The sequence below is a fragment of the Variovorax sp. OV084 genome (assembly GCF_900111625.1).
Classification (GTDB): domain Bacteria; phylum Pseudomonadota; class Gammaproteobacteria; order Burkholderiales; family Burkholderiaceae_C; genus Variovorax.
The window spans coordinates 281,682-392,694 of record NZ_FOII01000005.1; the positions used below are offsets into that span (position 1 = coordinate 281,682).

Below are 111,013 nucleotides of genomic sequence, written 5' to 3' on the forward strand. Positions count from 1 at the left end.
CCACTTCGGAGGTGACGCGGGCCACCGCATCGGCGTCGTCGCCGGCGATGTCGCCGAACAGCACCATCTTCGGCAGGCCGCCGTGCTTCTTCGACTTGGTGGCGTAGCCCACCGCCTTGAGGTAGCGGTCGTCCAGGTGTTCGAGGCCGGCCAGCAGCACGCCAGAGCGCTTCTGCTCGGCGAACATGAAGTCCTTGATCTCGACGATGCTGGGCACCGCGTCCTTGGCGTTGCCGAAGAATTCGAGGCACACGGTGCGCGTGTGCGAGGGCATCTTGTGCACCACCCAGCGGCAGCTGGTGATGAGGCCATCGCAGCCTTCCTTCTGGATGCCCGGCAGGCCCGAGAGGAACTTGTCGGTCACGTCCTTGCCCAGGCCTTCCTTGCGGAAGGTGCGGCCAGGGATGTCGAGGCGCTCGGTGCGCAGCTTGGTCTTGCCGTCGGCAGCGTAGTACTGCAGCTCGAACACGGCGCTCTCGGCGTCGTGGATCTTGCCGAGGTTGTGGCCGATGCGCGTGACTTCGAGCCATTCGGCCTGTGGCGTGACCATGCGCCACGAGGCGAGGTTGTCGAGCGCCGTGCCCCATAGCACGGCCTTCTTGCCGCCGGCGTTCATGGCGACGTTGCCGCCGACGCACGAGGCCTCGGCCGACGTCGGATCGACCGCGAAGACGAAGCCCGCGCGCTCGGCCGCATCGGCCACGCGCTGCGTGACCACGCCAGCTTCGGTCCAGATGGTGGGCACGGGGTCGGCCAGGCCGGGCAGCGAGACGTGCTCGACCTCGGTCATAGCCTCGAGCTTCTCGGTGTTGATGACGACGCTGTTCCAGGTCAGCGGAATGGCACCGCCGGTGTAGCCGGTGCCGCCCCCGCGCGGAATGATGGTCAGGCCCAGCTCGATGCAGCCTTTCACCAGCAGCGCCATCTCGACCTCGGTGTCGGGGCACAGCACGACGAAGGGGTACTCCACGCGCCAGTCGGTGGCATCGGTGACGTGCGACACGCGAGAGAGGCCGTCGAACTTGATGTTGTCCTTGGCCGTGAGCCGGCCCAGCACGCGCGTGGCCTTGCGGCGCAGGGCGGCGACGTCGCGGAACTTGGTGTCGAAGGCGGCTACCGCCTCGCCCACGAGGCCGGTGAGTTCGCCCACGAGTTGGTCGCGCGGCAGGTCGCTGTCGGGGGTGCGGCGCTTTTGCACCTCTGTCAGGCGGTGCCTGAGGGCATCGACCAGCTGGCCGCGGCGGCGCGGGTTGTCGAGCAGGTCGTCGACGAGGTACGGATTGCGCTGCACCACCCAGATGTCGCCGAGCACTTCATAGAGCATGCGGGCCGATCGGCCGGTGCGGCGCTCGGCGCGCAAGGTCTGGAGCAGTTCCCAGCCGCGTTCGCCCAGCAGGCGAATCACGATCTCGCGATCGGAGAAGCTGGTGTAGTTGTACGGGATCTCGCGCAGTCGGACAGGCTCTGCGGCCTGTGCCAACAGCGTGTTCAACGCAGTCGGAGCATTCATCGGGTGGGGCGCCTCGGCCGGGCGCTGCGCGCCCATAGCCGGGCTGGGGATTTTAGGGCAGCGCCTGGGGACTTGCCTCGTGACGGTTGCTACGGCCTTGTGCTAAGCATGGCTCCCGGAGGGCTCCCCGCCCCTTCTCAAGGAAACTCAGAACAGCACGCGGCTGCGAATCGTCCCGCCCACCTTCGCCAGTTTCTCCAGCGCCAGGTCCGAGGATGCCGCGTCGATGTCCATCACCACATAGCCGATCCTCTCGTTCGTCTGCAGGAACTGCGAGGAGATGTTGATCTGGTTGTCCGAAAAGATCTTGTTGATCTCGGACAGCACCCCAGGCACGTTCCGGTGGACGTGCAGCAGCCGGTGCTTGCCAGGGTGCGCAGGCAGCGCCACTTCAGGGAAGTTGACGGAAGACGTCGAAGTGCCGTTGTCGCTGTACTTGACCAGCTTTTCAGCCACTTCCAGCCCGATGTTGGCCTGCGCCTCCATGGTCGAGCCGCCGATGTGCGGCGTCAGGATCACGTTGTCGAGGCCTCGCAGCGGCGACTGGAACTCGTCCTTGTTGCTGCGCGGCTCCACCGGGAACACGTCGATGGCGGCGCCCAGCAGCTTTTTCGTCTTCAGGGCCTCGGCCAGCGAGTCGATCTCGACCACCGTGCCGCGCGAGGCATTGATCAGGATGGCGCCGGGCTTCATTGCCGCGATCTCGGCCGCGCCGATCATCCATTGCGTGGCCTGCGTCTCGGGCACGTGCAGCGTCACGATGTCGCTCTGGGCCAGCAACTGGTGCAGCTCGCGCACCTGGCGCGCATTGCCCAGCGGCAGCTTGGTGACCACGTCGAAGAAGGCCACGTGCATGCCCAGCGCCTCGGCCAGCACCGACAGTTGCGCGCCGATGGAGCCGTAGCCCACGATACCCAGCGTCTTGCCGCGGATTTCAAACGCGTTGTCGGCCGACTTGAGCCAGCCGCCGCGGTGCGCCACCGCACTCTTCTCGGGCACGCCGCGCAGCAGCAGGATGGCTTCGGCCAACACCAGTTCGGCCACCGAGCGGGTGTTGGAATACGGGGCATTGAACACCGCCACGCCGTGCTCGCGGGCAGCTTCCAGGTCGACCTGGTTGGTGCCGATGCAAAAGCACCCAGCGGCCACCAGCTTGTGGGCGGCGGCGAACACCTCGGCCGTCAGCTGGGTGCGCGAGCGGATACCCAGGAAATGCACATCGGCGATCTTCGCCTTGAGCTCGGCGTCGGGCAGCGCGCCCGGCAGCGACTCGATGTTGGTGTAGCCGGCGGCGCGCAGCACCTCCACGGCCGAGGGGTGAATGCCTTCGAGCAAGAGGAACTTGATCCTGCTTTTGTCGAGGGAGGTTTTGCTGCTCATGGCGCTCTCGCAGAAGTCCCGGCCGTGGCGACAGGCTAGGCCAAAAAAGGAGGGCGATGCTAGCATGCTGCGGCGCAGCAAGCAGGGCCGCAGCCCGCGCCGGGCCTGATGCAAACAGGGCCAAAGGGGTTTCCCCGATTGGAAGCAACCCGCGCTCCATGCGCCAATGTGACGCGGCTGTGTCATGCACATGCCCTAGCATCCGCGCTTTCCATTTTTCCCTTCAGGAGTCTTCATGCGATTCAAGACGCTTGCGCTGGCATCGGCGTTGGCCGCCACGCTGTTCAACGTGGCACAGGCCCAGACCGAGATCCAGTGGTGGCATTCCATGACCGCCGTCAACAACGAGTGGGTCAACGATCTGGCCAAGCAGTTCAACGAGAGCCAGAAGGAATACAAGGTCATCCCGACCTTCAAGGGCACGTACGACGAATCGATGACGGCTTCCATCGCGGCCTTCCGCGCCGGCAACGCACCGCACATCCTGCAGGTGTTCGAAGTGGGCACCGCCACCATGATGGCCAGCAAGGGCGCCATCGTGCCGGTCGGCCAGGTCATGAAGGACGCGGGCGAGAAGTTCGACCCGGCCGCCTACATCCCTGCCGTGGCCGGCTACTACACCGCCCCCAATGGCCAGATGCTGAGCTTCCCGTTCAACAGCTCGACCACCATCTTCTATTTCAACAAGGACGCCTTCAAGGCTGCCGGCCTGCCCACCGACAAGGCGCCGTCGACCTGGCCCGAGGTGGTTGCCGCCGCCGCCAAGCTCAAGGCCAGCGGCCACAAGTGCCCGTTCACCACGGCCTGGCAGAACTGGACGCAGGTGGAGAGCTTCTCGGCCTGGCACAACGTGGAATTCGCCAGCAAGGCCAACGGCCTGCAGGGCCTGGACGCGCGCCTGAAGGTGAACTCGCCGCTGCACCAGCGCCACATCGAGAACCTGGCCAGCATGGCCAAGCAGGGCCTGTTCATCTACAAGGGCCGCGGCAACGTGCCCGAGGCCTCGTTCGTGTCGGGCGAGTGCGCCATGATCAACACCTCTTCGGGCTTCTACGGCAACGTGGCCAAGAACGCCAAGTTCGCCTACGGCCTGGCGCCCCTGCCCTACTACCCGGACGTGCCGGGCGCACCGCAGAACACCGTGATCGGCGGTGCCAGCCTGTGGGTCATGTCGGGCAAGAAGCCGGCCGAATACAAGGGCGTGGCCAAGTTCTTCAGCTTCATCTCGACGCCTGAAGTGCAGTCCGCCAGCCACAAGCGCACGGGCTACCTGCCCGTGACCACCGCTTCGTACAAGCTCACCGAAGAGTCGGGCTTCTACAAGCAGAACCCCGGCACCGACGTGGCCGTGACGCAGATGATCCGCAAGGTCACCGACAAGAGCCGCGGCATCCGCCTGGGCAACTACGTGCAGATCCGCGCCATCGAGGACGAAGAGCTCGAACAGGTCTGGAACGGCAAGAAGACGGCCAAGGAAGCCCTTGACGCCATCGTGACCCGCGGCAACGAGCAGCTGGAACGCTTCCAGAAGGCAAACAAGAGCTGACGATTGACGACCGGGCCCCTCGTGTCCGGCTAATATCGCCCGCCCCCGCTCACTCTTCTACAAGAGTGGGCGCGGCGGGATTTTTTACGTAGAGGGTTCATGGAAAAACGCGTCTTCTTTCGCTCGGGCTGGCTGCCCTGGCTGCTGCTGGCACCCCAGATGGCGGTGATCCTCGTGTTTTTCTTCTGGCCGGCGGGGCAGGCCATCCTGCAATCGCTGCAGCAGCAGGATGCGTTCGGCACATCGGTCGAGTTCGTCGGGCTGCAGAACTTCAAGGAGCTGTTCCACGACCCGGCCTACGCCGAGTCGTTCAAGACCACCGCCGTTTTCTCGGTGCTGGTGGCCGGCATCGGCATCAGCCTGTCGCTGGCGCTCGCCGTGTTCGCCGACCGCATCGTTCGCGGCGGCATGTTCTACAAGACCATGCTGATCCTGCCGTACGCGGTGGCTCCCGCCGTGGCGGCCGTGCTGTGGGTCTTCATGTTCTCGCCGTCGCTGGGCGTGGTGGCCTATGCACTCGGCAAGATCGGCATCGACTGGAACCATCTGCTCAATTCGCGGCATGCCATGACGCTGATCGTCATGGCGGCTGTGTGGAAGCAGATTTCCTACAACTTCCTGTTCTTCCTGGCCGGCCTGCAGTCCATTCCGAAATCGCTGATCGAGGCCGCAGCCATCGATGGCGCGCGCCCGTGGCGCCGGTTCTGGACCGTGCAGTTCCCGCTGCTGTCGCCCACCACGTTCTTCCTGCTGGTAATGAACGTGGTCTACGCCTTCTTCGACACCTTCGCCATCGTCCACGCCGCCACCGAGGGCGGCCCCGGCAAGGACACCGAAATCCTCGTCTACAAGGTCTATCACGACGGCTTCAAGGCACTGGACCTTGGCGGCTCGGCCGCACAGTCGGTGGTGCTGATGGTGATCGTCATCGCGCTGACCATCGTGCAGTTCCGCTACGTCGAAAAGAAGGTGCAGTACTGACATGGTTGAAAAACGAAGCACCCAGGGCATCCTGGCCCACGTGGTGATGATCCTGGGGGTCATCATCGTCGCCTTCCCCATCTACCTTGCGTTCGTGGCGTCCACCCACACCGCGCAGGAGATCGTGCAGCGGCCCATGCCGCTGCTGCCCGGCAGCCACATGCTGGACAGCTACAAGGCCGCGCTCTTCGGCCGCGCCACCAGCGCCGGATCGAACGCGCCTGTTGCGCACATGATGTGGGTGAGCCTGGTGACGGCCATGGTCATTGCCATCGGCAAGATCTCGATCTCGCTGCTGTCGGCCTTCGCCATCGTCTACTTCCGCTTTCCGTTCAAGAAGATCTGCTTCTGGGCCATCTTCGTGACGCTGATGCTGCCGGTGGAAGTGCGCATCCTGCCCACCTACAAGGTGCTGTCGGACCTGAGCCTGCTGAACTCGTACGCGGGCCTCACGGTGCCGCTGATCGCGTCGGCCACGGCCACCTTCCTGTTCCGCCAGTTCTTCCTGACGGTGCCCGAGGAGCTCACCGAGGCCTCGCGCATGGATGGCGCCGGTCCGATGCGCTTCTTCTTCGATGTGCTGCTGCCGCTGTCGAAGACTTCGATCGCCGCGCTGTTCGTGATCCAGTTCATCTACGGCTGGAACCAGTACCTCTGGCCGCTGCTGGCGGTCACCAACGAAGACATGTACCCCATCGTCGTCGGCATCAAGCGGCTGATTGCCGGCGGCGATGGCCAGAACGAATGGAACGTCGTGATGGCCACCGCCATCCTAGCCATGCTGCCGCCCGCGCTGGTGGTGGTGCTGATGCAAAAGTGGTTCGTCAAGGGCCTCGTGGACACTGAAAAATAAGTTATGGCTGCTCTCTCCCTACGCAACGTCATCAAGCGCTACGGCCACGGGCCGAAAGCCAACCAGGTCATCCACGGCGTGAGCGCCGAGATCGCCGACCATGAATTCATCGTCATCGTCGGCCCCTCGGGCTGCGGCAAGTCCACGCTGCTGCGCATGGTGGCCGGCCTGGAGGAAGTCTCGGCCGGCGAGATCGCCATCGGCAACAAGGTGGTGAACCAGCTCGAACCCTCCGAGCGCGACATCGCCATGGTGTTCCAGAACTACGCGCTGTACCCGCACATGAGCGTGTTCGCAAACATGGCCTACGGCCTGAAGATCGCCAAGGTGCCGGTCGACGAGATCAAGGTGCGAGTCGACAAGGCCGCGAAGATCCTCGAACTCGGCCACCTGCTGGAACGCAAGCCGCGCGAACTCTCCGGCGGCCAGCGCCAGCGCGTGGCCATGGGCCGCGCCATCGTGCGCCAGCCACAGGTGTTCCTGTTCGACGAGCCGCTGTCGAACCTCGACGCCAAGCTGCGCGCGCAGACGCGCCTCGAAATCCAGAAGCTGCACCGCGAGCTCGGCATCACCTCGCTGTTCGTCACGCACGACCAGGTCGAGGCCATGACGCTGGCGCAACGCATCATCGTGATGAACGGCGGCGTGATGGACCAGTTCGCCACGCCCGAAGAGGTGTACAACCGCCCCGCCACCACCTTCGTAGCCAGCTTCATCGGCTCACCGCCGATGAACCTGCTGCGGCACGCGCCGGGCGTGCGCCCGGGCCAGATCCTGGGCATTCGCCCCGAGCACCTGAAGCTCGACGAAAGCGGCTGGACGGTGCAGGTCGAGCAGGTCGAACTGCTGGGCGCCGAGCGCCTGGTGTACGGCCGCATCGGCGACGAGCAGATCATCATGCGTACCGACGAAAGCGACCATCCACCGGTCGCGGGCGACACGGTGAAGATCGCGGCGCGCGAAGACAAGCTGCACTGGTTCGACGCCGGTTCGGGCAAGCGCGCAGACTGAACGATGGCCTTGTCGACACCCTGGCCGTATCCCCGCTGGGTCGCGCATCGCGGCGCCGGCAAGCTGGCACCCGAAAACACGCTTGCGGCCTTCAAGCTCGGCGCCTCGCACGGCTACCGCATGTTCGAGTGCGACGCCAAGCTCAGCGCCGACGGCGTGGTCTTCCTCATGCACGACGCCACGCTCGGCCGCACCACCAGCGGCCACGGCATCGGCGGCGCGCAGCCCTGGAGCGCGCTGGCGCAGCTCGACGCGGGCGGCTGGCACTCGCGCGCCTACGCGGGCGAGCCGCTGCCCACGTTGGAGAACATCGCGCGCTTCTGCCTGGCCAACGGGCACCTGCTCAACATCGAGATCAAGCCGACGCCCGGCGTCGAGCGCGAAACCGGTGAAGTGGTTGCGCGCGAAGCGGCCCGCTTGTGGCAGGGCGCGGCCGTGCCGCCGCTGCTCACGTCCTTCCAGGTCGAATCGCTCAAAGGCGCGCAGGCGGTGCAGCCCGAGCTGCCGCGCGGCCTGCTGCTCGACACGCTGTGGAACGGCTGGCTCGAGGCCGCGCAGCAGCTGGACTGCGTGGCCATCGTCTGCAACCACGCGCTGTGGGACGCGGCGGTGGTGGCACAAGTGCACGGCGCAGGCCTGCGCGCACTGAGCTACACGGTGAACGACGAGTGGGCTGCGCAGCGGCTGATCGACCTGGGCACCGACGGCATCATCACCGACAGGGTGGACCTGTTCAGCCCCGCCGGCTGAAGCTGCGCGGCTGAGGCCGCACCTACGCACTTACTTCTTACCGGCCCTTACGAAATGGCGGCTTCTATGATGCGGCCATGAGTTGGACCCTACGCTTCGCGAGCTTCTGCTTCGCAGCCCTGTGCATGTGCGGCGTCGCCTCGGCGCAGCCAGACCTCGGCGGCAACGCCAACAGTGCTGCCGCGGCCGCAGCAGCCCCCGCCCCCACAGTGGCCGAACTGCGCGAGCAGTTCACCAAGCTCAGCACTGCCGCCGAGACCGACGAGGACGCGCGCAAGCTGCTCGCGCAGATCAACGACATCGGCACCCAGGCCGACAAGTTCGTCACCGCGCGCACCGGCGAGCTTGCCGATCTGAACGCCCGGCTCGGCGAACTCGGCAACCCGCCCGCCGCGGGCGCCACCGAAGACCCCGACATCACCCGCCAGCGCGCGCGCCTGACCAAGGAGCGCAACGCACTCGACGCCGACATCCGCCTTGCGCGCCTGCTGTCGGTCGATGTACGGCAGCGCGGCACCGAGCTGGTCACGCAGCGCCGGGCGCTGTTCGAGGCGCAGCTCACCGAGCGCGCGGCCTCGCCGCTGACCGCCGAGTTCTGGAACGACCTGCGCGAGGCCTGGCCCGACGACCAGGCACGGCTGAAGGCGATGGTGTCCTCGGTGAACGACGGCCTGGTGGCCGCTACCCAACCCGAAACGCGCCTGCAGGTGATCGCGGCCCTGATCGGGGCGCTGCTGCTCGCGGTGTTCGGCAACTGGGCGGCCGAAGTCCTGCTCGCCCGGCTGGCCGCGCGCGTCCTGCCGGCGGGGCGGCTGCGGCGTTCGGTGCTGGTGATCGGCATCGTCGCGAGCCATGTGCTGCTCGTGGCCGTGGCCGCGCACGGCTTCGTCGAGGTGCTGAAAGAGTTCGCCACCTGGGAGCCGCAGGCGCGCAAGGTACTTAATTCGACGGCCCAGGCGCTGGTGTTCATGGCCTTCGTGATCGGGCTGGGCCGCGGGCTGCTGGCCACGCGCCGGCCCTCGTGGCGCCTGCCGCCGATTCCCGACGCCATGGCCACGCGGCTCGCCGCCCTGCCCTGGCTGGTGGCGCTGGTGGCCGCGCTGGCGTGGACCCCGGCGGAGGTCAACGCGCTGATCGACGCGAGCTTCGCGGCCGTAGTGGCCACGCACGTGCTCACGGCGCTGGTGCTGACGGCGCTGGTCGCCACGGTGCTCTATGTCGTGAAGCCGCTGCGCGCCGATGCGGCCGAGGCCGGCCTGCCCGAGCGGCCGATGTGGGTAGGCCTGCTGGTGGCGCTGATCGGCGCGCTGATGATCGCGATCTGGGTGCTGGTGGCTGTCGGCTACGTGGCGCTGGCGAGCTTTTTGGCCTCGCAGCTCACCTGGAGCGGCATCGTGGCTGCCGCCTTCTACGTGCTGTTCAAGTTCGCGGACGACGTGTTCATGGCCACGGTGTCGTCGCGCGCCGCCTTCGGCCAGCGGCTGCAGAAGAGCTTCAACCTTGCGCCGCAGACGCTGGACCAGGTCGCCACGGTGCTGTCGGCGCTGAGCCGGGTAGCGCTGTTCTTCTACATGTTGATAGCGCTGGCCGCGCCGCTGGGCACGGGGCCGGGCGAGGTGTTCCAGCGCAGCGGCAAGTTCGGCACCGGCGTGAAGGTGGGCGAGTTCCAGCTGGTGCCGGGAGCGATCCTGAGCGCGATCGCGGTGGCGGTGGTGGGCTTCGTGGTGCTGCGGATCTTCAAGCGCTGGCTCGAAAGAGCCTACCTGCCGAACACGAAGTTCGAGCCGGGCATGCAGAGCTCCATCACCACGCTGCTGGGCTATGTGGGCGGCATCCTGGTTGTGGCGTTCGCGCTTTCCGCACTGGGCATCGGCATCGAGCGCATCGCGTGGGTGGCGAGCGCGCTGTCGGTGGGTATCGGCTTCGGCCTGCAGGCGATCGTGCAGAACTTCATCTCGGGGCTGATCCTGCTGGCCGAGCAGCCGGTGAAGGTGGGCGACTGGGTGGTGCTGGGTACGGCCGAGGGCGACGTGCGGCGCATCAACGTGCGCGCCACCGAGATCCAGCTGGGCGACCGCTCGACGCTGATCGTGCCGAACTCGGAGTTCATCACCAAGACCGTGCGCAACATGACGCTGGCCAACGCCGAGGGACGCGTGCTGATCCGCCTGCCGATGCCATTGACCACCGACGCTCAGCGCGTGCGCGATCTGATCCTCGCGGCCTGCAAGGCGCACGAAGGCGTGCTGGAAACCCCGGCGCCGTCGCTCACGCTCGAGGGCATCGAGAACGGGTTGCTGATCTTCCAGGCGATCGCCTATGTGGCGAGCCCCCGGCTCGCGGGCGGCGTGCGCAGCGATCTGCTGTTCGTGATCCTCGACGAACTGAAGAAGGCCTCGCTGCCGCTGGCCGTGCCGACGATGGTGATGACGGCTACTGCGCCGGAAGCGCTAGCGACACCCTCCGTGCCTTCTTCACCCGCCTCGCCGATTCCCGGCATGCCGAGCTGATCACTCCAGCAGTCATTCCAGCGGCAGCGCCGTGGTGAATTTGACTTCGTTGAGGCACACGCTCGAACGCACCGCCGACACGCCGGGCATGTGCATCAGCGTGTGCATCAGGAACTGCGAGAGCGCCTCCAGGTCTTGCGCGACGACCTTGAGCACGTAGTCGAAGTCGCCCGTCACCGAGTAGCACTCCAGGATCTGCTTCAGGTCGGCGATCAGGTCCTGGAACTTGGGCAGTTCGTCGACATGGCCGCGCGCCATGGTCACGTGGATGAAGGCGATCACGCCCAGCCCGATGTGGCGCGCGTTCAGCCGCGCCGCGTAGCCGTTGATGAGCCCCAGTTCTTCCAGCCGCCGGTGGCGCCGCAGGCACTGCGCCGGCGAGAGATTGGCCACCTCGGCCAGTTCGAGGTTGGATGCACGGCCATGCACCTGCAGGTGCTCAAGAATCCTCCGGTCGATCCGGTCGAGTTCGATCTCATGCAATTTCTTCTCCCAATGCACCAAATTCATGCAATTTTATGGCGCAAAGCGGGGTAAGCCCGAGCCGTTCATGCACCTTAATTGTGCAAAGTACGATCTAGACTCCGAGGCGCCCGGGACGCATGCCGCGATCCAGGGCCGCTGAATTCCCCGCCACCGGCGCCCGCCGGCGGCTTCAGACGCATCCACACCCCCACCCGGAGACCCTTTCCCGTGAAAAACGCTTTGCTTCGCACACCCTTCAGCGCAGTGGCCCTGGCCCTCGGCATGCTGGCCGCCGCGCTTTCGTTCGCGGCCGACACCAAGTCGGTGGCCGTGACCGCCATCGTCGAGCACCCGGCGCTGGACGCCGTGCGCGACGGCGTGAAGGCCGAGCTGAAGGCGGCCGGCTACGAAGAAGGCAAGAACCTCAAGTTCACTTACCAGAGCGCGCAGGGCAACGTGGGCACCGCAGCCCAGATCGCCCGCAAATACGTGGGCGATGCGCCCGATGCGATCGTCGCCATCGCCACGCCGTCGGCGCAGGCCGTGGTGGCCGCCACCAAGACGATTCCGGTGGTGTATTCGGCAATCACCGACCCGGTGGCCGCCAAGCTGGTGAAGAACTGGGAGCCCTCGGGCACCAACGTGACGGGCGTGTCGGACCTGTCGCCGCTCGAAAAGCACGTCGGCCTCATCAAGCAGGTGGTGCCGAACGCCAAGCGCATCGGCGTGATCTACAGCCCCGGCGAAGCCAACTCGGTGGCCATCGTCGCCTCTTTGAAGAAGGCCGCCGCCGACGCTGGCATGACCGTGGTCGAAGCCGCCGCCGCCCGCACGGTGGACGTGCCCACCGCCGCCCAGAGCCTGGTCGGCAAGGCCGACGTGATCTACACGCCCACCGACAACAACGTGGTCTCGGCCTTCGAAGGCATCGTGAAGGTGGCGCAGCAGGCCAAGCTGCCGGTGGTGGCAGCCGACACGGCCACCGTCGAGCGCGGCGCCGTGGCGGCGCTGGGCCTGAACTACAGCGATATCGGCCGCCAGACCGGCAAGATCGTGGTGCGCATCCTCAAGGGCGAGAAGCCCGGCACCATCGCCTCGCAGACCAGCACCAACTTCGAGCTGGTGGTGAACCCCGGCGCAGCCAAGCTGCAGGGCGTGACGCTGTCCGAATCGCTGCTGAAGACCGCCAAGGTCGTGAGCACGAAGTAAGCACGCGAGCCTTTTTCTCTCATGTCGCTCATCGCTTCGCTGGGCGCCATCGAGATCGGTCTGATATTCGGACTGGTCGCGCTGGGCGTCTTCATGTCGTTTCGCATCATCAATTTTCCCGACCTCACGGTGGACGGCAGCTTTCCGCTGGGCGCCGCCGTGGCCGCGACGCTGATCGTCGCGGGCTGGAACCCGGTGGCCGCCACCGCGGTGGCCTGCGTGGCCGGCGCCGTCTCGGGCTGGGTCACGGCCTGGCTCAACGTCAAGCTGAAGATCATGCAATTGCTCGCGAGCATCCTGGTGATGATTGCGCTGTACTCCATCAACCTGCGCGTGATGGGCAAGCCCAACGTGGCGCTCATCACCGAGCCGACTGTGTTCAGCATGGTCGACTTCGGCGGCATGCCCGAGCAGTGGGCCAAGCCGCTGTTGCTGCTGCTGATCGTGATCGTCGCGAAGGTCCTGGTCGACATGTTCTTCGCTTCTGAAGCCGGCCTGGCGATGCGCGCCACCGGCGGCAACGCGCGCATGGCGCGGGCCCAGGGCATCTCGACCGACTTCCACACCATGGCAGGCCTGGCGCTGTCGAACGCGCTGGTGGCGCTGGCCGGCGCGCTGTTCGCGCAGAGCCAGGGCACGGCCGACATCTCGATGGGCGTGGGCACGATCGTGATCGGCCTGGCCGCGGTGATCATCGGCGAGACGCTGCTGCCCGCGCGCAGCATGGTCATCACCACCCTGGCGTGCGTGCTGGGTGCGCTGCTGTATCGCTTTTTCATCGCGATGGCGCTGAATACCGACTTCATGGGCCTGCAGGCGCAAGACCTGAACCTGGTGACTGCCGTGCTGGTGGCGTTCGCGCTTCTGGTGCCAGCCTACAAGCGCAAGCTGGGCGGGCTTTTCAAGGGGAAGAACTGATGCTGCGCGCCCAACAACTCGAGATGACCTTCAACCCGGGCACGCCGATCGAGAACCGCGTGCTGCGCGGGCTCAGCCTGGAAATTCCGACCGGCCAGTTCGTCACCGTGATCGGCTCGAACGGCGCGGGCAAGTCGACCTTTCTGAATGCGGTGAGCGGCGACCTGATCGTCGACAAAGGCAGCATCGAGATCGACGGCAAGGACGTGACCCGCTTGAACGCCTGGCAGCGCTCGGGCATGGTGGCCCGCGTGTTCCAAGACCCGATGGCCGGCACCTGCGAGGCGCTGACCATCGAGGAGAACATGGCGCTCGCCTGGAAGCGCGGCGAGCGCCGGGCCTTCGGCTTTGCGCTCAACCGCAACCTGCGCGAGCTGTTCCGCGAGAAGCTGTCGATCCTGAAGCTGGGGCTGGAGAACCGGCTGGCCGACCGCATCGGCCTGCTCTCGGGCGGGCAGCGGCAGGCGGTGAGCCTGCTGATGGCCTCGCTCAAGCCCTCGCGCATCCTGCTGCTGGACGAGCACACGGCCGCGCTGGACCCGAAGACTGCCGCCTTCGTGCTGGAGCTGACCGCCAGGATCGTCGAAGGCAGCCAGCTCACCGCGATGATGGTGACGCACAGCATGCGCCAGGCGCTGGACTACGGCTCGCGCACGGTGATGCTGCACGAGGGCCAGGTGATCCTCGACGTGGCCGGGTCGGAGCGCTCGGGGCTCGACGTGCCCGACCTGCTGCGCATGTTCGAGCAGACACGCGGCGAAAAACTGGACGACGACAAGCTGCTGCTGGCCTGATGGTGTCGGACGCCCCCTTCGTGCGCGGCATGCGCGCCGACGACCTCGACGCCGTGCTCGCGATCCAGCTCGCCTGCTATGGCGCGGGGTTCGTGGAGGACGGCACACTGATCGCCCGGCGGCTCGCTGCCGCGCCGCATACGGGCTGGGTGGCCGAGCATGAAGGCGGTGTGCGGGCCTATCTGGCCGGGTATCCATCGGTAGTCGGCAAGCTCACTCCGCTGCACGGGGAGTTCGAAGTGGCCGAACAGCCCGATTCGCTATACCTGCACGATCTGGCTGTGCACCCGGACGCCTCGGGCCTGGGGCTGGGGCCCTTGCTGCTACGCCATGCCTGGGCTCACGCGGCACAGGCCGGCTGGCGGCATTCGACGCTGGTGTCGGTGCAATCCTCGGTGGGTTTCTGGCTGCGCCAGGGCTATGCGGCCACGCAGCCCGCCGGCACCGGGCAGCAGGCCCGGCTCGCCACCTACCCCGGCGAGTCGGCCTACATGATCCGCCGGCTCGGCTGACTGGTTGTCAGCGGCGCCAGCCGCGCATCGCCAGCCACTGGACAGTGCCGCAAACCACCACGAGCGCGGCGTAGGTCACCATCGCTCCGTCACGCCCGAACACCGCGAGGCCGGCAACCGATACCCCCACGCCGGCCGCAAAGGTCAGCGCCCACTGCACCCACCAGCGCGGGACGCCGGCGCGGTTGCCGCCCAGGAACCGCCCGGCAAAGGCCAGCACCAGGGCCAGGAAGGCCGCGGGTGCTACAAAATTAAGCAGGTGATTCAAGAGGGCCAGCAGGTCCATCGGGAGGGGTTGCGCACGTGCCGGAACATGCGCGGAAGGTTATGGCTGTCATAGGGAAAGCCATTTGTCCTTCCGCAAGCCTCGTGCGGCTGCTGATTTTATAATCACGGCCATGTCAGTCTGGGCTCTCGGCTTGAACCACACGACCGCGCCGCTCGATCTGCGCGGTCGTTTCGCGTTCGCGCTCGACCAGATAGCCCCCACGCTGCAGAGCCTGCGCAGTTCCTTTGCCTCCGGCCGCCACCCCCAGGTCGAGGCCGCGATCATCTCCACCTGCAATCGCACCGAGATCTATTGCGCCTCGGAACACATCGCGCTCGACCACACCTTCGGCTGGCTGGCAGCCAGCGGCGGCGTGGCCCCTGCCCTGCTGCGCTCGCACGCCTACACCCTGCACGACGACGAAGCCGCGCGCCATGCCTTCCGCGTGGCCAGCGGGCTCGATTCGATGGTGCTCGGCGAAGCGCAGATCCTCGGCCAGATGAAGGACGCGGTGCGCGCAGCCGAGACGGCCGGCGCGCTCGGCAGTACGCTGAACCAGCTGTTCCAGCGCTCCTTTGCCGTCGCTAAGGAGGTCCGCACCGCCACAGAGATCGGCGCGCACTCCATCAGCATGGCCGCCGCGGCGGTCCGGCTGGCCGGGCAGCTCTTCGAAGATTTGCATCAAACGCGCGTGCTGTTCGTCGGCGCGGGCGAAATGATCGACCTTGCGGCCACGCATTTCGCGGCCAAGGAGCCCAAGTCGATCGCCATTGCCAACCGCACGCTCGAACGCGGCGAAAAGCTGGCCTCGCGCTTCGGCGGCGAGGCGATGCGGCTGGCCGACCTTCCCTCGCGGCTCGCCGAGTTCGACATCGTGGTGAGCTGCACCGCGAGCACGCTGCCGATCATCGGCCTGGGCGCCGTCGAGCGTGCGCTCAAGGCACGCAAGCACCGCCCGATGTTCATGGTCGACCTGGCCGTGCCGCGCGACATCGAGCCCGAAGTGAAGGCGCTCGAGGATATTTATCTCTACACCGTCGACGACCTCGCCCAGGTCGTGCAACAGGGCCAGGCCAACCGCCAGGCCGCGGTGGCACAGGCCGAAGTGATCATCGACGCCGGCGTGCAGAGCTTCATGCACTGGCTGGGCCAGCGCGGCACCGTGCCGCTGATCCAGCAGCTCAACGCGCAGGCCGACGAGTGGCGCGCCGCCGAAATGGCCCGTGCGCGCAAGCTGCTGGCCAAGGGCGAATCGGTCGATGCGGTGCTCGAAGCGATGTCGCGCGGACTCACGCAGAAGATGATGCACGGCGCCATGGCCGAGTTGCACGCTGGCGATGCCGCCTCGCGCGAGCAGACGGCTCAGACGATCTCGCGCCTGTTCCTGCGCAAAGAGCGTTAGCGACGCTCGTCATCGCCTGGCCCGACCGGCCGCGATCTTCTTCATGCGCCCTGCCCTCGCTCGGCAGCACCCTCCCATTTTTTCGAGCCTCTTTCCCCCGTGAAATCCTTTCTGCGCCACCAACTCGAACGCTACGCCCAGCGCCTGGGCGAGCTCGACTTCCTGCTCTCGCGCGAAGACATCATGAGCGACATGGCGCAGTACCGCACCATCTCGCGCGAGCATGCCGAGGTCACGCAGATCGCCGGCCGCTACGAGCGCTACCGCCAGCGCGAGGCCGACATCGCCGGTGCCAAGGAAATGCTCGACGACCCCGACATGGCCGAGATGGCGAAGGAGGAAATCGCAGGCGCCGAGGTCGAGCTGGTGCAGCTCGAAGAAGAACTGCAGCGCCTGCTGCTGCCCAAGGACCCCGACGACGCGCGCAATGCCTTCCTCGAAATCCGCGCGGGCACGGGCGGCGACGAATCGGCGCTGTTCGCGGGCGACCTGCTGCGCATGTACACGCGCTACTGCGAGCGCGCCGGCTGGCGCTGCGAGGTGGTGAGCGAAAGCGAGAGCGAACTCGGCGGCTACAAGGAAGTGGTGATCCGCATCGTCGGCGACGACGTGTTCGGTCACCTGCGCTTCGAATCGGGCGGCCATCGCGTGCAGCGGGTGCCCGCCACCGAGACGCAGGGCCGCATCCACACCAGCGCCTGCACGGTTGCCGTGCTGGCCGAGCCCGACGAGACCGTGGCCGTGCAGATCAACCCGGCCGACCTGCGCATCGACACCTACCGCGCTAGCGGCGCCGGCGGCCAGCACATCAACAAGACCGACTCGGCCGTGCGCATCACGCACATCCCGACCGGCATCGTGGCCGAATGCCAGGACGACCGCAGCCAGCACCGCAACAAGGCCAAGGCGCTGCAGGTGCTGTCGGCGCGCATCCAGGAAAAGGAGCGCAGCGAACGCGCCGCCAAGGACGCGGCGATGCGCAAGGGGCTGATCGGCAGCGGCGACCGCTCGGACCGCATCCGCACCTACAACTTTCCACAGGGGCGCCTGACCGACCACCGCATCAACCTCACGCTCTACAAGCTGCTCGCCATCATGGAAGGCGACCTCGGCGACGTGCTCGACGCATTGCGCGCCGCACGCGAGGCCGAGCAGCTGGCTGAGCTCGAATCGAGCCTGCCGGCGTGATGACCACCACCGAGAACCCGTTGCCGTCGACCGTGGCGCAGGCGCTGACCGCGGCTGTCGCCCTGGGCATCGACCGGCTCGACGCCCAGTTGCTGCTGCTGCACGCGCTGGGCCGCGCGCCGCACGACCGGGCCTGGCTGCTGGCGCACGACACCGATGCGATGCCCGATGCAGCGTGGTCCGCGCTGGCTGCGCAGTTGTCGCGGCGCCGGACGGGCGAACCGGTGGCCTACCTGCTGGGCGAGAAGGAATTCCACGGCCTCAACCTGCAGATCGATGCCCGTGTGCTGGTGCCGCGCCCCGACACGGAAACGCTGGTCGAATGGGCCCTGCAGTGCCTCGAAGGCCATGCCGCCCCGCGCGCGCTCGACCTCGGCACAGGCAGCGGCGCGATCGCGCTGGCCCTGCAACACGCCCGCCCCGATGCACAGGTCGACGCGGTCGATGCAAGCGCCGATGCGCTCACGGTCGCCCAGGCCAACGCCCGGCGCCTCGGCCTGCCCGTACGCTTCGCCCAGGCGAACTGGCTCGACGGCGCCGGCAACGGCTACACGGTCATCGCCAGCAACCCGCCGTACATCGCCGCCGGCGACCCGCATCTGTCCGCGCTGCGCCATGAGCCTTCTTCCGCGCTGGTCGCGGGCGCCGACGGGCTCGACGACATCCGCCAGATCGTGCAGAACGCCCCCACCCACCTCGCGGAAGGCGGCTGGCTGTTGCTAGAACACGGCCATGACCAGGCCGCGGCCGTGCGCCAACTGCTCGCCGCGCGCGGTTTCGCCGAAGTGCAAAGCCGCGACGACCTCGCCGGCATCCAGCGCTGCTCCGGCGGAATCTGGCGCACGGTGAAATAATCCCCCCAGCCTATTTTTTCAGGAGTCCCCATGTCCGACGCCCAGCAACGCATCGACGACCTCGTCAAGACCAACGACCTCGTGCTCTTCATGAAGGGCAATGCAAGCTTTCCGATGTGCGGCTTCTCTGGCCGCGCGATCCAGATCCTGAAGGCGGTCGGCGTCGACACGAAGACGCTCAAGACCGTCAACGTGCTCGAAGACGACGGCATCCGCCAGGGCATCAAGGAATACAGCAACTGGCCCACGATCCCTCAGCTCTACGTGAAGGGCGAGTTCATCGGCGGTTCGGACATCATGATGGAGATGTACGAATCGGGCGAGCTGCAGCAAGTGGTGAACGGCGCCGCCGCCTGAACCAACGAAGCCGGTCATGAGCCACGATCACGATGCGGATCACGGCCATTCGCATGACGGCGATGACGGCGAAGGCGCCCCGGCCTGGAAGCACGACGGCGTGCGGGTGATCGGGGCCAACCAGCTCGACGTCAACACCGCGCAGACGCCCGGCATGAACCGGGCGGCCGCCATCAACTTCGCCCGCGTGGGTGCGCAGAAGCTCTGGGCCGGCACCGTGACCATCCACGCCGATGCCAAGACCGGCGCCCATCACCACGGACACCTCGAATCGGTGATCTACGTCGTGCGCGGCCGGGCCCGCATGCGTTGGGGCGAAAAACTGGAATTCACTGCCGAGGCCGGGCCGGGCGACTTCATCTACGTGCCGCCCTTCGTGCCGCACCAGGAAATCAACGCCAGCGCGACCGAGACGCTCGAATGCGTGCTGTGCCGCAGCGACGGCGAGGCCGTGGCGGTGAACCTCGACATCGAGCCTGTGGAAAAACCTGAATCGGTGCTCTGGGTCGACCCGACTCACCCCCACGGCGGGGTCTGAGCGTTTTTCCGGTGCCGAGTCATGGCACCATGGTGGCCGTCTTCGACGTGCCACCATGACCCTGACCCAAAGCCTGCTCATCATCGCGCTACTGATTGCGCTGAGCGCCTTCTTCTCCCTTGCCGAAATCACCTTGGCTGCCTCGCGCCGCCTGCGTTTGCGCCAGATGGCCGACGAAGGCGACCCTCGGGCGGAGAAAGTGCTGCGCGTGCAGGAGCAGCCTGGCCATTACTTCACCGTGGTGCAGATCGGGCTCAACGCGGTGGCGATCCTTGGCGGCGTCGTGGGCGAAGGCTCGCTCAGCCCTTACTTCGCAGTCTTCTTCGAGAAGTGGCTGAGCGTCGAGGCTTCGGCCAGCGCGGCCTTCCTGTGCTCGTTCATCATCATCATCGCGGTGTTCCTGGTGTTCGCCGACCTGTTCCCCAAGCGGCTTGGCATGAGCAACCCGGAGCAGTTGGCGGTACGCATGGTCGGGCCGATGCAACTGCTGATCACCACCTTCAAGCCGCTGGTGTGGTTCTTCACGCGCTGCACCGACCTGCTGTTCAAGCTGCTCGGCATGCCGATGGTGCGCGACGACAAGATCACCTCGGCCGACATCCTCGCGATGACCGAGGCCGGCGCCCGGGCCGGCGTGCTCGCTGTGCGCGAGCAGCAGGTGATCGCCAACGTGTTCGAGCTGGAAACACGCCTGGTGAGCAGCGTGATGACCGCGCGCGACAGCATCGCCTGGTTCCTGCATGACGACCCCGAGTCGGTGCTGCGCGCGCGCATCGTGGCCGAGCCCTTCTCGGCGTATCCGGTGTGCGACGGCGACATTGACCACGTGCTGGGCTATGTGGACGCCAAGGACATGTTCCAGCGTGTGCTCAGCGGCCAGCCGCTGGCCTTCGACCAGGGCCTGCCGCTGCACAAGGCGCTGGTCATTCCCGACCGGCTGTCGCTGACCGAGGTGCTCGAGCAGTTCCAGCAGGCGCATGAAGACTTCGCAATCATCGTCAACGAATACAGCCTGGTGGTGGGCGTGATCACCCTCAACGACGTGATGAGCACAGTGATGGGCGACCTTGTGTCGATGCCCGACGAAGAGCAGATCGTGCAGCGCGACGAGAACTCGTGGCTCATAGACGGCATCACGCCCATTCAGGACGTGCAGCGCGCGCTGCACATCGACGAACTGCCGCACGCCGAGGAATACGAAACGCTCGCGGGCTTCCTGATGGTGATGCTGCGTCGCGTGCCCAAGCGCACCGACAACGTGACCTGGGGCGGCTACACCTTCGAGGTGATGGACGTGGACAGCTACCGCATCGACCAGGTGATGGTCACGAAGGGCTCGGGCACCGCCAAGGCGCCGGCGAACTGACTGGACTGGCTGGCTTGCAGACTCAGGCCGCCGACCGGTCCTTGTCCTTTTCCTTCTCGCGTTCCTTGTCGTTGAACACCCAGAGCCGCTGGTTGGCGAACACCGCGTTCGGGTATGGCGACTTGCCCCGGCTGCCGTTGTAGCGGCCCAGCGTCATGTACAGGTCACCGTTCTCGCGGTCGAGGTAGTGGCGCAGGATCACGCAGCCGAAGCGCAGGTTGGTCTGCATGTGGAAGAGCTTGGCCGAATCGCTGTCGCCGATCACGCGCGTCCAGAACGGCATGACCTGCATGTAGCCGCGCGCGCCGGCGCTCGACACCGCGAACTTGCGGAAATTGCTCTCGACCTGCACCAGCCCGAGCACCAGGCTCACCTCGAGCCCCGAGCGCTTGGCTTCGTACCAGGCGGTCTGCAGGAATTCGATGCGCGAGGGCGCGTCGGCGATCTTCTTCTTGAGGCGTTCGCTCATCTCGCCGAGCCAGCGCAGGTAGGCCAGGCGGGCCTCGGTGTTCGCGAACTGGGGCACCGGCGGCGCCTTGTTGTGGATGGCGGAGCTCAGTGCGGTGCGCACCGAGTCGATCAGCGGCTCCTCGATCTGCGCACCGGCCAGGGCGGTCTGCGGCAGCGACAGCATGGTGAGGGCGCCCGCCGTCACGGCGCCGCCCAGGCACTGGCGTCGCGAGAGGCCGCCCTCGAAGCTCATTTGGCGAGCTTGCCGGTGATGAAGTCGGCGATGCCGGCCGCAGGCACCTTGGTGGCCGCGGTGTCGCGCCGGCCCTGGTATTCGAGCTGGCCTTCCTTGAGACCGCGATCCGAGATGACCACGCGGTGCGGCACGCCGATCAGCTCCCAGTCGGCGAACATCGCGCCGGGGCGCTCGCCGCGATCGTCGAGCAGCACGTCGACGCCCTTGGCAAGCAGCTCTTCGTAGAGCGCTTCGGCCGCGACCTTGACCTCGGGGCTGCGGTCCATGCCGATGGGGCAGACCACCACCGTGAACGGAGCCAGCGCGTCGGGCCAGATGATGCCGCGCTCGTCGTGGTTCTGTTCGATGGCGGCGGCCGGCAGGCGGGTGATGCCGATGCCGTAGCAGCCCATTTCGAGGAACTGCGGCTTGCCACCTTCGTCGAGGTAAGTTGCGTTCATGTCCTTGCTGTACTTGGTGCCCAGCACGAACACGTGGCCGACTTCGATGCCGCGCTCGATGGCCAGCACGCCCTTGCCGTCGGGCGAGGTGTCGCCCGCGACCACGTTGCGGATGTCGGCGATCAGGTCAGGCTCGGGCAGGTCGCGGCCCCAGTTGACGCCGGTCATGTGGAAGTCGACTTCGTTGGCGCCGGTGATCCAGTCGGCCATGACGGCAGCTTCGCGGTCGGCCACCAGCTTGACGGGCTTCTTGAGGTTCAGCGGACCGAGGTAGCCGGGCTTGCAGCCGAAGTGGCCCTCGATCTCGGCGAGGGTCGCAAAGCGGAAGCCCTGGTTCAGGCCGGGCAGCTTGCTGACCTTGATCTCGTTCATGTCATGGTCGCCGCGCAGCAGCAGCAGCCATACCTGCGAGCCCTTCGGATTGCCGGCCTCATCGACGATATCGGTGGCCAGCACCAAGGACTTGATGGTGGTCGACAGCGGCACGCCAAGCAGCTCGGCCACGTCGGCGCAGGTGCTCTTGCCGGGGGTCGGAGTCTTCTGGAGCGCCTTGGCGGCCGCGGGGCGCGGGCCGGCCGGTGCCAGTGCCTCGGCCTTTTCCATGTTGGCGGCGTAGTCGCTGTCGGGGCAGTAGACGATGGCGTCCTCGCCGGTCGCGGCGATCACCTGGAACTCTTCGCTCAGGTCGCCGCCGATGGCGCCGCTGTCGGCCGCCACGGCGCGATAGCGCAAGCCGAAGCGGTCGAAGATGTTGCGGTATGCCTGCGCCATGGTCTGGTAGCTGGCCTTGGCCGCGTCGAGGTCGCGGTCGAAGCTGTAGGCGTCCTTCATGATGAATTCGCGCCCGCGCATCAGGCCGAAGCGCGGACGGCGCTCGTCGCGAAACTTGGTCTGGATCTGGTAGAAATTCTTCGGCAGCTGCTTGTAGCTGCGGATCTCCTGGCGCGCGATGTCGGTCACGACCTCTTCGCTGGTCGGCTGGATCACGTAGTCGCGGTCATGCCGGTCCTTGATGCGCAGCAGCTCGGGGCCCATCTTCTCGAAGCGGCCGGTCTCCTGCCAGAACTCGGCCGGCTGCACCACGGGCATCGTCATCTCGACGGCGCCGGCGCGGTTCATCTCCTCGCGCACGATGGCCTCGACCTTGCGGATCACGCGCAGCCCCATGGGCATGTAGGTGTAGATGCCCGTGCCGAGCTTCTTGATCATGCCGGCCCGCATCATGAGCCGGTGGCTCGCGACCTCTGCGTCAGCGGGCGCTTCCTTGAGAGTGGAGACAAAAAATCGGGAAGCTTTCATCGGGATCGGTGTGATGGATTCGCTGGATTCGAAAATGGGAAGTGGGGGACTGCTCCCCCGGAGAGACCCTGAGAGCCTGGCATCGGCAGCTTGCCGAGGGCAACCCGGCATGCATAATCGACTCAGTTCAAAAATTGGGGTTTGATTATGCTCGACCGGGACGGCTTCAGGCCCAACGTCGGCATCATCCTGCTCAACCAGAGAAACCAGGTTTTCTGGGGCAAACGCATACGCACGCATTCCTGGCAGTTTCCGCAAGGCGGCATCGACCGCGGCGAAAGTCCCGAGCAAGCCATGTTCCGGGAACTGCACGAGGAAGTGGGGCTCCACCCGGAGCACGTGCGCATCGTGGCCCGTACCCGCGACTGGTTGCGCTACGAGGTGCCGGATCGGTTCATCCGCCGTGACGCACGGGGCCACTACAAGGGCCAGAAACAAATCTGGTATCTGCTGCAACTCGTCGGCCACGACTGGGATCTCAACCTTCGTGCCACCGACCATCCCGAATTCGATGCTTGGCGCTGGCACGACTACTGGGTGCCGCTCGACGTGGTCGTCGAGTTCAAGCGCGGCGTCTACGAGATGGCGCTCACCGAGCTTGCTCGCTACCTGCCAAGGCAGGATTTCCGCAACCGCTTCCTGCGCAGCAACGTGCGCGCCCGAGAATTCGAGCGCCATTCGCCAGACGCCGGGGCGCCTCCCGGACTGGACCTGCCGCCCGGCGGCAGTTTCGATCCGCATCCCGACATTCCTTCTGCGAGCGATGAACCTCCTGTCCACAACAACAAAGCGCCGTTCCTTCCGACGCAACGCTGAGCGCGCCCTTCTTCTGATCTGCTTCGGCGTCCTCGCGGGCTGCGCCTCGGGCCAGCACGACACCGACAACCCCGACTGGGCGCAGGCCGGCAGCCCGCCGCCGCCGAAGCGGTCCGAAACGGACAAGGAATGGGAAGAAACGGTAACGCCGCCGCCGCCGGCCTTCAGCGAAAGCCGTCTGCTGCCGATCGAGATGCCGCCTTACATGAGCCTGAAATTCGGCGTCGACCCGAACACGATCGCAATCACTGGCGACGGGATCGTGCGTTACGTGGTGGTGGCACACAACCGCAACGGCGGTGCCGTCAACGCCTTCTACGAGGGCGTGCGCTGCTCTACGGCGGAAATGAAGAGCTATGCGCGCTACAACAACGGCGCCTGGCAGGACGTCGCAAAGCCGGAGTGGAAACGCCTGAACGACCTGAACTCCAGCTACACCCGGGCGCTGTCGACCCAGGCCCTGTGTCGCGGCAATGCGCCGCGCGCCTCGATCGGGGAAATGGTGCAGAACATGCGCAACCCGGTGCGGGAAGTGCAGTAGTCCAAACAACAACGGGGCCTTGCGCCCCGTCGTTATTTGGATCATCAACTGGGCATCAGCACCATGTTGTCGCGGTGCACCATCTCGGGTTCCGCAACATAGCCCAGCAGGCGCTCGAATTCGCTCGAGGGCTTGCGGCACAGCAGGCGCGCCTCCACGCTCGAATAGTTGGCAAGGCCCCGGGCCAGCTCGACGCCATCGACGTCGCGCACCGCGATCACGTCGCCGCGCGAGAACTCGCCTGAAACGCTGGTCATGCCGATCGGCAGCAGGCTCTTGCCCTCGGCTCGCACCTTCGCGGCCGCGCCTGCATCGACGACGACGGCGCCGCGCAATTGCAGGTGGTCGGCCATCCAGCGCTTGCGGGCCTGGTGCTTGGCAGTCTGCGCCACCAGCAGCGTGCCGATGGACTCGCCCCGCGCCAGGCGCAGCAGGGCATCGGCCTCGCGACCCCAGGCGATGACGGTAGAAGCGCCCGAGCCCGCGGCGCGCTTGGCCGCGAGGATCTTGGTGATCATGCCGCCCTTGCCGATGCTCGACCCCGCCCCACCCGCCATCGCTTCGAGCGCCGGATCGCCCGCGGCGGCTTCGTGCACGAACTTGGCTTCCGGGTCCTTGCGCGGATCGGCCGTGTACAGGCCCTTCTGGTCCGTGAGGATGACCAGCGCATCGGCCTCGACGAGGTTGGCCACGAGCGCGCCGAGCGTGTCGTTGTCGCCGAACTTGATCTCGTCGTTGACGACCGTGTCGTTCTCGTTGATGACCGGCACCACACCCAGCTTGAGCAGCGTGACCAGTGTCGAGCGGGCATTGAGGTAGCGCTCGCGATCGGCCAGGTCGGCGTGGGTCAGCAGCACCTGCGCACTGCCGATTTCGTTTTCGCGCAGCTTGGTTTCGTACATCTGGGCCAGGCCCATCTGCCCGACGGCCGCGGCCGCCTGAAGCTCGTTGATTTCGTGCGGCCGGGTGCGCCAGCCGAGGCGCTTCATGCCTTCAGCGATGGCCCCGCTCGACACCATCACGACCTCACGCCCTTCGCGCACCAGCGCAGCCAGTTGCCGGCACCACTCGCCGATGGCGGCCTCGTCGAGACCGCGCCCCTCGTTGGTCACGAGGCTGGAACCCACCTTGACGACGATACGGCGGGCATCCCGCAAGGCAGTGGATCCGGAGTTCGAGGTCATTTTCGGGTTGTAACGGTCTTGAATGCTGCGTGGGTTGCTGTCTGTCTATCTATCTGTTGGCAGGGCCGCGGGGGATGCGGCAACGCCGCTCAGGCGCCCTCGGAAGGCAACGGCGTGAAGCGCGGATCGACGACGACCGGCGCGTGCTCGGCCACCTGCTGCGCCTTGACCTGCTGATAAACAGCCTGCACCAGGTGTTCGCAGCCTTCGCGGGTGAGTGCCGAGATTTCGAATACGGGGCCCTTGAAACGCAGGCGCTTCACGACGTCCTTGACGCGCGCCGCGCGTTCTTCGGTCGGTACCATGTCGAGCTTGTTGAGCACGAGCCAGCGCGGCTTTTCGTAGAGCGCGGCGTCGTACTTCTTGAGCTCGCCGACGATGGCCTTGGCCTGAGCGACGGGGTCGATGTTGTCGTCGAACGGTGCCATGTCGATCACGTGCAGCAGCAGGCGCGTGCGTTGCAGGTGACGCAGGAAGAGATGGCCGAGGCCCGCACCTTCGGATGCGCCTTCGATCAGACCGGGAAGGTCGGCCACCACGAAGCTCTGCTCCGGGCCGACGCGCACCACGCCGAGGTTCGGGTGCAACGTAGTGAAGGGGTAGTCGGCGATGCGCGGGCGGGCATTCGAAATGGCGCTGATCAGGGTCGACTTGCCGGCATTCGGCATGCCGAGCAGGCCGACATCGGCCAGCACCTTCAGCTCCAGCTTGACGCTGCGCTTTTCACCGGGCCATCCGGGCGTCTTCTGACGCGGCGCGCGGTTGATGGCGCTCTTGAAGCGCATGTTGCCGAAGCCGCCGTCGCCCCCCTTGGCAATGGTGATGACTTCGCCCTCTTTCAACAGCTCGAACAGCACCTCGCCGGTTTCGGCGTCGGAGATGATCGTGCCGACCGGCATCTTGAGCGTGATGTCGTCGCCCGCGGCGCCGAACATGTCGGAGCCCATGCCGTGCTCGCCGCGCTTTGCCTCGTGGCGGCGGGAGTAGCGGAAATCGACCAGCGTATTGAGGTTCGAGTCGGCAACCGCGAACACGTGGCCGCCACGGCCGCCGTCGCCGCCGTTGGGGCCGCCGAATTCCTTGTACTTCTCATGACGGAACGACACGCAGCCGTTGCCGCCATCGCCGGCGGCGATGTCGATGAAGGCTTCGTCGACGAACTTCATGGGATGTCCAGTTTACAAATGAAGAAGCCCCGGCAATGCGGGGCCTCGGGCAGGTCGAAGTGACTCGAGGCTTACGCCGCGGGGGTCACGTTGACCGTGTGCTTGTTGAGTGCACCCTTGGTACCGAACGACACGTGGCCGTCGACCAGGGCAAACAGCGTGTGGTCCTTGCCCACGCCGACATTCACGCCGGGGTGGAACTGGGTGCCGCGCTGGCGCACGATGATCGAGCCTGCGCTGATCAGCTCGCCGCCGAAAGCCTTCACGCCGAGCATCTTGGGCTTGGAATCGCGCCCGTTTCGCGTTGAGCCGCCGCCTTTTTTCTGTGCCATGGAATCTGCTCCTTAGCCGGCGATCGCGCCGATTTGCAGTTCGGTGAACTGCTGGCGATGGCCTTGACGTTTCTGATAGTGCTTGCGACGGCGCATCTTGAAGATGTGGACCTTGTCGTGCTTGCCGTGCGACAGTACCGTGACTGTCACCGTTGCGCCGGACACCAGGGGCGTGCCAACCTTGATTTCAGCGCCGTTTCCGACGGCCAGAACCTGGTCGATCACGATTTCCTGGCCTACGTCCGCAGCAATCTGTTCTACTTTAATTTTCTCGCCGGAAGCAACGCGATACTGCTTGCCACCGGTTTTTATGACCGCGTACATGTAAACCTCTTAGAAATGAGTCTCCGCAGCGAATTCCGCAGAGCCCAAGATTATAGCGCGGTTTGTGGTTGCTAACCACTTTCGGCCCAGCGCAATCCCGGCAAACCGCCGCGGCTCCCTATAATTTGCGCCTTCCGGCCCTTCCCCAGCTTGGGCCGCCATCATCCTCAGCAGCGCCTCGCGCCTCCGCTTTGCCAGTTCCCGCCGCCGACACCTCCCCCACCGCCACCGTGCTGGACCTGATTGCCGGCGACATGGTCGAAGTCGACCGTGTGATAGCCCGCCGCCTCGACACGGGCGTGCCGCTGGTCAGCCAGGTTTCCAGGTACATCATTTCCGCTGGCGGCAAACGCCTGCGGCCGGCACTCCTGCTGCTGATGTCGGGCGCGCTGGGTTACACCGGCGAGCAACGCTTCAATCTGGCCGCCGTTGTGGAATTCATCCATACGGCCACCCTGCTGCATGACGACGTGGTCGACGAATCGACCCTGCGGCGCGGTCGGGCGACCGCCAACGAATCGTTCGGCAACCCGGCCAGCGTGCTGGTCGGCGACTTTCTCTATTCGCGCGCATTCCAGATGATGTTGGATGCCAACAACATGCGCGTCATGCAGATCCTGGCCGAAGCCACCAATGTGATCGCCGAGGGCGAGGTGCTCCAGCTGATGAACATGCACGACGCATCGCTGGACGAGGCTGCATATCTGCGCGTGATCCGCTCGAAGACCGCGAAGCTCTTCGAGGCCAGCACCCGCCTCGCGGCCGTGCTGGCAGGCGCCACACCCGAAGTGGAAGAAGCATGCGCAACCTATGGACAGGCACTCGGCACCGCCTTCCAGGTGATCGACGACGTGCTGGACTACGCGGGCGATGCCAACGAGACAGGAAAGAACGTTGGCGACGACCTGCGCGAAGGCAAGACCACGCTCCCGCTCATCTTCGCCATGCAGCGCGGCACCTCGGCTCAGAGCGACCTGGTGCGCGCCGCCATCGAGGCGGGCGACACTGCGCAGTTGGGCAAGGTCGTCGAGATCGTTCGCGAAACTGGAGCCCTGGATGCTTCCCGCGCGGCGGCTGCCGCCGAAGCACAACGCGCAATTCATGCGCTGAACGGCTTCCCGTCCAATTCGCACGCTTCAGGTTTGCTACAATTGGCGGCTCAGTTGCTTGAGCGACGTGCCTGAACACCTCTCCTGAGTTGGCATCTAGGACGATTTCTTTTTTCTTGCAACCATCGGGGTGTAGCTTAGCCTGGTAGAGCGCTACGTTCGGGACGTAGAGGCCGGAGGTTCGAATCCTCTCACCCCGACCAGCCTTTGGCTGGCATAAATAAATGGCCATGCCTGTTGCTGTGTAGCGATTTACAGCACTGGGCTGTTCAGCGATGATCGTGAAGCACTTTTTCACATCTTTTTCATTCGCTGAATGGCCGCTGCCGAACTTCCAGTTAAAGAACCCTCGCAGATTGCCCTCCCCGGGCTTGCGCGCGCCCTGGTGTCGGCCGGCAAGCTTCCTGCCAGGGCGGCCGAGGACATCTACCAGAAGTCCCTGAGCGGCCGCACCAGCTTCATTGCAGAGCTGACTGGCTCTGGCGCCGTCTCGGCCGCCGATCTCGCCCACACCCTTTCCACCGCCTTTGGCGCGCCGCTGCTCGATCTCGACGCCATCGATCCCCAGCGCCTGCCGAAGGATCTGCTCGACGCGAAGCTGTGCCACGCGTACCGCATCGTTGTCCTCAGCAAACGCAACAACCGTCTGATTGTTGCAACAGCCGACCCCTCGGACCAGCAGGCGGCGGAGAAGATCAAGTTCGCCTCCCAGATGGGTGTCGACTGGGTCATCGCGGAATACGACAAGCTGTCCCGAATGATCGAAGCCGCCGCAGTGACGGCAGCGGAGACCATCAACAGCATCGTCGGCAGCGAGTTCGAGTTCGACGATGTCTCAGCCGACACTTCGGGCGACAGCAACGAGCAGGCGATCGCGGAAGTCGAAGACGCACCGGTCGTGCGCTTCCTTCACAAGATGCTGCTCGACGCCGTCGGCATGCGGGCCTCGGACATTCACTTCGAGCCCTACGAGCACCACTACCGCGTGCGCTTTCGGGTCGACGGCGAACTGCGCGAGATCGCCAGCCCGCCCACAGTCATCAAGGACAAGCTGGCATCGCGCATCAAGGTCATTTCCCGGCTCGACATCTCCGAGAAGCGCGTGCCGCAGGACGGCCGCATGAAGCTCAAGATCGGGCCCGACCGCGTGATCGACTTTCGCGTGAGCACGCTGCCCACGCTGTTCGGCGAGAAGATCGTCGTTCGTATTCTCGACCCGAGCAGCGCGCGTCTGGGCATCGATGCCCTGGGCTACGACGCGGATGAAAAGGCGCGGCTCCTGCACGCCATCGGCCGCCCGTACGGGATGGTGCTCGTCACCGGCCCCACGGGCTCGGGCAAGACGGTGTCGCTCTACACCTGCCTGAACCTGCTGAACCAGCCGGGCGTCAATATCGCGACGGCAGAAGACCCGTCGGAAATCAACCTGCCCGGCGTCAACCAGGTCAACGTCAACGAACGGGCCGGCCTGACCTTCGCGACCGCGTTGCGCGCCTTCCTGCGCCAGGATCCCGACATCATCATGGTCGGCGAAATCCGCGACCTCGAAACCGCCGACATCTCGATCAAGGCCGCGCAAACGGGCCACCTGGTGCTCTCCACGCTGCACACCAATGACGCGCCGACCACGCTCACGCGGATGCGCAACATGGGTATCGCGCCGTTCAACATCGCGTCCAGCGTGATCCTGATCACGGCGCAGCGCCTTGCACGGCGGCTGTGCACCGTCTGCCGCGTGCCGGCCGACGTCCCGCGCGAAGCGCTACTCGACGCGGGGTTCAGGGAAGAAGACCTGGACGGCACCTGGAAGCCCTACCGCCCCGTCGGCTGCTCCGCCTGCAGCGGCGGCTACAAGGGCCGCGTGGGCATCTACCAGGTGATGCCGATCACCGAGGCCATCCAGGAAATCATCCTGCGGGACGGCAGCGCGCTCGACATCGCACAGCAGTCCGAGGCAGAGGGCGTACGCTCGCTGCGCCAGTCGGGTCTGCGCAAAGTGATGCAAGGTCTCACTTCTCTGGAAGAAGTCGTGGCCTGCACCAACGAATAACGAACACACTGAAAACCGGAGATCGAATGGCAACAGTGGCATCCACCCGCTCACGTGATGGGCTCAAGGAGTTTGTCTTCGAATGGGAAGGCAAGGATCGCAACGGCAAGATGGTGCGCGGCGAACTTCGCGCCGCCGGTGAAAACCAGGTGCAGGCTGCCCTGCGTCGCCAGGGCGTGCTCGCGTCCAAGATCAAGAAGCGCCGCATGCGCTCCGGCAAGGCGATCAAGCCCAAGGACATCGCCATCTTCACGCGCCAGCTGGCGACCATGATGAAGGCCGGCGTGCCCTTGATGCAGTCCTTCGACATCGTCGGGCGCGGCAATGCGAACGCGAGCGTGGCCAAGCTGCTCAACGACATCCGCAGCGATGTGGAAACCGGTACCTCGCTGTCGGCCGCCTTCCGCAAGTTCCCGAAGTACTTCGACAACCTCTACTGCAACCTGGTGGAGGCCGGCGAAGCAGCCGGTATTCTCGAAGAACTGCTGGACCGGTTGGCCACCTACATGGAAAAGACCGAGGCGATCAAGTCCAAGATCAAGTCGGCATTGATGTATCCGATCTCGGTGATCGTGGTGGCCTTCGTGGTCATCGCCATCATCATGATCTTCGTCATTCCGGCGTTCAAGGAAGTGTTCACGTCGTTCGGCGCTGACCTGCCCGCGCCGACGCTGATCGTGATCAGCATCAGCGAATTCTTTGTGTCCTACTGGTGGCTGATCTTCGGCGGCATTGGCGGCGGACTCTACTTCTTCATGCAGGCCTGGAGGCGCAATGAGCGCTTTCAAAGAGTCATGGACCGGGCGCTGCTGAAGGTACCAATTTTCGGCGTCCTGATCGAAAAATCCTGCGTAGCCCGCTGGACCCGCACCCTTGCAACCATGTTCGCCGCCGGCGTGCCACTAGTCGAAGCCCTCGATTCGGTGGGTGGCGCCTCGGGCAACACCGTCTACGGCGACGCCACGACGAAGATCCAGCAGGAGGTCTCCACAGGCACCAGCCTCACCACGGCCATGACCAACGCCAACCTGTTCCCTTCCATGGTGATCCAGATGACCGCCATTGGCGAAGAATCCGGCTCCATCGACCACATGCTGGGCAAGGCCGCCGACTTCTACGAATCCGAAGTGGACGACATGGTCGCAGGCCTCGCCAGCCTGATGGAACCCATCATCATCGTGTTCCTCGGCACCATCATCGGCGGCATCGTGGTGTCGATGTACCTGCCTATCTTCAAGCTCGGCCAGGTCGTTTGATGCTCGTTTCGCGGGAGTTCGACACCGTTTTCGCCGGTGTGCTGGGGCTATTGATCGGCAGCTTCATGAATGTCGTCATCTACCGCACGCCGGTGATGATGTACCGCGACTGGCTCGCCGACGCCGTCGCCAATCTCATGTCCTCGAAGGACGCACCCTCGCTGTGGTCGCTGGCCTTCGGCCCGAAGGTCGCGCCCCCCGCGGGGCTGGAAGCAGCTGCTGACAAGGCGGCTGCAGTCATCGAAGCGCAGCCTCCTTTCGACCTGGCCCGTCCCGCGTCGCGCTGCGGAGCCTGTGGGCACAAGATCCGCTGGTACGAGAACATCCCCGTGCTGAGCTATGTCGTGCTGCGCGGGCGCTGCTCGTCGTGCAAGACCCCGATCAGCCCGCGCTACCCGCTGGTCGAGCTGGTCACGGGCGCCCTGTTCGCCCTCTGCGCCTGGCGTTTTGGCATCACGCCGGCCGGAGCGCTGTGGGCCGCATTCGGCGCCCTGCTGATCTGCCAGTTCCTGATCGATTTCGACACCCAGTTCCTGCCTGACTCGCTCAACTACCCCCTGCTCTGGCTCGGCCTGATCGGCGCGGCCATGGGCTGGACCGGCGTGCCGCTGAGCTCGGCGGTCTGGGGCGCGGTGTTCGGCTACCTGAGCCTCTGGCTTGTGTACCATGGCTTTCGCCTGGTCACGGGCAAGGAAGGCATGGGCTATGGAGATTTCAAACTGCTCGCTGCGCTGGGCGCCTGGCTCGGCGCCGACTACCTCATCGCGATCATCCTCGTCTCCTCGCTGGTGGGCGCGGTGATCGGCGTGACGCTGCGCATCGCCGGCAAGCTGGCGCACAAGGACATTCCCATCGCCTTCGGCCCCTTCCTGGCCGGAGCGGGCCTCGTCTGCCTGGTGGCGGGCCCGGAAGTCGTGAGGCAATGGATTCCGTTCGCCTTCCCCCTTGGCGCACTGATCCATTGACACACCGCATGGTGCGGCGCATCGGTCTGACGGGCGGCATCGGCAGCGGCAAGAGCACCGTCGCCGGGCTGCTGGTGGCCCAGGGGGCGGTACTGGTGGACACCGACGCCATCGCGCGCGCCATCGCACTCCCAGGCGGCATCGCCATGCCGGCCCTCGAGGCAGCCTTCGGCCCCAGGGTCATCGCCCCGGACGGCGGCCTGGACAGGGCCGCCATGCGACAGATCGTGTTCGCGGATGCGGGAGCCAAGGTGCGCCTCGAATCCATCCTCCACCCCTTGATCGGCGCCGAAACCCAGCGCCAGGCCGCAGCAGCGGGCGAGGATGCGGTCGTCGTGTTCGATGTCCCCCTGCTCGTCGAATCCGGCCGCTGGCGCGCCATCGTCGACCGGGTGCTGGTGGTCGACGCCACCGAGGAAACGCAGCTCAAGCGCGTCGTCGCACGCTCTGGTTGGGCGCCGGAAGCGGTCAAGGCGGTGATCGCCCAGCAGGCCACGCGCCGGGCTCGCCGGGCCGCCGCCGACGCCGTCATTTTCAACGAGTCGCTGGCGCTCGAGGAACTCGCTCAGCAGGTACGGGGTCTCTGGGAACGGTGGGTTCGGCCGGGCACGCGATAATTTGGGGTTGACGCCGCGACGGCTACACGACGATCACGTCAAACGGCGCACGCCTCAGCGCCCCTCACGATGCTTTTCAATTCGTACCCTTTCATCTTTGTTTTCTTCCCGCTGGTCCTGATCGGCTTCTTCCTGATCGGTGCGCGCAGTCCCCGGTCGGCGGCGGGTTTCCTGGCACTGGCTTCGCTCTTCTTCTACGGGTGGTGGAGCGTCAAGGCACTGCCCTTGCTGCTGGGGTCGATCTGCATCAACTACTGGTTCGGATTGCGGCTCACGCCCTCGCCCGGCCGGGAAGACAAGCACCGCAAGGCCCTGCTGATCATCGCGCTGGTGGTCAACCTCGGGGTGCTGGCCGTCTTCAAGTACGCCAACTTCTTCCTGGAAAACATCGATGCCGGCCTGGCCGCCGCGGGCTTCGCGCAGATCGATCTGGTGCACATCGTGCTGCCGATCGGCATCTCGTTCTACACCTTCACGCAGATCGCCTTCCTGGTCGACTGCTGGCAGGGCAAAGTGCGGGAGCGCAGCTTCGTGCACTACGCGCTGTTCGTCACCTACTTCCCGCACCTGATCGCGGGCCCGGTGCTGCATCACGCGCAGATGATGCCGCAGTTCAACAACCCGGCCACCTACCGGTTCAACGCCAACAACATGGCGCTCGGACTGGGCATCTTCGTCTTCGGCCTGGCCAAGAAGATGCTGATCGCCGACCCGTTGGGGCAGTACGCCGACATGATGTTCAAGGGCGTGCACGAAGGCGTGCTGCCCTCGCTGTACACGGCCTGGTTCGGGGTGCTGGCCTACACGCTGCAGATCTACTTCGACTTCTCCGGCTACTCGGACATGGCGGTCGGCCTGTCTCTGTGCGTGGGCGTGCAGCTGCCGCTCAATTTCAGGTCGCCTTACAAGTCGACCAACATGATCGAGTTCTGGCGCCGCTGGCACATCTCGCTGTCGACTTTCCTGCGCGATTACCTCTACGTGCCGCTCGGAGGCAACCGCAAGGGGCCGGCCCGGCGCTACATCAACCTTTTCCTGACGATGCTGCTGGGCGGCCTGTGGCACGGCGCCGCCTGGACTTTCGTCATCTGGGGCGCACTGCATGGCGCCTACCTGATGGTCAACCACTTCTGGAACGCCAAGGTGCGCCGCGGCAACACCAGGACCACGTGGTACGGCCGCGCGGTCGGCTGGTTCATCACCTTCCTGTGCGTGATGATCGCCTGGGTGGTGTTCCGGGCCGACAGCATGACGGCCGCCGTCGAGATCTACAAGGGCATGCTGGGCATGCACGGCGCTCCCGTGTCGGCCTTCAGCGAGTTCCGCGTGCCGTTCCGCAAGCCCGAGTTCTTCCAGACCATCCTCGTCGGCCTGGTGATCTGCCTGGCGCTGCCGCCCACCATCACGCTCGACCGCTGGATCCCGAACGTCGCGGGGCTGGCCGGCCGCCCCCGCCTCCAGCGCCTGGCCACCTGGGTCACGGGCCTGGGCTGCATCTATCTTTTTGGCCTGTGCGTGTCGAAGTTCGGCAACTACAGCCCGTTCCTCTATTTCCAGTTCTGACATGGAAGACACGAAATCGGCCAGGACCTGGCTACGCATCTTTGTAGCGGGCTATCTGGTGTGCTGCGCGCTGCTGGTCGCCAGCCTCTTCACCCCCATTCCCTACGGCGACCTGACCCGCATCGGACGCATCTCGGAACGCGAGTTCGGCTGGCACGTGCCGCCACCACCTATCCCCGATGCGGACATCAAGACGTGGCCGATCCAGGAGTCCGACATCCTGGTGATCGGCGACAGCTTCTCGGTGCGCTACGCGTGGCAATCAGCGCTCGTGGGCGCCGGCTACAAGGTCACCACGACGCACTGGGACAACCTCGGCGGCACCCTGTGCGACGACTTCTCTGGTTGGCTCGATAAATCCGGCTTCAAGGGCAAGGTGGTCATCGTCGAGAGCATCGAGCGCCTGCTGCAGGACCGTATCGAGAAGTCCGAGAGCTGCAAGACGATGAAGCACGCCTTCAAGCCCACGCCGCCGCCCTTCGAGAACCCGGCCAAGCCCGCCCCCGGCTTCCAGCTCAACTGGGATGCCCAGTTGCTCAGCGGCTGGTTCACATACCAAAACACGAAGGCCATCATGGCGTCCGACAGCTGGACCAACACGCCCGATCGCTGGGGCCCGCTGATCGACGCTCGCGCAGTGCCCGACGGCTGCAAGCAGTTCAGCCACCGCGCCTGCGACAAGCTGCTCATGACCGCCGAAGACCGCGTCAACGCGGCGCTGACGGCCGAGTCCGCGCAGTTCATGAAGCGCTTCGAAAGCACCGCTGCGCCTTACAAGGTGGTGTGGATGGTGGTCCCCAACAAGAGCACCGTGTATTTGCAACAAAACCATGCCGATGCGTTCCGGGCCGAATTCAACCCGCAAAATATCGGACCGGACCTGTTCGCGCTGGCAGAAGAGAACCGCTTCAAGATGATGGATCTTTTCCCCGCCAACGAGACCCACGTCTCGACCCGGGGTTACATTCTTTTCGGGCAGCGTATGCTGGAGGCTGTGCGCCAGGTGATGCCCACCCCGGTTGCCAAATCACAATGAGCTCGAACCCGACGTGAAAAAACGATACGCGTGATCCTCTACGAGTACCCCTTCAACGAGCGCATCCGCACGTACCTGCGGCTGGAGCACCTGTTTCGCCGCCTCGGTGAACTGGTGCCCGCCGAATCGCCTCTGTCCCACCACTACGCCCTGGTCACGATCTTCGAGATCATGGACGTCGCCGCACGCGCCGACCTCAAGGCCGACGTGCTGCGCGACCTGGACAAGCACAAGAACGTCTTCAACAGCTACCGGGGCAATCCGGCCATTGCCGAGGCCGTGCTCGACCAGGTCGTTGGCCAGCTCGAAGGCAACTTCGCCACCCTCAACAGCGTGGCCGGCAAGGCCGGGCAGGCGCTGACGGAAAACGAGTGGCTCATGAGCATCCGCAGCCGCGCCGGCATTCCGGGCGGCACCTGCGAGTTCGACCTGCCCGCCTACTACGCCTGGCAGCACCGCCCCGCCGCCAGCCGCCGCGCTGACCTCGAACGCTGGTCGAATACCCTCTCGCCGCTGGCCTCGTCGATCTACCTGCTGCTCAAGCTGCTGCGGGATGCCGACGTGCCCTACAAGGTGATCGCCACCAACGGCCAGTTCCAGCAGAACCTGCCGCAGGGCCGCAGCTTCCAGCTGCTGCGCCTGCGCATCGACCCCAAGCTCGGCTTGATTCCTGAAATCAGCGGCAACCGCCTCATGGTCTCGGTGCGCCTGATGCGCCACGACGCGGACGACCGCCTCCACCAAAGCTCGGACGACGCGCCTTTCGAGCTGACCCTCTGCGCATGACGACGCGGTTGAACAGCAAGGGCGAACGGATCGTCCGCTGCCCCACGTGCGGCGGCGACAGCATCTACGCGCCGAGCAACGCCTACAGGCCCTTCTGCAGCGCGCGCTGCAAGGGTGTCGACCTGGGTGCCTGGGCCAGCGAAGAATTCCGCATGCCGGCCGAAGCGCCGCCTGACGACGAGCCTTTCGGCGACCCCAAGATCCAGTAAGCAGCCGGGCAGCCGCGGGGCTGGCTACTTGCCGCCCGCGTCTTCGTCGAGCAAGGCAGGGTCGATGTAGGTCGCGAAGCTGCGCGCATACCGGGGCCGCAAGTGCCCGATGTCCTTGTAGGCCGGCGAACCGTCGTCCGGCATGCTGCGAATGCACTGGCCATCGGCACACAGGCTGGCAAACGGCTCGATGACCTTCACGCCATTGGCCTCGGCCACCTGCTTCAGCCGCGCATTGAACTGCGCCTGGTCTTGCGGCATCGGCGCCTTGAGCTGCCCGGCGGCCGCCGTCATGCCGCCCAGCCGGCTACCCTGGATCTGCTTGAGCGGATCGAAATCCATGCCGACCGGATTGCCGAGTACCAGGTAGACCGTCTTGTGCGCCGACAGGCGCTTCAGCGTCTCGCCCAGCGACTTCAGCGACAGGTCGACGCCGTCCCCGCCGAGGAACGGGTGCACGGCCTTCTTGTCGTCGACAAAGTAGTTCACCGTGGGACCGGCCCCCGTGAAGTAGCAGCTCCAGCATGCCCCGAGCACCACCGAATCGATCTCCGGCTTCAGCGCCAGGTCGAGCACCGCTGCACGCCGCTCTTCGCACGCCGTATCGGCGCCGCTGAACAGGCCCGGCACAGGCGGACATGAGCCCTTGGTCGCGAAGTACACCGTGCGGGCCTTGCCAGGCTGCGTGCGCACCAGCTCGAGTGCGCGCGGCGCGTACTGCTCGACGTGGCTGTCGCCGATCAGCAGCACGTTGTGCTTGCCGCTGCCGGTGCGGTAGACGAACTGCCCGCCCAGCGCAGCCTCTTCGAAGCCGTTGTAGTAGTTGTCTTCGCGCGTTGCATCCGCCACCGCCTGCAGGGCCTGGCTGTCGTTGCGCGGCGGCGGCGTGCCCAGGAAAACCAGCACCCCGGCCAGCGCCAGCGCAGCGCCGCTGCCCGCCAACCCGCGCAGCATCGTCTGCGAGAGATGAAGCTTGACGAAGCGCTCCAGGAAACGATACGTGGCCCAGGCCAGCACGACCGACGCCACCACCAGCGCAATACGCACCTGCAGCGGCGGCTCCCCGCCCACCACGATGCGCGCATACGAAAGCAGCGGCCAGTGCCAGAGGTACAGCGGATAACTGATCAAACCGATCCACACCATGACGCGGTTCGACAGCAGATAACGGTTGAGCACGCCGTTCGGCCCGGCCGCGATGCAGCTCACCGCCCCCAGCACCGGCAGCAGCGCCCACCAGCCCGGAAACGCCTTCGTGCTGCGCGTCATGAAGAGGCCGAGCACGAGCAGGCCCACGCCGACGACGGACTGCACATGCTTCGTCCACGCACGCGGCTGGGCCGAACCGCTGGCAGCCTGCAGCCGCATCGCCGCCAGCAACCCGCCGGCCATCAGTTCCCAGGCGCGAGACAGCGGCGAATAGAACGCCGCGGCACGATGCGGCTGCACCGTCAGCACATTGACCAGGAACGAGATCGCGGCCACCGCCAGCGTCACGCGCAAGATGGGCCAGCGCTTGCGCCAGGCCAGCCCGAGCATCAGCGGCCAGAAGATGTAGAACTGCTCCTCGATCCCCAGCGACCACAGGTGCAGCAGCGGCTTGGTCTCGGCCGTGGCGTCGAAGTACCCGGCCTCGCCCAGGAAGACGAGGTTGGCAAAGAAGGCGGCCCCGCCCGTGGTCTGCTTGCCGAGCTGCGAGAACTCGCCCGGCAGCAGCACGTACCAGCCGAAGGCCAGCGTAGCGAGCAGCACGAGCACCAGCGCCGGAAAAATGCGCCGGATGCGCCGCGCATAAAAGTCGCGGTAGCTGAAATCGCCCGCCGCCAGGCTCTGCAGAAGAATGGTCGTGATCAGGAAGCCCGAGATCACGAAGAAGATGTCGACCCCGATGAAGCCGCCCGGCAGCAGGCTCGGAAAGGCGTGGTACGCCAGCACCGAGCCCACCGCGATGGCGCGCAGGCCGTCGATGTCCGGGCGGTACTTGGGATGCATCGTTCGCTCAGCCTCGCTCAGCGCGACGGCTGTTGCACGGCGCGCACCGTGCGGTCGAAGTAGCTCGCCTCTTCCCGGGTGTAGCGCGGGCGCAGGTGGTCGGCGTCCTTGTAGGCGGGCGAACCGTCGGGCATCGTACGGATGCACTGGTCGTCCTTGCACAGCACCGCCATCGCATCGATGGCCTCGGCTCCGCTCGCCTGCGCGATCGCGCGCAACCGGTCATTGAGCTGCTTCTGGTCGGCCGGCAGCGGCGTCGTCGGCGTCGAGACCGAAGCCTCCATGTGCGTCAGGCGGCTGCCCTCGATCAGGCGCTTCGGCGTGAACTCCGGGCCACCGGGGTTGTCGAGCAGCAGGAAGACCTTCTTGTGGCGTGCCAGCTCGCGCAGCGTGACCTCCAGCGAGGCCAGCGAGCGTTCGATGCCGTCGCCGCCCTGGAACGGGTGGACCACGTTGTCCGCGCCGCGGTAGTAGTACTCCAGGGCGCCGTGGCCGACGAAGTAGCAGTTCCAGCAACCGCCGATGACCACCGAATCGACCTCGGGGCTCAGTGCATAGGCCAGCAATGCAGTGCGCCGCTCGGCGCATCCGATGTTCTTGTCCGCGAAGACCCCCGGCACCGCCGGACACGCGCCCTGGGTCACGAACCAGGCCGACTTGTCTTCCATCGACAGCGTGCGGGCCAGTTCCATCACGCGCGGCGCGTACTGCTGCACGTGGCTGTCGCCCAGGAACAGCACCCGCTTGGGCCCACCGCCAACCTTGTAGACCAGCTGGTCGCCGATCATGTCGAGCTTGAAGCCCTGGTAATAGTCGGCATCCAGCCCGGCGTTGGCGACGATCTGCAGTTGGGCGCTGTTGTTGCGCGGCTCGGGCACGCCGAAGAAGATCGCCGTGCCTGCGGCGGCCAGCAGCACCATCCCCGCGCCCAGTGCCTTGAGCGTGCCCGCGCCGGGGCGATTTCTCGCATAGCGCTCGACAAAGCGGTACGTGGCCCACGCGAGCAACACGCTGGCCGCCATCGCGCCGGCGCGGTAGACCGGCGACGGATGCAGCGGGTCGGCCTCCACGATGCGCACGAACGCAAGCAGCGGCCAGTGCCACAGGTACAGCGGATAGCTGATGAGCCCGAGCCACACCATCACCCGGTTCGACAGCAGGTACTTGTTCAGCACGCCGTTCGGCCCTGCGGCGATGCAGCTCACCGCGCCCAGCGTGGGCAGCAGCGCCCACCAGCCCGGGAACGCCTTGTTGCTGCGGATCATCACCAGCCCGAGCACGATCAACCCGACGCCCAGCACCGACTGCAAGTGGCTGCGCCACGCGCTCGGCGTCGGCGGCTTCAGCCGCATGCAGGCCAGGATGCCGCCCACCATCAGCTCCCAGAAACGGGAGGCCGGCGAGTAGAACGACGCCGCCGGCAACGGATGCACCGTCGTCACATTCACCAGGAACGAGACCACCGCGACCACCAGCACCACGCGCACGATCGGCCAGCGCTTGCGCCATGCGAGCCCCAGCAGCAGCGGCCAGAAAATGTAGAACTGCTCCTCGATGCCCAGCGACCACAAGTGCAGCAGTGGCTTGGTTTCGGCTGCGGTGTCGAAGTACCCCGACTCGCCCCAGAACACCAGGTTGGCGACGAACGCCGCACCACCCACGGTCTGCTTGCCGAGCTCGGCGAACTCATCGGACAGCAGCAGATACCAGCCGGCGCACAACGTCGCCAGCAGCACCACGATCAGCGCCGGAAAGATCCGCCGGATGCGCCGTGCGTAGAAGTCGCGGTAGCTGAAGTCACCCGCCGCGAGGCTCTGGAGAATGATGGTCGTGATCAGGAAGCCCGAGATCACGAAGAAGATGTCGACCCCGACGAAGCCGCCCATCAGCGCCGTCGGGAAGGCGTGATACACCAGCACGGACCCGACCGCGATCGCGCGCAGCCCATCGATGTCCGGACGGTACTTGGGATGCATCAATCAGTCAGTTGGCCGGCGCATTGGCAGGCGCGACGACCGGAGGCGGCACGAACGGCAGGCCGCGCTCTTCCGACAGCCATTGCAGCACCGGAAACGCGCCCGGGAGCACCGGCGTCACGTCCAGCGGCAGCTGTTGCCAGGCCATCTGCTGGCCTTCGCGCATCTCGAACTCGCCGCTCCAGGCCGTCACCTTGCACCAGTGCAGGCGCACCAGCGCATGCGGGTAGTCATGCTCCGTGATCTTCCAGACTTCGGCGCCGTCGATGGTGATGCCGAGTTCCTCCTGCAGCTCGCGCCGCAGTGCCTCTTCGACCGTCTCGCCCGCCTCGATCTTGCCGCCGGGAAACTCCCAGAAGCCCGCGTAGGCCTTGCCTTCGGGCCGGCTCGAGAGCAGCAGCGCGTCGTCGGACAGGCGAATCAGCACGCCGACCGCGACTTCCGTGTGCTTGCGAGGCTCGGTCACGCGGCGCTCCGGCCCGCGTAGTCGCGCGCGAACTGGTAGGCCACGCGGCCGCTGCGCGAACCGCGCTCCAGCGCCCACACGAGCGCCTCGGGCCGCGCCGCCGCGATGGCGGCCTCGTCCACGCCGAACGACGAGAGCCACTGGCCCACGATCGTCAGGTATTCGTTCTGGCTGAAGGGATAGAAGCTCACCCAGAGGCCGAAGCGCTCCGACAGCGAGATCTTTTCCTCGATCACCTCGCCGGGATGGACTTCGCCATCGTCGGTGTGGGTGTACGTGAGGTTTTCCTTCATGTACTCGGGCAGCAGGTGGCGCCGGTTGCTGGTTGCGTAAATCAGCACGTTGGGCGTCGAGGCCGCGATCGACCCGTCGAGGATCGACTTCAGCGCCTTGTAGCCCGGCTCGCCTTCGTCGAAGCTCAGGTCGTCGCTGAACACGATGAATTTCTCGGGACGCTGCGACACAACTTCGACGATGTCGGGCAGGTCGACGAGTTCGGCCTTGTCCACTTCGATCAGGCGCAGGCCCTGCGGCGCATAGGCCTGCAGGCAGGCACGGATCAACGACGACTTGCCCGTGCCACGCGCGCCCGTCAGCAGCACGTTGTTGGCCGGCTTGCCTTCGACGAACTGCTGCGTGTTGCGCGCGATCTTTTCCTTCTGGACGTCGATTTCCTTCAGCGAATCGAGCGCCATCGCGGCCACGTGCTTCACTGGCTCGAGCACACCGTGACCCGAGTTGCGGCGGCGGTAGCGCCAGGCGATGGATGCGTTCCAGTCGGCGGGCGCGGCCAGCGGCTGCGGAAGGATCGATTCGATGCGGGAAATGAGCTGCTCGGCGCGCTCGATCAGCTTCTGGAACTGCTCGTTCATCGACGCCCGCCCGGCCGCCCGAAGGGCGTTGAGCTCCCCCTCGGGGGGCAGCGACGACACGAAGTGCGGAGCGTGGGGGTCATCACGATCTGTAGTCGGCGTTGATGGTCACGTACTCGTGGCTGAAGTCGCAGGTCCACACCGTCTCGCTGGCCGTGCCGCGGCCGAGGCCAATGCGCACCGTGATCTCGCTCTGCTTCATCACGCGCTGGCCGTCTTCTTCGCGGTACGACGGGTTGCGTCCGCCCTTGACGGCCACGTGCACATCGTCGAGGAACAGGTCGATGCCGGTCTGGTCGAGGTCAGCGATGCCCGCATAGCCGACGGCCGCCAGGATGCGGCCCAGATTCGGGTCGCTGGCGTAGAAGGCCGTCTTGACCAGCGGCGAATGCGCCACGGCATACGCCACCTGCTTGCACTCGGCGGCATCGCGGCCGCCTTCGACCTGGATGGTGATGAACTTGGTTGCGCCTTCGCCGTCGCGCACGATAGCCTGCGCCAGTTGGCGGGCCACGTTCTGCATCGCGGCCACAAGCGCCTTGCCGTCGGCCGAATCGAGCGAAGTGATGGTCGCGTGCGACGCCTTCTGCGTGGCGATGACCACGAACGAGTCGTTGGTCGAGGTGTCGCCGTCGATGGTCACGCGGTTGAACGAGGCGTCGGCCAGCAGCCTGGCCAGCGGCTGGATCAGCGACGGATCGATCTTCGCGTCGGTGGCCATGAAGCCCAGCATGGTCGCCATGTTCGGGCGGATCATGCCGGCGCCCTTGCTGATGCCGGTGATGGTGACGGTGACGCCGCCGATCTGAACCTGCTGGCTGAAGGCCTTGGGAATCGTGTCGGTGGTCATGATGCCTTCGGCCGCGCGTGCCCAGTGGTTCGCGTCGGCATCGGCCAGCGCGGCCGGCAGACCTGCTTCGATGCGGTCCACGGGCAGCGGCTCCATGATCACGCCGGTGGAGAACGGCAGGATCTGTTCAGGCGCGATCTCCAGCTTGCGCGCGAGCGCGATGCAGGTGGAGCGCGTGCGCATCAGCCCGTCTTCGCCCGTGCCGGCATTGGCGTTGCCGGTGTTGATGACCATCGCCCGGATGCCGTAGTTCGCGGCCAGGTGGTCGCGGCAGACCTGCACCGGCGCGGCGCAGAAACGGTTCTGGGTGAACACCCCGCCGACCGCCGAGCCTTCGTCTATCAGCACGACGGTCAGGTCCTTGCGATTGGCCTTGCGCACGCCCGCTTCGGCCACGCCGATGCGAACGCCGGGCACCGCGAACAAGGCGGCGGGATCAGGGGCAGACAGGTTCACGGGCATGGAGTTTCTCTCGGTGAATGTGTTGCGGACTTCAGCTGAGCTTGCCGTGGCACTGCTTGTACTTCTTGCCACTGCCGCAAGGGCACGGATCGTTGCGGCCGACGCGGGCGAAGGCCAGGGCTTCGGCGCTCAGCGTGCCCAGACCGGCGGCCGCCAGGCGGCGCTGGCTTTCCTCGTCGACACGCACCTCGACTTCACCGGTTTCGGTCGGCGCGCTGTAGGTGATGTTGGCGACGTTCTCGCCACGGCTTTCGAGCGCTTCGGCGGCCTCTTCGAGCTGCTCGCCCGACTGCACGCGCACCGTCATCAGCTGGCGCGTGACTTCGTTCTTGACTGAGTCGAGCAACTGGCCGAAGAGTTCGAAGGCTTCGCGCTTGTATTCCTGCTTGGGCTGCTTCTGCGCATAGCCGCGCAGGTGGATGCCCTGGCGCAGGTAGTCGAGCGAGGCCAGGTGTTCGCGCCAGTGGGTGTCGATGCTCTGCAGCAGCACCATGCGCTCGAACTGGGTGAAGTTTTCCTGGCCGATCAGCGCGACCTTGGCGTCAAAGGTCTCGTTGGCGTTCTTCAGCACCTTTTCGACGATGTCTTCGTCGGCGATGGCGTCCGAGGCCTCGACTTCCTTCTTGAGCGGCATGTCGATGCCCCACTCGTTGAAGAGGCTCTTCTCGAGGCCGTCGAGGTCCCATTGCTCTTCGACCGATTCGCTTGGAATGTACTGGCGCACGAGGTCGGTGAAGCAGCCTTCGCGCAGCGCAGCAATCTGCGCCGTGAGGTCGCCCGCATCGAGGATGTCGTTGCGCTGCTGGTAGATCACCTTGCGCTGGTCGTTCGACACGTCGTCGTATTCGAGCAGCTGCTTGCGGATGTCGAAGTTGCGCGCCTCGACCTTGCGCTGCGCGCTCTCGATGCTGCGCGTGACGATGCCGGCTTCGATGGCTTCGCCATCGGGCATCTTCAGGCGGTCCATGATCGCCTTCACGCGGTCACCCGCGAAGATGCGCATCAGCGGATCGTCCAGGCTCAGGTAGAAGCGCGACGAACCCGGATCGCCCTGGCGGCCCGAACGGCCGCGCAGCTGGTTGTCGATGCGGCGCGACTCATGGCGTTCGGTCGCGATGATGCGCAGGCCGCCGAGCGACTTCACGAACTCGTGGTCCTTGGCCCATTCGGCGCGCACGTGTTCGATGTCGGCCTTCTTGGTGGCTTCGTCGCGACCTTCGTCGTTCTCGATCGCCTCGATCATCTTCTCGATGTTGCCGCCCAGCACGATGTCGGTGCCGCGGCCGGCCATGTTGGTCGCGATGGTGATCATCTTCGTGCGGCCGGCCTGCGCCACGATGTCGGCTTCGCGTGCGTGCTGCTTGGCATTCAGCACCTGGTGCGGCAGGCCCGCCTGCGTCAGCAGGCCGTCGATGATTTCGGAGTTCTCGATGGACGAGGTGCCCACCAGCACCGGCTGGCCGCGCTCGTAGCACTCGCGGATGTCCTGGATGGCCGCCTCGTACTTCTCGCGCGTCGTCTTGTAGACGCGGTCGAGCTGGTCTTCGCGCTTGCTGATGCGGTTGGGCGGAATGATCGTAGTCTCGAGACCGTAGATTTCCTGGAACTCGTAGGCCTCGGTGTCGGCCGTGCCGGTCATGCCGGCCAGCTTGCCGTACAGGCGGAAGTAGTTCTGGAAGGTGATCGAGGCCAGCGTCTGGTTCTCGGCCTGGATCTCCACGCCTTCCTTGGCCTCCACGGCCTGGTGCAGGCCGTCGCTCCAGCGGCGGCCCGTCATCAGGCGGCCGGTGAATTCGTCGACGATCACCACTTCGCCCTGCTGCACCACGTAGTGCTGGTCGCGGTGGTACAGGTGACGTGCACGCAGCGCCGCATTCAGGTGATGCATCAGCGTGATGTTGGCCGGGTCGTAGAGCGAGGCGCCCTCGGGCAGCAGCTTGAACTCGCCCAGGATGCGCTCGGCGTTCTCGTGGCCGTCTTCGGTCAGGAACACCTGGTGCGTCTTCTCGTCGACCGTGAAGTCGCCGGGCACCGTGACGCCCTCGCCCGTGCGCGGGTCGGCTTCGCCTTCCTGCTTCTTGAGCAGCGGCACCACCTTGTTGATGGCAAGGTAGAGGTCGGTGTGGTCTTCGGCCTGGCCGCTGATGATCAGCGGGGTGCGGGCCTCGTCGATCAGGATCGAGTCCACTTCGTCGACGATGGCGTAGTTCAGGCCGCGCTGCACCCGGTCGCCGGGCTCGTAGACCATGTTGTCGCGCAGGTAGTCGAAGCCGTACTCGTTGTTCGTGCCGTACGTGATGTCGCTGCGGTAGGCGGCCTGCTTTTCCTCGCGCGGCATCTGCGGCAGGTTGATGCCCACCGAGAGACCGAGGAAGTTGTAGAGGCGGCCCATCCAGGTCGCGTCGCGATTGGCCAGGTAGTCGTTCACCGTGACCACGTGCACGCCCTGGCCGGACAGCGCATTCAGGTACACCGGCAGCGTGGCGGTCAGCGTCTTGCCTTCGCCGGTGCGCATTTCGGAGATCTTGCCGTTGTGCAGCGCCATGCCGCCGAGCAGCTGGACGTCGAAGTGGCGCATCTTCATGACGCGCTTGGAGCCTTCGCGCACCGTGGCGAAGGCTTCCGGCAGCAGGTCGTCGAGCGACTCTCCCTTGGTGACGCGTTCTTTGAATTCCTGCGTCTTGGCACGCAGCGCATCGTCGCTGAGCTTCTCGAACTCGGGTTCGAGCGCATTGATGCGTTCCACCGTCTTGCGATACTGCTTGAGGAGCCGGTCGTTGCGACTGCCGAAAATCTGGGTCAGGAAGTTGGTTGCCATGGGTGGAGATGGGCGGGCACCTGATACGGCAGGCACTTCGACCGGATTCCCTAAGATATGGTGAAAGCAGTTGGGCGCGCTTTCAATGAAAGCAAGCAGCCTTTTTCCGGCGCGAACGCCGGCAAACCGGGCATTTTAGCTGTCTTGTTTCTAACCCCTGGATTACGCATGTATCGCCGACTTCCCCCCGCCATTTCGCTGCAGCAAGCTGCAGAAGGCGCGCCCACCCTGGGCAGCCTGATGGCGCGCGCGCGCGACACCGCGGAGCGGCTCAAGGCCGTGGAAGGGCTGATTCCGCCGGCCATGCGCGGTGCCGTGCAGGCCGGGCCGGCCGAAGGCGACGTGTGGTGCCTGCTGGTCAAGGGCAGCGCCGCGGCCGCCAAGCTGCGCCAGCTGTCGCCGATGCTGGTGACGCGGCTCAAGAACCGGGGATGGGACGTAGCGACGATCCGGATCAAGGTGCATACCGGCCGCTGAGCAGCAAGTTTGCATTGGCTTTGATTTTTCGTCTGAAAGTAGATAATATTTCCAGATGACAACATCCCCCGCGCCTTCGGACGCCCAACTCCTGCTGCTCGACAAGCACCAGGTCGACGCCCTCCTCTCCCCCGACGACGTTCTTCAGGCCGTGCGAGAAGCCTTCGTGCTGCACAGCGAACGCGAGGGCCGCGTCTTCCCGGTCGTACGAGAGCCGCTGCGCACGGGCGGGGTGTTCGGCATCAAGTCTGGTGACGTGCAGGCCCAGGGCCTGCTCGGCTTCAAGGCCGCGGGCTTCTGGCCGGCCAACCGGCAACGCGGCGGCGAACCCCATCAAGCGACGATCCTGCTGATCGACCCAGCGACCGGCCGGCCGCTGTGCGTCATCGACGGCAACACGGTGACGACAGTGCGCACGGGCGCGGCAGGCGGGCTCGGCCTCCAGCAGCTTGCACGGCCCGACAGCACGCGGCTGTGCGTCTTCGGCACCGGCGTGCAGGCGCGCATCCAGCTCGACTTCGCGCTGCGCCTGGTGCCATCGCTGCGCGAGGTTCTTTATATAAGTACGAACGGCCAGCGCAATGCGGCGTTCGAGGCCCACTTCACCGGCCGCTGCGACATCGCGCCGGCCAGCGACCGCAACACCGCTGTTGCCCAAAGCGACATCGTGATCACCGCCACGCCGGGCGGCGGCGCCCTCTTCGCCCTCGAAGCAGTGCGGCCCGGCACACACCTGAACTGCGTAGGCGCCGACACCCGCGGCAAGCGCGAGCTTCCCGAAGGCCTGTTGCCACGCGTGCGGCTGTTCGTCGACGATCGCACGCAGGCGCAGCAGATCGGCGAAACGCAGTGGTCGCCCGACACGCCATGCGTCGAACTGGGCGACCTGCTGAGCGGCAAGACGGCTGTCGAACGAGCCGCCGACGACATCACCGTCTTCGACATGACAGGCCTCGCGCTGCAGGACCTGACCGTTGCACGCCTGCTGCATGCGCGTGCGGCTGAAGCGGGCATGGGCACACGCATCGCCTGGCCCTGGTAGCGAGAAACCGGCACGAACTCCTTGAACGTGCCGAGGCGGCTTGCTCGGAGCCACCGCGGCTCCCGAAGCGCCACGCCATCGGGGCTCCTGCGCTGAAAGCGTGAACTTTTCGATTCAAAGAAGAAAACGTTTTCAACGCCGCCGAATGACATTTTTTGCCAATTCTTGTCATTAATCGGCAACGAACAAGAGCGCGCACAACGGCCTTACGCGAATGCCGTTTGGAAAGCGCGAAATTCTTCCCAGTCCGAAATAAAAATTCGCCCCTCAGCGGGCCGTTGAATCCATTGACGGCGGTCATTAATTGACAGCAAACGTCATTGTCCAACTCGAGCGTCAGTCGATACATTCCGCGGCCTGAGAGGTCCTGGCGGAGTACGGCAACACGCCTTGCGCCTGGAAGCACGAGGCGCGGGCTCTCCGGAATTCGTGCCGCAAATCGCATCGCAATTTCGCGCGCACGCAAATCCGTCTTTGATCTCATGTTTTTAGATTTCCTTTCCCTCATCAATTGTTATGAATAATCTGTATCGCGGTATCTGGAGCGAGTCGCCCGGCGCATGGCTAGCAGCCACCGAAATCACCAAGACTCATGGCAAAGGCAGCTTCAGACTGTCGGCAGTAGTTGCCGCAATTCTGGCTGCCGGCCTGCAGATGACGGCATCGGATGCCAGCGCATCCACCTACGCACCGGCCAACTGCAACTCCACAACCACGGCGACCATCGGGCAAGTGGCTGTTACCGGAACAAACGCTCAACCGGTCGATGGAACCGGGCCATGGTCCAACATCCTTGGCTGCAATACGAGTGGCAACGGTCTGGATGCCGTATCGGTGTTCGGAACCTACTCCCAAGGGGTTGGAAATGGAGCGGCCGTTTTCGGGTTCTCCAGCACAGCCGGCCAGTGGGCCAGCGCGCTTGGCCTCTCGGCAAATGCTTCCGGCACCGGAAGCACCGCGCTTGGCTTTGGCGCACAAGCTCAAAGCCTGAACTCGGTCGCAATCGGCGGAGCCGGTGGCGACGGAAGCACGGCTCTATCGGCCGCCAATTCAACGACCGCTTCAGGCGCCGGGGCCATTGCCATCGGCAGCAACTCGATCAGAGGGGCTCAAGCGACCGCCTCGGACAGCATCGCGATTGGCGGGGCCGCTACCGCTGCCGGCCAAGGCAGCATGGCTCTTGGCAATGGGGCTGACGCGAAATACGACAACAGCGTGGCCATCGGAGCGGCCAGCAAGACGGCGGATTCGCTCGCCGCATTGCAAGGCGTAGCCGGCTACACACCTTCCCCGGGTGCTGCGATCTCCGCTGCGACGCCGGCTGGTGAAGTGTCTGTCGGGGCCAGCGGCAGCGAACGCAGGCTCACCAACGTCGCCGCAGGCGGCGCTCCGACGGATGCCGTCAATGTCAGCCAGCTGTCGACGGCGACTGCTTCGTTGTCCACCAGCCTGAACACGACGAACAGCAACGTGGCCAGCCTGTCCACCAGTTTGACCGCAACGAACGACTCCGTTGCGAGCCTGTCGACATCGACTTCCACAGGGCTGGGCATCGTTGCCAGCCGCGTCGATAGCTTGTCCACGTCCGTCCTGACCAGCCTGAATACCGCGACGAGCAATATTGGCAGTCTGTCGACGGGCCTCAACACGGCCACGAGCAGCATCGACAGCTTGTCTACATCTACTTCGACAAGACTGAGCACCACAACCAGCAGCATCGGCAGCCTCTCGACCGGTTTGGGCAATCTCTCGACGAGCCTGAACACAACCAATGGCAACCTCGGCAGCCTGAGCACGACGGTCAACACGATCAACGACAAGGGCACCCGGTACTTCCACGCCAATTCGACGGCTGGCGATTCGGTGGCCAGCGGCCAGAAAGCGGTGGCGATCGGCCCGCTGTCCGTGGCCAGCGGCACCAACTCCTTCGCAGCGGGCAGCGGTGCGCAGGCCACGGGTCTGAACGCAATCGCCATCGGCACCGGGGCGCTGGCCACGGGCTCGCAGGCCATCGGCGCCAATGCCCGAGCGGGTGGTGGTGGCGTGGCGCTGGGTGACAACGCGGACGCCGGCGGCACGCCGCTGAGCCAGGCGCCGAACATCTCCAAGGGCACGGTCATCGGCTTCGGCGCCATCGCGCAGCAAAGCGGCGGCGTCGCACTGGGCGCGGGCTCGGTGGCCTCCACCGCCGCGGGCGTGGCCGGCTATGTGCCGGCTGGTGCAGCAGCGCAGCACCGGGTGGCCATCCAGGCGACCACCAGCACGCAGGCCGCAGCGTCGGTGGGCGACGTGGCCAACGGCCAGTACCGCCAGATCACGGCCGTGGCCGCGGGTACGGCCGACAGCGATGCGGCCAACGTCGCACAGCTCAAGGCATCTGCAGCCACCGTGAAGGCCAGCAGCGTGCAGTACGCGACCAACCCGGACGGCTCGGTCAACTACAACCAGGTCACGCTGGGCAACGGCCAGGCGCCGGGCGGCACGCGCATCGGCAACGTGGCGCCGGGCATCCTGCCGGGCGACGCGGTCAACGTGCAGCAGCTGAATCAGGTGCAGAGCCAGGTCGGCGACGTGGCCCGCATTGCCTACTCGGGCACGGCCATGGCCTTCGCGATGTCCGGCACTTACTTGCCAACGCTGTCTCCCGGCGAGAAAACAGTGGGCGTGGGCCTTGGCAACTACAAGGGCTACAGCGCGGTGGCGCTGACCTTCAAGGCACTGTCCGACGACGGCAAGATGTCCTGGGGTGCGGGCCTGTCGACCACGGGCAAGGAGTGGGGCGTCAACGCCGGCATCGGCTGGAAGTGGAAGTAACAAGCCACTGAGTCGGCCTGCGGTGCCGGTGCCTGGCGTCGATGACAGCAGTTCGCTAAGCGACGGCGGCAGCGCCGCCAAACAGCTCGGTCATGAACTGCGTCGACTTCAGACCGGTGCCGGTCAACAAGGCCACAGTCACCTCGCTGGCCTTGATGTCGCCGCGCTGCGCCAGCACCTCGATGGCCGCCGCGGCCGAAGCGGAGGTCGGCTCCGCATAGAGCCCGCTTGCTGCCAGCCGGCGCACCGCAGCCGCGATCTGCTCCTCGGTCAGCGCAACGGTCTTGCCCTTCGTCTCGCGCAGCGCCTGCAGGATTTCCTGGAGCCGCACGGGCCGCTTGATCGCAGTGCCTTCGGCAATGGTCGGCTGCACGACACGGTCCACCAGCGTGTCGACTCCGGCGGTGAAGCTCGCATCGATCGGCGAGCAGTTCAGCGGCTGCGCGACAAAAATGCGCGGCAGCTTGCTGATCTGCCCCGCCGCCAGCAGCTCCTTGAAGCCGATCCAGCACCCGAGCACGTTACTGCCCGCTCCAGTCGGAATGACGACGTTGTCGGGCGCGACAAAGCCCAGGTCTTCCCACAGCTCATACGCCAGCGTCTTCGTGCCCTGCAGGAAGAACGGATGCCAGTTGTGGCTCGCATAGAAGATCGACTCCGACTGGCGCACCGCCTCGTACTCCGACTCTTCGCGCGGCCCCGGCACCAACTGCACCTCTGCGCCGAAGGCCCGGATCTGCGCCACCTTCGGCGCGGGCGTGTAGCTCGGCGCGAGCACCTTCACGCGCATGCCAGCCGCCGCGCCTGCCGCGGCAATGGCTGCGCCGCCGTTACCCGAGCTGTCTTCCAGCACCGCGTCGACGCCGATCTGGCGCAGGAAGGACATCATCACCGCCGCGCCGCGGTCCTTGAAGCTGCAGGTCGGGTTGAACCACTCGAGCTTGAAGTACGGCTCGAGGCTGCCCCAGCGCTTCTGCACCAGCGGCGTGCAGCCTTCGCCCATGCTTGCGGGCTTGTCGATTGCCACGGGCAGCGCCGCGCGGTAGCGCCAGAGCGAGCGGGTGCGCGAATCGATGTCGTCGCGCGAGATGCCGGGCAGCGGCGTGACCATCATCGGATGGCCGTCGTCCGAGCGCCATCGGCGTTCGGACAGGTCGTAGTGCCTGCCGGTGCGTGGGTCGACATAGCGTGCGCGTTCTCTCGCGGTCATTCGAGGCTCCTGGTCAAAATTGGATAATACATCTAACATTGTACTTTTTGTACAAATTAGATTGTTCGTCCAGAGCTGGATACATTCCCCGGCATGAAGAAAAAGTCGAACAAGCAGGTCCTGGAGATGCTGCGCAACATGGCCGAAGGCCTGGGCCAGACCTTTGCGCCCTTCTGCGAAGTCGTGGTGCACGACCTGAGCAATCCGAAGAACGCGATCTACGCCATCGAGAACAGCCTCAGCGGCCGGGAGGTCGGCCAGTCAGTCACGGAGCTGGGTCTCGCGCGCATCCAAGACCCGGAGTTTCCGGCGGTGATAGCGAACTACGCCAACACCTTTCCCGACGGGCGCAAGGTCAAGAGCACATCCATCGGCGTCAAGGACGACAGCGGCGAGTACGTGGCCGCGCTGTGCCTGAACGTCGACCTGACGCTGTTCCAGAGCTTCCAGGCCGCGATCTCACAGTTCACGAAGATCGACGACAAGGAAGTGCACGAGCACATCGAGGCCGGCGGCAACCACTCGGACCGCATCCACGCGCGCATCGACGATTTCGCGGCCGCGCGCGCGACCACCTCGCGCTCGCTGAAGCCGGCCGACCGCAAGCAGCTGGTGCAGGAACTGAAGAAGGCAGGCCTGCTGGAGGTTCGCCGCGGCGCCGAGATTGCCGCCGCGCACATGGGCGTGTCGCGCGCCACGGTCTACAGCGACGCGAAGTAAGGCCCAACCTGTTCAGCCCGCTTACTGCGGCTGCAGGCCGATCTCGTGCGCGGCCTTCTGCCAGCGCTCGGCCTCCGAGCGCAGGAAGGCGCGCAACTCCGTCGGCGTCGAGCCCTTCATCTGCACGCCCAGCACCGACAGGCGCTCCCTCACCGACGGATGGTCGAGCGCGGCGATGGCCTCGCGGCGCAGCTTCTCGATCACGTCGAGCGGCGTGGTGGCCGGCGCGACCATGGCCCACCACTGATCGATCTCCAGTCCCTTGAGCCCGTTCTCCGCGAGTGCGGGCACGTTCTGCAGGCCGGGAATGTTCGTCACGCGCTGCGTGCTCGTCACCAGCAGCGGACGGATGCGGTTGGCGCCCAGCAGGCTGGAGCCGCTGGCCAGCGTCGCGAAGTGCCCCGCCACCGTGCCCGCCGCCACGTCGGTGAGCGCAGGCGCCGAGCCGCGGTACGGGACCATGTTGAACCTGATCTTCGTGCGGCTCGCCAGCAGTTCGGCGGCAAGGTGGCTCACCGTGCCCGCGCCGCTGTGCGCGATGGCTGGCGGCGCACCTTTCGCCGATGCCGCAGCCGCGGTCTTCAGGAAGGTCTTGAAGTCTTTGCTGTCGTCGTCCATGCCCGCGAAGAACACCAGCGGCGAGGTGCCGATCATGGTCACAGGCGTGAAGTCGCGCAGCAGGTCATAGGGCAGCTTCGCCGTCACGGCCGGCGCAATCGCATGCGGCAGCTCGACGATGGCGATGGTGTAGCCGTCAGGCGCGGCCTTGGCCGCCGCGTCGGTGCCGATCATGCCGGCGGCGCCTGGCCGGTTGTCCACGATCACCGGGCTGCCGATAGTCTGGCTCATGCGCTGCGCCATGGCGCGAGCAATCGCGTCGGTGCTGCCGCCGGCCGCCCACGGCACGACGAGCTTCACGGGCTTGTCGGGGTAGGCCGCCCACGCCGGTCGAAACGAAGCGAGCAGGGCCGTAGAGCCGGCGGCCAGAAAGGCCCGGCGTTGCATCGTCGGCATGGTGAATTCCTGAAGGAAGTTAGATCGGGCGGTCGGGCCAGCTCGGATCGCCGGCCGCATTGGCGGTCAGCATCAGCACCACGTGCGCATCGGCCGCAATGGCATTGCTCTCGCGCAGCTGGCGCAATGCGGCCAGGCCGCCGGCAGCGCAGAGCTCGGCGCTGACGCCGAGCGAACTGAGCAGCCGCCGCGCGGCGCGCGCTTCGTCGTCGCCCACGACCACCGCGCCGCCGCCCGTGGCGGTCGCGGCCTGCCACTGCAGGTAGGTGACGGTGGCCCCCGCGGTGGAAAACTGCGCGGTGTGGCCCGGGTAGCTGCCGTTGATGGCGCCGCCCGCGAGCACGCGCGCCAGGCGCGGAAACGGCTCCACCAGCCAGAGCCTGGGCAGGCGCCCGATGCGCCCCGCGGCCATCAGGTCGCGAAAGCCCGCGTAGATGCCCCAGGCCAGATCGCCGCGCGCGGTGGGAATCACGATGTGGTCCGGCAGGCCGCCATCGGCCACGCATTCGAGCGCGATCGGCTTGTAGCCCTCGATGGCCAGCGGCGCGCTGCCCAGCGCGGGCAGGCGGTAGTTGGTCAGCGCGAAGTAGCCTGGGTGCTGCGAACGCTCACGCACGAAGGCCCAGCGGCCCGCGTTGTCGGCGAACACATAGCGCCGCGCGCCAAGTGCATCGAGCTGTCGCGTGTAGGTGGCCGGCATGCCTTCGTAGGTTGCGACCTCGCAGCCCAGGCCCGCGGCCCATGCGTAGTGCGCCGCCGACACGGCCGCGTTGCCCGAGGAGGCAAGCACCAGCGTGTGGGCGTCGAAGTCGAGCGCCTGCGCCACGCCCACCGCCGTCATGCGGTCCTTGTGCGAGCCGGTGGGGTTGCGCGATTCGTCCTTGAGGGCCAGGCGCGCCACATCGAACTGCTGCGCCAGCTCCGGCATGTCCTCCAGCGGCGTCTGCCCCTCCCCCAGCGCGAAGCCGGAGGTGTAGGGCATGGGCATCGCCTCGGTGCTGTCGGGCAGGTAGCTGGCGCGCAGCGCCACGTGGAAGCCCGCGCGCTTGCATGCGGGGCAGCCGTCGTGCGCCAGCGTGACCGGGTAGAGCGCATCGCACCGCAGGCATTGCAGGCCGCGCAGGTTCGGGTTGCGCACGGGCTTGGGTGCCTGGTCACGCACCAACCCCAAGGGATTACCCGGAGGATGAGCCAGGGGATCCGGGGGAGGAGCGGCGAACTTGAAGTCCAGAACGGGCAATGTCGTCACGGGTCATGCGTCAGAAGTTGTGACCAAATCTTATGCAATCGGAAATAAAATTATGCAGCCTCAGATACTCAACCGATAACAAGACTTATCGATGCGATTCGGCGAGATCGAAACCTTCCGGGCTCTCATGCGCGGCAGCTCCACCCGCAAGGCCGCTGCATTGCTGCATGTGACGCAGCCCGCCATCAGCCAATCGCTCAAGCGCCTCGAGACGCAAGCGGGGATGCTGCTGTTCCAGCGCACCGGCGGGCGGCTGGTGCCCACGCCCGAGGCACGCGCGCTGTGGGTCGAGGTGGAGCGGGTGTTCATCGGCATGGACGCCATCGAGCACCGCGTGCGCAGCCTGCGCGACTTCGGCGTCAGCCAGCTGGAGCTGAGCAGCTTTCCCGCCTACGGCCTGGGCTTCATGCCGCGCGCATTGGCACGGCTGAAGGCGCACCGCGGCGCGAGCCCCTGGCCGCAGGTGTCGCTGCAGGTGCTGAGCTCCAAGGACGTGCGCGACCGCGTGGCCATGGGCATCTCCGACTTCGGGCTGATGGCCGACGAGCTCTCGCTCGAAGGCATCGACCACTCCACCTTCTCGCGCTTTCCCGGCGTGGTGGTGATGCCGGCAGGCCACGCGCTGGCCCGCTTCAAGACCATCAAGCCGGAGCAACTGGCCGAGGCGCCCTTTCTCTCGCTCAACCCCGAAGACCCTTCGCACCAGCGGCTCGAAGCCGCATTGGCCCCGCACGGCGTGGCGCTGCGGGTGCTGGTGCAGACGCCCTATGCGGCCAGCGTGTGCGAGATGGCGCTGCGCGGCCTGGGCGTGGGGCTAGTCAACCCGATCACCGCGCTCGACTACGCGGAGCGCGGGCTGGTGGTGCGCAAGTTTTCGGTCGACGTGTACTTCACCTGCCTGCTGGCGCTGCCGGCAGGCAAGGTGCTCTCGGCCACGGCGAGGGACTTCATTTCGCTGATGCGCCAGCAGCTGGCCGAGGACGAGAAGCGGATACAGCGCTACCTGCGCTGATCCCCCACGGTTCACTTCCAGGTGAACTCGTGGTTCAGCCCGATCACGAAGCCGCGCACGCCCTGCGGCCCGGTGCGCGATGTGCTCACGTCCACGCTGATCAGCGGCGTGATGCTGAAGCGCCCGCCGATGCGCGAGGTCCACAGGCCCGCCGCCCGGTTGCGCTCCGCGATGAGCGATACGGTGTCGTTCAGCGCCCATTCGACGCCAATGCCGCCGCGCGGCGTGCGCGCACCGGTTCCGTTGGCCCAGTCGGCGCCTGCGTTGGCGTGGACCTGCAGGCTCTCGAGCGGCCGCCACGTCAAAGGCACCACGAACTGCCCGCCCGCTCGGCCACCGCGCTTCAGGTCGAACACCGCGCCCATCGACACGGCGGCACTGAACGGCGCGTCGGCCGCCTGTCCGTAGAAATTCCACTTGAGCTGCGGTCCGCCGGTGACCGAATGAACGCCGCTCACAGAGGTGCGGTCGAAGTTCAGGCCCAGCTCGACCGGCCCGACGCGGCAGGCGGGCCCGAAGTGAAACCCCGTGACAGGCTCCACACCCGTGCGGCCCCACCAGGTCTCGTACTGGCATTGGCCCGGGTCGAGCGTGCTCGCGTCGTCCACGTCGAAATGCCCTGCGGCGTGTGCGCCCGGGCTCGCGGCCAGGTTCGCGAACAGGCAGGAAGCAGCAAGCATCCAGCCGCTGCTTGGCGGTCGGGTTGTCGTTCTGTCGTGCCTGTTGTTCTTCATCGTGCGCGTCCCGGAGCCCTCGAACCATTCTAGGGACGCCGAAAGTAGTCGCCATGACGCAGGCGGCGCCGGCCGCAATAGCCGGCCTTCTTCAGATCTCGAACTGGGGCTGCAGCTCGCGGATGCGCTTGATGGCCACGCCGGCCGCGGCCGTGCGCGTCTCCACGCCGAGCTTCACGTACACCCGCTCCAGGTGCTTCTTGGCGGTGGCCGGGCTGCTGCCCAGGATCTCGCCGATGTCCTTGTTGGTCTTGCCCTTGACCACCCAGTAGAGCACCTCGGCCTCGCGCGCCGTGAGTTTCAGGCTCAGGCTCATGGCTTCGATGACGGCGGTGTCGGACACCTCGCGCATGATGATCATCCACTCGTCGCCGTCGTCGTCACTGCTGGTCTGCTGGTGCAGCCGCAGCGTGAGGCTGCTCGCGCCCTGCACGATGGACAGCGCCGGCGGCTCGATGCCGCGCTGGCGCGCATCGGGCGTGTGGCTGCGCAGCCATTCGAGCACGGCGGGCGGCGTCTCGGGCGCACGCGTATCGCAGTAGCGCTGCAGCAGGTCGCGCGCCAGCGCGGTCTGCCAGATCAGCCGGCCTTCGGGCAGGCGCACGGTGATGCTCGCGTAGCCGAAGGCATCGAGCGCATTGCGCGCCTGACCGGCCTGCCGCGCGTCCTGCCGTGCGCGGCGCGCGCCCTGCAGGTGCACGTTCATGCGCGCCAGCACTTCCTTCGGCTTGATGGGCTTGGTGACGTAGTCGACCCCGCCGGCTTCGAGCGCGGCCACAAGATGCTCGGTCTCGGTGAGCCCCGTCATGAACACGATGGGAATGTGCGCCGTCGCCGCATCGGCCTTGAGCCGGCGCGCGACCTCGAAGCCGTCGATGCCCGGCATCATCGCGTCGAGCAGCACGATGTCGGGCCGGGCCTGCGCGGCGCGCTGCAGCGCCTGCTCGCCGTTGGTGGCAATGAGCACGGTGTAGCCCGATTCGTCGAGCGCGTCGTGCAGCACAGCGAGGTTGTCGGGCACGTCGTCGACGATCAGCACGAGATCGCTGTTGGCACCCTGCTGTTCGCGCAGGGTCTTGGCGAGTGGTGAGGTTTCCATGGCGGGAGGTGGCGTCGTCGAAGTCATGCGGCGCTTTCGACGGCTTCGGCCAGCGCGCGGCTCATGGCCTCGAACTGGAACTGGCGGGCCAGCACGCGCTGGGCTTCAGTCCACGACGCGCACTCGGGCTGCGCGGCGTCGATGTCGTCGAGCTGGTTCATGATGCCGCGAAAGTAGCCCAGGCTCACGGCCTCGTCGAGCGCACGCAGGCGGGCCAGCGAAGGCGCCTGCATCACGCGCGGCGCCACGGCGGCGACCGGCTTCGCGGCGGCATCGGTCCATTGCAGCCCGAGCCGGCGTTCGAGCCAGTCGAGCAGCTCGGTGTGGCGCACGGGCTTGACGAAGAAATCTTCCGGCGCAATGCCCACGTCGTTGTCCAGCCCCTTGTCGAAAGCGTTGGCCGATACGATGGCCACCGATGCCTCGGTCAGCCCCAGCTTGCGCGCACGGCGAATGGTTTCCCAGCCGTCGATGCCGGGCATCGCGAGGTCGACGAACATCGCGTCGGGCCTATAGCCGGCTGCGATGAGATCGAGCGCATCGTGCCCGCTGGCCGCGCTGCGCAGCTCGAAGCCCAGCGGCGCGAGCACATGGCCCAGCAGGTCGCGGTCGGCCTCCTCGTTGTCGACCACCAGCAGGCGGCGACGCGGACCTTCGTAGCCGCGCCGCGCGCGCTGCACCGGCATCGGGCGGCCGGTGCCGGCCACCGTGTCATGCACGCGCGGCAGGAACAGGCGCACACAGAAGAGCGAGCCCTCGCCCGGCGTGCTCTGCACCTTCATCTCGCCGCCCATCAGGTCGGTGAGCATCTTGGCGATGGTGAGCCCCAACCCCGCGCCCGGTGCGGCCGACATGCCCGCCGCATTGCCGCGCGCAAAGGGCTCGAAGATGCGCTCGATGTCCTCGGCCGGCATGCCGGGGCCGGTGTCCTCGATCTCGATGGACGCGAACTCCCGCGCATAGGCCAGCCGCAGTGTGACCTGCCCCGCCGCCGTGAACTTGATCGCATTGCCCAGCAGGTTGATGAGGATCTGCAGCACGCGCTTTTCATCCGCGCGTACCACCTCGGGCAGCGGGCCCGCCGCCTCGAAGCGAAACTGCAGCCCCTTCTCCGCGGCCTGCAGCTCGAACATGTCGGCCAGCTCGCGCAGCGTGTCGGCAAAGCGCATGGGCCGCGCATGCAGCGTGAGCTTGCCGGCCTCGATGTGCGCGATGGCCAGCGTGCCTTCGATGAGCGACAGCAGATGCTCCCCGCCGCGCTTGATGACCGCCACCGCCTGCTGGCGGTGCGGCGGCACCGAGTGGTCTTCGCCCATCAGCTGTGCATACCCCAGGATGCTGTTGAGCGGCGTGCGCAGCTCGTGGCTGATGGCGCTGATGTAGCGGCTCTTCGCCTGGTTGGCCTGGTCGGCCGCCTGCTTGGCCAGCTCGGCCGCGAGCTTGGCCTGCTCCGCGATCTCGCGGGCTTCGTCGGCCGCCTGCTTGGCGGCCTGCAGGGCGCGGTCGGTCTCGCGGTGCAGCTCTATTTCGCGCACCAGCAGATGAGTCTGGCGGTTCGATTCTTCCTGCGCCACCTTGCGGCTCTGGTGCGCCAGCACCAGCCACCACGCGACGATGCCCGCGATGACCAGCAACGCCATGTACGCCTTGAGGAAGCCCGAGCGCAGCGACAGCTTCTGCACGCCGGCCAGCGCCGCGGCCACGTCGGCCTCCGACGCCAGCTCCAGTGCGCCTTCGCCGAAGGCACGCAGCTCCTGCTGATAGAGCACGCCGAACACCACGGCCAGCAGCGGCACGATGACGAGCATCAGCAGCAGGAAGTGCCCCAGCCCCGTGTCGAGGTAGCGCCAGCTGCGGCGCGGCAGCAGCCAGCGCAGCACCGTCGACCATTGCGAAGACAGGCTCGCATGCGGCTTGCACAAATCGCCACAGCGCGCGTCGAGCGTGCAGCACAGCGAGCAGATCGCGCCCTGGTACGCCGGGCAATGCGCCATGTCCGGCCCCTCGTACTCGCGCTCGCAGATCACGCAGTGCTGCACCTTCAGGCGCTGGTAGCTGCCGGTTTCGACCTTCGCCCAGCGCACCGCACGCGGGCCCTCGGCAGGAGCGAAGGCCACCGCGCCATGCGCCTCGTCGGTGCCGCGCGCCAGGTAGTACTTGCCGCCCGTCGCCCAGGCCAGCAGCGGCGATGCCACGAGCGCCGTGCCCAGTGCGATCAGCGCCGAGAAGGCCTGCGCCAGCGGCCCGAACACGCCCAGGTGCGCGGTGATCGATAGCACCGACGCAAGCGCCATCGCGCCCACGCCCACCGGGTTGATGTCCCACAGGTGCGCGCGCTTGAACTCGATGCCCGGCGGCGACAGCCCCAGCGGCTTGTTGATGACGAGGTCGGCCACCACGGCCATCATCCAGGCGATGGCGATGTTGGCGAACAGGCCGAGCACGTCGCCCAGCGCCTCGAACACGTTCATCTCCATCAGCATGAAGGCGATGAGCGCGTTGAACACCACCCACACCACGCGCCCCGGGTGGCTGTGTGCCACGCGCGAGAAGAAATTGCTCCAGGCCAGCGAGCCCGCATAAGCGTTGGTCACGTTGATCTTGAGCTGCGAGATCACCACGAACAGCGCCGTGGCCGCCACCGCCCAGCCGTAGTTCGGAAACACGTACTCGTAGGCAGCGAGGTACATCTGGTTCGGATCGACCGCGCGGTCGGCCGGCACCATGTGCGTGATCGCCAGGTAGGCCAGCAACGCCCCGCCCAGCATCTTGAGCACCCCCAGCACCACCCAGCCCGGGCCGCCGGCCAGCACCCCGGCCCACCAGCGGCGCGCCGTGGTCGCCGTACGCGCGGGCATGAAGCGCAGGTAGTCGGCCTGCTCGCCCATCTGCGTGATCAGCGCAATGCCGACCGTGAGGGCAGCGCCAAACAGGTGCAGATCGAAGCCCTTGGTGCCGGATCGAACCCCGTTGTAGTGCACAATGCCTACAAACGCACCAGGATCGCGCACCAGCACGTAGGCAAAAGGCACCACCAGCATCAGCAGCCACAGCGGCTGCGTCCACAACTGCAGCCGGCTGATGGCCGACACCCCGTGCGTGACCAGCGGAATCACCACCAGCGCACACACCAGGTAGCCCCAGACCGGCGGGATGCCCAGCGCCAGCTCCAGCGCGTAGGCCATCACAGCCGCCTCGAGCGCGAAGAAGATGAAAGTGAAGCTCGCGTAGATCAGCGAGGTGAGCGTGGAGCCGATGTAGCCGAAGCCCGCGCCGCGCGTGAGCAGGTCCATGTCGACGCCGTAGCGCGCCGCGTACACGCTGATCGGCACGCCCGCCAGGAAGATGATGAGCCCCGTCGCCAGGATCGCCCAGAAGGCATTGGCAAAGCCGTACTGCACCAGCAGCGTGGCGCCCACCGCCTCCAGGATCAGGAACGACGCCGCCCCGAAGGCCGTGTTGGCCACCCGCCATTCGGACCACTTGCGAAAGCGCTGCGGCGTGTAGCGCAGCGCGTAGTCTTCCAGCGTCTCGCTGGCCACCCAGCTGTTGTAGTCGCGCCGCACCTTGACGATGCGCTGCGGCGCGTCGTCGGGGGTGGTGGGTACGGCGTCGGGGTTCACACCGTTTCGGTGCATCTTTCGTGCCATCCGTACGGCTTTTGGCGAACAGGGCACGACTGTTGCAAAGAAGCCGGCTTGCCCATAATGGCCGCCACTCTCTGCCACCCGATGCCGATCCCATGGAACTGACTCCGCGCGAAAAAGACAAGCTGCTGATCTTCACCGCGGCGCTGCTCGCCGAACGCCGCAAGGCCCGCGGCCTGAAGCTCAACTACCCCGAAGCCATCGCCCTGATTTCGGCCGCCGTGATGGAAGGCGCCCGCGACGGCAAGAGCGTCGCCGAACTCATGAGCGACGGGCGCGCCGTGCTCACCCGTGCCGACGTGATGGACGGCATCGCCGAGATGATTCCGGACATCCAGATCGAAGCCACCTTCCCTGACGGCACCAAGCTGGTCACCGTGCACCAGCCCATCGTCTGAAATTCAAAGAACAAAAGGACTTTCCATGCGCCACAACGCCTCCAGAACCCTCGCCCTGCTCGCCCTCCTGCTGCCTCTTGCAGCCAGCGCCCACACCGGCGTCGACGGCGGCCTGCACCACGGCTTCACTACCGGCTTCCTGCATCCGCTGACCGGCGCCGACCACCTGGCCGCGATGGTTGCGGTCGGCTTCTGGAGCGCATTGGCCGCGCGCCGCGCCTGGCCCGACCTGCTCTGGGCGCCTCTCGCCTTCGCCGGCATGCTGCTGGTGGGCGCATTGATGGGCCTGGCCGGCGTGCAGCTGCCGGCGGTCGAGCCGATGATCGCGGCCTCGCTGCTGGTGCTGGGCCTGCTGGTCGTCACGCGCGTGCATCTGCCGGCGGTGGTGGCCATGGCGGTGGTCGGCGTGTTCGCGGTGTTCCATGGCGTGGCCCACGGCTACGAGCTGGCCAGCGAACAAGGCGCGGCCCTCACGCTGGCCGGCATGGTCTGCGCCACGTTGCTGCTGCACGCCGCCGGCATCGCAATGGGCTGGGCCCTGCGCCACGCCAACGCATGGGTGCCGCGCGTGGCCGGCGCCGCAGTGCTCGGCCTGGGCGCGACGCTGCTGGCCCAAGCCATCTGAGGCCGGCCATGATTCCCGGCGAACTCTTCACCGACGACGGCGAGCACGCGCTCAACCCCGGTCGCCGCACCCTCACGCTGGTGGTACAGAACACCGCCGACCGGCCGATCCAGGTCGGCTCGCACTATCACTTCGCCGAGACCAATGGCGCACTCGGCTTCGACCGCGAGGCCGCGCGCGGCATGCGGCTGAACATTGCCTCGGGCGCAGCAGTGCGCTTCGAGCCGGGCCAGCAGCGCACGGTCGAACTGGTCGATTTTTCCGGCGATCGCATCGTCTACGGCTTTCGCGGCCTCGTTCAAGGGAAGCTCTGAAACATGGCCACCATCGGGCGACGCGCCTATGCAGAAATCTTCGGCCCCACCGTGGGCGACCGCGTCCGTCTTGCGGACACCGAACTGCTGATCGAGGTTGAAGCCGACTACACCCTGCGAGCCGGCGGCTACGGCGAAGAGGTGAAGTTCGGCGGCGGCAAGACCATCCGCGACGGCATGGCGCAATCGCAGCGCACCCGCGCGCAAGGCGCCGTCGACACCGTGCTGACGAACGCGCTCATCCTCGACCACTGGGGCATCGTCAAGGCCGACATCGGCCTGAAGGACGGCCGCATCGCCGCCATCGGCAAGGCAGGCAATCCCGACGTGCAGCCGGGCGTCGACATCGTCATCGGCCCGGGCACCGAGATCATCAGTTGCGAGGGCAACATCGTCACCGCAGGCGGCATCGACAGCCACATCCATTTCATCTGCCCGCAGCAGATCGAAGAGGCTCTCTCTTCCGGCGTGACCACCATGCTCGGCGGCGGCACCGGCCCCGCCACCGGCACCTTCGCTACCACCGCAACGCCCGGCCCCTGGCACATCGAGCGCATGCTGCAGGCGGCCGATGCGTTTCCGATGAACCTGGGCTTTCTCGGCAAGGGCAACGCCAGCCTGCCGCATGCGCTGCACGAGCAGATCGAAGCCGGCGTCATCGGCCTGAAGCTGCACGAAGACTGGGGTACCACGCCCGCAGCCATCAGCAACTGCCTGGACGTGGCCGACGCCACCGACACGCAGGTGGCCATCCACAGCGACACGCTCAACGAATCGGGCTTCGTCGAGAACACGATTGCCGCCGTGGGCGGCCGCGCCATCTGCGCCTTTCATACCGAAGGCGCGGGCGGCGGCCATGCGCCCGACATCCTGCGCGTGGTGGGCGAGGCCAACTTTCTGCCCTCCTCCACCAACCCCACGATGCCCTACACCGTGAACACGCTCGACGAACACGTCGACATGCTCATGGTGTGCCACCACCTGGACGCCGGCATCGCAGAAGACCTGGCCTTCGCCGAGTCGCGCATCCGCAAGGAAACCATTGCCGCCGAAGACGTGCTGCACGACCTGGGCGCCATCAGCATGTTCAGCTCCGACAGCCAGGCCATGGGCCGCGTCGGCGAAGTCATCATCCGCACCTGGCAGACCGCGCACAAGATGAAGCTGCAGCGCGGCAAACTGCCCGAAGACAACGAGCGCAACGACAACTTCCGAGCCAAGCGCTTCGTCGCCAAGTACACGATCAACCCTGCCATTGCGCACGGCATCGCACACGAAGTGGGTTCGCTCGAAGTCGGCAAGTGGGCCGACATCGTGATCTGGAAGCCGGCCTTCTTCGGCGTGAAGCCCTTCACCATCCTGAAGGGCGGCACCATCGCAATGGCGGCGATGGGCGACCCGAACGCATCCATTCCCACGCCGCAGCCGGTGCACTTCCGCCCGATGTTCGGTGCGTACGGCGGCTCGCTGGCGAAGAGCTCACTGACCTTCGTCTCGCAGGCCGGGCTGGCATCGGGCATCAAGGAACGCTACGGCCTGAGCAAGCACCTGAGCGCTGTAAAGAACATCCGCCACGTGCGCAAGAAGGACCTGATTCACAACGGCTATGCGCCAAAGATGGAGATCGACGCGCAGACCTACGCGGTGCGCGCCGACGGGCATCTGCTGACCTGCGAGCCGGCGAAGCTGCTGCCAATGGCGCAGCGGTATTTCCTGTTTTGAAGCTGGGGTATGCGCCTGCTTGACAGGCTGCGTATCCTCGAAGGTATTCATTCAGCCAACGAGCGCCCCGGGGCGCTCCCTTCGCACCATGCTCACCGCCAACAAACTCATGCCCCAGGGCCGCGGCCTTGCGCCCGTGCTGCTCAAGCGCGCTTCCACCATCGAGCTCGACTGGGACATCCGCCAGAAAAGCCGTTTCGACGCCACCGACTCGCAGGGCCGCCAGATCGGCGTGTTCCTGCCGCGCGGCACCGCCGTGCGGGGCGGCGATGTGCTGGTGGCGGAAGACGGTTCGCTGGTCCGCGTGATCGCTGCGCCGCAGCCGGTGCTGCGCATCACGCATTGCACGGCCCACGGCACGCCCTTCGACCTGACGCGCGCGGCCTATCACCTGGGCAACCGGCACGTGCCGATCGAGTTGAAGCCCGACCACCTCAAGATCGAGCCCGACCACGTGCTGGCCGACATGCTGCGTTCGATGCACCTGATCGTCGTGGCGGTCGATGAGGCTTTCGAGCCAGAGGGCGGTGCATACGGATCGCACGAGCATTCGCATGGCGGTGGTCACAGTCATGACCACGGCCATTCCCACAGCAATGGCCCGAAGCCGCTCGTGCTCGCGCCGGAGTTGCTCGACGACCATGACCACTCGCACGGTCACGACCACAGTCATCACGGTCACTCGCACTGAGATGAAATTGCGTCGATGCGTTGTCCGTCATTCAGCGCAGCGGTTGATCCCGCGGCACAACGACTGCGCTCATGTGCGAATGGCGCCGGGTGCTCCCCGCAGCGAAATAAAGGAGGAGCCGAAGGCGGGGGACATTCGCGGAGGGGAGCACCCGGTGTCATTCGCACGCACCCCGGACACGCAAATACAGCGCGCGCTGAAAAGCTGACATGCCAGACCCAGCCGCTCAAAGCCTTCTCCAGCTAATCTGGCTGGCCTCCCCAGCCCTGCCCGTAGGCGGCTTCTCGTACTCCGAAGGCGTCGAGGCCGCAGTCGAATGGGCCGGTATCGACTCCGAGCCGCGCGCTGCCGAATGGCTCGCCGACCAGTTGCACCTGAGCTTCGCGCGCGGCGACCTCGCCGTCTTCGCACAGGCTGTAGAAGCCTGGCGCAACAAAGACACCCCACGTGTCCGCGAGCTCAACCAATGGGTGCTGACCACCCGCGAATCCGCCGAATTCTTCCTGCAGACCGAGCAGATGGGCCGCTCCTTCGTCGAATGGCTCAAGCTGCACCACGCCGACACGGCTCAAGTGTTCGCCGACCTGCCCGCCAGCTACCCCATCGCCTTCGCCTTCGCGGCCAGCCGCACCGACGCCAGCGTGCACGACTGCTGCCTGGCCTTCGCCTTCGGCTGGGCCGAGAACATGGTCGCCGCCGCCGTCAAGGCCGTGCCGCTGGGCCAGAGCGCGGGCCAGCGCATCCTCGGGCAGCTGGCGCAGGAAATTCCCGAGGCCGTGACACGCGCCATAGCCCTTGGCGACGACGAACGCCAGGCCTTCGCGCCCCTGCTGGCTGTGTTGTCGGCCCGCCATGAAACACAATATTCCCGCCTCTTCCGAAGCTGAACCGGACACTTCCTCCATGACCTCCGCCCTGCACCACATCCCCCATCGCACCAAGAAATTGCCCCCGCTGCGCGTTGGCATCGGCGGCCCGGTCGGCTCGGGCAAGACCACGCTGCTCGAAATGCTCTGCAAGGCGATGCGCGACAAGTACGACCTGATCGCCATCACCAACGACATCTACACCAAGGAAGACCAGCGCCTGCTGACCGTGGCCGGCGCGCTGCCGGCCGAACGCATCATGGGCGTGGAAACGGGCGGCTGCCCGCACACCGCGATCCGCGAAGACGCCTCGATCAACCTCGAAGCCATCGACCGCATGCTCGAAGACTTTCCGAACGCCGACATCGTGTTCGTCGAGTCTGGCGGCGACAACCTCGCGGCCACCTTCAGCCCCGAGCTGTCGGACCTCACGATCTACGTGATCGACGTGGCCGCCGGCGAGAAGATTCCGAGAAAGGGCGGCCCCGGCATCACCAAGAGCGACCTCTTCGTGATCAACAAGACCGACCTTGCACCCTACGTTGGCGCCAACCTTGACGTGATGGAGCAGGACACGCAGCGCATGCGCCGCCAGCGCCCCTACGTGATGACCAATCTCAAGACGCTCACGGGCGTGGCCGAGGTGGTCGCATTCATCGAAGAGCGCGGCATGCTCGCCGCGGGCTGAGGCCTCCGGAAAGAATCAAGGCAGGCCGAAGTAGACCCGCAGGTCGTCCTTGCCGGTGCCCGCCGAGGCCACTGCGATGCGCAGGCGCTCTTCGCTCACGCCGAACCACTGGGTCCAGTAGTCGACCTCCTTGAGGTCCGTGACGTCGATCCGTTCATCGTCCTGGGGAATGCGGATCTCTGTGTCTTCGCGCATCGTCTTCTCCTGAAGAGCCAAATTAAGAAGGAAGGGCGGCGGGAGCCGGTAAGGCAGTTTCTCCATCCGCCCTACCCGGCCAGCCGGACGATTCCGCTGCCCCGTGCAGGACATTTCCCATAGTCGCTCCCCGTGGCGCGCCATGCGGCGCCGTCCTGCACGCGGCCCCACGGCTTCGATGTTTGAATTTGGCATTGACCTCATTCACTCATGGAATGGAGAAGCCACCATGGAGCCTGATCACCAGCGACTGCTGAGCGTGGGCGTACCGGGCCTGAACGACGTGCTCGGCGGCGGCCTCGAGCCCAACCGGCTCTACCTGCTCGAAGGCACGCCGGGCGCCGGCAAGACGACCATCGCGATGCAGTTCCTGCTCGAAGGCGCGGCGCGCGGCGAGTCGGTGCTGTACGTGACGCTGTCCGAAACCGAGCACGAGCTACGCGGCGTGGCCGTCTCGCACGGCTGGGACATCTCCGGCGTCCACGTGCGCGAGATGCTGCCCACGCAGGACAGCCTGCAGCCCGAGGAGCAATACACCATGTTCCACCCCTCCGAGGTGGAGCTGAGCGAAACCACGCTGCGCATCCTGAGCGACGTGGAGGCCATCAAGCCCTCGCGCATCGTGTTCGATTCGCTCTCCGAGTTGCGGCTGCTCTCGGGCACCTCGCTGCGCTACCGCCGGCAGATCCTGGCGCTCAAGCAGTTCTTCGCGGGGCGCCAGTGCACGGTGCTGCTGCTGGACGACATGACCGCCACCGAGCACGACCTGCAGGTGCAGAGCATCGCGCACGCAGTGGTGAGGCTGGAGCAGTCGAACTCCGACTACGGCTCCGCGCGCCGCCGGCTGCTGGTCGTGAAATACCGGGGCCAGTCGTTCCGGGGCGGCTACCACGACTACAAGATTCACCGCGGCGGCCTGCAGGTGTTCCCGCGCCTGGTGGCGGCCGAGCACGTCAACGACACCGCGCTGAGCAAGCTGCCCAGCGGCATCGAGGCGCTCGACGCGCTGCTGGGCGGCGGCCTCGAGAAGGGCACCAGCACCCTGTTCGTCGGCGCGCCGGGCACGGGCAAGTCGTCCGTGGCGGTGCGATTCGCCATTGCGGCGGCCGAGCGCGGCGAGACGGCCGCGCTCTTCGTCTTCGACGAGAGCGTCAACACCCTGCGCACGCGCAGCGCCGGCCTGGGCATGGCGCTGGATCCCCACCTGCAATCGGGCCGCATCCGCATCAAGCAGGTCGACCCGGCGGAACTCTCCCCCGGCGAGCTGGTGCACGAGATCCGCCAGGCCGTGACGCAGCACGGCGCGAAGGTGATCGTCATCGACAGCCTGAACGGCTATCTCAACGCGATGCCCGACGAGCGCTTTCTCATCGTGCAACTGCACGAGCTGCTCACCTACCTCGGGCAGTCCGGTGTGGCCACGCTGCTGGTCGGCGCGCAGCACGGGCTCATCGGCATGCAGATGCAGACACCTGTGGACGCCAGCTACCTTGCCGACGCCGTGGTGCTGCTGCGCTACTACGAAGCCGAAGGCGAAGTGCGCCAGGCCATCTCGGTGCTCAAGAAGCGCGGCGGCGCGCACGAGCGCTCCATCCGTGCGTTCTCGATGGACCGGCGGGGCCTGAACGTAGGAGAGCCGCTGCGCCATTTCAGAGGCATCCTGACTGGCGTGCCCGTGCCGATCGACGGCATTGCCACGCCCCCGCAGTGACCGACGGCCCCACGATCCAGTTGCCGCAGCTGCGAGACCCGCAGCTGCGCGTGCTGATGAGAACGGCCACCGCGAAGGACGCCGTGATGGCCGCCGCCGTGCTCCTGCAGGCGGGCATCGAGACGCAGGTGTGCGCCGACCTCCCCGAACTGCTGCGCGAAACCGAACGCGGCGCCGGCGCGCTGCTGGTATCCGAAGAAATGCTCACGGGCAGCGGCGCCACCGAACTCGCCGCGGCCGTGGCGACCCAGTCCCCCTGGTCCGACCTGCCGGTGCTGATACTCGCGCGGCAAGGCGCCGATTCGCGCGCCATCACCACCGCCATGGAAGGCATGGCCAACGTCACCGTGCTGGAGCGCCCGATCCGCGTGGCCTCGCTGGTGAGCGCACTGCGCAGCGCGCTGCGCGCTCGGCGGCGGCAGTACGAGCTGCGCCGCATCCTGGAAGACCTCAACGAGGCCGACCGGCGCAAGACCGAATTCCTGGCCACCCTGGCGCACGAGCTGCGCAACCCGATGGCGCCGCTGAGCACCGCGCTGGCCATCCTCAAGCGCAAGCCGCTCACGTCGGAAGCCGCCCGGCCCTACTACGACCTCATGGGCCGCCAGCTCGACCACATGGTGCGGCTGGTGAGCGACCTGATGGAGGTCTCGCGCATCACGCGCGGCAAGATCGAACTGCAACTGGACGAGCTCGCGCTCGACCAGGTGATCCGCGGCGCGGTGGAGCTCAGCCGCCCGCTGATGGACGCCGGCCACCACACGCTCGGGGTGCACGTCGCCGATGCCTCGCTGGCCTTGAAGGGCGATGGCGTGCGCCTCACGCAGGTGTTCGCGAACCTGCTGAACAACGCCGCCAAGTACACGCCCGAGGGCGGACGCATCGACGTGTTCGTCGAGCACGACGGCCACGGCCATGCGGTGGTGCGCGTGAAAGACAGCGGCGTGGGCATTCCATCCGCCATGCTGGGCGCGATCTTCGACATGTTCGTGCAAGTGAGCGGCACCGCGCGCGCCGCGCAGGGCGGCCTGGGCATCGGCCTCACGCTGGTGAAGAGCATGGTGGAGCTGCACGGCGGCACGGTCAGCGCCAGGAGCGACGGCGCGAACCAGGGCAGCGAGTTCACCGTGTCCCTGCCGCTGCTCGACCACGGGTTGCGGGCCGGCGCGAAGGCCGGAGCCTCGGAGGCCACGATGGCGGTGCAGCACCGCATTCTGGTGGTGGACGACAACCGCGACGCGGCCGAGTCACTCGGGGCGCTGCTGGGCCTGCTCGGCGCGCAGGCGACCGTGGCTTTCAGCGGCCTGGATGCACTGGCGAAGGCCGAGCACTTCCAGCCTTCGGTCGCCATCCTGGACATCGGCATGCCCGGCATGGACGGCTGCGAACTGGCGCGCCGCCTGCGGACGCATCCGCGGCTGCATGGCATCGGGCTGATCGCGCTCACGGGCTGGGGCCAGCCCGACGACCGGCTGCGCATTGCGCAGGCCGGCTTCGACCATCACCTGCTGAAGCCGGTCGATGTAGAGGAACTGGCGGTGGCGCTGCAAAAGCTCGATCAGCGCGGCGCCGCCTGAGGCACCCCGTTCAGAGCTCGCTGCCGTCGCGCAGCTGCCGCGCCTTGTAGACCAGCCGCACGCTCGCACGGCGCGGGTCGCTGACCTGCTGCACGTAGACGTCGGTGTCGTTGCTCACCCAGGCGGCGTATGCGCTGCCCGGGTCGCGCGATGCGAGTTCGTTGCCGAACGCCCCGCGGCCCCATTGCACCAGCGCCGCGAAGGCCGCGGCGCCGTTGTCGGGCGTGGCCTGCGCCGCCGCGACGTATTCGACGCGCCGCAGCTCCGAGGCGGCGAAGAAGAAGGTCGGCTCGAACAGCAGTCCTGCGATCTCGACGGGCGCCGCGCGCCAATTGCCGACGAGGCCACCGCCGAGGCGCTGCGGCCGCTGCACGCGCTCGGCTGCGGGCAATGCGGCCTGCAGCTCTTCGGCCGTCATGCCCAGCCGCACGCCCGGCGGCAGGGCCTGCGCATGCAGCGCACCGGCGGCGAGAAGGGTCGCGCTCGCGGCGAGCGCACGGAGAAAAGTCGTCAGGGAAGCAAGAGATCGCACGTCTGGCATCGGGGAAAAGCGGCGGCACCGTGGGACCGCGAGTATGACGCGGAGTTCCACGAGGCCCGTCCCTGCCGGCCTTGCGTCGATCAGTGAGCGCGCTCGTCGGCCAGCAATGGCAGGCGCAGTGTCAGTCCCAGCACGCCGCCGGCATCCGGGGCTGAATAGATGCGTCCACCATGATGGCCGGCAATGCGTTCGCAGGCCTTGGCACTGGCCCCCGCAATCGCGGCCTGCGCGGTGTCGAAAAACCGCGCGAGCGGAGGGCGCACGTCGACGGCATCGAGGTCGCGCCAGTGAATCACGGCCTGTGTGCCTTCCGCATGCGCGCGAACCTGCAGCGTGGCGCCCGCGCGCATCACGCTGGCCGCGTAGTCCGTCACCTTGGCGAGCAGCTCGCGCAGCTCGGCCTCGATCGCCAGCACGGGCACGGCTTCAGCCGGCAGCTGGATGTCGAGACGGATGCCCTGGCAGTCCGGGGCGGCATCGAGCAGCGGTCGCAGGTCTTGCACGCGGCTCGCGCTCATTCTTTGCCGCGCCTCGCTGCGGGCCTGTGCCGCGAGCTCGCGCGCCTTTGCGCCGTTCCGCATGTTGGCGATGAACAGCGAGGCCATCAAGCAGACCACGCCACCAAGGCCGAGAAGGATCACGCCGGCGATGATGGCGCCGAGGTTGCCGGAATGCAGTTGTCCCCCGCTCATCAGCGTGCTCCCGGGGCTTGTTGCATCTCGGGTCCGCCCGGCATGCCGCGCGCGCAGCCGTCCCGTACGCCATCGCAGGCGTCCCATCCTGGAGGGGGCGGCCTGCGGGCGCCATAGAACATCGGCGGCGGCCCTTCACCGCGAAAGCCCGGCGGTGGCGGACGGTAGGGCATGGGCGGCGGGGGCAGCATGATGCAGCCGGTCAGGCCGGTGGCAGCCAGCACGCCCGCGAGGAGTGCAATTCGGTTCATTGGAAGAAGCTCACTGCTGGGTAGAAACGAAAAAGCCGCGCGGGAGAAAAAGAGCACTGAGGCCCCTTTCTCCCGCGCGGCGCGCGTCCTGCATCAGAACGCGTGGCGGATACCGAAGTCGTAGCCGGTGGAAGAGCGCGGCAGGCCCGTGTAGCTGGTGCCCGTGCTGCCGTAGCCCGTGGTGCTGGCCGACACCAGGCTGCCCGTGTAGTTCACGTCGTTGCGGTTGTTCACGCGCGCCACCGTCGCATACAGCGCCGTGCGCTTGGACAGGTTGTGCACGTAGCCAACTGCGAACTTGCGTGCCATCGGGTCTTCGCCCGTGATGCCGGCCGTGCCTTCGTTGTAGCGCACTTGCGAGTACGCCACGCGGATCAGGCCTGCGCCCACCGGCACGGTCGCACCGATCAGGTAGCCGTTGTAGGTGTCGTGCGTGTCAGCCGCTGCCGCGTAGTCGAACTTGTTCTTCACGTTCGACAGCTCGCCGAACAGCTTCACAGGACCGAAGTCGTACGAAGCGCCCAGGTTGATGGTCTGCACCCTGCGCTCCAGCGCGGTGGTGTCCACGACGGTGCTCTGGCCCACGGCCAGTGCCACGTCCAGGGGACCGTTGGCGTAGCCGAAGCGGCCACCGACGTAGCGCCCAGCCGTGCTGCTGGAAGCTGCCGTGGTGCTGGTGGCGTCGGTGCTGGCGTTCTCGTGCAGGCTGTACTGCACCTGGCCGTAGAAGCCGCCCAGGTTCGGCGGCAGGAAGTAGCCGATCGAGTTGCTGGCACGCACGTAGTTGGCGTTGTTGATGGTGGTGTTGCCGCTGACGGTGCTGATGACGTTGGTGCCCGAACCGTTGGTGCCGAACGGGTCGAACACGGTGTCGTTCCAGAAGGTGGCGGTGTAGTCGCGGCCCAGGCGCAGCTCGCCGAAGCCACCCGACAGGCTCACGGTGGAGCGACGCGCGAAGGTGGAGATGCCGGTGGCGCCGTCGTCGTTGGTGATGGGCGCTTCGAGCCAGAAGCTCGCTGCCAGCCCGCCGCCGAGGTCTTCGGTGCCGCGGAAGCCGATGCGGCTGGAGTTGTAGGCCGAGTTGCCCAGGCTCGTCTTGCTTTGCTTGACCGACGCGCCGGTGGTCGTGTCGCGCGAGGTGCTCGACTGGTAGGTCAGGCCAGCGTCCACGACGCCGAACAACGTGACGGACGATTGGGCAGAAGCCAGGCCGCAGACGGCCAGGGCAGCGAATGCCGTGAGGGTTTTCTTCATTCAGGGTTCTCCAGTTTCAGCGGCTCTCCATCGAGCAGCAGGCACGCATCGTCTCGTTCAAATTCGGAGGAATCTTGTGAATGCCTCTGCTTTGCGTGAACTGTTGTTTGCGTGCACTGCGCCGGGAGAAGCCCCGCACAACCGGAGGAAACACCTCACACAAGAAGTCTCCCAAAAGCAGCGCAATGCTCGGCGACCGAAGGAGTCATCCATGACCATTGCCATGCCAAGCACCGTCGCCACCTCGCTGGGTGTGCAGCAGCTGACCAGCGCATTCAGCCCCGCCTTTTCCTACCTGCGCATTCTTCGCAACCTCATCATTCCGATGCCCGAGGGGCATGCGGTGCGCACCGCGCGCATCGACGCCGTGGTGGTGTGCGAAACCGGCCTCTACCTGTTCGAGATCAAGGCCTGGCGCAACGCCTTTGTCTATCGCAAGAAGTCGGACCAGTCCCCGCCGCGCTGGTTCCTGCGCCTGAACGGCGGCAAGAGCGCGCGCGAGGTGAAAGACCCCGCATGGCAGGGCGGACGCAAGACCACCCAGCTGCGCAGCCTGCTGCCCGACGACCTGCGGCTGCAATACTTCGTGCTGCTGCCGTGCGAAGGCATCGAGCTCGAAGGCGTGATGCCGGCAGCCGTCATCACCCAGCAGGACCTGCCCTACATCGCGCGCCTGGTGCGCAACAACGGCCGTACCGCGCGCACCTATCGGCTGCTCGACGAAGAGGCCGTCGACCGTACGGTGGAGCGCCTGCTGCAGATACAAGGGTCCCTGTCGCTCGAAGAGCATCTGCAGAACTGCCGCGAAAGAGCCGGGTTCGTCGCGGGCGAACAGGCGGCGCCGGCATGGCCAGCCTCAAACGCCATGGGGTTGCAGTAATGTAAAGACCAAGGTAAAGACCCCGAGCGGCCCGGGGCAGCCGGAGAAAAGTCCCAAATTTCTCCGACATTGGCAAAGACCATCCGTCGATGCACTTTCCCAAGTCCCTCGCAGCGGCCGGCGCGCTGCTTGCCTCTCTCGTCGCCCCTCTCGTCGCTCTTCCCGCCTGGGCCGTCGAACCGTTCACCGTCAGGGACATCAAGCTGGAGGGCCTCCAGCGCGTCGAGCCCGGCACCGTCTTCGCCACCATGGGCCTGCGCGCCGGCGACACCTACAGCGACGAGCGCGGCAGCGCCGCCATCCGCGAGCTGTTCAAGCTCGGCCTCTTCAAGGACGTGCGCATCGACGTGAACGGCAACGTGCTGGTGGTGGTGGTGGAAGAGCGCCCCTCCATCGCCGACGTCGACTTCGTGGGCACCAAGGAGTTCGACAAGGCCGCGCTGCAGAAGGCGCTGCGCGAGGTGGGCATCGCAGAAGGGCAGGCCTACGACAAGGCACTGGCCGACCGAGCCGAGCAGGAGCTCAAGCGGCAGTACATCAGCCGCAGTCTTTACAACGCGCAGGTCATCACCACCGTCACGCCGCTGGAGAACAACCGCGTGAACCTGACCTTCACCGTGACCGAAGGCGAGTCCGCGCGCATCAAGGAAGTGCACGTGGTCGGCAACAAGGCCTTCAGCGAAAGCACACTGCTCGACCTGTTCGACCAGGACACCGGCGGCTGGCTCGACTGGTACACCAAGTCCAACCAGTACTCGCGCACCAAGTTCAACGGCGACCTGGAGACGCTGCGCTCCTACTACATCACGCGCGGCTACCTGGAGTTCCGCATCGAGTCGACGCAGGTCGCCATTTCGCCGGACCGGCAGACGCTGACCCTCACCATCAACATCATCGAAGGCCAGAAGTTCGTGGTGGCCGGCGTGAAGCTCGCGGGCGACTACGTGGGCCACGAGGACGAATTCAAGACGCTGGTGACCATCCGCCCCGGCGCGCCCTACAACGGCGAAGACGTGGCCGCCACCACCAAGGCCTTCACCGACTACTTCGGCACCTTCGGCTATGCCTTCGCACGCGTGAAGGCCGAGCCCGAGATCGACCGCGAGAACAACCGCGTCACGCTGGTGCTGAAGGCCGAGTCCTCGCGCCGTGCGTACGTGCGGCGCATCAACATCGGTGGCAACGCGCGCACGCGCGACGAGGTGATCCGCCGCGAGTTCCGCCAGTACGAAGGCGCCTGGTACGACGGCAACAAGATCCGCGCCTCGCGCGACCGGGTCGACCGCCTGGGCTTCTTCACCGAAGTGAACGTCGACACCGTCGACGTGCCCGGCTCGCCCGACCAGGTCGACCTGGTGGTGAACGTGGCCGAGAAGCCGACCGGCTCGCTGCAGCTGGGCGCGGGCTACTCGTCCACCGACAAGGTCTCGCTGAGCTTCGGCATCACGCAGGAGAACGTGTTCGGCAGCGGCAACTACCTGGGGCTGAACGTGAACACGAGCTCGTACAACCGCACCATCTCGGTCACGGCGACCGACCCGTACTTCACCAAGGACGGCATCTCGCGCACGATCAACGTGTTCCATACCACCACGCGGCCGTACTACGAGGCCGACGGCAACTACAAGCTCGCGAGCGACGGCGGCTCCATCCGATTCGGCTTTCCGGTGGGCGAGCAGGACACGGTGTACCTGGGGATCGGCGTGGAGCGCTATTCGTTCACGCCAGGCACCAACGGCACCTACACGCTGGTCGACGGCTCGTACGTGTACACCGCCACGCCGCAGGCCTACCTCGACTACTTCAAGTGCTCGGGCACCGTGCCGAACGTGACCTGCGCGAAGTCGAGCGTGGTGGGCATCCCGGCCACGCTGGGCTGGTCGCGCGACGACCGCGACAGCGCACTGGTGCCCACGCGCGGCCGGCTGCAGAGCGCCAACCTCGAAATCGGCGTGGGCAGCGAACTGCGCTACCTGAAGACCAACTACCAGTACCAGCAGTACTTCCCGCTGTCCAAGCAGTACACGCTGGCCATCAACGGTCAGCTCGGCTATGCGCGGGCGCTGGGCGACAGCACCTACCCGATCTTCAAGAACTTCTACGCCGGCGGCCTGGGCTCGATCCGCGGCTTCGAGCAGAACTCGCTCGGCCCGCTCGACTCGGTCACGGCCGGTGCGCTCGGCGGCACGCGCAAGGCGATCTTCAACATGGAGTTCAGCACGCCCTTCCCGGGTGCGGGCAACGACAAGACGCTGCGCCTGTACACCTTCTTCGACGCGGGCAACGTGTTCGCCGACCGCACCGCCAGCATGACGGACGCGCAATGGAAGGCGCAGAACCGCATTCGCGCGTCGACCGGCATCGGCATCAGCTGGATCTCGCCGCTCGGCCCGCTGCGACTGGCCTACGCGGTGCCGCTGATCTACCAGAAGGAAGACACGGCCAACGGCATCTCGGCCGACCGCACGCAGCGCTTCCAGTTCCAGATCGGAACCTCCTTCTGAGCGGAGTACCCTGGCCATGGCTCGCATCCTGCTGGTGGAAGACGGACGCGACAGCAGCGCCCCGCTGCTGCTCGGCCACCTGCAAGGCGCAGGCCACGAGGTCGAGCAGGTCGAAGACGGCTCGGCAGCGCTGGAGCGCATCCTGAGCATGCCGCCAGCGCTCACCCTGCTCGACATCGTGCTGCCGCGCATCGACGGCATCCAGGTGCTGGAGACGGTGCGCTCGTACGGCAACCACCCGATCATCATGCTGACGGCGCGCGCGCAGGAAGCCGACCGGCTGCTGGCGCTCGACCTGGGCGCCGACGACTATGTCTGCAAGCCCTTTTCGCCGCGCGAGGTGGTGGCGCGCATCCACACGGTGCTGCGCCGGCATGCGCAGTGGCGCGATACGGCCGCCCGGCCCTCGACAGCGGTGCGCTTCGACGATCCGCGCGGCAATGCCTGCCTGGAGGGTCGCGCGCTGAGGCTGACGCGCCGCGAGCTGCTGCTGTTGCGGGCGCTGTCGCGCGACCCCGGCCGGGTATTCACGCGCTCCAAGCTGCTCGAAGCCGCGTTTCCGGAGGCGTTCGACGTCAACGAACGAGCGGTCGACGGGCACATCAAGAACCTGCGCAAGAAACTCGCGGCCGCCGTGCCCTCGCACGACTGGATCCGCTCGGTCTACGGCGTAGGCTTCAGCTTCGCGGAGCGGCCGGCCTGAGCCCGCACGCCCGCTGCAAGCGTGGCTTGCGGCACTTAGCCTTCGGCGCGCGGCGGCACCAACGCGCGGGCGCGCGCAGTGCCTTCCAGCGCACGGGGCCGCACCGGACGCATGCCACCGCCACCGGGGGGCGGCATCCCGCCGGGCGGCGGGCCACCAGCACCCCCAAAGCCAGCACCCGGCCGCGGCGGCCGGTCAGTCTCCCGGTTCGCCGCCGGGTCCACCACCAGCGCGAGCGTGGCAACGTAGCGTTGCCGCTCCTCGCGCACCGCGCCGAGCACCGTTGCGCCGGCCTTCAATGCGATGCCGTCCACGCTGTTGAGCGTGTCGCGCAGCCGCGCGCGCTGATAGAGCGGCATCTGCGTGTAGAGAAATTCGCTCAGCGCATCGGGCAGGAAGAACTGCGAGGTGAGCACGGCGTGCGCGCCCTTGATCACCTTGAAATGGATGTGCGTGGTGCGCCCTGCATACCAGCCCGGGTACACGGTGCCGAAGGACACGGCGCCCTCGCCGTCGGTGTGCTGGCTGCCGCGCAGGAAGGTCTTGCCTTCGAACGACTGGGCGCGGTCGTCGCCCTGCTCGCCGAAGCCCGAGTAGCGCCCCTGCGCGTCGCAGTGCCACAGGTCCACGCGCAGCCTGGGCAGCGGCCGGCCGGCCGCGTCGCACACAGTGAAGCGCACGTCCAGCGGCACGCCGTCGAGCCCTTCGGTGATGTCGCGGCGCTCCAGTGCGAGGTCGAGGTAGTACGGCCCTTCGGTGGCCTGCGCAGTCAGCGGCAGGCGGCGCGACGCGGCCAGTGCCAGGCGTGCCGATGCCGACAGGCCCGCGGCGCCGAAGGCGGCCAGCAGGCCGCGGCGCCCGGGGAGCAGCGAATCGGGGGGTGTCATGGCGTCTTTTCCTTGTCGATCGGTCCGGTGCCGGACGCGGCGGGCCGCGTGGCGCATCCCTCCGCCCAGAAGACGAACAGCGTCCACGCCTGGGCGATCAGCCAGAAAAACACCGTGATCGCCAGCTGCAGCGGCAGGCCCATGTGAGGAGGGTTCATGGCCTGCATCGTGCGGGCCGATTCAGGAGAAATGGTGGAGAAATTTCCTCCCAATTTCCTCCACATTCGGCCGCAATGATCGGCCGCTTGCCCATGAAGTACCCCTTCGCCTGCCCGCCATGCATGCCGCAGAATGCGGCCATGCCTCCCCCCAGTCCATGCCTCACCTGACACTTTCCAGGAAGATCTTCCTGGCGCTGGCCGCCCTGTTGATCGTGCTGTTGATCAGCTTCGCGGGCCTGTCGATCATCGCGCTGCAACGCGGCCTGGGCTCCTACGTGGCCGAGATCGAGATCCGGCGCATGGACTGGCTCACCGATCTGCTGCTGAAGCACTACGTCGCCAACGGCGACTGGAAGAGCCTGCGCGACAACGACGACGCCTGGCGCCGCCTGCAGATGGGCCGGATGGCTGCCCTGCTCGACAGCACCAGCAACGGCAGCAACGCCGGCGACGAGCGGCGGCTGCCGCCCTGGTACGACTACCGCGCCATGCGCGGCGGCAATCCTTCCGCCCCTCCACAGCACGACAACGGTGCCGACGGCAGCCCGCCACCCCCGCCGCCGTCGGAGACGACGCTGTCGTCGCCACAGCTCGACCTGATGCCGCGCCGGCTGCCGACCATGCCGCCGCCGTGGTTCTTTCGCGATCCACGGGAATCGCCCGACTCCATCTTCCAGCGGCTGGCCGTGCTCGACGCGCACGGCGCGCGCGTGGTGGGCGCCGACGTCGACCTGGCGAACGCCGCGCGCACGCCGATCCGGCGCGACCGCACGGTCATCGGCTATCTGGCGCTCACGCCGCTGCAGGGCCTCGAAAGCGAGGCCGACCGCGCTTTCGTGGCGCGGCAGTCGGGCGTGATCGTGCTCACGGGCCTGTGCGGCCTAGGCTTCGCACTGGTGCTGTCGTGGCTGCTGGCACGCCGCTGGTTCAAGCCCATCGACGAACTCACGCAGGCCGCGCAAGACCTGGCGCGCGGCCGGCTCTCCACCCGCGTCGCGGTGCAGGGCTCGGACGAGCTTGCGCTTCTCGGGCGCACCTTCAACGACATGGCACAGCGCCTGGACACGGTCGAGGCCTCGCGCCGCGCCTGGCTGGCCGATGCGGCGCACGAGCTGCGCACGCCGCTGGCCGCCATGCGTGCGGAAATCGAGGCGCTGCAGGACGGCGTACGCACTTTCGACGAACGCACCGCGCTGCGGCTGCACCGGCAGGTGATACGGCTCGGCCAGCTGGTCGACGACCTGCGCAGCAGCATGCGCGAGCCGCAGAGCGACCTGCTCACGGCCACGGTGTTTCCGCTGTCGCTGCTGAAAGAAGCGCTCGACCACACGCGCGACCGCTTCGCCGCGCGTGGCATCACAGTGGACCGGCGCGCCATCGACCTCATCGGCGCCGCCGCGCAGCCGACCATCGACGGCGACGCGCACCGGCTGCACCAGGTCTTCATGAACCTGCTGGAGAACACGCTGGCCTACACCGACCAGGGCGGACAGCTGCGCATCGACGTCACGGTCGAGGGCGCATGGACCGGCAACTGTCTCACCCTGCTGTTCGACGACAGCGCGCCGGGCGTGCCCGAGGCCGAGCTGCCGCGCCTGTTCGACCGCCTGTTCCGCGGCGAAGCCTCGCGCAGCCGCGAACACGGTGGCTCCGGGCTCGGCCTTTCGATCTGCCGCGCGACCATCGAGACGCACGGCGGCACCATCGATGCGTCAGCCTCGCCCCTGGGCGGGCTGCGCGTGACCATCACCCTTCCACTGGGGACATCCTCATGACACGCATCGTCATCGTCGAAGACGAAACCGACATCGCCTCGGTGGTGCAGGACTACCTGCGCCACGCGGGCTACGAAACCGAGCACTTCACCGACGGGCAAAGCGCGCTGGAAAGCATCGTCGCCGCACCGCCCGACCTCACGCTGCTCGACATCATGCTGCCGCGGCTCGATGGCATCGAGGTGCTGCGCCGCGCGCGCGAGCACACGGCGCACCCGATCATCATGCTGACCGCGCGCATCGAGGAGGTCGACCGGCTGCTGGGCCTGGAGCTGGGCGCCGACGACTACGTGTGCAAGCCCTTCTCGCCGCGCGAGCTGGTGGCGCGCGTGCGCGCCGTGCTGCGTCGCACCGCACCGGGGCTGGCGCAGGGCTCGGCCTCGCAGAGCGACGCGCCGGGGCTGGTGCTCGACGACGTGCACTGGCGCGCCTCGCTCGAAGGCACGCCGCTGAACCTCACACGGCGCGAGTTCGGGCTGCTGCAGGTGCTGTCGCGGCACCCGGGGCGCATCTTCTCGCGCTCCCGCCTGCTCGAACTGGCCTACGACGACACGGTGGACGTGACCGAACGCGCCATCGACAGCCACGTGAAGAACCTGCGCCGCAAGCTCGGCTCGGTCACGCCCGAGCACGACTGGATACGGTCGGTGTACGGCGTCGGCTTTGCGTGGGAAGTGCCGGGCTAGCCGGTGTGGCTATCGGCTGGCGAGAAGAGTCTTGAGCTCCCCGCTGTCGATGAGCTTCTGCAAGTCCGCGGCGCCGCCGACCAGCATGCCCTTGACGAACACCATCGGAAAGGTCGGCCACCCGGTCCACATCTTGAGCGCGTTGCGGTCGCGCCATCGGCTCAGGTAGCTGCCGTACCCGAGGTACTTGTACGGCTGCCCGATCCGGTCGAGGGCCTGGCGCGCTTTCTTGGGGAACGGGTTGATGCCCATGCCGACCACGACCACGTCGTGCTCGGCAACTGCCGCCATGACTTCGCGCACGAAAGTCTGGCGGCTGTCGGCCAGCCTTGCGCGGATGGCGGGGTGGATGCGGGCTTCTTCGAGAACGGGGCGGGGCATTGGGCGCTTTCGGTGTTGGTGTGAATGTAAGGGCGCGGGGCGGCGCTTCCTGACTGCCAGCCAGCCAGTAATCCATCGTTGCAATGGCAAGCTTCTTGCTCGACGCCCCTGTGACTTGCTCATCCCCAGGGATCGCATATCGGCATCCGCCGTCGTCGAAACGACGAGATCGAGTGTTCTTTCGACGATCTGGTCTCTACCTTCGGTCTCCTGTCGTACCTACGATCACATCCACCGAAGACTGTCATCGCTTCAAGTCGAAGCCGATGCCTTGCTTTTTTCCTTCCCCCCGAGCCCTGAAAACGGAGTATTCATCATGAAGCGTCGCGATTTTGTTGCTGGTTCAATGTTGGCGGCGGGTGCCGCTCCGTGGGCGACCGCGTTGGCGCAGGCGAGCGAATCGACATGGGAGCGCGTAACGCGCACCAAGGTCATGCGCGTCGGCGCGGTCGATGGCGGACTGCCCTATTACAAGAAGGACATGGTGAGCGGGGAGTGGCTCGGCTGTATGGCCGATTTCTATCGCGGCCTGGCCAAGAGCCTGGACGCAAAGCTCGACATCACGCCCACCAGCTGGGGCAATTCCGTGCTCGAGTTGCAGTCGCAAAAGATCGACATCTTCTTCGGCCTGAACCCGACGCCCGCGCGCCTGCAGGTGATCGACTTCACTGACCCGGTTTTGAACATCGCCTTTGCCGCGGTCTGTAAGAAGGGCTATGCGCCCAAGACCTGGGCAGAGCTCGACCAGCCCACGATCCGCGTCGTGGTCGACAAGGGCTCTTCGCACGACACGCTCGCCACGCGCCTGCTCAAGAACGCGGAGATCACCCGGCTGGACAGCGCCGTCGATGCAACGCTTGCGCTGCAGGTCGGGCGCGCCGACGCGCAGATCCTCGTCCTGCCGCTGGCCCTGAGCCTGGCCAGCAAGAATCCCGCGGTGGGCCAGGTGGTCATCCTGACGCCTGAAGAAGTCGCAACCTCCAATGGCGGCGTTCGCAAGGAGGCCGACACGCGCTGGCTCAAGCACGTCAACGGATGGCTCGCCAGCGAACGCGCAAGCGGAAACATCCGCAAGACCTTCATCTCGAACCTCAAGTCCGTCGGGGGCGTCAGCGAAGACAAGATCCCGCCGCAAATCAAGGTCTGACGATCACTCCCGGGCACCATCATCATGAAGATCCAGAACATCGAAGTTCATCTGCTCGAATCGCCCATCAAGATGAAGCGGTCGCAGGGCGTGGGGAGCATCCAGGCCTCCATCAAGCGCGTGGTGGTCCGCGTGCGAACCGACCAGGGCATCGATGGCATCGGCGAGGGGCAGGCTTGGGAGGTGTTCTCGGGCACCAACGAGAACCTGTTCCATGGCATTGCGCAGTACTTGCGCCCCGTGCTCCTGGGCACAGACCCGCGCGACATTCCGCAGCGCATGGCCGATTGCGACCGGGCGCTGGTCGGCAGCCCCGAAGCCAAGGCCGCGGTGGAGATGGCCCTGTTCGACCTGTGCGGCAAGGCGGCCAACCTGCCGCTGTATTCGCTGATCGGCGGCAAGGTGCGCGACAGGATTCCCTTTTCTTTCTCCATCGCCAATCCCGACATTGACGCCGACATCGAACTCGCGAAGCAGATGCTCTCCGCCGGGCATCGCATCTTCAAGGTGAAGACGGGCTTTGCCTCGCATGCGGAAGACATGCGCCGGCTCTCGCTGCTGAGGGAGCACCTGGGCTTCGAGTTCGATTTGCGCATCGACTACAACCAGGGCCTGCAGCCCTACAACGCGCTGCAGCAGCTGCGTGATGTCGAGCAGTTCAAGCCCACCTTCATCGAACAACCGGTGCCGCGCGACGCCATTGCGGCCATGGCGCAGATTGCGGCGGCACTCGACACACCCATCATGGCCGACGAAAGCGTGTTCTCCCCGGCCGAGGCGCTGCGCACGGTGCAGGAGCGCGCTGCCGACATCATCAGCATCAAGCTCATGAAGGCCGGTGGCATCGGCAAGGCCATGAAGGTGAACGCGATCGCCGAGGCGGCGGGTCTTCCCTGCTACGGCGGCACGCTGTGGGAGGGCGGCGTTGCACTGGCGGCCGCGTCGCACTTCATTGCGGCAAGTGCCAACGTCTCTCTGGGCTGCGAGTTCTACATGCCGAAGTATGTTTTCCAGGAGGACATCCTGGTCCGCATGACGCCAGCGGAAGCGGGGCACGTGCATGTACCGAGCGGTCCGGGTATCGGTGTCGACATCGACTGGAAGGTCGTCGAGAAGCAACGCATCGCGTTCTCGGCCTGAAGCGCCGGCTTTGGCATGAACACCGTCATCGTGACCGGTGCAGGCTCGGGTATCGGCGCCGCGACCTGCCGGCTCCTTTCAGCGCAAGGCATCGACCTTGTGATCCACACAGGCAGCAACCGCGCGGCGGCCGAAGCGGTGGCGCAGCAATGCGGCGCGGTGCGAAGCACCGTCGTGGTTGGGGATGTAGGCACGTCGGAGACGATCGACACCCTGCTGGATGCCGCGCAAGCCCAGGGCGGCCTGCGCGGCGTGGTGGCCAACGCCGGCTTTGCCGACCGGCGCTCGCTCGCGGAACTGGACGACGACAGCGTCGAGCGTTCTCTGCACGTCATGGTCGTTTCGCTGGCATATCTCCTGCGCAGAAGCCTGCCTCTGCTGGAGGCGAGCGGGCAGGGCCGCTTCGTTGCGGTGAGTTCGTTCGTCGCGCACCGCTTCCGGCTGGGCAGCTCCACATTTCCCGCGACGGCGGCTGCCAAAGCCGGCGTGGAAGCTCTGGTGAAAGCCGCGGCCGCCGAAATGGCGCCGCGCGGCGTGACCGTCAATGCAGTGGCGCCGGGCTATGTCCGGAAAGACAGTGCGAAGGCAGGCGCGCTCAACGAGCAGCAATGGAAGGCGGCCCTGGGACAGGTGCCCATGGGCAGGCTCGCAACCCCCGACGACATCGCGGCCCCGATTGCCTTCCTGCTGAGTCCGGCGGCAGCCTTCATCACAGGGCAGGTGATTCATGTGGACGGGGGAATGACGCTGTAAAGGCTAGAGCCGGGTCCCGAGGCGCGGATCTGCGTCGCGGTCTTCGCCCAGGTCTTCTCCAGCATCCGCGACAGGTACGAGCCCGACTCCCAGCCCACCTGCAGGGCGATGGACAGCACCGACTCCCGCGTGTGCGCCAGCAGGTAGGCCGCGCGCTCCAGGCGCCGGCGCTGCAGCCAGGCCAGCGGCGATACGCCGTACTTCGCTCGGAAGATGCGCTCCACCTGGCGGCGCGAGAGGCGGTGCTGCTGGGCAAAGGCTTCCAGCGACAGAGGCTCTGCCAGGTCGCTTTCGATGGCTTCGGCCAGCAGTTCGGCCACCAGCAGGGCCGATGACGGATCGCCGTCCGACAGGGGGTTGCCGCTGAGCCGCGCCGCCTCCATGACGAGCGCGCCGCACAGCGCGTAGTTTTCGCCAGCGCCGGTCTTCGCGGACTCGAACATCCGCTGCGACAGTGCTCGCAGCGCAGTGCTGCCCGCGCGCATGCCCTGCGGCGGCCCCGAGACACCCTGCGCCTGCAAGGCGGTGGCCCACAGCGCGGGATCGACATAGACAGCGATGTGCGTCTGCCCTGACGTAAGCGTGGTCGTCGAATGCGCGCTCCCCGCCGCAAACCAGACGAAGTGCCCGGGACCGAGGCGCTGCGCCTCGCCCTGCGCATCGCCGACGCTGAAGCGTCCCGCGAGGGGCACGAACAGCATGTCGCAATCGTGCACGTGGGTGTCGGTGGCATAGCGGTCGCGCGTGCTCGCAACCATGGTGGCGTGGTGCGAGAGCCGTTCGACGAACAGCGACTGGCGGGGCGTCGAGGGCGCGTTGTTCAGCTGCATGGCCGCTCCTTGTCGCATTTGAATTCGTGCATGTCGCAATCGGTCGCGCGCATTTGCGCACGCTCAACAGAATCGGGAAACACCACTCCCGCAAGCAAGAAGCATGAAACCCCAACCTCTGCGCCGCGCGCTCCTCGGTCTGGCAGCCGCCGGGCTTCTGTACGGCCCTGCAGCCTCCTGGGCGGCCCCGGACTACCCGACCAAGCCGGTCACGATCATCGTACCCTTCCCCGCCGGCGGCGGCACGGACGTGATCTTCCGCTCGGTGCAGCAGCGGCTGCAGGCCGCGCTCGGCGTGTCGGTGATCATCGACAACCGGTCCGGCGCCGGCGGCACCGTGGGCACGGGCTTCGGCGCGAAGGCGAACCCCGACGGCTACACGCTCGTGGCCGCCACCACGTCGACCATCGCATCGGCCGACGCGGTGTACCCCAAGCTGCCCTACGACCCGATCAAGGACCTGATGCCGGTCGGCACCATCGGCACCACGCCCTTCGTGCTGGTGGTGACGCCTTCGCTGGCGGCGCGCGACCTGAAGGGCTTCATCGACTACGCCAAGGCGCATCCACAGGCGCTCAACTACGGAAGCATCGGCAACGGCAGCCTGAGCCATCTGACAGGTGAACTTTTCAAGCAGCGCACCGGCATCGAGATGACGCACGTGCCCTACCGCGGCGCAGCGCCCGCGCAGGCCGACCTGATGGCGGGGCAGATCCAGGCGCTGTTCGACAACCCGCCCGCGCTGCTGGCGCAGGTGCGCGGCAGCCGCATGCGGGCGCTGGCGATCAGCGAGCCCTCGGCCGGCTTCGACGGCGTGCCCACTTTCGAGCAGGCCGGCATCAAGGACTTCAAGCCCCAGCTCTGGTACGGCCTGATGGCTCCGGCAGCCACGCCGCAGCCGGTGATGCAGCGCCTGCGCGCCGCGCTCGACACGGCAATGAACGACCCGGCCCTGCGCGCCGACATGCTCGCCAAGGGCGTGACGCCGTGGAACGTGCAGCCCGACGGGTTCCAGGCGCAGATCCGCGGCGACATCAAGCTCTGGGGCGGCATCGCGCGCTCGGTGAACGCGAGGGCCGATTGACGATGGCCAGCGTTCACAACATCCGCGTCTTCGTGGGGCCCGACCCGAAGGTCGGCGGCAACCCCGCGCCGGTCTGGCTCGATGCCGACGACCTCTCCAGCGCGCAGATGCAGGAATACACGCGGCGCAGCGGGCATGAATCGGTCTTCGTGCTGAAGCCCGTGACGCCCGCTCATGCCCTGCGCATGCGCTACTTCGTACCGAACCACGAAATGGAAATGTGCGGCCACGCCACGGTCGGCGCGCTGTGGCTGTTGCACCAGCGCGATGAATGGAACGGCGCACCGGTCGCCATCGAGACGCTGAGCGGCACCGTGACGGGACGGCGTGTCGATGGTACGGTGCAGATCAGCCAGCCGCGCGCGGTGGTGCAGGAGGTGACGCAGCGAGCGCTGGTCGAAGAGATCGCGCAATGCCTGGGCATCGACGCGTCGCAGATCGCGGGGCCGGTGCTCAATGCCGCCACCAGCCGCGTGAAGACACTGGTGCGGCTGGCGGACACGGCGCAGCTGCATGGCTTGCGCGTGGATTTCTCGCGCGTCGAATCGCTGTGCGAGCGGCTCGGGTCCACCGGGCTGTATCCCTACGCGATGTCACAGGACGCAGCCGGCACAGTCAGCGCGCGGCAGTTTCCGAAGTCTTCGGGCTATCCGGAAGACGCTGCCACGGGCATCGCCGCGGCCGCGCTCGCGTGGGGGCTACGCCATCTGGGCCTGGTCGGCCGCGGTGCGCTGTCGGTGACGGTGCGCCAGGGCGAGGCCATGGGGTCGCCCTCTGCCATCCACGTGGGACTGCCCCCGGAGGCGATGACACAGGAAGGCTGCTGGGTGGGCGGCGACGCTGCGGCAGAAGATCTCCGCTGAAGCAGCGTAGCCGACGCGCGGCTGGTCGGTCCTGCCTTACTGGTACGCCGCCAGCTCCTGCTTGGCAATCGCGTTGCGGTGCACCTCGTCGGGACCGTCGGCCACGCGCAGGTGCCTCTCGTAGGCGTAGAAATGCGTGAGCAGCGTGTCCTGGCTCAGGCCCATGGCGCCAAAGGCCTGCATCGCCCAGTCGATCACCTTCACGCAGTTGTTGGGCGTGAGCACCTTGATCATCGCGATCTCCTTCGCGGCGACCTTGTTGCCCACCGTGTCCATGCGGTAGGCGGCGTTGAGCACCATCCAGCGCGACTGCTCGATGAGCATGCGCGACTCGGCAATGCGCTCGCGCCACACGCCCTGCTCCGACAGCGGCTTGTGGAACGCGACGCGCGACACGAGGCGCTGGCACATCATTTCCAGCGCGGCCTCGGCCATGCCGATGGCACGCATGCAGTGATGGATGCGCCCCGGCCCGAGGCGGCCCTGTGCAATCTCGAAGCCGCGGCCTTCGCCGAGCAGGATGTTCTCGACCGGCACGCGCACGTTGTCGAACACGATCTCGGGGTGGCCGAACGGCGGGTCGTACACGCCGAGCAGTGCCATGTCGCGCACGATGGTCACGCCGGGCGTGTTCTTCGGCACGAGGATCATCGACTGCTGCTTGTGGCGATCTGCGTTGTCGGGGTCGGTCTTGCCCATCAGCACGAAGATTTCGCAGCGCTCGTTCATCGCGCCGGTGATGTACCACTTGCGCCCGTTGATGACGTACTCATTGCCTTCGCGGCGGATGCTGCAGCGGATGTTGGTGGCGTCGCTCGACGCCACCTCGGGCTCAGTCATCGCGAAGGACGAGCGGATCTCGCCGGCCAGCAGCGGCTTGAGCCAGCGCTCCTGCTGGGCCTTGGTACCGTAGCGCGCCAGCACTTCCATGTTGCCGGTGTCGGGCGCAGAGCAGTTGAAGATTTCGGAGGACCAGTAGCGCCGGCCCATGATCTCGCACAGCGGGGCGTACTCGACGTTGCTGAGGCCCGGGCCGTGCTCCGACTCCGGCAGGAACAGGTTCCACAGCCCGCGTTCGCGCGCCTTGGCCTTGAGACCGGCCATCATCGGCAGCTCGGCGTAGGGGCGGCCCGCGCGGGCGTTGGCGGCCAGTTCTTCTTCATGGCGCTTTTCGTTCGGGTAGACGAACTCGTCCATGAACTTGAGCAGTTCCTCGCGCAGCGCGGTCACCCTGGGTGTGAATTCGAAATGCATGGTGCGTCCTTCAGCAACAGTCGATGTGCCTTGAAGGTACGTCGCACACCGCATTCCGGACGGTCTTCCGCGCGACAGCCCGAGGCCCCTGCTGTCGCCTTCGCAGCAGCCACCGGCGCGACAATGCGTGCATGACAGCCAGCACTCCGGATGCCACGCCACAACCCGCTTCGCCGCCGCGCCCCGTGCGCTCGGCAGCCACCCTCATCGTTCTGCGCGACGCAAGCCGCGGCCTTGAAGTGCTGATGCTGCGGCGGGCCGAGAAGGCCAACGACCAGAACAGCGGCGCCAGCGTGTTTCCGGGCGGCGTGATCGATGCGTACGACCGCGGCCTGCACGTGCACTGCGGCGGCATTGACGACAGGGCCGCGAGCGAACGCCTCGCGGTGCCTGATGGCGGGCTCGACTACTACGCAGCCGCGATCCGCGAATGCTTCGAGGAAGCCGGCGTGCTGTTTGCGACCGACGGCGGCACCGAACGGCTGGTGTCGCTGGACAGCCTGCCGCCCGACCAGCTCGCCGCCATGCGCCATGCGGCGGAGCAAGGCACCGATGCGCTGCCCTCGCTGTGCGAGCGGCACGGCTGGCGGCTCGCGGCCGACCGACTCGCTTATTTCGCTTACTGGCTCACACCGCCGGGCATGCCGCGCCGCTTCGACACCCGCTTCTTCATCGCGCCGATGCCCGAGGCGCAGCGCGTGCAGCCCGATGGCCGCGAGACGGTCGAGCACATGTGGCTGCGCCCCGCCGAGGCCGTGGACCCGGCGCGCGGGCTCAAGCTGATGAACGTGACGCGCCGCATCCTCGAGCAACTCGCGCAGTTCGCAAGCACGGCCGAGCTCATGGACCATGCGCGCGGCCTGCAGCACATTCCGCGCGTCATGCCCCGGCTGGCGGACGGGCCCGCGGGACGACGGCCGGTGAACATGGACGAGCCGGCATACGAAGAAGTCGCGCATCTCGACCCGGACGGCAAGGGCGGTGGCCGCTATGCGCACGAGGCCGGGCTGGTGACGCGGCTGTCGGCGCGGGTTCTGCGGGTTACGGGCGAACTGGCGCACAGCTACTTCGTGGGAGCTGAGGGCGGCGATTGCGCGTTGATCGATGCGTTGCCCGCTAGCCCCGGGCACATCGCGGCCCTCGTTGCAGCGGCACCCGGGCGCGTGCGATGGATCCTGTCTACGCAGGCGTGGTCGGAAGAAGCCATGGGCGCCCTCGCCGGCCTGCTCGACATCTGGCCCGATGCCTCCACGGTGCTGCCCACGCCGGGCGAACGGATCGACCTGGGCGGCGCCACGCTGCGCGTGCTGTCGGGTACGGACGGGGCGCAATCCCGTCAGTTCCTGCAGGTCGAGGACGAGATGCTGCTCACAGGGGTTGCCCCCGCAGCCGACGACGCCCGAGCCCGGTGGATAGCCCCGCGCCACGGCTTCCTGCGCAGCCGGCCTGCGCCCTAGCCACAAGGCGCCACACGGCCGTGGCATGCATCGTGCAAGATCAGCCCATGCTTCCCCTGTCTCCCGACGCGCTGCGCCAGCGGCTGCGGTCTTTCGCTTCCCGCGCGCAACCCGTTCGCATTCTTCTCACTCTCGGCAGCCTCATGGCGGCCTGCGCCTGGACCGGCCATCCTGATGCGGTGATTCCCCTGTTCCTCGGCGCCATCGCCAGCGCGCTCGCCGAGACCGACGACAGCTGGCGCGGCCGGCTGCGCGCGCAGGTGGTCACGCTGGGCTGCTTCGCGGCCATCGCATTCGCGGTGGAGGCGGCGTTCGGCCTGCCGCTGCTGTTCATCACCGGGCTTGCGCTCGCGGCCTTCTGCCTCACGATGCTCGGGGCGGTGGGGGCGCGCTACAAGGCGATTGCCTATGCGACGCTGATCCTCGCGATGTACGCCACGCTCGGCATCGAGAACATGGGCGCGCACGGTGTGGCTCATCGCGGGCGCGAACCGCTGCTGCTGCTGGCGGGCGCTGCGTGGTACGGCGTGTTCTCGGTGCTGTGGTGCGCGGCCTTTCCGGCGCAGCCTGTGCAGGCGCGGCTCGTGACGCTGTTCGCGGTGCTGGGCAATTTCGTGCGCTTCAAGGCCTCGCTGTTCGAGCCGCTGCGCGGCATCGACATCGAGCGCAAGCGGCTCGCACTGGCGCAGCTCAATGCCGAAGTGGTGGCGGAGCTCAACGCCGCGAAGGAAAGCATCTTCCTGCGCATCGGCGCGCGCGCGCCGACCGGGCGCCTCTCGCGCTACCGCGGGCTCTACCTGATCGCGCAGGACGTACACGAGCGCGCCAGCTCCTCGCACGACGACTACAACGCGCTGGCCGACGCCTTCTTCCATAGCGATCTGCTCTACCGCTGTCAGCGCCTGCTGGGCCTGCAGGGCCTGGCCTGCCAGCGGCTGGCCGATTCGATCGCTCGGCGCGAGCCCTTCGAGGTGGGAACGGAGACGGTGCAGGCGCTGGCCGACCTGCGCAGCGCCATCGAGCATGAGCGCGCGCGGGCCGATACGCCCGGGCGGCTGGCGCTGCTGGCGTCCGTCGAGGCGCTGGCGCGCAACCTCGCGCTGCTCGACGGGCAGCTCGCCGGGGCCAGCCAGCCGTCGGCGCGCGCGGGCCGTACGGAGATGGGCCTGTTCGACCGCTCGCCGCGCTCGTGGCGCGATGCGGTCGAGCGCGTGCGGCGGCAGCTCACCACGCGCTCGCCGCTGTTTCGCCATGCGCTGCGGCTTTCGGTCGCGCTGGTGGTGGGCTACGGCGTGATGCACGCCATTCACCCGGCGCAGGGCTACTGGATCTTGCTGACCACGCTGTTCGTCTGCCAGCAGACGTATGGCGACACCATTTCGCGCATGGGGCAGCGCATTGCCGGCACCGCGCTCGGCGTAGTGGCCGGTTGGGCGCTGCTGCAGCTGTTTCCGCAGCCGCTGGTGCAGTCGGTGATCGCGGTGGTGGCGGGCGTGCTGTTCTTCGCGACCCGCACCACGCGCTACCTGCTGGCCACAGCCTCGATGACGCTGCTGGTGCTGATGTGCTTCAACCAGGTCGGCGACAGCGGCGTGCTGCTGGTGCCGCGGCTGGTCGACACCGCCATCGGCAGCGCGATCGCCGGGCTGGCGGTGCTGCTGGTGCTGCCGCATTGGCAGGCGCGGCGCATCAACGAGCTAGCGGCGGCCGCCATGCGCGGCCATGCCGGCTACCTGCGGCAGATCGTCGGGCAGTACCGCACCGGCGCGCGCGACCACCTCGACTACCGGCTGGCGCGGCGCAACGACCACAACGCGGATGCGGCGCTGTCCACGGCCGTGTCGGACATGTTCCGCGAGCCGGGCTACGTGCGCCCGCGCGCGGGGGTGGCGCTGCGCTTCCTGATCCGCTCGCACACGCTGCTGAGTTACCTCTCGGCCCTGGGCGCCCACCGTGCGGCGCTGCCGGACTCGGCGCAGATGGCGGTGCTGCGCACGGCGGCCGAAGGTGCGATCGCGGCGCTGGAAGGGCTGGCGGCCGGGCTGGAAAAGGGCGTGATCGAGGCGCCGGGCGATGCAGTTGCGGAATCAACCGCGCGCGCCGCACTGGCGCAGGCCGTTGCCGCCAGCGGCGAGAACGGGGACGGCGGCGACCCGCAGGCGCGAACTTTTCATACCGAACTCGGTCTGATCTGGCTGCAGATAGACGCGTTGCGCACCCATGCACGCGAATGGCTGCAGTCCGAAGGCAGCGAAACCACGACCGCGCCAGCCTGAGCGAACATCCATGCGATCCGGTCGGTTGAAAGCACCCGCCGTGAACACCTCGTAGCGCGGCAGGTAAGATTACCCCTACATGTCCCGCTGGTTTGTCGCCACTGTCCTGTCCATCATGCTGTCCTGCTACGGCTTTGCCGTGCTTGCCCACAGCGTGATCGGTAGCGGCCATTCGCACGGCGAACAGCAGGAGTCCGCGCTGGTTGTCAGTGCTGACTTCTCCGATGCAGTAACGCCGGCAAGCGATGCCGACAAGGCGTCGGACGATTCCCTTTCCGTCGACGAAGCCGGCTCCGAGCATGCCGAACTGGTCGACGCACGCAACGGCGCCCCCGCGCTGCTGCGCTTTACGGAACAGCCGCCGAAGCTCGGTCTGACCACCTCCGTCGCGCCGTTCCTCGCGCGACCCAAGCGGCCACCCCGCGCCGCGTCCTTCGTCGCCTAGGCCCCTCAAGGCCTTGCGCGACCGGGAGCCGCCATGGCTCCCGCCCTTTCGATGCGGGCCCCCGCCATCCGGCGGCCCCGCATCGCAGCAACGACATCTCTCATTTCCGGCCCTGTGCCCCTTGCGCGCCATTGCGTGCAGCCGGCACTGGTCCAGTTTCAAGGAATCAACACAATGAACAACAGTCCCTCCACCTATCACGACGGCTTCGACCTCCCGCTCGCCTCGCCGCAGGAGCGCAACCGCGTGCTGCGCAACACCTACTGGCTGCTCGCGCTGTCGATGGTGCCCACCGTTCTGGGCGCCTGGATCGGCGTTTCCACCGGCTTCTCGCGCGCCATGTCGCCGGGCATCGGCCTGATGGTGTTCCTCGGCGGCGCCTTCGGCTTCATGTACGCCATCGAGAAAACCAAGGAATCGGCCGCCGGCGTGCCGGTGCTGCTGGCCTTCACCTTCTTCATGGGCCTGATGCTCTCGCGCCTGGTGGGCTCCGTGCTCGGCCTGGCCAACGGAGCCAGTCTGGTGATGACGGCGTTCGCCGGCACCGGCGCGATCTTCTTCGGCATGGCCACGCTGTCGTCGGTCATCAAGCGCGACCTGTCGGCCATGGGCAAGTGGCTCTTCATCGGCGCCATCCTGCTGCTGGTGGCTGGCATCGCCAACTTCTTCATCCAGTCGAGCGCGCTGATGATGACGCTGTCGGTCGCGGCCATCGGCATCTTCTCGGCCTTCATCCTGCACGACCTCAAGCGCGTGAAGGACGGCCTGGAGACCAACTACATCTCCGCCACGCTGGGTGTGTATCTCAGCATCTACAACGTCTTCCAGTCGCTGCTGGCCCTGCTGGGCATCGCGGGCGGCCGGGACGAGTAATTCCCCACGAAGGAAGGAAAGGAACATCCCATGCGTCTCACCACCAAGGGCCGCTTCGCGGTCACCGCGATGATCGACATCGCCCTGCACGGCCGGTCGGGCCCCGTCACGCTGGCCTCGATCAGCCTGCGCCAGCGCGTGTCGCTGTCGTACCTGGAGCTGCTCTTCGGCAAGCTGCGGCGCGCCAGCCTGGTCGAATCGACCCGCGGCCCCGGCGGCGGCTATTCGCTCAGCCGCAAGGCGGCGGAGATTTCGGTGGCCGACATCGTCCTCTCGATCGAGGAACACGATGCCGAATCCACCCGCCGGCGCGACGCCGACGCCCCGGGCGAGACCGGCCGCTGCGAAATCGACGAACTCTGGGCCACCGTGAACCTGCGGGCGGTCGAGTTCCTCAAGTCGATCTCGCTGCAAAGCCTGGTCGACGAACAAAAGGCCAAGGGCGTGCAAGCCGCAGTACGGACCGAAACCCGGCGTACGCCGACCGGTCAGCCGGCCACGCGCAAGCCTTTTGTGGTCGACGCGCCCAACTCGGTGTTCGCACTGGGACGGCGTCAGCAGAGCGCCAGCTAGCCTCAGCCGGTCAACGCCATCAGGGACCATGCGGTCGCCCGGCGCGGCCGCACGCGACGACGTCCTGACTCAGCGCTCTTCAGTGGCGGGCGAGCGCCTCGGCACGCCGGGCAGGGTCCATCCGAACGTCATGCCCGCCGCGGCGATCAGGATGGCCGCTGCGCCCACCACCTGCAATGCGCCCAGCCGCTGGCCGAAGGCGACATAGTCGACGCCGATGGCCACCAGCGGATAGATGAACGACAGCGCGCCGGCCACGGGCGTCGACAGCTTCTGCAGCGCCCCGTACAGGAGCACGAACACCAGCCCCGTGTAGACCACGCCCATGGCCAGGTGCACGCCCCACGTGGCCGCATCGCTGGGCAGCGTCTTCAGATGCGCGAACGGCGCGAGCATCACGATGCCCACGCAGACCTGGATCAGCGCGATGAGATGCGGGGCGATGCCGTCGAGCTTCTTCGCAATGATCGCGGCCACCGCGTAGCAGAAGGCCGCGCCCAATGCCATCAGCACGCCGACGAAATAGGCCGAACCATCGGCCCCGCCACCAGGCTTGGCCTGCGCCACCAGCACCACGCCGGCGAACGCGATGCACAGCCACACGGCCTTCATCGCGGTCAGCCGCTCCGACAGCAGCAGCGCGCCGAGCGCGACCAGCATGAAGGGCTGCGTGTTGTAGACCGCCGTGGCAATCGAGATCGACGCGCGCGAGAAGGAAGCGAAGATCAGCACCCAGTTGACGACCAGCGCCACGCCGCCCAACGCGGCCAGCGCAAAGCTGCGCAGCGTCAGGCCACGCCGCAGCAGGCCCAGAGCGAGGCACACGATGAGCAGCGTGGCCGCGCCGAACACGCAGCGCCAGAACAGCAGGTCGGGCAGCGGCTGTCCGGATCGCACGACGAACCATCCGATGGTTCCGGAAATCACCATGGCCGCGCTCATTTCCAGCGCACCGCGAAGCTGTGTCTGCATGTCTGTCTCGAATGGCAGAAAGGAAGGAGCAAGCGTGCCACGTCCGGCGCGGATTGGATATGCTTTGAATAAGGCAATTACCGCTGATGACCTTTCAAAACAAGCCATCGCGGCCCATTCACCGGAGATCGGCAACATGCTCGACGCAATCGACGAAACCATCGTGCAGGCATTGGCCGGCAACGCGCGGATGTCCCTGAAAGAACTGGCCCACCACGTGGGGCTGTCGTCGCCCAGCGTGTCGGAGCGGCTGCGACGACTTGAAGAGCGCGACGTGATCCGCGGCTACACGCTGGACGTGAACCCGAAGGCGCTGGGCTACCAGTTCCAGGCCATCGTGCGCATCCGCCCATTGCCGGGGCAACTGCAGGCGGTGCAGAAGCTGATCGAGGCCACGCCCGAGTTCTGCGAGTGCGACAAGGTCACAGGCGAAGACTGCTTCGTCGCGCGGCTGTTCCTGCAATCGCTCGAACAGCTCGACGGCATTCTCGACCGCATCGCGAGCAAGGCCGAGACCAACACCTCCATCGTGAAGGCGCAGACGATCCGCAGGCGGCTACCGCCCTTTCCGGCTCAGTGAAGGTCAGGGCCAGAACTGCTTCAGTATTTCCGGCAGCATGCTCTCGACAAAATCGTTCGTGCAAGCGCTGCCGGCCTGCTCGCCGAACTTCTCGTCCAGCGCAAGATGCGCAAAGCCGTGCACGACGGACCAGGCGCCGAGCGCGGCGGCCTGCATCGCGCGGTTCGGCGGCTTCTTGCTGCTCCAGCCGTTGTAGTCGCGCACTGCCTGCTCCAGTTCGGCGAATGCCGCATCGCCGGCCGCCTGCAGCCGGAGGTCTTGCGTCAGCCGGTCCTTGCGGAACATGAGCTGAAAGCGCGCCGGGTAGGCCAGCGCGAATCGCACATAACCCATGCCCTGCCCACGCAAGCGACGCGCGGGGTCGGTACCACCCGTTTCCGTGCCGGCACGCAGGCAGCGTGTGAGTTCCTCGAAGCCCAGGATCGCCACCTCGGTCAACAACCCGGCTGCGCTGCCGAAATGATGCATGGGCGCGGCCGCCGACACGCCGGCGCGCCGCGCCGCTTCGCGCAGGGTGAAGCCCTCGATGCCGCGCTCGGCGAGCAGGGCTTCGGTCGCCCCGATCAACGCCGCGTGCAGATCGCCGTGGTGATAGGGCGCTGGGGCTTCCTCTGTTTTCTTTGCCGCCATGGCTGGTTGCTGCTTTCGGTCTTCAAAGGGGCGACTCTACCTTCTAAAGAATCTGCTGGCGTTTTTATCTAAACAGTGTAAAGATTATGCCATGCCAATCCCGGCATGCCTTTTTTGCACGCGAGGCTCTTCCATGTTCGACTCACTTTTCAGCGCAGGCAGCACCGTCGCCCTTCCTGCCTGGGCCGCGCTCGGTGCAGCCCCGTGGCTCGGGCGTGCCAAGCCGGTGATATGGGCAACGACGGGCATCGTCATTCCCGTTGGCCTGGGGCTGGCGTACTGGTGGCTGATGGCGACGTACTGGTCCGCGGCCGGTGGCGGCTACAGCTCGCTGTCGGCGGTGCATGCGCTGTTCCAGCATCCGGGCCTGCTCACCGCAGGATGGTTCCACTACCTCGCCTTCGACCTGTTCGTGGGCACGTGGATCGCACGCGAGGGAGAGCGCGCGGGCATCGCGCCGGTGCTGCTCATTCCTTGCTTCGCTCTCACCTTCCTGTTCGGGCCAGTCGGCCTATTGGCCTTCCTGGCGCTGCGGGTCGCGCCCGCATGCATGGCGCTGGCGCGCGAAGTGCATCGGCGGCAACCGCAGCTGGCGTGGTTCGGCGGCCTGCTGCTCGCGGTGATGGTGCCTGCCCTCGTGGCTGCTTGGCTCGATCCGCGCACGCTGAACGGCGTAGGCGTATGGGTCAAGCCGCTGAAGTTCATGGCTTCGGTCAGCCTGTATGCATTGACCACTGCATGGCTGCTCGGCGACCTGCCGCGCGAGCGACGCGGCAGCCGCATCGAACGTGCCATCGTCGCGGTGGTGATCGCCACGGGCGTCTTCGAGGTCGGCTACATCACGCTGCAAGGTGCCCTCGGGCAGGCCTCGCATTTCAATGAAGACTCGACCTTCCACATCGTCATGTACAGCCTGATGGGTGTGGGTGCGCTGTCGCTCAACGCCACGGCATTGCCGCTCGCGTGGCTATTCGCGCGCCACGGCGACGCGCTGGCGGCGCCTTACCGGCTGGCCGTGGTGCTGGGGCTGGTCCTGACCTTCATAGCCGGAGCGGGCGCGGGCATCGCGATCAGCCAGCACGGAGGATCGACCATCGGCGCCATCGCAGGCGGCACAACGCTCCCCCTGTTCGGCTGGTCAGCCACCGGCGGCGATCTGCGGGTGCCGCACTTCCTCGGCGTGCACGCACAGCAGCTGCTGCCGCTGGCGGGCGCACTCATCAGCGTGTCGCTCATGCCATGGGGCCGTGCGGCAGTCTGGCTCCTGACGGGCCTTTACGCGGCGCTGATTCTGCGGATGTTCAGCCTGGCCTATGCGGGCGTGCCGCTGATTGCGCTCGGCGTTCAGGCCGCGGTATAGCTCTCGGTCAGTCGCTCTTCGTGCGCAGCGCCTGGCCGGGCTCGGGGCCAGTCTCGGGCGCATTGCCCGTCATCATCTGGCTCAGCAGGCTCGAGAGCACGTCGCGCTGCGGCGCATCGAACATGCGCAGCAAATGCAATTCGGCTGCCGCGTGGCGCGGCATCGCTTCATCGGCCAGGCGAATGCCCTTGGCGGTTAGCTTGACCAGCACGCCGCGGCCATCGTTCGGATCGATCGAGCGCTTGATCCAGCCCTCCTTCTCAAGCCGCTTCAGCAGGTTCGACAAGCCACCCGAAGTGAAGAGCAGCGTGCTCTGCAGGCGCGACGGCGACAGCCTGTAGGGCGCGCCCGCCACGCGCAAGGTAGCGAGCACCGCGTACTCCTGGTACTTCATGCCGAAGGGCTCCAGCACCTGGTTCAGCGTGCGCAGCACCACCTCTTCGAGCCGCAGCAGCCGGCCGACCACGGACTTGCCGCTGCTGTCGATGTCAGGCCGCTCGCGCTTCCATTGCTGGATGCCGCGCTCGACCAGGTCGGCACCGCCTTCCATCGGCGCTTCATCGGCCGGTGCAACGGGCTTGGCGGCCTCAGCGGCCTCAGCGGCCTCAGCAGCATCGTCGCGATGCCTTGCATCGCCTTGGGGCGGACGTCGATTCGACGCTTCTTTTTTGTGCGGCATGACGTGCTTTCCATCCAGGTTGATGCCCCATGCGCTGCCATTGTGGTGCGGCGCGATGGCGCGGGTTGGTCCCTATCTTAAATGCCTTGCATTTATCTTTTGCGAAAGATAAAGTGAATTCCAACGCGGCCATCCGGCCCTTCGTTCCGGGTTTTGCCCACAGGAGCTCTTCATGAAAACCATGTTCTCTCGCTGTCTCGTTTCCGGCTTGGTGGCCGCTCTTTTCGCAGGCGCTGCACAGGCCGAGGAGCTGGTGGTCGGCATCTTCGGCGGCTCCTTCGCCGACGACTCCAAAACCTGCCATATCGCGTCGTTCGAGAAGAAAACAGGGGCCAAGGTCGCGCTCAAGCTGGGCAGTTCCTCGCAGTTCGCGGCCGCGATCCGCGCGACCGGCGGCAAGTCGGACTTCGACGTGGTCTACATCGACAACTCGCTCGCTGCGCAGCTCAAGAACGAGAAGCTGCTCGAGACCATCGACAAGAGCAAGCTCACGAACGCCGCCGAAGTGTCGCCGCGCGCACTCGACAAGGACGGCCAGTACGTCGTGTTCATGACCGGTGCGACCGTCATCGTCTACGACACCAAGCAGATCAAGACACCACCCACCTCCTGGTCCGACCTTGCAAAGCCCGAGTACGACGGCAAGCTCGCCATCGGCGACATCAGCGGCACCTCGGGCTCGCAGTTCCTGATGGCGCTCAACCGCATGAAGGGTGGCACGCTCGCGAACATGGACGCGGGGTTCACGGCCATCAAGCCGATCGCGAAATCGTCGGTCACGCTCTACACGCAGGCCGACCAGATCGTGTCGCTCTTCGAACGCCAGGAGATCGCCGCCGCCGTGTGGTACCCCGACCGCGCCGGCTCGGCCATCGACAAGGGCCTGCCGCTGGCCATCGTCTATCCGAAGGAAGGCGCAGTGGGCATCCTGCCCGCGCTGGTGATCCCGAAGGGCGCGAAGTCGCCTGCGCTCGCGCTCAAGTACATCGACGAGGTGCTGTCCAAGGAAGGCCAGACCTGCTTCGCAGAACGCAAGTACGCGGGCCCGGTCAACACGCAGGTCAAGCTCAGCGACAAGGCCGCGAAGATCGTTCCCTACAAGGAGACTTTCGACAACCTCTGGCTGCCCGACCCCGAGGCCGTGGCCAAGTCGCTGCCCGACTGGACCAAGCGCTGGCAGCGCGAAGTGGCTCGCTGAGCCGCCGCAACCTCCAGGACCGAACGACATGCCGGCACTCACGCTCGACCGCCTCGAGAAACGCTACCCGGGCCACATTGCCGCACAGTCCGTGTCGCTGTCGGTGCACGACGGCGAGTTCATCTCACTGCTCGGCCCTTCGGGCTGTGGCAAGACCACCGTGCTGCGCATGGTGGCCGGCCTGATCGAGCCGACGGGTGGGCGCATCCTCGTCGATGGCCGCGACGTCACGGCGCTGCCCACCAACAAGCGCAACATCGGCCTGGTCTTCCAGTCGTACGCACTTTTCCCGCACATGAGCGTGTTCGAGAACGTCGCGTTCGGCCTGCGCCGCCAAGGCCTGCAGGGCAGCGAATTGAAGCAGCGCGTCGACCAGGCGCTGGCCAGCGTGCGGCTCTCCGCGCTCGGCGATCGCCTGCCGCGCCAGCTCTCCGGCGGCCAGCAGCAGCGCGTGGCAGTGGCGCGTTCAATTGCGCCGCGCCCCAGCATCCTTCTTTTCGACGAACCGCTGTCGAACCTCGACGCCTCGCTGCGCGACGAGATGCAGATCGAGCTCAAGCGCCTGCAGCGCGAAGTGGGCATCACCACGCTGTTCGTCACGCACGACCAGGGCGAGGCGATGTCAATGTCCGACCGCGTGTGCGTGCTCGCGCACGGCGTGGTGCAGCAGTTCGACACGCCCGAGGCCATCTACCACCGCCCCGCCACCGGCTTCGTCGCGAGCTTCATCGGCCGCCCCAACCGTCTCGCGGGCCGCGTGGTGCGCTCGCCCGAAGGCGCGGCTGCAGTGCAGTTGAACGATGGCCCGGTGCTTGCGGCCACGGCTGCCGATGGCATGGCACAGGGCACGGCGGTCGACGTGGTGGTCCGCCAGGAGGACATCCGCTTCGCCGACGCGGCGGCGTCGAACGGCCCGACGCTCTCGGGCCGTGTGGCCATGCGCTCCTTTGTCGGCTCGCGCGTGCAGTACCTGCTGGCCTTCGGTAGCACCGAGCTCATCGCCGAGGCGCTCACCAATGGCCCGCACGCTGGCCTGGCGGTCGACGCACCGGTGCGGGTGAGCGTCGAGCCGCAGCACGTGTACGTGACACCCACGGCAAGCCAGGCCACCGCATGACGCCGCGCAAGATCACCGGCACTCTGCTGGCGTCGCCGCTGCTGCTGCTCCTGCTGCTGGCATTCGTCGCGCCGGTGCTGCTGATGGTGCCGCTGAGCCTGCACCCCTACGTGCCCGGCACCGGCATCGCCGCCGGCTGGACGCTCGAGAACTACAGCAGCATCCTCAGCGACGAGTACTACCGCGAGGTGGTCGTGCGCACGCTGGTACTGGGCTTCGGCGTCACCGCCATCTGCCTGCTGCTGGGCTACCCACTGGCCTACTACATCGCGAATGCGGGCCCGAAGATGCGCCTCACGCTCACCATGCTCGTCATCTTCCCGATGCTGCTGAACCTGGTGGTGCGCTCCTTCGGCTGGATCGCGTTGCTCGCCAACCGCGGGCTGGTGAACAACCTGCTCATCGACATCGGCCTGATCGAGCGGCCGATCAAGATGATGTTCAACCTGTTCGGCCTGCTGGTCGGCATGTCGCACATCTTCCTGCCGTTCATGGTGCTGATGCTGGTGCCGGCGATCCAGGCAATCTCCAAGGACGTGCAGGCGGCCGCGTACACGCTGGCCGCGAGCCGGCTGCGCGTGTTCTGGTCGATCACGCTGCCGATGAGCGCGCCGGGCATCCTGTCGGGCTCGATCCTGGTGTTCGTGCTGACCATCAGCGCACTGGTCACGCCGCGCATGCTGGGCGGGCCCACCTACAAGGTGATGGCCACGCTGATCTACGACGACTTCCTGCAGACGCTCGACTGGCCCGCAGGCGCCGCGATGTCCTTCGCGCTCACCGCGCTCACGCTGGTGGTCATCGGCCTGTCGAGCCGCGTGCTCAGGCGCTGGGGAGGCAACGCATGAGCATCGAAGGCAAGAAGGCGCCGTTCCTCGCGGCCACGGCCATCGCGGTGGTCGTGTTCCTGCAGATTCCCGTGCTGGTGGTGATGCTCGCGGCCTTCAGCAAGACGGCCTACCTCACGATCCCGCCGAAGGGCCTGACCTTCCACTGGTTCGAGGTGGTGCTGCGCGACCCCGAGTACCTCAGCGCCGCCTGGACCAGCCTGTGGCTCGCTGCCGCATCGACCGCCGCCGCGCTGGTGCTGGGCCTCATTGCCGCCTACGCCATTCACCGCCGCATGGTGCCCGGCGCGGGTGCGCTCACCTCGCTCTTCATGGCGCCGCTGATCCTGCCTTCGGTGGTGCTCGGCGTGGCGCTGCTGCAGTACTACACGATGACCGGCCTGCGCGGCAACTCGCTGGGCCTGTGGCTCGCACACGTGGTCATTACCGTGCCCTACGTGGTGCGCGCGAGCCTGGGCAGCCTGTCGGCGGTCGACGAGTCGCTCGAGGACGCGGCGCGCGTGCTGGGCGCCGACGGCTTCACGAGCTTTCGCCTGGTCACGTTGCCGCTGGTGAAGCCCGGCCTCGTCGCTGGCGGCCTCTTCGCCTTCATCACTTCGCTCGACAACGTGCCGGTCTCGGTGTTCCTGCTCTCCGCGAGCCAAACGACGCTGCCCGTGAAGATCTTCACCTCGGTCGAGCAGGGCGTGGACCCGAGCGTGGCCGCCGTCTCCACCCTTCTGATCGTGACCACCGGCGTCGTGCTGCTGCTGGCCGAGCGATGGACGGGCTTCCACAAGCACGTCTGAGCCCCCTTTCCACCTCATTCGCCAAGGAGTTTCTTGATGCCGACCACGAGCAAAGGCTTCCCGCTCATGCTGACCTTCGACCTCGACGCGGAGACCATGTGGACCGGCCGCGACCCCGCCAATGCGCAGCGCCCCATCCTCATGTCGCAGGGCGCCTACGGCTGGAAGGTCGGCATGCCGCGCATCCTCGCGCTGCTGGCGCGCTATGACATCAGCGCCACCTTCTTCATTCCCGGCGAAGTGGCCGACAAGCACCCGGACCTGGTTCGCGAGGTGGTCGACAAGGGCCACGAGGTGGCGCACCACAGCTACAGCCACCGCTGGATCGTCAACCTGAGCCCCGCGGAAGAACGCGAGGAGATGGAGCGCGGCATGGAGACGCTCACCCGCCTGGCTGGCACTCGCCCACGCGGCTGGCGTTCGCCGGCGGCGGAGTTCAGCAGCATCACGCTCGACCTGATCAAGGAGTACGACTTCGACTACTCGTCGAACTTCTTCGACGACGACTCGCCCTACCTGCTGGAAATCGGCGGGCAGCGCACCGACATCGTGGAGCTGCCCTTTCGCTGGGTGCTCGACGACGCGCCCTTCTTCCAGTACTCGATCACCCTGCCGGGCCGCACGCTGCAGGCGCCCTCTGCCGTGCTCGAGGCGTGGACGAGCGAGTTCGACATGCTGTACGCCGAAGACCGGATGATGATGGTCGGCATGCACCCGCAGATCATCGGCCAGCCATCGCGGCTCAAGGTGCTCGAAGGGCTCATCGAGCATGCGCTGGCGCACTCGGGTGTGTGGATCGACCGCTGCGACCGCATCTCCGACGACATGCGCCCGCGCCTGAAGGCGGCGGTCAAGGCATGACCACCGCCTTGCGTTTCGTGGTGAGCGGCGGCGCGAGCGGTATCGGCTTCGCGGTGGCGCGGCTCGCGGTGGAACGTGGCGCACGCGTCGTACTGCTCGACCTTGATGCGCCACGGCTGCAGGCATGTGTCGCGGCATTGGGCGATGCGGCGCTGCCGCTGGTGTGCGACGTGACCGACGCACCGGCCGTGAAGGCCGCGGTAAACCATGCCGCCCAGTGGCTAGGCGGCATCGACGCGCTGGTCAACTCGGCCGGTGTCGATTCGCTGAAACCGCTGGAGCAGACCGACGACGCCGAGTGGGCCCACACGCTGGCCGTCAACCTCACGGGGCCGATGCTGATGTGCCGCGCCACCATGCCGCACCTGCGCGCGGCGGGCGGCGGCAGCATCGTCAACATCGCGTCGGGCGCAGGCCTGCGGCCGCTGCCGAATCGCACCGCCTACTGCGCCACCAAGGCGGCCGTCATCATGTTCGGCAAGGCACTGTCCATTGAAGCGGCGGCGGACGGCATCCGCGTCAACGCCGTGTGCCCCGGCGCCATCGACACGCCTCTGTTTCGCACCAGCTACGAGCACAGCGACGACCCGGCGCGCACGCTCGACGAGATCCGCCAGCGCTATGCACTGGGCCGTGTCGCCGCGCCCGAGGAAGTGGCCGAGGCCGTGCTCTACCTGAGCGGCCCGGGTGCCAGCTACATCACGGGCACCGCGCTGGCCGTCGACGGCGGGCGCACCTTCCACTGAAAGATCAGATGCCATGAGCTTCGACCATCGCATCGCCGTCGTCACCGGAGGCGGCCAGGGCATAGGCGCCGCCACGGTGCTCGACTTTCTGGACCAGGGTGCGCGCGTTGCCGTGCTGGACCTCGACTGCACCCCGCTCGCGCAGCAACTCGCAACCAGGCCCGAAGCCGCCGCGCATTGCCTGCGCGTGTCGGGCGACTGCACCGATGCCGCCGTGGTCTCGGCCTTCTTCGACCGGGTCGAAAAGGAACTGGGCCCGGTCGACATCCTGTTCAACAACGTGGGCCAGAGCGCGCGCGAACGCGGTGGCCTGTTCACCGAATCGGACGAGGCCGTGTGGCGCTTCGTCATCGAGGTGTCGCTGCTCACCACCATGCGCGCCGCGCGCCGCATCGCGCCCGGCATGAAGGCGCGCGGCTTCGGGCGCATCGTCAATATGAGCACCGACGCAGCCTTTGCCGGCGACGTGGGCCTGGCCGATTACGCCGCCGCCAAGATGGGCGTGGTGGGCTTCACGCGCTCGCTGGCGCGCGAACTCGCGCCGCACGGCGTGACCGTGAATGCGGTGTGCCCCGGCGCAATTCGCACGCGCGCGCACGACAGGCTGCGCCCCGAGGTGCTCGCGAAGATCGTAGCCGACACGCCCGCCGGCTTCGTCGGCTCGCCCGAGGACGTGGCCGCCACGGTGCGTTTCCTCGCGAGCGACGAAGCGCGCTTCATCACCGGCCAGACGCTGCTGATCGACGGCGGCCGCTGGATGCTCTGACCTCTTTTGAAGGACACGACCATGGACCTGATGGACCACAGCGCACGCGAGCTCGCCGCACTGATCCGCACCAAGGAAGCCTCGCCCGTGGAGGCGGTGCGCGACGCGCTCTCGCGCATCGAGGCGCGCCGCGAGCTCAATGCCTTCATCACCGTGACGGGCGAGCAGGCGCTCGATGCCGCGCGACGCGCCGAAGCCGCCGTGATGGCCGGCGAGACGCTCGGTCCGTTGCACGGCGTACCGTATTCGGTGAAGGACCTGACGCTCACGGCCGGCGTGCGCACCACCATGGGCTCGGCCATCTACGAAGACTTCGTGCCGAAGGAAGACGCCGTGGCGGTGGCGCGCGCCAAGGCCGCAGGCGCCATCCTCATCGGCAAGACGACAACGCCCGAGTTCGGCCACAAGCAGGTGGCGACCGCACCGATCTTCGGCCGCACGCTGAACCCGATCGATGCGCGCTACACACCTGGTGCGTCGAGCAGCGGAGCGGCGGTGGCGGTAGCGGCGGGCCTCGGCTCGCTCGCGCTCGGCACCGATGGCGGTGGTTCCATCCGCATTCCGGCTTCGTGCTGCGGCATCGTCGGGCTGAAGGCCACGCTGGGCGTGGTGCCGAACCTGCAGGCGCCCGACCTGTTCTCGGCGAATTCCTTCACCGGTCCGATGGCGCGCGACGTGGCCGACACGCAGTTGCTGTTCGATGTCATCAAGGGCTTCGACGCGCGCGATCCCTATGGGTTGGGCGGGCCGGTGCCGCAGCGTGCGATGCCCATGTCGCTGCGCGGCCTGCGCGTGGCGTGGTTGCCCACGGCGGGCAACCCGATCGACCCCGAAGTCGAGGCCGTGACGACGGCCGCCGTGCAGGCGATGGAACGCGAAGGTGCCATCGTCGAAACCGTGCAGCTGAACTTCGTGGCGCTCGAACGCCACTTCCTCGTGGTGCTGCAGTCGATGCTGGCCGCACGCGTGGGCGCCAACCTCGATCGCTTCGGCGACCGGCTCGACCCCACGCTGATCGACGCCGTGCAAAAGGGCCGCCGCCACAGCGCTGTGGACCTGCACGACGCCACCTTCGCCAAGACCCGCTGTTTCACTGAATTGCAGACGCTCTTCAAACGCTTCGACGTGCTGGTGTCGCCCACCGTCTCGGCGCCGCCGCTGCCCATCGACATGGACGTGAGCGGCGAAGTGGAGATCGGCGGCAGGCCCGCCGGCACCATCCGCGGCGCCTGGTATCCGTACACCTACCCGATGAACCTGACGGGCCATCCCGCGCTCTCGATGCCCTGCGGCAAGAGCGCGATCGGCCTGCCCGTCGGGTTGCAGCTGGCGGGCCGCTGGTACGACGACGACCACCTGCTGGCCATTGCACGGCTGGTGGAACGCGCGCTCGGCTGAAGTTTTCTTCTCTTCCGCCTCGCGCACGAGGCCTGGCGGGCGCCAGGTGGGTTCTGTCCTGTTTTTGCGTAGATGCGTGCGGTTGGGCAGCAGTTCACCGTCCCAGAATGAACCGGCCGTGCGGGGTACGGCACGCGCATTTCTTCATAGAACAAGGAGACCCTCATGATCACTTCCCGTCGCGGCCTGCTGGCCGGTTCCGCCGCCATGGCCACGGGCGCCATTGCCGGCTGTGCATTGCCCGCAGGCGCCAGCCGCACGCAGGCAACGCCTTTCGATGTCGCCGCATCGACCATCCCGATCGTGGGCAGCGAGCAGGTCTATCCGGTGCGCCGCATCTACTGCATCGGCCGCAACTACGAGGCCCATGCGCGCGAGATGGGCTCGGACCCGAGCCGCGAGCCGCCCTTCTTCTTCCAGAAGCCGGCCGACGCGATCCAGGTCGTGACACCCGGCGTGGTGGCCGACCATCCCTATCCCACGCTCACGAAGAACTACCACTACGAAGTGGAGCTCGTGGTGGCGCTGGCCAAGGGCGGGCGCAACATCCCGGCGAGCTCGGCGCTCGACTACGTGTACGGCTATTCGCTCGGTCTCGACATGACGCGCCGCGACCTGCAGCGCGAGATGGGCGACCAGAAGAAACCGTGGGAAATCGGCAAGAGCTTCGACCATTCGGCGCCCATCGGACCGATCCACCCAGTGGCGAAGGTCGGGCACTTCACCGACGGTGCGATCTGGCTCAAGGTGAACGGGCAGACGAAGCAGAGCGCCACGCTCAAGCACATGATCTGGTCGGTGGCCGAGCAGATCAGCCGGCTGTCGCAGGCCTTCGAGCTGAAGCCGGGCGACATCATCTACTCGGGCACGCCGGAGAACGTCGGGCCCGTGGTGCGCGGCGACCTGATCGAGATCCACATCGACCGGCTGCCGGAGCTGTCGGTGCGGATCGTCTGAGGGCGCGGAGGCCGTCGCACCATTTTTCCTACCAGATTGGTGCCGATCATCGGGGCTCCTGCATCTCCAGAGCCACCATGTCCCAGCCTCCGCAAGCCACCTACATCGACGACCTGCACGCCCCGCAGGTGTTCGCGGACGAAGTCTCGGGATACTGGGTCAACGCGGGCTGTGTGCACATCACCTTCGATGCCAGCCGCGTCGACCACAGCTCCGACCGGTGCCCGGTCCATCGGGCCGCCGTGCTGCGCGTGACGCTGCCGATACCCATTGCACAGGTGCTCGCGGTCAGCCTCTATGACTTCCTGAAGCAGCGCGGGCTGGCGCCGGCGCCTGGCAACGGGCACTGACGAGGGCAAGCAGCACCCGGCGGCGGGTGGCCTCCAAGATTTCTCCGAGATTCAACTTTAAAATGAGAAGCATTCTTATTTGTGAAGTGAGTCAACGTTGAATCCTGGACGCCAGAACACCGCCGGCACCGTCACGGCCCCCTCCCCGACTTCATTCAGGCGCAGCGCATTCGGCCCGCCCGCGCGCGCCACGCTGCTGGTGCTGTGGGCGGCCGCCCAGATCGGCCGCGCGCATGCACAGGAGGTGCAAAACAAAGAAACCTCCTCGCTGCCGACCGTGACTGTCACAGCCGAATCGCAGGACGACTCGCAGCAGCACCTCGGCGCCAAGGTGAGCAGCGGCGCGCTCGGTGCGCGCTCGCAGCTTGAAACGCCCTTCTCCACCACCGTCGTGACCAGCGAGGACATGGCCGAGCGCCAGGTGTCGAAGCTCGGCGACGTGTTCGCACTCGACGCGTCGGTGTCCGACAACAGCGGCGCCTACAGCAGCTGGGCCAGCTACATCACGGTGCGCGGCCTGCCGCTGGACTGGCAGAACGCCTACCGCATCAACGGCCAGCCCTTCCTCAGCTATGCCATCACCATGCCCTACGAGCACTTCGAGCAGATCGAATTGCTCAAGGGCTCGTCGGGCTTCATGTACGGCTTCGGCTCGCCGGGCGGCATCGTCAACTACGTGACGAAGAAGCCAACCGACACGCCGGTGCGCAGCATCGAGGTCGGCTACAAGACCGCCGGCATCTGGAGCGAGCACGTCGACCTGGGCGGGCGCTTTGGCACCGACAACCGTTTCGGCTACCGGCTCAACGCCACGCACGAGGAAGGCAAGACCTACAACGACGGCAACATCCGCCGCGACTCGGTGTCGCTCGGGCTCGACGCGAAGCTCACCGACAAGCTCACCTGGACCTTCGACTCGCTCTACCAGAAGCGCACCTCCACCGGCCAGACGCCATCGATCTACCTGGGCAGCTACACGGGCACGAGCCTGCCGTCCACGATCAGCGCCAACAACGCAAGCCTGGTGGGCCCGGGCCAGCACCTTGCCACCGACTTCAGTCTCTATTCCACCGGCCTTCAGTACCAGCTGTCGCCCGACTGGACACTCAGCACCAGCTACAGCCACAGCAGCGCCACGCGAAGCCGCAACGAAGGCATCTCCTACCTGCAGGACGCCAGCGGCAGCTACGACGACTACCGCTCCGACAGCGAAGAAGGCCACCGCTTCAACCAGTGGCAGGCCATGGCCACGGGCAAGCTGCGCACCGGCGACTTCGAGCACCAGGTGACGCTGGGCGCGTCGTGGCAGAAGCAGGTCAACTACTACAGCAGCAACGCTGTCTACCAGCTGGTGGGCACCGGCAGCATCTTCGGACAGAACATCAACAGCTACAACAGCGTGACGAACCTCACGCCCTACCGCAACAGCGACATCACGCAGCGCGCCGTGTTCGCGAGCGACACGATGAAGCTGTCCGAAAAGTGGTCGGTGCTGGCCGGCCTGCGCAGCACCACCTACGAACAGGTCGGCTACGACACCACCGGCCTGCAGAACTCCACCTACCAAAAGAGCGGCGTGATCACGCCCACGCTGGCGCTGATGTACAAGCCCGCGCCCGACACCACGCTGTACACCAGCTATGTCGAATCGCTGGAGCCCGGCAGCACGGTGAGCAACCTCTACGCCAACGACGGCGCGCTGCTCAACCCGCTGAAGAGCCGCCAGTACGAACTGGGCGTGAAGACCGAACGTGAACGCTGGAGCGCCACGGCCGCGCTGTTCCGCATCGAGCGCGGCGCCGAATACGCCAACAGCTCCAACGTGCTGGTGCAGGACGGCCAGTCGATCTACCAGGGCCTGGAGCTCGGCGCTTCCACGCGGCTGGGCTCGCAGTGGCAGATCGGCGGCAACCTGATGCTGCTCGACAGCTCCTACGAGCGCGGCAGCAGCTACGTCGGCAACCGCGTGGCGGGTGCGCCGAAGCTGGTGGCAACGGCGCAGGTGTCGTACGCAGTGGCTCAGGTGCCGGGCCTCAAGCTGTCGGCCGACATGAAGTACACGGGCAACACCATGCTGAACGCGGCGAACCAGCTGACCGTGCCTGGCTACACCATCGCCAACATCGGCGCGAGCTACACGACGCGCATCGGCGGGCGCAACACGACCTTCCGCGCGGCCATCAACAACGTGGCGAACCGGAAGTACTGGGAATACCAGTACGACAACTACATCAAGCCCGGCGACCCGCGCACCTTCAGCTTGAGCGCCAAGCTCGACTTCTAGGCCTTCTCGCAGTCTCTGCTTCCTTGGCCGGCCGCCGTCTTCGACGGCGCGCCGGCTTTTGGATTTCTGCAGCGGCCGATGGCCGTCGGGGGAGCCGTCATCCAATTTTTCTCCCCCTTTGAAGTTCACGATACGGGTCATGAACACCATCCCGCATCGCAACCCGCACGGCGCATCGCTCGCGCTGCGCTTCACCGGCCTGCCGGCGTTGGCGCATGCGGATCGCCACTCCCCGGAACTCACCATGCAAGCACGCTGGAGCAGAACACAGCCCGCCCTCGTCGCTGCGCCGCGGCTGAAGAAGTCCTTCTGGCTGTCGCTTCTCGCGGGCCTGTTGGCCTTCGGCGCGCTGGCGTTCGGCGTCCTCGTGGCCGCGAGCGACACCGGCTGCGCAGCGCGTGAAGCCGGCGCTTCGGGTAACTACAGCCAATCGACGCTCGCACCGATCACATCGGCCGGCGGCAGTTGCAAGCGCAAGCAGGAGCCCGGCCGCCTAGAGCATCCGAAGACGATGCTCTAACACGCCCACTTGCGACAGCCCACTTCAGAAGAAAGCACATCCGTGTTCGATACCAAGCTGCCCGGTGGCGCCTTGCGGGTGTTCCGGCCACAGCCTTTCTTCAGTGCGCTTGTAGTGGAAAGCGATCCCGCCGTGGCGAGCCGCCTGAATAGCGTCCTGGGGGTCCTCGCGCCGGGACGGTGCGTGGTGCTTGTGCCCACACGCGAAGAGGCCGATGCGATGCTGGACACGCTGTCCTTCGACCTGGTGTTCGTCGACATGCAGCTCTATCCGATCGGCGACGGCGCATCGCTGATCGCCGACGTGCGTGCGATGCAGCCACGCGCCCGGATCATTGCCCTGTCGGACACGGACGACCGGGATCTGGCCCTGTCCGCATTCGCCTCCGGGGCGACGGGCTACCTGCTGAGCGAGGCGGAAGACGCCGAGATCGCCTACGCGTTGCGTGCCCTGGCGAACGGCGGCGCCGTGCTGGACCCGCGCGTGGCGCGCCACGTGGTGGCCATGTTCGCCGAGACGCTGGCGGAGCCAATCCGCGCCGGCGACTTCCACGCGGACGGCGCCTTCCGCAAGCTCGAGCTCAGATCCCTGACCCCGGCGATTCCCGAGGGAACACGCCCCGGTCTTCCAGGCTGACACCGACACGAAGGCGCTTCCTCTCGCGCGGCAGCTCGTGCTCGACGATGCAACGCCGGGCAAGGAGGAACGCCAGCCGCCGGGCATCCCAGGCCAGGAACATCGCCAGCAACGCGACGTCGCACACGGCCAGCGCGATCAGGGTGCGCCAGTCCCACAGCCAGTCGAACGAAGTCATGAGTCGGTAGAGGTGATGAATGCGAAGCCCCGAGATTGAGGTCTTCGCATTGCCTGCGAATTTCACCGTGTTACGGTGATCGCGGTTCAGGCTTCGCGCGTGCGCGTTACGGCGGGCACGAACATGTAGCCCTCGTTGCGCACGGTGCGGATCAGGTCGGCGCGCGTCTCGCCGGAAGCCAGCTTGCGTCGCAGACGGCTGATCTGCACGTCGATGGCGCGGTCGTACGAATCGCTCTCGGCGCCGAGCGCGTACTGCACCAGCTGGTCGCGCGTCAGCACCCGCCGCGGGTGCTGCACCAGCGCGCGCAGCAGGCGGAACTCGCCGTCGGAGAGGTCCACCGGGCGGTCTTGCGGGTCATGCAGCAGCCGGGTTTCGAGGTCCATGCGCCAGCCTGCGAAGTACAGCACCTCCGGCTGCTGCGCTTCTTGCGCCGCAGGCGTGCCAGAAGGCGGCGGCACGGATTGTTGCGCCGGCAATCCGACAGCGGCCGCATGCGCAGTGCGGCGCAGCACGGTGCGGATGCGCGCCAGCAGTTCGCGCGGATTGCAAGGCTTGGCCAGGTAGTCTTCCGCGCCGATCTCCAGGCCCACGATGCGGTCGATGTCCGTGCCCACGGCCGACAGCATGATGACGGGCGGCCCGCCGATGCGCTGCAGCTCGCGCAGCGCGCTCAGGCCGTC

108 protein-coding genes and 1 tRNA gene (2 of these 109 only partly in view) are annotated in these 111,013 nt (G+C 66.7%); 72 read left to right on the forward strand and 37 right to left on the reverse strand.

Going from position 1 to position 111,013, the window contains the following annotated elements:
• Positions 1–1,510: the 5' portion of a DUF3683 domain-containing protein gene (locus BMW87_RS16460; RefSeq protein WP_093077613.1), read on the reverse strand. The gene continues 2,369 nt to the left of window position 1, outside the view; only the first 1,510 of its 3,879 coding nucleotides appear in the window; the start codon lies at positions 1,508–1,510; its stop codon lies beyond the left edge, outside the window.
• Between the two features lie 147 nt (positions 1,511–1,657).
• Positions 1,658–2,890: a phosphoglycerate dehydrogenase gene (serA, locus tag BMW87_RS16465; RefSeq protein WP_093077456.1), complete on the reverse strand. Its 1,233-nt coding sequence runs from the start codon at positions 2,888–2,890 to the stop codon at positions 1,658–1,660.
• A gap of 235 nt (positions 2,891–3,125) precedes the next feature.
• Here serA and ugpB point away from each other — a divergent pair, with 235 nt between their 5' ends.
• The 6 genes from ugpB (at position 3,126) to BMW87_RS16495 (ending at position 10,541) form a co-directional block, all read left to right on the forward strand.
• Positions 3,126–4,436: a sn-glycerol-3-phosphate ABC transporter substrate-binding protein UgpB gene (ugpB, locus tag BMW87_RS16470; protein ID WP_093057469.1), complete on the forward strand. Its 1,311-nt coding sequence runs from the start codon at positions 3,126–3,128 to the stop codon at positions 4,434–4,436.
• Positions 4,437–4,535: 99 nt separating this feature from the next.
• Positions 4,536–5,417: a sn-glycerol-3-phosphate ABC transporter permease UgpA gene (ugpA, locus tag BMW87_RS16475; protein WP_093057468.1), complete on the forward strand. Its 882-nt coding sequence runs from the start codon at positions 4,536–4,538 to the stop codon at positions 5,415–5,417.
• Between the two features lies 1 nt (position 5,418).
• Positions 5,419–6,270 carry a sn-glycerol-3-phosphate ABC transporter permease UgpE gene (gene ugpE / locus BMW87_RS16480; protein WP_093057467.1) on the forward strand — a complete coding sequence of 284 codons (852 nt, stop codon included), beginning with the start codon at positions 5,419–5,421 and terminating at the stop codon, positions 6,268–6,270.
• A gap of 3 nt (positions 6,271–6,273) precedes the next feature.
• Positions 6,274–7,281 (forward strand): sn-glycerol-3-phosphate ABC transporter ATP-binding protein UgpC, encoded by a 1,008-nt coding sequence (ugpC, locus tag BMW87_RS16485; RefSeq protein ID WP_093077457.1) that lies wholly within the window; start codon positions 6,274–6,276, stop codon positions 7,279–7,281.
• 3 nt (positions 7,282–7,284) lie between these two features.
• The gene (ugpQ, locus tag BMW87_RS16490; RefSeq protein WP_093077459.1) at positions 7,285–8,031 is read left to right on the forward strand and encodes a glycerophosphodiester phosphodiesterase; all 747 of its coding nucleotides are present in this window, start codon (positions 7,285–7,287) and stop codon (positions 8,029–8,031) included.
• A 77-nt stretch (positions 8,032–8,108) separates the two neighbouring features.
• Complete coding sequence (locus BMW87_RS16495) at positions 8,109–10,541, forward strand: DUF3772 domain-containing protein (RefSeq protein ID WP_093077460.1); 2,433 nt, start codon at positions 8,109–8,111, stop codon at positions 10,539–10,541.
• Positions 10,542–10,553: 12 nt separating this feature from the next.
• On the opposite strand, the gene BMW87_RS16500 is transcribed toward BMW87_RS16495, so the two are convergent.
• Positions 10,554–11,024, reverse strand: coding sequence for an Lrp/AsnC family transcriptional regulator (locus BMW87_RS16500; RefSeq protein ID WP_093057502.1), 471 nt, complete (start codon positions 11,022–11,024; stop codon positions 10,554–10,556).
• Positions 11,025–11,288: 264 nt separating this feature from the next.
• On the opposite strand from BMW87_RS16500, the gene BMW87_RS16505 reads away from it, so the two are divergent.
• Genes BMW87_RS16505 through BMW87_RS16520 form a run of 4 tightly spaced genes read left to right on the forward strand, consistent with a single transcriptional unit; the run spans position 11,289 to position 14,439 of the window.
• The gene (locus BMW87_RS16505) at positions 11,289–12,215 is read left to right on the forward strand and encodes an ABC transporter substrate-binding protein (protein WP_093077614.1); all 927 of its coding nucleotides are present in this window, start codon (positions 11,289–11,291) and stop codon (positions 12,213–12,215) included.
• Between the two features lie 21 nt (positions 12,216–12,236).
• Positions 12,237–13,133 (forward strand): ABC transporter permease, encoded by an 897-nt coding sequence (locus BMW87_RS16510; protein WP_093077462.1) that lies wholly within the window; start codon positions 12,237–12,239, stop codon positions 13,131–13,133.
• The gene (locus tag BMW87_RS16515; RefSeq protein WP_093077463.1) at positions 13,133–13,927 is read left to right on the forward strand and encodes an ABC transporter ATP-binding protein; all 795 of its coding nucleotides are present in this window, start codon (positions 13,133–13,135) and stop codon (positions 13,925–13,927) included. The genes BMW87_RS16510 and BMW87_RS16515 overlap by 1 nt, the downstream gene beginning before the upstream one ends.
• Positions 13,927–14,439 carry a GNAT family N-acetyltransferase gene (locus BMW87_RS16520; RefSeq protein WP_093077465.1) on the forward strand — a complete coding sequence of 171 codons (513 nt, stop codon included), beginning with the start codon at positions 13,927–13,929 and terminating at the stop codon, positions 14,437–14,439. Before BMW87_RS16515 ends, BMW87_RS16520 begins: the two co-directional genes overlap by 1 nt.
• 7 nt (positions 14,440–14,446) lie before the next feature.
• Here BMW87_RS16520 and BMW87_RS16525 read toward each other — a convergent pair whose 3' ends face one another.
• Positions 14,447–14,725, reverse strand: a complete 279-nt coding sequence (locus tag BMW87_RS16525; RefSeq protein WP_093077466.1) for a hypothetical protein — start codon at positions 14,723–14,725, stop codon at positions 14,447–14,449.
• 112 nt (positions 14,726–14,837) lie between these two features.
• Here BMW87_RS16525 and hemA point away from each other — a divergent pair, with 112 nt between their 5' ends.
• From hemA to BMW87_RS16555, 6 genes are all read left to right on the forward strand, one after another.
• Positions 14,838–16,109 carry a glutamyl-tRNA reductase gene (gene hemA, locus BMW87_RS16530; RefSeq protein ID WP_093057459.1) on the forward strand — a complete coding sequence of 424 codons (1,272 nt, stop codon included), beginning with the start codon at positions 14,838–14,840 and terminating at the stop codon, positions 16,107–16,109.
• 99 nt (positions 16,110–16,208) lie between these two features.
• On the forward strand, positions 16,209–17,297 hold the full coding sequence (gene prfA, locus BMW87_RS16535; protein WP_093077468.1) for a peptide chain release factor 1: 1,089 nt from the start codon (positions 16,209–16,211) through the stop codon (positions 17,295–17,297).
• Positions 17,297–18,151, forward strand: a complete 855-nt coding sequence (prmC, locus tag BMW87_RS16540; protein ID WP_093077469.1) for a peptide chain release factor N(5)-glutamine methyltransferase — start codon at positions 17,297–17,299, stop codon at positions 18,149–18,151. Before prfA ends, prmC begins: the two co-directional genes overlap by 1 nt.
• A gap of 30 nt (positions 18,152–18,181) precedes the next feature.
• Positions 18,182–18,508: a Grx4 family monothiol glutaredoxin gene (gene grxD / locus BMW87_RS16545; protein WP_093057456.1), complete on the forward strand. Its 327-nt coding sequence runs from the start codon at positions 18,182–18,184 to the stop codon at positions 18,506–18,508.
• 16 nt (positions 18,509–18,524) lie between these two features.
• Positions 18,525–19,046 (forward strand): cupin domain-containing protein, encoded by a 522-nt coding sequence (locus BMW87_RS16550; RefSeq protein ID WP_093077471.1) that lies wholly within the window; start codon positions 18,525–18,527, stop codon positions 19,044–19,046.
• Positions 19,047–19,101: 55 nt separating this feature from the next.
• Complete coding sequence (locus BMW87_RS16555) at positions 19,102–20,412, forward strand: polyamine export protein PaeA (RefSeq protein ID WP_093057454.1); 1,311 nt, start codon at positions 19,102–19,104, stop codon at positions 20,410–20,412.
• A 22-nt stretch (positions 20,413–20,434) separates the two neighbouring features.
• Here BMW87_RS16555 and BMW87_RS16560 read toward each other — a convergent pair whose 3' ends face one another.
• Together BMW87_RS16560 and BMW87_RS16565 are read right to left on the reverse strand one after the other, a co-directional pair.
• A complete protein-coding gene (locus BMW87_RS16560) occupies positions 20,435–21,115 on the reverse strand; it encodes a lytic transglycosylase domain-containing protein (RefSeq protein WP_093077473.1) in 681 nt (226 codons plus the stop codon).
• Positions 21,112–22,857, reverse strand: coding sequence for a proline--tRNA ligase (locus BMW87_RS16565; RefSeq protein WP_093077475.1), 1,746 nt, complete (start codon positions 22,855–22,857; stop codon positions 21,112–21,114). The genes BMW87_RS16560 and BMW87_RS16565 overlap by 4 nt, the downstream gene beginning before the upstream one ends.
• Positions 22,858–23,004: 147 nt before the next feature.
• On the opposite strand from BMW87_RS16565, the gene BMW87_RS16570 reads away from it, so the two are divergent.
• Both BMW87_RS16570 and BMW87_RS16575 read left to right on the forward strand, forming a co-directional pair.
• A complete protein-coding gene (locus BMW87_RS16570; RefSeq protein WP_093057451.1) occupies positions 23,005–23,673 on the forward strand; it encodes an RNA pyrophosphohydrolase in 669 nt (222 codons plus the stop codon).
• Complete coding sequence (locus BMW87_RS16575; RefSeq protein ID WP_177142457.1) at positions 23,621–24,214, forward strand: CNP1-like family protein; 594 nt, start codon at positions 23,621–23,623, stop codon at positions 24,212–24,214. Before BMW87_RS16570 ends, BMW87_RS16575 begins: the two co-directional genes overlap by 53 nt.
• 44 nt (positions 24,215–24,258) lie before the next feature.
• Here the strand turns inward: BMW87_RS16575 and proB are convergent, their stop codons facing one another.
• The 4 genes from proB to rplU form a co-directional block, all read right to left on the reverse strand.
• Complete coding sequence (gene proB / locus BMW87_RS16580) at positions 24,259–25,398, reverse strand: glutamate 5-kinase (RefSeq protein WP_093057450.1); 1,140 nt, start codon at positions 25,396–25,398, stop codon at positions 24,259–24,261.
• Between the two features lie 89 nt (positions 25,399–25,487).
• Entirely contained in the window at positions 25,488–26,564 is a 1,077-nt protein-coding gene (gene cgtA / locus BMW87_RS16585) for an Obg family GTPase CgtA (protein WP_093057449.1), read from the reverse strand.
• 71 nt (positions 26,565–26,635) lie between these two features.
• Entirely contained in the window at positions 26,636–26,896 is a 261-nt protein-coding gene (rpmA, locus tag BMW87_RS16590) for a 50S ribosomal protein L27 (protein ID WP_093057448.1), read from the reverse strand.
• Between the two features lie 12 nt (positions 26,897–26,908).
• A complete protein-coding gene (gene rplU, locus BMW87_RS16595) occupies positions 26,909–27,220 on the reverse strand; it encodes a 50S ribosomal protein L21 (protein ID WP_007833243.1) in 312 nt (103 codons plus the stop codon).
• Between the two features lie 191 nt (positions 27,221–27,411).
• Between rplU and BMW87_RS16600 the strand changes: the two genes are divergently transcribed.
• From BMW87_RS16600 to BMW87_RS16645, 10 genes are all read left to right on the forward strand, one after another.
• Positions 27,412–28,404, forward strand: a complete 993-nt coding sequence (locus tag BMW87_RS16600; RefSeq protein WP_093057447.1) for a polyprenyl synthetase family protein — start codon at positions 27,412–27,414, stop codon at positions 28,402–28,404.
• A 51-nt stretch (positions 28,405–28,455) separates the two neighbouring features.
• Positions 28,456–28,532: transfer RNA gene (locus BMW87_RS16605), tRNA-Pro, on the forward strand.
• Between the two features lie 113 nt (positions 28,533–28,645).
• The gene (gene pilB, locus BMW87_RS16610) at positions 28,646–30,379 is read left to right on the forward strand and encodes a type IV-A pilus assembly ATPase PilB (RefSeq protein ID WP_093057446.1); all 1,734 of its coding nucleotides are present in this window, start codon (positions 28,646–28,648) and stop codon (positions 30,377–30,379) included.
• A gap of 26 nt (positions 30,380–30,405) precedes the next feature.
• Positions 30,406–31,635, forward strand: coding sequence for a type II secretion system F family protein (locus tag BMW87_RS16615; RefSeq protein WP_093077476.1), 1,230 nt, complete (start codon positions 30,406–30,408; stop codon positions 31,633–31,635).
• On the forward strand, positions 31,635–32,600 hold the full coding sequence (locus tag BMW87_RS16620) for a prepilin peptidase (protein ID WP_093077478.1): 966 nt from the start codon (positions 31,635–31,637) through the stop codon (positions 32,598–32,600). Before BMW87_RS16615 ends, BMW87_RS16620 begins: the two co-directional genes overlap by 1 nt.
• An 8-nt stretch (positions 32,601–32,608) precedes the next feature.
• Positions 32,609–33,217 (forward strand): dephospho-CoA kinase, encoded by a 609-nt coding sequence (gene coaE / locus BMW87_RS16625; RefSeq protein WP_177192786.1) that lies wholly within the window; start codon positions 32,609–32,611, stop codon positions 33,215–33,217.
• A gap of 69 nt (positions 33,218–33,286) precedes the next feature.
• Positions 33,287–34,780, forward strand: a complete 1,494-nt coding sequence (locus tag BMW87_RS16630) for an MBOAT family O-acyltransferase (RefSeq protein ID WP_093077480.1) — start codon at positions 33,287–33,289, stop codon at positions 34,778–34,780.
• A gap of 1 nt (position 34,781) precedes the next feature.
• The gene (locus BMW87_RS16635; protein ID WP_093077481.1) at positions 34,782–35,816 is read left to right on the forward strand and encodes an alginate O-acetyltransferase AlgX-related protein; all 1,035 of its coding nucleotides are present in this window, start codon (positions 34,782–34,784) and stop codon (positions 35,814–35,816) included.
• A gap of 30 nt (positions 35,817–35,846) precedes the next feature.
• On the forward strand, positions 35,847–36,602 hold the full coding sequence (gene zapD, locus BMW87_RS16640; protein ID WP_093057441.1) for a cell division protein ZapD: 756 nt from the start codon (positions 35,847–35,849) through the stop codon (positions 36,600–36,602).
• Complete coding sequence (locus BMW87_RS16645; protein WP_007833230.1) at positions 36,599–36,811, forward strand: DNA gyrase inhibitor YacG; 213 nt, start codon at positions 36,599–36,601, stop codon at positions 36,809–36,811. Before zapD ends, BMW87_RS16645 begins: the two co-directional genes overlap by 4 nt.
• A gap of 24 nt (positions 36,812–36,835) precedes the next feature.
• Here the strand turns inward: BMW87_RS16645 and BMW87_RS16650 are convergent, their stop codons facing one another.
• The 6 genes from BMW87_RS16650 to secA all read right to left on the reverse strand — a co-directional run bounded on the left by BMW87_RS16650 (position 36,836) and on the right by secA (position 46,247).
• Complete coding sequence (locus tag BMW87_RS16650) at positions 36,836–38,803, reverse strand: acyltransferase family protein (RefSeq protein WP_093077483.1); 1,968 nt, start codon at positions 38,801–38,803, stop codon at positions 36,836–36,838.
• A 17-nt stretch (positions 38,804–38,820) separates the two neighbouring features.
• Positions 38,821–40,779 carry an acyltransferase family protein gene (locus tag BMW87_RS16655; protein ID WP_093077485.1) on the reverse strand — a complete coding sequence of 653 codons (1,959 nt, stop codon included), beginning with the start codon at positions 40,777–40,779 and terminating at the stop codon, positions 38,821–38,823.
• A 7-nt stretch (positions 40,780–40,786) separates the two neighbouring features.
• The gene (locus BMW87_RS16660; RefSeq protein WP_093077486.1) at positions 40,787–41,245 is read right to left on the reverse strand and encodes an NUDIX domain-containing protein; all 459 of its coding nucleotides are present in this window, start codon (positions 41,243–41,245) and stop codon (positions 40,787–40,789) included.
• Positions 41,242–42,117: an ATP-binding protein gene (locus BMW87_RS16665; protein ID WP_093077488.1), complete on the reverse strand. Its 876-nt coding sequence runs from the start codon at positions 42,115–42,117 to the stop codon at positions 41,242–41,244. Before BMW87_RS16665 ends, BMW87_RS16660 begins: the two co-directional genes overlap by 4 nt.
• Before the next feature lie 82 nt (positions 42,118–42,199).
• A complete protein-coding gene (gene argJ / locus BMW87_RS16670) occupies positions 42,200–43,429 on the reverse strand; it encodes a bifunctional glutamate N-acetyltransferase/amino-acid acetyltransferase ArgJ (RefSeq protein ID WP_093077489.1) in 1,230 nt (409 codons plus the stop codon).
• A gap of 31 nt (positions 43,430–43,460) precedes the next feature.
• Entirely contained in the window at positions 43,461–46,247 is a 2,787-nt protein-coding gene (gene secA / locus BMW87_RS16675; protein ID WP_093077491.1) for a preprotein translocase subunit SecA, read from the reverse strand.
• Positions 46,248–46,415: 168 nt separating this feature from the next.
• Here secA and BMW87_RS16680 point away from each other — a divergent pair, with 168 nt between their 5' ends.
• The 3 genes from BMW87_RS16680 (at position 46,416) to BMW87_RS16690 (ending at position 50,580) form a co-directional block, all read left to right on the forward strand.
• Positions 46,416–46,724, forward strand: a complete 309-nt coding sequence (locus tag BMW87_RS16680; RefSeq protein WP_093077492.1) for a hypothetical protein — start codon at positions 46,416–46,418, stop codon at positions 46,722–46,724.
• A gap of 55 nt (positions 46,725–46,779) precedes the next feature.
• The gene (locus tag BMW87_RS16685; protein ID WP_093077494.1) at positions 46,780–47,766 is read left to right on the forward strand and encodes an ornithine cyclodeaminase family protein; all 987 of its coding nucleotides are present in this window, start codon (positions 46,780–46,782) and stop codon (positions 47,764–47,766) included.
• Positions 47,767–48,282: 516 nt separating this feature from the next.
• A complete protein-coding gene (locus BMW87_RS16690; RefSeq protein WP_093077495.1) occupies positions 48,283–50,580 on the forward strand; it encodes a YadA-like family protein in 2,298 nt (765 codons plus the stop codon).
• Between the two features lie 55 nt (positions 50,581–50,635).
• Here the strand turns inward: BMW87_RS16690 and BMW87_RS16695 are convergent, their stop codons facing one another.
• The gene (locus tag BMW87_RS16695) at positions 50,636–51,790 is read right to left on the reverse strand and encodes a threonine synthase (protein ID WP_093077497.1); all 1,155 of its coding nucleotides are present in this window, start codon (positions 51,788–51,790) and stop codon (positions 50,636–50,638) included.
• Positions 51,791–51,883: 93 nt separating this feature from the next.
• On the opposite strand from BMW87_RS16695, the gene BMW87_RS16700 reads away from it, so the two are divergent.
• A complete protein-coding gene (locus tag BMW87_RS16700) occupies positions 51,884–52,510 on the forward strand; it encodes a helix-turn-helix transcriptional regulator (protein WP_093057430.1) in 627 nt (208 codons plus the stop codon).
• Between the two features lie 21 nt (positions 52,511–52,531).
• On the opposite strand, the gene BMW87_RS16705 is transcribed toward BMW87_RS16700, so the two are convergent.
• Together BMW87_RS16705 and BMW87_RS16710 are read right to left on the reverse strand one after the other, a co-directional pair.
• Positions 52,532–53,524 (reverse strand): Bug family tripartite tricarboxylate transporter substrate binding protein, encoded by a 993-nt coding sequence (locus BMW87_RS16705; protein WP_093077498.1) that lies wholly within the window; start codon positions 53,522–53,524, stop codon positions 52,532–52,534.
• Positions 53,525–53,543: 19 nt separating this feature from the next.
• Positions 53,544–54,773 carry a threonine synthase gene (locus BMW87_RS16710; RefSeq protein ID WP_093077500.1) on the reverse strand — a complete coding sequence of 410 codons (1,230 nt, stop codon included), beginning with the start codon at positions 54,771–54,773 and terminating at the stop codon, positions 53,544–53,546.
• A gap of 91 nt (positions 54,774–54,864) precedes the next feature.
• On the opposite strand from BMW87_RS16710, the gene BMW87_RS16715 reads away from it, so the two are divergent.
• Positions 54,865–55,785, forward strand: a complete 921-nt coding sequence (locus BMW87_RS16715; protein ID WP_093057427.1) for a LysR substrate-binding domain-containing protein — start codon at positions 54,865–54,867, stop codon at positions 55,783–55,785.
• A gap of 11 nt (positions 55,786–55,796) precedes the next feature.
• Here the strand turns inward: BMW87_RS16715 and BMW87_RS16720 are convergent, their stop codons facing one another.
• The 3 genes from BMW87_RS16720 to BMW87_RS16730 form a co-directional block, all read right to left on the reverse strand.
• On the reverse strand, positions 55,797–56,465 hold the full coding sequence (locus BMW87_RS16720) for a hypothetical protein (protein ID WP_256216800.1): 669 nt from the start codon (positions 56,463–56,465) through the stop codon (positions 55,797–55,799).
• Positions 56,466–56,610: 145 nt separating this feature from the next.
• On the reverse strand, positions 56,611–57,618 hold the full coding sequence (locus tag BMW87_RS16725) for a response regulator transcription factor (protein ID WP_093057426.1): 1,008 nt from the start codon (positions 57,616–57,618) through the stop codon (positions 56,611–56,613).
• A 23-nt stretch (positions 57,619–57,641) separates the two neighbouring features.
• Positions 57,642–61,256 (reverse strand): hybrid sensor histidine kinase/response regulator, encoded by a 3,615-nt coding sequence (locus BMW87_RS16730; protein WP_093077501.1) that lies wholly within the window; start codon positions 61,254–61,256, stop codon positions 57,642–57,644.
• A gap of 104 nt (positions 61,257–61,360) precedes the next feature.
• Here BMW87_RS16730 and BMW87_RS16735 point away from each other — a divergent pair, with 104 nt between their 5' ends.
• The 7 genes from BMW87_RS16735 to ureG all read left to right on the forward strand — a co-directional run bounded on the left by BMW87_RS16735 (position 61,361) and on the right by ureG (position 66,569).
• Positions 61,361–61,663 (forward strand): urease subunit gamma, encoded by a 303-nt coding sequence (locus tag BMW87_RS16735; protein WP_093057424.1) that lies wholly within the window; start codon positions 61,361–61,363, stop codon positions 61,661–61,663.
• A gap of 25 nt (positions 61,664–61,688) precedes the next feature.
• Entirely contained in the window at positions 61,689–62,288 is a 600-nt protein-coding gene (locus BMW87_RS16740; protein WP_093077503.1) for a HupE/UreJ family protein, read from the forward strand.
• 8 nt (positions 62,289–62,296) lie between these two features.
• Positions 62,297–62,602: an urease subunit beta gene (locus BMW87_RS16745; protein ID WP_093057422.1), complete on the forward strand. Its 306-nt coding sequence runs from the start codon at positions 62,297–62,299 to the stop codon at positions 62,600–62,602.
• Positions 62,603–62,605: 3 nt separating this feature from the next.
• Positions 62,606–64,324: an urease subunit alpha gene (ureC, locus tag BMW87_RS16750; protein WP_093057421.1), complete on the forward strand. Its 1,719-nt coding sequence runs from the start codon at positions 62,606–62,608 to the stop codon at positions 64,322–64,324.
• Between the two features lie 88 nt (positions 64,325–64,412).
• On the forward strand, positions 64,413–65,015 hold the full coding sequence (ureE, locus tag BMW87_RS16755; RefSeq protein WP_093077504.1) for an urease accessory protein UreE: 603 nt from the start codon (positions 64,413–64,415) through the stop codon (positions 65,013–65,015).
• Between the two features lie 209 nt (positions 65,016–65,224).
• Positions 65,225–65,902 carry an urease accessory protein UreF gene (locus BMW87_RS16760; protein WP_093077506.1) on the forward strand — a complete coding sequence of 226 codons (678 nt, stop codon included), beginning with the start codon at positions 65,225–65,227 and terminating at the stop codon, positions 65,900–65,902.
• A 16-nt stretch (positions 65,903–65,918) separates the two neighbouring features.
• The gene (gene ureG / locus BMW87_RS16765) at positions 65,919–66,569 is read left to right on the forward strand and encodes an urease accessory protein UreG (RefSeq protein WP_093077507.1); all 651 of its coding nucleotides are present in this window, start codon (positions 65,919–65,921) and stop codon (positions 66,567–66,569) included.
• Between the two features lie 15 nt (positions 66,570–66,584).
• On the opposite strand, the gene BMW87_RS16770 is transcribed toward ureG, so the two are convergent.
• Positions 66,585–66,764, reverse strand: coding sequence for a DUF3606 domain-containing protein (locus BMW87_RS16770; protein ID WP_093057417.1), 180 nt, complete (start codon positions 66,762–66,764; stop codon positions 66,585–66,587).
• Between the two features lie 229 nt (positions 66,765–66,993).
• Between BMW87_RS16770 and BMW87_RS16775 the strand changes: the two genes are divergently transcribed.
• On the forward strand, positions 66,994–68,475 hold the full coding sequence (locus BMW87_RS16775) for an ATPase domain-containing protein (protein WP_093077509.1): 1,482 nt from the start codon (positions 66,994–66,996) through the stop codon (positions 68,473–68,475).
• Complete coding sequence (locus BMW87_RS16780; RefSeq protein WP_256216801.1) at positions 68,472–70,052, forward strand: hybrid sensor histidine kinase/response regulator; 1,581 nt, start codon at positions 68,472–68,474, stop codon at positions 70,050–70,052. The genes BMW87_RS16775 and BMW87_RS16780 overlap by 4 nt, the downstream gene beginning before the upstream one ends.
• Before the next feature lie 10 nt (positions 70,053–70,062).
• Here BMW87_RS16780 and BMW87_RS16785 read toward each other — a convergent pair whose 3' ends face one another.
• The 4 genes from BMW87_RS16785 to BMW87_RS16795 all read right to left on the reverse strand — a co-directional run bounded on the left by BMW87_RS16785 (position 70,063) and on the right by BMW87_RS16795 (position 72,790).
• Positions 70,063–70,593 carry a hypothetical protein gene (locus BMW87_RS16785; protein WP_093077511.1) on the reverse strand — a complete coding sequence of 177 codons (531 nt, stop codon included), beginning with the start codon at positions 70,591–70,593 and terminating at the stop codon, positions 70,063–70,065.
• 80 nt (positions 70,594–70,673) lie between these two features.
• Positions 70,674–71,285, reverse strand: coding sequence for an ATP-binding protein (locus BMW87_RS16790; RefSeq protein WP_177142459.1), 612 nt, complete (start codon positions 71,283–71,285; stop codon positions 70,674–70,676).
• Positions 71,285–71,536 carry a hypothetical protein gene (locus BMW87_RS34715; RefSeq protein WP_143062582.1) on the reverse strand — a complete coding sequence of 84 codons (252 nt, stop codon included), beginning with the start codon at positions 71,534–71,536 and terminating at the stop codon, positions 71,285–71,287. The genes BMW87_RS16790 and BMW87_RS34715 overlap by 1 nt, the downstream gene beginning before the upstream one ends.
• Positions 71,537–71,629: 93 nt before the next feature.
• On the reverse strand, positions 71,630–72,790 hold the full coding sequence (locus tag BMW87_RS16795; protein ID WP_093057368.1) for a porin: 1,161 nt from the start codon (positions 72,788–72,790) through the stop codon (positions 71,630–71,632).
• Between the two features lie 211 nt (positions 72,791–73,001).
• Between BMW87_RS16795 and BMW87_RS16800 the strand changes: the two genes are divergently transcribed.
• The 3 genes from BMW87_RS16800 (at position 73,002) to BMW87_RS16810 (ending at position 76,877) form a co-directional block, all read left to right on the forward strand.
• Complete coding sequence (locus tag BMW87_RS16800) at positions 73,002–73,670, forward strand: nuclease-related domain-containing protein (RefSeq protein ID WP_093077512.1); 669 nt, start codon at positions 73,002–73,004, stop codon at positions 73,668–73,670.
• Between the two features lie 89 nt (positions 73,671–73,759).
• Positions 73,760–76,174, forward strand: a complete 2,415-nt coding sequence (gene bamA, locus BMW87_RS16805) for an outer membrane protein assembly factor BamA (protein WP_093077513.1) — start codon at positions 73,760–73,762, stop codon at positions 76,172–76,174.
• Between the two features lie 16 nt (positions 76,175–76,190).
• The gene (locus BMW87_RS16810; RefSeq protein WP_093057412.1) at positions 76,191–76,877 is read left to right on the forward strand and encodes a response regulator; all 687 of its coding nucleotides are present in this window, start codon (positions 76,191–76,193) and stop codon (positions 76,875–76,877) included.
• Between the two features lie 35 nt (positions 76,878–76,912).
• Here BMW87_RS16810 and BMW87_RS16815 read toward each other — a convergent pair whose 3' ends face one another.
• Both BMW87_RS16815 and BMW87_RS34720 read right to left on the reverse strand, forming a co-directional pair.
• A complete protein-coding gene (locus tag BMW87_RS16815; protein ID WP_093077514.1) occupies positions 76,913–77,764 on the reverse strand; it encodes an intradiol ring-cleavage dioxygenase in 852 nt (283 codons plus the stop codon).
• Positions 77,761–77,922, reverse strand: a complete 162-nt coding sequence (locus BMW87_RS34720) for a hypothetical protein (protein ID WP_256216802.1) — start codon at positions 77,920–77,922, stop codon at positions 77,761–77,763. Before BMW87_RS34720 ends, BMW87_RS16815 begins: the two co-directional genes overlap by 4 nt.
• Before the next feature lie 158 nt (positions 77,923–78,080).
• Between BMW87_RS34720 and BMW87_RS16820 the strand changes: the two genes are divergently transcribed.
• Together BMW87_RS16820 and BMW87_RS16825 are read left to right on the forward strand one after the other, a co-directional pair.
• Positions 78,081–79,700 carry an ATP-binding protein gene (locus BMW87_RS16820; RefSeq protein ID WP_093057495.1) on the forward strand — a complete coding sequence of 540 codons (1,620 nt, stop codon included), beginning with the start codon at positions 78,081–78,083 and terminating at the stop codon, positions 79,698–79,700.
• Positions 79,697–80,386, forward strand: coding sequence for a response regulator (locus BMW87_RS16825; protein WP_093057410.1), 690 nt, complete (start codon positions 79,697–79,699; stop codon positions 80,384–80,386). The genes BMW87_RS16820 and BMW87_RS16825 overlap by 4 nt, the downstream gene beginning before the upstream one ends.
• Positions 80,387–80,395: 9 nt before the next feature.
• On the opposite strand, the gene BMW87_RS16830 is transcribed toward BMW87_RS16825, so the two are convergent.
• Positions 80,396–80,767 (reverse strand): glutaredoxin domain-containing protein, encoded by a 372-nt coding sequence (locus tag BMW87_RS16830; protein WP_093077515.1) that lies wholly within the window; start codon positions 80,765–80,767, stop codon positions 80,396–80,398.
• A 316-nt stretch (positions 80,768–81,083) separates the two neighbouring features.
• Here BMW87_RS16830 and BMW87_RS16835 point away from each other — a divergent pair, with 316 nt between their 5' ends.
• Genes BMW87_RS16835 through BMW87_RS16845 form a run of 3 tightly spaced genes read left to right on the forward strand, consistent with a single transcriptional unit; the run spans position 81,084 to position 83,807 of the window.
• Positions 81,084–81,914 carry a transporter substrate-binding domain-containing protein gene (locus BMW87_RS16835; protein WP_218149754.1) on the forward strand — a complete coding sequence of 277 codons (831 nt, stop codon included), beginning with the start codon at positions 81,084–81,086 and terminating at the stop codon, positions 81,912–81,914.
• Between the two features lie 24 nt (positions 81,915–81,938).
• Positions 81,939–83,054, forward strand: a complete 1,116-nt coding sequence (locus BMW87_RS16840; protein WP_093077517.1) for an enolase C-terminal domain-like protein — start codon at positions 81,939–81,941, stop codon at positions 83,052–83,054.
• A 15-nt stretch (positions 83,055–83,069) separates the two neighbouring features.
• On the forward strand, positions 83,070–83,807 hold the full coding sequence (locus BMW87_RS16845; RefSeq protein ID WP_093077518.1) for an SDR family NAD(P)-dependent oxidoreductase: 738 nt from the start codon (positions 83,070–83,072) through the stop codon (positions 83,805–83,807).
• On the opposite strand, the gene BMW87_RS16850 is transcribed toward BMW87_RS16845, so the two are convergent.
• A complete protein-coding gene (locus BMW87_RS16850; protein WP_177192787.1) occupies positions 83,780–84,637 on the reverse strand; it encodes an AraC family transcriptional regulator in 858 nt (285 codons plus the stop codon). The genes BMW87_RS16845 and BMW87_RS16850 overlap by 28 nt on opposite strands.
• Positions 84,638–84,740: 103 nt before the next feature.
• Between BMW87_RS16850 and BMW87_RS16855 the strand changes: the two genes are divergently transcribed.
• Together BMW87_RS16855 and BMW87_RS16860 are read left to right on the forward strand one after the other, a co-directional pair.
• The gene (locus BMW87_RS16855) at positions 84,741–85,721 is read left to right on the forward strand and encodes a Bug family tripartite tricarboxylate transporter substrate binding protein (protein WP_093077521.1); all 981 of its coding nucleotides are present in this window, start codon (positions 84,741–84,743) and stop codon (positions 85,719–85,721) included.
• A gap of 2 nt (positions 85,722–85,723) precedes the next feature.
• Positions 85,724–86,584: a PhzF family phenazine biosynthesis protein gene (locus tag BMW87_RS16860; RefSeq protein WP_093077522.1), complete on the forward strand. Its 861-nt coding sequence runs from the start codon at positions 85,724–85,726 to the stop codon at positions 86,582–86,584.
• 36 nt (positions 86,585–86,620) lie between these two features.
• Here the strand turns inward: BMW87_RS16860 and BMW87_RS16865 are convergent, their stop codons facing one another.
• Positions 86,621–87,838, reverse strand: coding sequence for an acyl-CoA dehydrogenase family protein (locus tag BMW87_RS16865; RefSeq protein WP_093057406.1), 1,218 nt, complete (start codon positions 87,836–87,838; stop codon positions 86,621–86,623).
• A gap of 131 nt (positions 87,839–87,969) precedes the next feature.
• Between BMW87_RS16865 and BMW87_RS16870 the strand changes: the two genes are divergently transcribed.
• From BMW87_RS16870 to BMW87_RS16890, 5 genes are all read left to right on the forward strand, one after another.
• Positions 87,970–89,295: an NUDIX domain-containing protein gene (locus tag BMW87_RS16870; protein ID WP_093077524.1), complete on the forward strand. Its 1,326-nt coding sequence runs from the start codon at positions 87,970–87,972 to the stop codon at positions 89,293–89,295.
• 47 nt (positions 89,296–89,342) lie between these two features.
• Positions 89,343–91,571: a YccS family putative transporter gene (gene yccS, locus BMW87_RS16875; RefSeq protein WP_093077623.1), complete on the forward strand. Its 2,229-nt coding sequence runs from the start codon at positions 89,343–89,345 to the stop codon at positions 91,569–91,571.
• A gap of 79 nt (positions 91,572–91,650) precedes the next feature.
• On the forward strand, positions 91,651–92,016 hold the full coding sequence (locus tag BMW87_RS16880; RefSeq protein ID WP_256216803.1) for a hypothetical protein: 366 nt from the start codon (positions 91,651–91,653) through the stop codon (positions 92,014–92,016).
• A 174-nt stretch (positions 92,017–92,190) separates the two neighbouring features.
• On the forward strand, positions 92,191–92,889 hold the full coding sequence (locus BMW87_RS16885) for a Bax inhibitor-1/YccA family protein (RefSeq protein WP_093057402.1): 699 nt from the start codon (positions 92,191–92,193) through the stop codon (positions 92,887–92,889).
• 30 nt (positions 92,890–92,919) lie between these two features.
• Positions 92,920–93,462 (forward strand): Rrf2 family transcriptional regulator, encoded by a 543-nt coding sequence (locus BMW87_RS16890; protein WP_093057401.1) that lies wholly within the window; start codon positions 92,920–92,922, stop codon positions 93,460–93,462.
• Between the two features lie 69 nt (positions 93,463–93,531).
• Here the strand turns inward: BMW87_RS16890 and BMW87_RS16895 are convergent, their stop codons facing one another.
• Positions 93,532–94,434, reverse strand: coding sequence for a DMT family transporter (locus tag BMW87_RS16895; RefSeq protein ID WP_093077525.1), 903 nt, complete (start codon positions 94,432–94,434; stop codon positions 93,532–93,534).
• A gap of 136 nt (positions 94,435–94,570) precedes the next feature.
• Between BMW87_RS16895 and BMW87_RS16900 the strand changes: the two genes are divergently transcribed.
• Positions 94,571–95,014 (forward strand): Lrp/AsnC family transcriptional regulator, encoded by a 444-nt coding sequence (locus tag BMW87_RS16900; protein ID WP_093057399.1) that lies wholly within the window; start codon positions 94,571–94,573, stop codon positions 95,012–95,014.
• 3 nt (positions 95,015–95,017) lie between these two features.
• Here BMW87_RS16900 and BMW87_RS16905 read toward each other — a convergent pair whose 3' ends face one another.
• Complete coding sequence (locus BMW87_RS16905; RefSeq protein WP_093057398.1) at positions 95,018–95,644, reverse strand: TetR/AcrR family transcriptional regulator; 627 nt, start codon at positions 95,642–95,644, stop codon at positions 95,018–95,020.
• A 133-nt stretch (positions 95,645–95,777) separates the two neighbouring features.
• Between BMW87_RS16905 and BMW87_RS35350 the strand changes: the two genes are divergently transcribed.
• On the forward strand, positions 95,778–97,004 hold the full coding sequence (locus BMW87_RS35350) for an ABA4-like family protein (protein WP_093077527.1): 1,227 nt from the start codon (positions 95,778–95,780) through the stop codon (positions 97,002–97,004).
• Positions 97,005–97,011: 7 nt separating this feature from the next.
• Here the strand turns inward: BMW87_RS35350 and BMW87_RS16915 are convergent, their stop codons facing one another.
• Positions 97,012–97,683 (reverse strand): MarR family winged helix-turn-helix transcriptional regulator, encoded by a 672-nt coding sequence (locus tag BMW87_RS16915; RefSeq protein ID WP_218149755.1) that lies wholly within the window; start codon positions 97,681–97,683, stop codon positions 97,012–97,014.
• Between the two features lie 172 nt (positions 97,684–97,855).
• Here BMW87_RS16915 and BMW87_RS16920 point away from each other — a divergent pair, with 172 nt between their 5' ends.
• The 13 genes from BMW87_RS16920 (at position 97,856) to BMW87_RS16980 (ending at position 110,152) form a co-directional block, all read left to right on the forward strand.
• Positions 97,856–98,881: an ABC transporter substrate-binding protein gene (locus BMW87_RS16920; protein WP_093077530.1), complete on the forward strand. Its 1,026-nt coding sequence runs from the start codon at positions 97,856–97,858 to the stop codon at positions 98,879–98,881.
• A gap of 28 nt (positions 98,882–98,909) precedes the next feature.
• Entirely contained in the window at positions 98,910–99,998 is a 1,089-nt protein-coding gene (locus BMW87_RS16925) for an ABC transporter ATP-binding protein (RefSeq protein ID WP_093077531.1), read from the forward strand.
• Positions 99,995–100,846 (forward strand): ABC transporter permease, encoded by an 852-nt coding sequence (locus BMW87_RS16930; RefSeq protein ID WP_093077533.1) that lies wholly within the window; start codon positions 99,995–99,997, stop codon positions 100,844–100,846. Before BMW87_RS16925 ends, BMW87_RS16930 begins: the two co-directional genes overlap by 4 nt.
• Positions 100,843–101,634 carry an ABC transporter permease gene (locus tag BMW87_RS16935; RefSeq protein WP_093057393.1) on the forward strand — a complete coding sequence of 264 codons (792 nt, stop codon included), beginning with the start codon at positions 100,843–100,845 and terminating at the stop codon, positions 101,632–101,634. The genes BMW87_RS16930 and BMW87_RS16935 overlap by 4 nt, the downstream gene beginning before the upstream one ends.
• 36 nt (positions 101,635–101,670) lie before the next feature.
• A complete protein-coding gene (locus tag BMW87_RS16940; protein WP_093077535.1) occupies positions 101,671–102,495 on the forward strand; it encodes a polysaccharide deacetylase family protein in 825 nt (274 codons plus the stop codon).
• Positions 102,492–103,241: an SDR family NAD(P)-dependent oxidoreductase gene (locus BMW87_RS16945; RefSeq protein ID WP_093077537.1), complete on the forward strand. Its 750-nt coding sequence runs from the start codon at positions 102,492–102,494 to the stop codon at positions 103,239–103,241. The genes BMW87_RS16940 and BMW87_RS16945 overlap by 4 nt, the downstream gene beginning before the upstream one ends.
• Before the next feature lie 13 nt (positions 103,242–103,254).
• Complete coding sequence (locus BMW87_RS16950; RefSeq protein ID WP_093057390.1) at positions 103,255–104,007, forward strand: SDR family NAD(P)-dependent oxidoreductase; 753 nt, start codon at positions 103,255–103,257, stop codon at positions 104,005–104,007.
• 21 nt (positions 104,008–104,028) lie between these two features.
• A complete protein-coding gene (locus BMW87_RS16955) occupies positions 104,029–105,405 on the forward strand; it encodes an amidase (protein ID WP_093077539.1) in 1,377 nt (458 codons plus the stop codon).
• A 165-nt stretch (positions 105,406–105,570) separates the two neighbouring features.
• Positions 105,571–106,362 carry a fumarylacetoacetate hydrolase family protein gene (locus tag BMW87_RS16960; RefSeq protein ID WP_093077540.1) on the forward strand — a complete coding sequence of 264 codons (792 nt, stop codon included), beginning with the start codon at positions 105,571–105,573 and terminating at the stop codon, positions 106,360–106,362.
• A 77-nt stretch (positions 106,363–106,439) separates the two neighbouring features.
• Positions 106,440–106,712 carry a hypothetical protein gene (locus BMW87_RS16965; protein WP_093057387.1) on the forward strand — a complete coding sequence of 91 codons (273 nt, stop codon included), beginning with the start codon at positions 106,440–106,442 and terminating at the stop codon, positions 106,710–106,712.
• A gap of 199 nt (positions 106,713–106,911) precedes the next feature.
• Positions 106,912–108,996 (forward strand): TonB-dependent siderophore receptor, encoded by a 2,085-nt coding sequence (locus BMW87_RS16970; RefSeq protein ID WP_371258814.1) that lies wholly within the window; start codon positions 106,912–106,914, stop codon positions 108,994–108,996.
• A gap of 139 nt (positions 108,997–109,135) precedes the next feature.
• On the forward strand, positions 109,136–109,516 hold the full coding sequence (locus BMW87_RS16975; RefSeq protein WP_093077542.1) for a hypothetical protein: 381 nt from the start codon (positions 109,136–109,138) through the stop codon (positions 109,514–109,516).
• Positions 109,517–109,558: 42 nt separating this feature from the next.
• On the forward strand, positions 109,559–110,152 hold the full coding sequence (locus BMW87_RS16980) for a response regulator (RefSeq protein WP_177192788.1): 594 nt from the start codon (positions 109,559–109,561) through the stop codon (positions 110,150–110,152).
• Here BMW87_RS16980 and BMW87_RS34730 read toward each other — a convergent pair.
• Together BMW87_RS34730 and BMW87_RS16985 are read right to left on the reverse strand one after the other, a co-directional pair.
• Positions 110,097–110,396: a hypothetical protein gene (locus BMW87_RS34730; RefSeq protein ID WP_143047821.1), complete on the reverse strand. Its 300-nt coding sequence runs from the start codon at positions 110,394–110,396 to the stop codon at positions 110,097–110,099. The two genes, BMW87_RS16980 and BMW87_RS34730, sit on opposite strands and share 56 nt — an antisense overlap.
• 20 nt (positions 110,397–110,416) lie before the next feature.
• On the reverse strand, positions 110,417–111,013 hold the 3' portion of the coding sequence (locus tag BMW87_RS16985; RefSeq protein WP_093057383.1) for a response regulator. It continues 210 nt past the right edge of the window; the window shows 597 of its 807 coding nt (coding positions 211–807); the start codon falls outside the window, past its right edge; its stop codon occupies positions 110,417–110,419.

What these genes read in the sequence shown, in the direction of transcription:
- serA (WP_093077456.1), bottom strand. Translation starts at nt 2,890, where the DNA reads ATGAGCAGCAAAACCTCCCTCGACAAAAGCAGGATCAAGTTCCTCTTG.
- ugpB (WP_093057469.1), top strand. Translation starts at nt 3,126, where the DNA reads ATGCGATTCAAGACGCTTGCGCTGGCATCGGCGTTGGCCGCCACGCTG.
- ugpA (WP_093057468.1), top strand. Translation starts at nt 4,536, where the DNA reads ATGGAAAAACGCGTCTTCTTTCGCTCGGGCTGGCTGCCCTGGCTGCTG.
- ugpE (WP_093057467.1), top strand. Translation starts at nt 5,419, where the DNA reads ATGGTTGAAAAACGAAGCACCCAGGGCATCCTGGCCCACGTGGTGATG.
- ugpC (WP_093077457.1), top strand. Translation starts at nt 6,274, where the DNA reads ATGGCTGCTCTCTCCCTACGCAACGTCATCAAGCGCTACGGCCACGGG.
- ugpQ (WP_093077459.1), top strand. Translation starts at nt 7,285, where the DNA reads ATGGCCTTGTCGACACCCTGGCCGTATCCCCGCTGGGTCGCGCATCGC.
- BMW87_RS16495 (WP_093077460.1), top strand. Translation starts at nt 8,109, where the DNA reads ATGAGTTGGACCCTACGCTTCGCGAGCTTCTGCTTCGCAGCCCTGTGC.
- BMW87_RS16505 (WP_093077614.1), top strand. Translation starts at nt 11,289, where the DNA reads ATGCTGGCCGCCGCGCTTTCGTTCGCGGCCGACACCAAGTCGGTGGCC.
- BMW87_RS16510 (WP_093077462.1), top strand. Translation starts at nt 12,237, where the DNA reads ATGTCGCTCATCGCTTCGCTGGGCGCCATCGAGATCGGTCTGATATTC.
- BMW87_RS16515 (WP_093077463.1), top strand. Translation starts at nt 13,133, where the DNA reads ATGCTGCGCGCCCAACAACTCGAGATGACCTTCAACCCGGGCACGCCG.
- BMW87_RS16520 (WP_093077465.1), top strand. Translation starts at nt 13,927, where the DNA reads ATGGTGTCGGACGCCCCCTTCGTGCGCGGCATGCGCGCCGACGACCTC.
- BMW87_RS16525 (WP_093077466.1), bottom strand. Translation starts at nt 14,725, where the DNA reads ATGGACCTGCTGGCCCTCTTGAATCACCTGCTTAATTTTGTAGCACCC.
- hemA (WP_093057459.1), top strand. Translation starts at nt 14,838, where the DNA reads ATGTCAGTCTGGGCTCTCGGCTTGAACCACACGACCGCGCCGCTCGAT.
- prmC (WP_093077469.1), top strand. Translation starts at nt 17,297, where the DNA reads ATGACCACCACCGAGAACCCGTTGCCGTCGACCGTGGCGCAGGCGCTG.
- grxD (WP_093057456.1), top strand. Translation starts at nt 18,182, where the DNA reads ATGTCCGACGCCCAGCAACGCATCGACGACCTCGTCAAGACCAACGAC.
- BMW87_RS16550 (WP_093077471.1), top strand. Translation starts at nt 18,525, where the DNA reads ATGAGCCACGATCACGATGCGGATCACGGCCATTCGCATGACGGCGAT.
- BMW87_RS16555 (WP_093057454.1), top strand. Translation starts at nt 19,102, where the DNA reads ATGACCCTGACCCAAAGCCTGCTCATCATCGCGCTACTGATTGCGCTG.
- BMW87_RS16560 (WP_093077473.1), bottom strand. Translation starts at nt 21,115, where the DNA reads ATGAGCTTCGAGGGCGGCCTCTCGCGACGCCAGTGCCTGGGCGGCGCC.
- BMW87_RS16565 (WP_093077475.1), bottom strand. Translation starts at nt 22,857, where the DNA reads ATGAAAGCTTCCCGATTTTTTGTCTCCACTCTCAAGGAAGCGCCCGCT.
- BMW87_RS16570 (WP_093057451.1), top strand. Translation starts at nt 23,005, where the DNA reads ATGCTCGACCGGGACGGCTTCAGGCCCAACGTCGGCATCATCCTGCTC.
- BMW87_RS16575 (WP_177142457.1), top strand. Translation starts at nt 23,621, where the DNA reads ATGAACCTCCTGTCCACAACAACAAAGCGCCGTTCCTTCCGACGCAAC.
- proB (WP_093057450.1), bottom strand. Translation starts at nt 25,398, where the DNA reads ATGACCTCGAACTCCGGATCCACTGCCTTGCGGGATGCCCGCCGTATC.
- cgtA (WP_093057449.1), bottom strand. Translation starts at nt 26,564, where the DNA reads ATGAAGTTCGTCGACGAAGCCTTCATCGACATCGCCGCCGGCGATGGC.
- rpmA (WP_093057448.1), bottom strand. Translation starts at nt 26,896, where the DNA reads ATGGCACAGAAAAAAGGCGGCGGCTCAACGCGAAACGGGCGCGATTCC.
- rplU (WP_007833243.1), bottom strand. Translation starts at nt 27,220, where the DNA reads ATGTACGCGGTCATAAAAACCGGTGGCAAGCAGTATCGCGTTGCTTCC.
- pilB (WP_093057446.1), top strand. Translation starts at nt 28,646, where the DNA reads ATGGCCGCTGCCGAACTTCCAGTTAAAGAACCCTCGCAGATTGCCCTC.
- BMW87_RS16615 (WP_093077476.1), top strand. Translation starts at nt 30,406, where the DNA reads ATGGCAACAGTGGCATCCACCCGCTCACGTGATGGGCTCAAGGAGTTT.
- BMW87_RS16620 (WP_093077478.1), top strand. Translation starts at nt 31,635, where the DNA reads ATGCTCGTTTCGCGGGAGTTCGACACCGTTTTCGCCGGTGTGCTGGGG.
- coaE (WP_177192786.1), top strand. Translation starts at nt 32,609, where the DNA reads ATGGTGCGGCGCATCGGTCTGACGGGCGGCATCGGCAGCGGCAAGAGC.
- BMW87_RS16630 (WP_093077480.1), top strand. Translation starts at nt 33,287, where the DNA reads ATGCTTTTCAATTCGTACCCTTTCATCTTTGTTTTCTTCCCGCTGGTC.
- BMW87_RS16635 (WP_093077481.1), top strand. Translation starts at nt 34,782, where the DNA reads ATGGAAGACACGAAATCGGCCAGGACCTGGCTACGCATCTTTGTAGCG.
- BMW87_RS16645 (WP_007833230.1), top strand. Translation starts at nt 36,599, where the DNA reads ATGACGACGCGGTTGAACAGCAAGGGCGAACGGATCGTCCGCTGCCCC.
- BMW87_RS16650 (WP_093077483.1), bottom strand. Translation starts at nt 38,803, where the DNA reads ATGCATCCCAAGTACCGCCCGGACATCGACGGCCTGCGCGCCATCGCG.
- BMW87_RS16655 (WP_093077485.1), bottom strand. Translation starts at nt 40,779, where the DNA reads ATGCATCCCAAGTACCGTCCGGACATCGATGGGCTGCGCGCGATCGCG.
- BMW87_RS16665 (WP_093077488.1), bottom strand. Translation starts at nt 42,117, where the DNA reads ATGAACGAGCAGTTCCAGAAGCTGATCGAGCGCGCCGAGCAGCTCATT.
- argJ (WP_093077489.1), bottom strand. Translation starts at nt 43,429, where the DNA reads ATGCCCGTGAACCTGTCTGCCCCTGATCCCGCCGCCTTGTTCGCGGTG.
- secA (WP_093077491.1), bottom strand. Translation starts at nt 46,247, where the DNA reads ATGGCAACCAACTTCCTGACCCAGATTTTCGGCAGTCGCAACGACCGG.
- BMW87_RS16680 (WP_093077492.1), top strand. Translation starts at nt 46,416, where the DNA reads ATGTATCGCCGACTTCCCCCCGCCATTTCGCTGCAGCAAGCTGCAGAA.
- BMW87_RS16685 (WP_093077494.1), top strand. Translation starts at nt 46,780, where the DNA reads ATGACAACATCCCCCGCGCCTTCGGACGCCCAACTCCTGCTGCTCGAC.
- BMW87_RS16690 (WP_093077495.1), top strand. Translation starts at nt 48,283, where the DNA reads ATGAATAATCTGTATCGCGGTATCTGGAGCGAGTCGCCCGGCGCATGG.
- BMW87_RS16695 (WP_093077497.1), bottom strand. Translation starts at nt 51,790, where the DNA reads ATGACCGCGAGAGAACGCGCACGCTATGTCGACCCACGCACCGGCAGG.
- BMW87_RS16700 (WP_093057430.1), top strand. Translation starts at nt 51,884, where the DNA reads ATGAAGAAAAAGTCGAACAAGCAGGTCCTGGAGATGCTGCGCAACATG.
- BMW87_RS16705 (WP_093077498.1), bottom strand. Translation starts at nt 53,524, where the DNA reads ATGCCGACGATGCAACGCCGGGCCTTTCTGGCCGCCGGCTCTACGGCC.
- BMW87_RS16715 (WP_093057427.1), top strand. Translation starts at nt 54,865, where the DNA reads ATGCGATTCGGCGAGATCGAAACCTTCCGGGCTCTCATGCGCGGCAGC.
- BMW87_RS16720 (WP_256216800.1), bottom strand. Translation starts at nt 56,465, where the DNA reads ATGCTTGCTGCTTCCTGCCTGTTCGCGAACCTGGCCGCGAGCCCGGGC.
- BMW87_RS16725 (WP_093057426.1), bottom strand. Translation starts at nt 57,618, where the DNA reads ATGGAAACCTCACCACTCGCCAAGACCCTGCGCGAACAGCAGGGTGCC.
- BMW87_RS16730 (WP_093077501.1), bottom strand. Translation starts at nt 61,256, where the DNA reads ATGCACCGAAACGGTGTGAACCCCGACGCCGTACCCACCACCCCCGAC.
- BMW87_RS16735 (WP_093057424.1), top strand. Translation starts at nt 61,361, where the DNA reads ATGGAACTGACTCCGCGCGAAAAAGACAAGCTGCTGATCTTCACCGCG.
- BMW87_RS16740 (WP_093077503.1), top strand. Translation starts at nt 61,689, where the DNA reads ATGCGCCACAACGCCTCCAGAACCCTCGCCCTGCTCGCCCTCCTGCTG.
- BMW87_RS16745 (WP_093057422.1), top strand. Translation starts at nt 62,297, where the DNA reads ATGATTCCCGGCGAACTCTTCACCGACGACGGCGAGCACGCGCTCAAC.
- ureC (WP_093057421.1), top strand. Translation starts at nt 62,606, where the DNA reads ATGGCCACCATCGGGCGACGCGCCTATGCAGAAATCTTCGGCCCCACC.
- ureE (WP_093077504.1), top strand. Translation starts at nt 64,413, where the DNA reads ATGCTCACCGCCAACAAACTCATGCCCCAGGGCCGCGGCCTTGCGCCC.
- BMW87_RS16760 (WP_093077506.1), top strand. Translation starts at nt 65,225, where the DNA reads ATGCCAGACCCAGCCGCTCAAAGCCTTCTCCAGCTAATCTGGCTGGCC.
- ureG (WP_093077507.1), top strand. Translation starts at nt 65,919, where the DNA reads ATGACCTCCGCCCTGCACCACATCCCCCATCGCACCAAGAAATTGCCC.
- BMW87_RS16770 (WP_093057417.1), bottom strand. Translation starts at nt 66,764, where the DNA reads ATGCGCGAAGACACAGAGATCCGCATTCCCCAGGACGATGAACGGATC.
- BMW87_RS16775 (WP_093077509.1), top strand. Translation starts at nt 66,994, where the DNA reads ATGGAGCCTGATCACCAGCGACTGCTGAGCGTGGGCGTACCGGGCCTG.
- BMW87_RS16785 (WP_093077511.1), bottom strand. Translation starts at nt 70,593, where the DNA reads ATGCCAGACGTGCGATCTCTTGCTTCCCTGACGACTTTTCTCCGTGCG.
- BMW87_RS16790 (WP_177142459.1), bottom strand. Translation starts at nt 71,285, where the DNA reads ATGAGCGGGGGACAACTGCATTCCGGCAACCTCGGCGCCATCATCGCC.
- BMW87_RS34715 (WP_143062582.1), bottom strand. Translation starts at nt 71,536, where the DNA reads ATGAACCGAATTGCACTCCTCGCGGGCGTGCTGGCTGCCACCGGCCTG.
- BMW87_RS16795 (WP_093057368.1), bottom strand. Translation starts at nt 72,790, where the DNA reads ATGAAGAAAACCCTCACGGCATTCGCTGCCCTGGCCGTCTGCGGCCTG.
- BMW87_RS16800 (WP_093077512.1), top strand. Translation starts at nt 73,002, where the DNA reads ATGACCATTGCCATGCCAAGCACCGTCGCCACCTCGCTGGGTGTGCAG.
- bamA (WP_093077513.1), top strand. Translation starts at nt 73,760, where the DNA reads ATGCACTTTCCCAAGTCCCTCGCAGCGGCCGGCGCGCTGCTTGCCTCT.
- BMW87_RS16810 (WP_093057412.1), top strand. Translation starts at nt 76,191, where the DNA reads ATGGCTCGCATCCTGCTGGTGGAAGACGGACGCGACAGCAGCGCCCCG.
- BMW87_RS16815 (WP_093077514.1), bottom strand. Translation starts at nt 77,764, where the DNA reads ATGACACCCCCCGATTCGCTGCTCCCCGGGCGCCGCGGCCTGCTGGCC.
- BMW87_RS34720 (WP_256216802.1), bottom strand. Translation starts at nt 77,922, where the DNA reads ATGAACCCTCCTCACATGGGCCTGCCGCTGCAGCTGGCGATCACGGTG.
- BMW87_RS16820 (WP_093057495.1), top strand. Translation starts at nt 78,081, where the DNA reads ATGCCTCACCTGACACTTTCCAGGAAGATCTTCCTGGCGCTGGCCGCC.
- BMW87_RS16825 (WP_093057410.1), top strand. Translation starts at nt 79,697, where the DNA reads ATGACACGCATCGTCATCGTCGAAGACGAAACCGACATCGCCTCGGTG.
- BMW87_RS16830 (WP_093077515.1), bottom strand. Translation starts at nt 80,767, where the DNA reads ATGCCCCGCCCCGTTCTCGAAGAAGCCCGCATCCACCCCGCCATCCGC.
- BMW87_RS16835 (WP_218149754.1), top strand. Translation starts at nt 81,084, where the DNA reads ATGAAGCGTCGCGATTTTGTTGCTGGTTCAATGTTGGCGGCGGGTGCC.
- BMW87_RS16840 (WP_093077517.1), top strand. Translation starts at nt 81,939, where the DNA reads ATGAAGATCCAGAACATCGAAGTTCATCTGCTCGAATCGCCCATCAAG.
- BMW87_RS16845 (WP_093077518.1), top strand. Translation starts at nt 83,070, where the DNA reads ATGAACACCGTCATCGTGACCGGTGCAGGCTCGGGTATCGGCGCCGCG.
- BMW87_RS16850 (WP_177192787.1), bottom strand. Translation starts at nt 84,637, where the DNA reads ATGCAGCTGAACAACGCGCCCTCGACGCCCCGCCAGTCGCTGTTCGTC.
- BMW87_RS16855 (WP_093077521.1), top strand. Translation starts at nt 84,741, where the DNA reads ATGAAACCCCAACCTCTGCGCCGCGCGCTCCTCGGTCTGGCAGCCGCC.
- BMW87_RS16860 (WP_093077522.1), top strand. Translation starts at nt 85,724, where the DNA reads ATGGCCAGCGTTCACAACATCCGCGTCTTCGTGGGGCCCGACCCGAAG.
- BMW87_RS16865 (WP_093057406.1), bottom strand. Translation starts at nt 87,838, where the DNA reads ATGCATTTCGAATTCACACCCAGGGTGACCGCGCTGCGCGAGGAACTG.
- BMW87_RS16870 (WP_093077524.1), top strand. Translation starts at nt 87,970, where the DNA reads ATGACAGCCAGCACTCCGGATGCCACGCCACAACCCGCTTCGCCGCCG.
- yccS (WP_093077623.1), top strand. Translation starts at nt 89,343, where the DNA reads ATGCTTCCCCTGTCTCCCGACGCGCTGCGCCAGCGGCTGCGGTCTTTC.
- BMW87_RS16880 (WP_256216803.1), top strand. Translation starts at nt 91,651, where the DNA reads ATGTCCCGCTGGTTTGTCGCCACTGTCCTGTCCATCATGCTGTCCTGC.
- BMW87_RS16885 (WP_093057402.1), top strand. Translation starts at nt 92,191, where the DNA reads ATGAACAACAGTCCCTCCACCTATCACGACGGCTTCGACCTCCCGCTC.
- BMW87_RS16890 (WP_093057401.1), top strand. Translation starts at nt 92,920, where the DNA reads ATGCGTCTCACCACCAAGGGCCGCTTCGCGGTCACCGCGATGATCGAC.
- BMW87_RS16895 (WP_093077525.1), bottom strand. Translation starts at nt 94,434, where the DNA reads ATGCAGACACAGCTTCGCGGTGCGCTGGAAATGAGCGCGGCCATGGTG.
- BMW87_RS16900 (WP_093057399.1), top strand. Translation starts at nt 94,571, where the DNA reads ATGCTCGACGCAATCGACGAAACCATCGTGCAGGCATTGGCCGGCAAC.
- BMW87_RS16905 (WP_093057398.1), bottom strand. Translation starts at nt 95,644, where the DNA reads ATGGCGGCAAAGAAAACAGAGGAAGCCCCAGCGCCCTATCACCACGGC.
- BMW87_RS35350 (WP_093077527.1), top strand. Translation starts at nt 95,778, where the DNA reads ATGTTCGACTCACTTTTCAGCGCAGGCAGCACCGTCGCCCTTCCTGCC.
- BMW87_RS16915 (WP_218149755.1), bottom strand. Translation starts at nt 97,683, where the DNA reads ATGCCGCACAAAAAAGAAGCGTCGAATCGACGTCCGCCCCAAGGCGAT.
- BMW87_RS16920 (WP_093077530.1), top strand. Translation starts at nt 97,856, where the DNA reads ATGAAAACCATGTTCTCTCGCTGTCTCGTTTCCGGCTTGGTGGCCGCT.
- BMW87_RS16925 (WP_093077531.1), top strand. Translation starts at nt 98,910, where the DNA reads ATGCCGGCACTCACGCTCGACCGCCTCGAGAAACGCTACCCGGGCCAC.
- BMW87_RS16930 (WP_093077533.1), top strand. Translation starts at nt 99,995, where the DNA reads ATGACGCCGCGCAAGATCACCGGCACTCTGCTGGCGTCGCCGCTGCTG.
- BMW87_RS16935 (WP_093057393.1), top strand. Translation starts at nt 100,843, where the DNA reads ATGAGCATCGAAGGCAAGAAGGCGCCGTTCCTCGCGGCCACGGCCATC.
- BMW87_RS16940 (WP_093077535.1), top strand. Translation starts at nt 101,671, where the DNA reads ATGCCGACCACGAGCAAAGGCTTCCCGCTCATGCTGACCTTCGACCTC.
- BMW87_RS16945 (WP_093077537.1), top strand. Translation starts at nt 102,492, where the DNA reads ATGACCACCGCCTTGCGTTTCGTGGTGAGCGGCGGCGCGAGCGGTATC.
- BMW87_RS16950 (WP_093057390.1), top strand. Translation starts at nt 103,255, where the DNA reads ATGAGCTTCGACCATCGCATCGCCGTCGTCACCGGAGGCGGCCAGGGC.
- BMW87_RS16955 (WP_093077539.1), top strand. Translation starts at nt 104,029, where the DNA reads ATGGACCTGATGGACCACAGCGCACGCGAGCTCGCCGCACTGATCCGC.
- BMW87_RS16960 (WP_093077540.1), top strand. Translation starts at nt 105,571, where the DNA reads ATGATCACTTCCCGTCGCGGCCTGCTGGCCGGTTCCGCCGCCATGGCC.
- BMW87_RS16965 (WP_093057387.1), top strand. Translation starts at nt 106,440, where the DNA reads ATGTCCCAGCCTCCGCAAGCCACCTACATCGACGACCTGCACGCCCCG.
- BMW87_RS16975 (WP_093077542.1), top strand. Translation starts at nt 109,136, where the DNA reads ATGAACACCATCCCGCATCGCAACCCGCACGGCGCATCGCTCGCGCTG.